At 60.8% G+C, this 112,838-nt stretch carries 107 protein-coding genes, 1 tRNA gene and 2 pseudogenes; 43 read left to right on the top strand and 67 right to left on the bottom strand.

Going from position 1 to position 112,838, the window contains the following annotated elements; genetic code table 11:
• Positions 1-152 precede the first annotated feature (152 nt).
• From fmdA to HX807_RS20195, 6 genes are read left to right on the top strand one after another with little or no spacing between them, the layout of a single operon-like run.
• Positions 153-1,382: a formamidase gene (fmdA, locus tag HX807_RS20220; protein ID WP_003218608.1), complete on the top strand. Its 1,230-nt coding sequence runs from the start codon at positions 153-155 to the stop codon at positions 1,380-1,382.
• Positions 1,383-1,384: 2 nt separating this feature from the next.
• Positions 1,385-1,732 (top strand): zinc ribbon domain-containing protein, encoded by a 348-nt coding sequence (locus HX807_RS20215; protein WP_008432727.1) that lies wholly within the window; start codon positions 1,385-1,387, stop codon positions 1,730-1,732.
• Between the two features lie 15 nt (positions 1,733-1,747).
• Positions 1,748-2,791, top strand: a complete 1,044-nt coding sequence (locus tag HX807_RS20210; protein WP_003218599.1) for an aliphatic amidase — start codon at positions 1,748-1,750, stop codon at positions 2,789-2,791.
• A 3-nt stretch (positions 2,792-2,794) separates the two neighbouring features.
• On the top strand, positions 2,795-3,751 hold the full coding sequence (locus HX807_RS20205; protein ID WP_177050831.1) for an AAA family ATPase: 957 nt from the start codon (positions 2,795-2,797) through the stop codon (positions 3,749-3,751).
• Between the two features lie 50 nt (positions 3,752-3,801).
• The gene (locus HX807_RS20200) at positions 3,802-4,365 is read left to right on the top strand and encodes a DUF2239 family protein (protein ID WP_177050830.1); all 564 of its coding nucleotides are present in this window, start codon (positions 3,802-3,804) and stop codon (positions 4,363-4,365) included.
• Positions 4,366-4,387: 22 nt separating this feature from the next.
• Positions 4,388-5,743, top strand: a complete 1,356-nt coding sequence (locus HX807_RS20195) for an MATE family efflux transporter (RefSeq protein WP_003218590.1) — start codon at positions 4,388-4,390, stop codon at positions 5,741-5,743.
• Between the two features lie 124 nt (positions 5,744-5,867).
• Here HX807_RS20195 and HX807_RS20190 read toward each other — a convergent pair whose 3' ends face one another.
• The 3 genes from HX807_RS20190 to HX807_RS20180 all read right to left on the bottom strand — a co-directional run bounded on the left by HX807_RS20190 (position 5,868) and on the right by HX807_RS20180 (position 8,318).
• Positions 5,868-6,329 carry a DUF4440 domain-containing protein gene (locus HX807_RS20190; protein WP_008432732.1) on the bottom strand — a complete coding sequence of 154 codons (462 nt, stop codon included), beginning with the start codon at positions 6,327-6,329 and terminating at the stop codon, positions 5,868-5,870.
• 72 nt (positions 6,330-6,401) lie between these two features.
• Positions 6,402-7,373: a GlxA family transcriptional regulator gene (locus HX807_RS20185; protein WP_008432734.1), complete on the bottom strand. Its 972-nt coding sequence runs from the start codon at positions 7,371-7,373 to the stop codon at positions 6,402-6,404.
• Positions 7,374-7,538: 165 nt separating this feature from the next.
• A complete protein-coding gene (locus HX807_RS20180) occupies positions 7,539-8,318 on the bottom strand; it encodes a helix-turn-helix domain-containing protein (RefSeq protein WP_177050828.1) in 780 nt (259 codons plus the stop codon).
• A gap of 115 nt (positions 8,319-8,433) precedes the next feature.
• On the opposite strand from HX807_RS20180, the gene HX807_RS20175 reads away from it, so the two are divergent.
• Positions 8,434-9,318 (top strand): EamA family transporter, encoded by an 885-nt coding sequence (locus HX807_RS20175; protein WP_177020140.1) that lies wholly within the window; start codon positions 8,434-8,436, stop codon positions 9,316-9,318.
• Here HX807_RS20175 and HX807_RS20170 read toward each other — a convergent pair.
• Positions 9,296-9,853, bottom strand: a complete 558-nt coding sequence (locus HX807_RS20170) for a GNAT family N-acetyltransferase (RefSeq protein ID WP_008432737.1) — start codon at positions 9,851-9,853, stop codon at positions 9,296-9,298. The two genes, HX807_RS20175 and HX807_RS20170, sit on opposite strands and share 23 nt — an antisense overlap.
• Positions 9,854-10,000: 147 nt before the next feature.
• On the opposite strand from HX807_RS20170, the gene HX807_RS20165 reads away from it, so the two are divergent.
• The 6 genes from HX807_RS20165 (at position 10,001) to HX807_RS20140 (ending at position 16,745) form a co-directional block, all read left to right on the top strand.
• Complete coding sequence (locus HX807_RS20165; protein WP_003219490.1) at positions 10,001-10,501, top strand: sigma-70 family RNA polymerase sigma factor; 501 nt, start codon at positions 10,001-10,003, stop codon at positions 10,499-10,501.
• 32 nt (positions 10,502-10,533) lie between these two features.
• Positions 10,534-11,508, top strand: coding sequence for a FecR family protein (locus tag HX807_RS20160; RefSeq protein ID WP_177050834.1), 975 nt, complete (start codon positions 10,534-10,536; stop codon positions 11,506-11,508).
• Positions 11,509-11,604: 96 nt separating this feature from the next.
• A complete protein-coding gene (locus tag HX807_RS20155; protein ID WP_177050826.1) occupies positions 11,605-14,010 on the top strand; it encodes a TonB-dependent receptor in 2,406 nt (801 codons plus the stop codon).
• Between the two features lie 222 nt (positions 14,011-14,232).
• A complete protein-coding gene (locus HX807_RS20150; protein WP_177050823.1) occupies positions 14,233-15,204 on the top strand; it encodes a type III secretion protein in 972 nt (323 codons plus the stop codon).
• Between the two features lie 84 nt (positions 15,205-15,288).
• Positions 15,289-15,633 (top strand): hypothetical protein, encoded by a 345-nt coding sequence (locus HX807_RS20145; RefSeq protein ID WP_238544218.1) that lies wholly within the window; start codon positions 15,289-15,291, stop codon positions 15,631-15,633.
• Between the two features lie 497 nt (positions 15,634-16,130).
• Entirely contained in the window at positions 16,131-16,745 is a 615-nt protein-coding gene (locus HX807_RS20140; RefSeq protein ID WP_008432744.1) for a hypothetical protein, read from the top strand.
• A 46-nt stretch (positions 16,746-16,791) separates the two neighbouring features.
• Here the strand turns inward: HX807_RS20140 and HX807_RS20135 are convergent, their stop codons facing one another.
• Positions 16,792-17,943, bottom strand: a complete 1,152-nt coding sequence (locus HX807_RS20135) for an MFS transporter (RefSeq protein WP_008432746.1) — start codon at positions 17,941-17,943, stop codon at positions 16,792-16,794.
• 278 nt (positions 17,944-18,221) lie between these two features.
• Positions 18,222-18,467, bottom strand: coding sequence for a hypothetical protein (locus HX807_RS20130; RefSeq protein ID WP_008432748.1), 246 nt, complete (start codon positions 18,465-18,467; stop codon positions 18,222-18,224).
• A gap of 92 nt (positions 18,468-18,559) precedes the next feature.
• On the opposite strand from HX807_RS20130, the gene HX807_RS20125 reads away from it, so the two are divergent.
• Positions 18,560-19,381, top strand: coding sequence for a helix-turn-helix domain-containing protein (locus tag HX807_RS20125; protein ID WP_032899034.1), 822 nt, complete (start codon positions 18,560-18,562; stop codon positions 19,379-19,381).
• On the opposite strand, the gene HX807_RS20120 is transcribed toward HX807_RS20125, so the two are convergent.
• From HX807_RS20120 to HX807_RS20090, 7 genes are read right to left on the bottom strand one after another with little or no spacing between them, the layout of a single operon-like run.
• Positions 19,323-20,543, bottom strand: a complete 1,221-nt coding sequence (locus HX807_RS20120) for a sugar MFS transporter (protein ID WP_003219513.1) — start codon at positions 20,541-20,543, stop codon at positions 19,323-19,325. The two genes, HX807_RS20125 and HX807_RS20120, sit on opposite strands and share 59 nt — an antisense overlap.
• A gap of 51 nt (positions 20,544-20,594) precedes the next feature.
• Positions 20,595-20,942, bottom strand: coding sequence for an L-rhamnose mutarotase (locus HX807_RS20115; protein WP_177041749.1), 348 nt, complete (start codon positions 20,940-20,942; stop codon positions 20,595-20,597).
• Positions 20,939-21,712 carry an SDR family oxidoreductase gene (locus tag HX807_RS20110; RefSeq protein ID WP_177029068.1) on the bottom strand — a complete coding sequence of 258 codons (774 nt, stop codon included), beginning with the start codon at positions 21,710-21,712 and terminating at the stop codon, positions 20,939-20,941. Before HX807_RS20110 ends, HX807_RS20115 begins: the two co-directional genes overlap by 4 nt.
• Entirely contained in the window at positions 21,709-22,569 is an 861-nt protein-coding gene (locus HX807_RS20105; protein WP_023658957.1) for an amidohydrolase, read from the bottom strand. The genes HX807_RS20110 and HX807_RS20105 overlap by 4 nt, the downstream gene beginning before the upstream one ends.
• A gap of 37 nt (positions 22,570-22,606) precedes the next feature.
• A complete protein-coding gene (locus HX807_RS20100; protein ID WP_003219522.1) occupies positions 22,607-23,884 on the bottom strand; it encodes an L-fuconate dehydratase in 1,278 nt (425 codons plus the stop codon).
• A gap of 20 nt (positions 23,885-23,904) precedes the next feature.
• Positions 23,905-24,750, bottom strand: coding sequence for an ureidoglycolate lyase (locus tag HX807_RS20095; protein WP_177050822.1), 846 nt, complete (start codon positions 24,748-24,750; stop codon positions 23,905-23,907).
• Between the two features lie 28 nt (positions 24,751-24,778).
• On the bottom strand, positions 24,779-25,519 hold the full coding sequence (locus HX807_RS20090) for an SDR family oxidoreductase (RefSeq protein WP_177050820.1): 741 nt from the start codon (positions 25,517-25,519) through the stop codon (positions 24,779-24,781).
• A 234-nt stretch (positions 25,520-25,753) separates the two neighbouring features.
• Here HX807_RS20090 and HX807_RS20085 point away from each other — a divergent pair, with 234 nt between their 5' ends.
• The 6 genes from HX807_RS20085 to HX807_RS20060 all read left to right on the top strand — a co-directional run bounded on the left by HX807_RS20085 (position 25,754) and on the right by HX807_RS20060 (position 33,506).
• Positions 25,754-26,515: a FadR/GntR family transcriptional regulator gene (locus HX807_RS20085; RefSeq protein WP_008432767.1), complete on the top strand. Its 762-nt coding sequence runs from the start codon at positions 25,754-25,756 to the stop codon at positions 26,513-26,515.
• Complete coding sequence (locus HX807_RS20080) at positions 26,512-27,501, top strand: diaminopimelate epimerase (protein ID WP_102604549.1); 990 nt, start codon at positions 26,512-26,514, stop codon at positions 27,499-27,501. Before HX807_RS20085 ends, HX807_RS20080 begins: the two co-directional genes overlap by 4 nt.
• Positions 27,502-27,812: 311 nt before the next feature.
• Positions 27,813-29,855, top strand: a complete 2,043-nt coding sequence (gene tssI, locus HX807_RS20075; RefSeq protein ID WP_177050818.1) for a type VI secretion system tip protein TssI/VgrG — start codon at positions 27,813-27,815, stop codon at positions 29,853-29,855.
• Entirely contained in the window at positions 29,855-30,697 is an 843-nt protein-coding gene (locus tag HX807_RS20070) for a DUF4123 domain-containing protein (protein ID WP_177050816.1), read from the top strand. Before tssI ends, HX807_RS20070 begins: the two co-directional genes overlap by 1 nt.
• 67 nt (positions 30,698-30,764) lie before the next feature.
• Complete coding sequence (locus tag HX807_RS20065) at positions 30,765-31,307, top strand: hypothetical protein (RefSeq protein WP_158660302.1); 543 nt, start codon at positions 30,765-30,767, stop codon at positions 31,305-31,307.
• 48 nt (positions 31,308-31,355) lie between these two features.
• Complete coding sequence (locus tag HX807_RS20060) at positions 31,356-33,506, top strand: lipase family protein (RefSeq protein ID WP_177050814.1); 2,151 nt, start codon at positions 31,356-31,358, stop codon at positions 33,504-33,506.
• Positions 33,507-33,508: 2 nt separating this feature from the next.
• Here the strand turns inward: HX807_RS20060 and codA are convergent, their stop codons facing one another.
• The 7 genes from codA to HX807_RS20025 all read right to left on the bottom strand — a co-directional run bounded on the left by codA (position 33,509) and on the right by HX807_RS20025 (position 40,248).
• Positions 33,509-34,744, bottom strand: a complete 1,236-nt coding sequence (codA, locus tag HX807_RS20055; RefSeq protein ID WP_177050812.1) for a cytosine deaminase — start codon at positions 34,742-34,744, stop codon at positions 33,509-33,511.
• A gap of 27 nt (positions 34,745-34,771) precedes the next feature.
• On the bottom strand, positions 34,772-35,989 hold the full coding sequence (locus tag HX807_RS20050) for a PucR family transcriptional regulator ligand-binding domain-containing protein (RefSeq protein WP_177050810.1): 1,218 nt from the start codon (positions 35,987-35,989) through the stop codon (positions 34,772-34,774).
• Complete coding sequence (codB, locus tag HX807_RS20045; RefSeq protein WP_003219542.1) at positions 35,986-37,254, bottom strand: cytosine permease; 1,269 nt, start codon at positions 37,252-37,254, stop codon at positions 35,986-35,988. The genes HX807_RS20050 and codB overlap by 4 nt, the downstream gene beginning before the upstream one ends.
• Before the next feature lie 201 nt (positions 37,255-37,455).
• Positions 37,456-38,079, bottom strand: a complete 624-nt coding sequence (locus HX807_RS20040) for an NUDIX hydrolase (protein ID WP_177050809.1) — start codon at positions 38,077-38,079, stop codon at positions 37,456-37,458.
• A 10-nt stretch (positions 38,080-38,089) separates the two neighbouring features.
• Entirely contained in the window at positions 38,090-38,542 is a 453-nt protein-coding gene (locus tag HX807_RS20035) for a GNAT family N-acetyltransferase (protein ID WP_177050807.1), read from the bottom strand.
• An 89-nt stretch (positions 38,543-38,631) separates the two neighbouring features.
• Positions 38,632-38,988: a 6-carboxytetrahydropterin synthase QueD gene (queD, locus tag HX807_RS20030; protein WP_003190259.1), complete on the bottom strand. Its 357-nt coding sequence runs from the start codon at positions 38,986-38,988 to the stop codon at positions 38,632-38,634.
• Positions 38,989-39,168: 180 nt separating this feature from the next.
• Positions 39,169-40,248, bottom strand: coding sequence for a patatin-like phospholipase family protein (locus HX807_RS20025; RefSeq protein ID WP_177050806.1), 1,080 nt, complete (start codon positions 40,246-40,248; stop codon positions 39,169-39,171).
• A gap of 159 nt (positions 40,249-40,407) precedes the next feature.
• Here HX807_RS20025 and HX807_RS20020 point away from each other — a divergent pair, with 159 nt between their 5' ends.
• Genes HX807_RS20020 through HX807_RS20005 form a run of 4 tightly spaced genes read left to right on the top strand, consistent with a single transcriptional unit; the run spans position 40,408 to position 43,020 of the window.
• Positions 40,408-40,716, top strand: a complete 309-nt coding sequence (locus HX807_RS20020) for a PepSY domain-containing protein (RefSeq protein WP_003219548.1) — start codon at positions 40,408-40,410, stop codon at positions 40,714-40,716.
• Positions 40,716-41,039: a PepSY domain-containing protein gene (locus HX807_RS20015; RefSeq protein ID WP_008432790.1), complete on the top strand. Its 324-nt coding sequence runs from the start codon at positions 40,716-40,718 to the stop codon at positions 41,037-41,039. Before HX807_RS20020 ends, HX807_RS20015 begins: the two co-directional genes overlap by 1 nt.
• Positions 41,039-41,707 (top strand): response regulator transcription factor, encoded by a 669-nt coding sequence (locus HX807_RS20010; RefSeq protein WP_177050805.1) that lies wholly within the window; start codon positions 41,039-41,041, stop codon positions 41,705-41,707. The genes HX807_RS20015 and HX807_RS20010 overlap by 1 nt, the downstream gene beginning before the upstream one ends.
• Entirely contained in the window at positions 41,704-43,020 is a 1,317-nt protein-coding gene (locus tag HX807_RS20005; RefSeq protein ID WP_177050804.1) for a sensor histidine kinase, read from the top strand. The genes HX807_RS20010 and HX807_RS20005 overlap by 4 nt, the downstream gene beginning before the upstream one ends.
• A gap of 88 nt (positions 43,021-43,108) precedes the next feature.
• Here the strand turns inward: HX807_RS20005 and HX807_RS31990 are convergent, their stop codons facing one another.
• Positions 43,109-43,864, bottom strand: coding sequence for a methyl-accepting chemotaxis protein (locus tag HX807_RS31990; protein ID WP_371136007.1), 756 nt, complete (start codon positions 43,862-43,864; stop codon positions 43,109-43,111).
• Between the two features lie 102 nt (positions 43,865-43,966).
• Positions 43,967-44,113: pseudogene (locus tag HX807_RS31985) on the bottom strand (HAMP domain-containing protein); the annotation flags it as partial.
• Positions 44,114-45,649: 1,536 nt separating this feature from the next.
• On the opposite strand from HX807_RS31985, the gene HX807_RS19995 reads away from it, so the two are divergent.
• From HX807_RS19995 to HX807_RS31975, 3 genes and pseudogenes are all read left to right on the top strand, one after another.
• Entirely contained in the window at positions 45,650-46,969 is a 1,320-nt protein-coding gene (locus HX807_RS19995; RefSeq protein ID WP_161635727.1) for a Na+/H+ antiporter family protein, read from the top strand.
• Positions 46,970-47,039: 70 nt separating this feature from the next.
• A pseudogene (locus tag HX807_RS31980) lies at positions 47,040-47,861 on the top strand (cache domain-containing protein); the annotation flags it as partial.
• A gap of 36 nt (positions 47,862-47,897) precedes the next feature.
• Complete coding sequence (locus tag HX807_RS31975) at positions 47,898-48,719, top strand: methyl-accepting chemotaxis protein (RefSeq protein WP_371132463.1); 822 nt, start codon at positions 47,898-47,900, stop codon at positions 48,717-48,719.
• Between the two features lie 59 nt (positions 48,720-48,778).
• Here HX807_RS31975 and HX807_RS19985 read toward each other — a convergent pair whose 3' ends face one another.
• The 24 genes from HX807_RS19985 to HX807_RS19870 all read right to left on the bottom strand — a co-directional run bounded on the left by HX807_RS19985 (position 48,779) and on the right by HX807_RS19870 (position 75,941).
• Positions 48,779-49,093 (bottom strand): DNA-binding transcriptional regulator, encoded by a 315-nt coding sequence (locus HX807_RS19985; RefSeq protein ID WP_003219555.1) that lies wholly within the window; start codon positions 49,091-49,093, stop codon positions 48,779-48,781.
• Positions 49,083-49,433 (bottom strand): toxin, encoded by a 351-nt coding sequence (locus tag HX807_RS19980; protein ID WP_032899042.1) that lies wholly within the window; start codon positions 49,431-49,433, stop codon positions 49,083-49,085. The genes HX807_RS19985 and HX807_RS19980 overlap by 11 nt, the downstream gene beginning before the upstream one ends.
• A 238-nt stretch (positions 49,434-49,671) precedes the next feature.
• Entirely contained in the window at positions 49,672-51,135 is a 1,464-nt protein-coding gene (nuoN, locus tag HX807_RS19975; RefSeq protein ID WP_003219557.1) for an NADH-quinone oxidoreductase subunit NuoN, read from the bottom strand.
• 7 nt (positions 51,136-51,142) lie between these two features.
• Positions 51,143-52,675 carry an NADH-quinone oxidoreductase subunit M gene (gene nuoM, locus HX807_RS19970; protein ID WP_003219558.1) on the bottom strand — a complete coding sequence of 511 codons (1,533 nt, stop codon included), beginning with the start codon at positions 52,673-52,675 and terminating at the stop codon, positions 51,143-51,145.
• Positions 52,676-52,724: 49 nt separating this feature from the next.
• On the bottom strand, positions 52,725-54,578 hold the full coding sequence (gene nuoL / locus HX807_RS19965) for an NADH-quinone oxidoreductase subunit L (RefSeq protein ID WP_003219559.1): 1,854 nt from the start codon (positions 54,576-54,578) through the stop codon (positions 52,725-52,727).
• Positions 54,575-54,883: an NADH-quinone oxidoreductase subunit NuoK gene (gene nuoK, locus HX807_RS19960; protein ID WP_003219560.1), complete on the bottom strand. Its 309-nt coding sequence runs from the start codon at positions 54,881-54,883 to the stop codon at positions 54,575-54,577. The genes nuoL and nuoK overlap by 4 nt, the downstream gene beginning before the upstream one ends.
• 2 nt (positions 54,884-54,885) lie before the next feature.
• A complete protein-coding gene (nuoJ, locus tag HX807_RS19955) occupies positions 54,886-55,389 on the bottom strand; it encodes an NADH-quinone oxidoreductase subunit J (RefSeq protein WP_017476146.1) in 504 nt (167 codons plus the stop codon).
• Between the two features lie 9 nt (positions 55,390-55,398).
• Complete coding sequence (gene nuoI / locus HX807_RS19950) at positions 55,399-55,947, bottom strand: NADH-quinone oxidoreductase subunit NuoI (protein WP_003174725.1); 549 nt, start codon at positions 55,945-55,947, stop codon at positions 55,399-55,401.
• Between the two features lie 11 nt (positions 55,948-55,958).
• Entirely contained in the window at positions 55,959-56,966 is a 1,008-nt protein-coding gene (nuoH, locus tag HX807_RS19945) for an NADH-quinone oxidoreductase subunit NuoH (RefSeq protein ID WP_003219563.1), read from the bottom strand.
• The gene (gene nuoG, locus HX807_RS19940; protein ID WP_008432794.1) at positions 56,963-59,677 is read right to left on the bottom strand and encodes an NADH-quinone oxidoreductase subunit NuoG; all 2,715 of its coding nucleotides are present in this window, start codon (positions 59,675-59,677) and stop codon (positions 56,963-56,965) included. Before nuoG ends, nuoH begins: the two co-directional genes overlap by 4 nt.
• A 135-nt stretch (positions 59,678-59,812) precedes the next feature.
• Entirely contained in the window at positions 59,813-61,168 is a 1,356-nt protein-coding gene (gene nuoF / locus HX807_RS19935) for an NADH-quinone oxidoreductase subunit NuoF (protein WP_003219566.1), read from the bottom strand.
• Positions 61,165-61,662 carry an NADH-quinone oxidoreductase subunit NuoE gene (nuoE, locus tag HX807_RS19930; RefSeq protein ID WP_003219568.1) on the bottom strand — a complete coding sequence of 166 codons (498 nt, stop codon included), beginning with the start codon at positions 61,660-61,662 and terminating at the stop codon, positions 61,165-61,167. Before nuoE ends, nuoF begins: the two co-directional genes overlap by 4 nt.
• 2 nt (positions 61,663-61,664) lie before the next feature.
• Positions 61,665-63,449, bottom strand: a complete 1,785-nt coding sequence (gene nuoC / locus HX807_RS19925) for an NADH-quinone oxidoreductase subunit C/D (RefSeq protein WP_003219570.1) — start codon at positions 63,447-63,449, stop codon at positions 61,665-61,667.
• A 72-nt stretch (positions 63,450-63,521) separates the two neighbouring features.
• The gene (locus HX807_RS19920) at positions 63,522-64,196 is read right to left on the bottom strand and encodes an NADH-quinone oxidoreductase subunit B family protein (RefSeq protein WP_003219572.1); all 675 of its coding nucleotides are present in this window, start codon (positions 64,194-64,196) and stop codon (positions 63,522-63,524) included.
• A gap of 10 nt (positions 64,197-64,206) precedes the next feature.
• The gene (locus HX807_RS19915) at positions 64,207-64,620 is read right to left on the bottom strand and encodes an NADH-quinone oxidoreductase subunit A (RefSeq protein WP_003219575.1); all 414 of its coding nucleotides are present in this window, start codon (positions 64,618-64,620) and stop codon (positions 64,207-64,209) included.
• A gap of 658 nt (positions 64,621-65,278) precedes the next feature.
• Positions 65,279-66,604: an isocitrate lyase gene (aceA, locus tag HX807_RS19910; RefSeq protein WP_003219577.1), complete on the bottom strand. Its 1,326-nt coding sequence runs from the start codon at positions 66,602-66,604 to the stop codon at positions 65,279-65,281.
• 494 nt (positions 66,605-67,098) lie between these two features.
• Positions 67,099-67,836 carry a secretin N-terminal domain-containing protein gene (locus tag HX807_RS19905; RefSeq protein ID WP_003219578.1) on the bottom strand — a complete coding sequence of 246 codons (738 nt, stop codon included), beginning with the start codon at positions 67,834-67,836 and terminating at the stop codon, positions 67,099-67,101.
• Between the two features lie 239 nt (positions 67,837-68,075).
• Positions 68,076-68,498 (bottom strand): GNAT family N-acetyltransferase, encoded by a 423-nt coding sequence (locus HX807_RS19900; protein ID WP_003219580.1) that lies wholly within the window; start codon positions 68,496-68,498, stop codon positions 68,076-68,078.
• The gene (locus HX807_RS19895) at positions 68,491-69,657 is read right to left on the bottom strand and encodes a cupin domain-containing protein (RefSeq protein ID WP_177050801.1); all 1,167 of its coding nucleotides are present in this window, start codon (positions 69,655-69,657) and stop codon (positions 68,491-68,493) included. Before HX807_RS19895 ends, HX807_RS19900 begins: the two co-directional genes overlap by 8 nt.
• Positions 69,658-69,741: 84 nt before the next feature.
• Positions 69,742-71,112, bottom strand: coding sequence for an adenylosuccinate lyase (gene purB, locus HX807_RS19890; protein ID WP_003219584.1), 1,371 nt, complete (start codon positions 71,110-71,112; stop codon positions 69,742-69,744).
• A gap of 124 nt (positions 71,113-71,236) precedes the next feature.
• Entirely contained in the window at positions 71,237-71,860 is a 624-nt protein-coding gene (gene hflD, locus HX807_RS19885) for a high frequency lysogenization protein HflD (protein ID WP_003219586.1), read from the bottom strand.
• On the bottom strand, positions 71,857-72,981 hold the full coding sequence (gene mnmA / locus HX807_RS19880) for a tRNA 2-thiouridine(34) synthase MnmA (protein WP_177050800.1): 1,125 nt from the start codon (positions 72,979-72,981) through the stop codon (positions 71,857-71,859). Before mnmA ends, hflD begins: the two co-directional genes overlap by 4 nt.
• 59 nt (positions 72,982-73,040) lie before the next feature.
• Positions 73,041-73,487, bottom strand: a complete 447-nt coding sequence (locus HX807_RS19875; RefSeq protein ID WP_008431568.1) for an NUDIX hydrolase — start codon at positions 73,485-73,487, stop codon at positions 73,041-73,043.
• A gap of 228 nt (positions 73,488-73,715) precedes the next feature.
• Positions 73,716-75,941: an NADP-dependent isocitrate dehydrogenase gene (locus HX807_RS19870; protein WP_087693052.1), complete on the bottom strand. Its 2,226-nt coding sequence runs from the start codon at positions 75,939-75,941 to the stop codon at positions 73,716-73,718.
• A gap of 494 nt (positions 75,942-76,435) precedes the next feature.
• On the opposite strand from HX807_RS19870, the gene icd reads away from it, so the two are divergent.
• Positions 76,436-77,692, top strand: coding sequence for an NADP-dependent isocitrate dehydrogenase (gene icd, locus HX807_RS19865; RefSeq protein ID WP_003219599.1), 1,257 nt, complete (start codon positions 76,436-76,438; stop codon positions 77,690-77,692).
• Positions 77,693-77,762: 70 nt separating this feature from the next.
• Here the strand turns inward: icd and cspD are convergent, their stop codons facing one another.
• Positions 77,763-78,023 (bottom strand): cold shock domain-containing protein CspD, encoded by a 261-nt coding sequence (gene cspD / locus HX807_RS19860; RefSeq protein ID WP_023658953.1) that lies wholly within the window; start codon positions 78,021-78,023, stop codon positions 77,763-77,765.
• A gap of 224 nt (positions 78,024-78,247) precedes the next feature.
• On the opposite strand from cspD, the gene clpS reads away from it, so the two are divergent.
• Positions 78,248-78,616, top strand: coding sequence for an ATP-dependent Clp protease adapter ClpS (gene clpS, locus HX807_RS19855; protein ID WP_003219604.1), 369 nt, complete (start codon positions 78,248-78,250; stop codon positions 78,614-78,616).
• A 29-nt stretch (positions 78,617-78,645) separates the two neighbouring features.
• A complete protein-coding gene (gene clpA, locus HX807_RS19850) occupies positions 78,646-80,916 on the top strand; it encodes an ATP-dependent Clp protease ATP-binding subunit ClpA (RefSeq protein ID WP_003219606.1) in 2,271 nt (756 codons plus the stop codon).
• A gap of 236 nt (positions 80,917-81,152) precedes the next feature.
• Here the strand turns inward: clpA and infA are convergent, their stop codons facing one another.
• The 3 genes from infA to aat all read right to left on the bottom strand — a co-directional run bounded on the left by infA (position 81,153) and on the right by aat (position 82,915).
• A complete protein-coding gene (infA, locus tag HX807_RS19845) occupies positions 81,153-81,371 on the bottom strand; it encodes a translation initiation factor IF-1 (RefSeq protein WP_002553999.1) in 219 nt (72 codons plus the stop codon).
• Between the two features lie 100 nt (positions 81,372-81,471).
• On the bottom strand, positions 81,472-82,179 hold the full coding sequence (locus HX807_RS19840; RefSeq protein ID WP_003219609.1) for an arginyltransferase: 708 nt from the start codon (positions 82,177-82,179) through the stop codon (positions 81,472-81,474).
• A 55-nt stretch (positions 82,180-82,234) separates the two neighbouring features.
• The gene (gene aat / locus HX807_RS19835) at positions 82,235-82,915 is read right to left on the bottom strand and encodes a leucyl/phenylalanyl-tRNA--protein transferase (RefSeq protein WP_177050798.1); all 681 of its coding nucleotides are present in this window, start codon (positions 82,913-82,915) and stop codon (positions 82,235-82,237) included.
• A 486-nt stretch (positions 82,916-83,401) separates the two neighbouring features.
• Between aat and ftsK the strand changes: the two genes are divergently transcribed.
• From ftsK to cysG, 6 genes are read left to right on the top strand one after another with little or no spacing between them, the layout of a single operon-like run.
• The gene (gene ftsK, locus HX807_RS19830) at positions 83,402-85,810 is read left to right on the top strand and encodes a DNA translocase FtsK (RefSeq protein WP_003219614.1); all 2,409 of its coding nucleotides are present in this window, start codon (positions 83,402-83,404) and stop codon (positions 85,808-85,810) included.
• A gap of 57 nt (positions 85,811-85,867) precedes the next feature.
• A complete protein-coding gene (lolA, locus tag HX807_RS19825) occupies positions 85,868-86,491 on the top strand; it encodes an outer membrane lipoprotein chaperone LolA (RefSeq protein ID WP_003219615.1) in 624 nt (207 codons plus the stop codon).
• Positions 86,492-86,518: 27 nt separating this feature from the next.
• Positions 86,519-87,841, top strand: coding sequence for a replication-associated recombination protein A (locus HX807_RS19820; protein WP_003219616.1), 1,323 nt, complete (start codon positions 86,519-86,521; stop codon positions 87,839-87,841).
• On the top strand, positions 87,841-88,215 hold the full coding sequence (crcB, locus tag HX807_RS19815; RefSeq protein WP_003219617.1) for a fluoride efflux transporter CrcB: 375 nt from the start codon (positions 87,841-87,843) through the stop codon (positions 88,213-88,215). The genes HX807_RS19820 and crcB overlap by 1 nt, the downstream gene beginning before the upstream one ends.
• Before the next feature lie 16 nt (positions 88,216-88,231).
• Positions 88,232-89,512, top strand: coding sequence for a serine--tRNA ligase (serS, locus tag HX807_RS19810; protein ID WP_003219618.1), 1,281 nt, complete (start codon positions 88,232-88,234; stop codon positions 89,510-89,512).
• On the top strand, positions 89,513-90,907 hold the full coding sequence (gene cysG, locus HX807_RS19805) for a siroheme synthase CysG (RefSeq protein ID WP_177050796.1): 1,395 nt from the start codon (positions 89,513-89,515) through the stop codon (positions 90,905-90,907).
• Between the two features lie 130 nt (positions 90,908-91,037).
• Here cysG and HX807_RS19800 read toward each other — a convergent pair whose 3' ends face one another.
• The 7 genes from HX807_RS19800 to HX807_RS19770 all read right to left on the bottom strand — a co-directional run bounded on the left by HX807_RS19800 (position 91,038) and on the right by HX807_RS19770 (position 95,250).
• Positions 91,038-92,033 carry a glutathione S-transferase family protein gene (locus HX807_RS19800; protein ID WP_177050794.1) on the bottom strand — a complete coding sequence of 332 codons (996 nt, stop codon included), beginning with the start codon at positions 92,031-92,033 and terminating at the stop codon, positions 91,038-91,040.
• 88 nt (positions 92,034-92,121) lie between these two features.
• A complete protein-coding gene (locus HX807_RS19795; RefSeq protein WP_087693048.1) occupies positions 92,122-93,123 on the bottom strand; it encodes a glycosyl transferase family protein in 1,002 nt (333 codons plus the stop codon).
• A complete protein-coding gene (locus HX807_RS19790; protein WP_102369434.1) occupies positions 93,120-93,455 on the bottom strand; it encodes a TusE/DsrC/DsvC family sulfur relay protein in 336 nt (111 codons plus the stop codon). The genes HX807_RS19795 and HX807_RS19790 overlap by 4 nt, the downstream gene beginning before the upstream one ends.
• Positions 93,452-93,745, bottom strand: a complete 294-nt coding sequence (gene tusB, locus HX807_RS19785; protein WP_003219628.1) for a sulfurtransferase complex subunit TusB — start codon at positions 93,743-93,745, stop codon at positions 93,452-93,454. The genes HX807_RS19790 and tusB overlap by 4 nt, the downstream gene beginning before the upstream one ends.
• Positions 93,745-94,095 (bottom strand): sulfurtransferase complex subunit TusC, encoded by a 351-nt coding sequence (gene tusC, locus HX807_RS19780; protein ID WP_087693046.1) that lies wholly within the window; start codon positions 94,093-94,095, stop codon positions 93,745-93,747. The genes tusB and tusC overlap by 1 nt, the downstream gene beginning before the upstream one ends.
• A 1-nt stretch (position 94,096) precedes the next feature.
• Positions 94,097-94,489 (bottom strand): sulfurtransferase complex subunit TusD, encoded by a 393-nt coding sequence (gene tusD, locus HX807_RS19775; protein WP_003219632.1) that lies wholly within the window; start codon positions 94,487-94,489, stop codon positions 94,097-94,099.
• 89 nt (positions 94,490-94,578) lie between these two features.
• Positions 94,579-95,250, bottom strand: coding sequence for a Bax inhibitor-1/YccA family protein (locus HX807_RS19770; RefSeq protein WP_003219636.1), 672 nt, complete (start codon positions 95,248-95,250; stop codon positions 94,579-94,581).
• 152 nt (positions 95,251-95,402) lie between these two features.
• Here HX807_RS19770 and HX807_RS19765 point away from each other — a divergent pair.
• Positions 95,403-95,493, top strand: a tRNA-Ser gene (locus HX807_RS19765).
• A gap of 248 nt (positions 95,494-95,741) precedes the next feature.
• Here HX807_RS19765 and HX807_RS19760 read toward each other — a convergent pair.
• Complete coding sequence (locus HX807_RS19760; RefSeq protein ID WP_008431545.1) at positions 95,742-96,653, bottom strand: bifunctional GNAT family N-acetyltransferase/nucleoside diphosphate kinase regulator; 912 nt, start codon at positions 96,651-96,653, stop codon at positions 95,742-95,744.
• 362 nt (positions 96,654-97,015) lie between these two features.
• On the opposite strand from HX807_RS19760, the gene HX807_RS19755 reads away from it, so the two are divergent.
• Positions 97,016-97,474 carry an Hsp20 family protein gene (locus HX807_RS19755; protein WP_003219642.1) on the top strand — a complete coding sequence of 153 codons (459 nt, stop codon included), beginning with the start codon at positions 97,016-97,018 and terminating at the stop codon, positions 97,472-97,474.
• Between the two features lie 127 nt (positions 97,475-97,601).
• Here the strand turns inward: HX807_RS19755 and HX807_RS19750 are convergent, their stop codons facing one another.
• The 4 genes from HX807_RS19750 to HX807_RS19735 all read right to left on the bottom strand — a co-directional run bounded on the left by HX807_RS19750 (position 97,602) and on the right by HX807_RS19735 (position 100,816).
• On the bottom strand, positions 97,602-98,930 hold the full coding sequence (locus HX807_RS19750) for an OprD family porin (RefSeq protein WP_102604528.1): 1,329 nt from the start codon (positions 98,928-98,930) through the stop codon (positions 97,602-97,604).
• 230 nt (positions 98,931-99,160) lie between these two features.
• The gene (locus HX807_RS19745; RefSeq protein ID WP_003219645.1) at positions 99,161-99,418 is read right to left on the bottom strand and encodes a hypothetical protein; all 258 of its coding nucleotides are present in this window, start codon (positions 99,416-99,418) and stop codon (positions 99,161-99,163) included.
• Between the two features lie 40 nt (positions 99,419-99,458).
• Positions 99,459-100,451, bottom strand: coding sequence for a zinc-dependent alcohol dehydrogenase family protein (locus HX807_RS19740; RefSeq protein WP_003219647.1), 993 nt, complete (start codon positions 100,449-100,451; stop codon positions 99,459-99,461).
• Between the two features lie 62 nt (positions 100,452-100,513).
• On the bottom strand, positions 100,514-100,816 hold the full coding sequence (locus tag HX807_RS19735; RefSeq protein WP_003219649.1) for a helix-turn-helix transcriptional regulator: 303 nt from the start codon (positions 100,814-100,816) through the stop codon (positions 100,514-100,516).
• Positions 100,817-101,414: 598 nt separating this feature from the next.
• On the opposite strand from HX807_RS19735, the gene HX807_RS19730 reads away from it, so the two are divergent.
• Positions 101,415-101,612 (top strand): hypothetical protein, encoded by a 198-nt coding sequence (locus tag HX807_RS19730; RefSeq protein WP_177050792.1) that lies wholly within the window; start codon positions 101,415-101,417, stop codon positions 101,610-101,612.
• 56 nt (positions 101,613-101,668) lie between these two features.
• Here HX807_RS19730 and HX807_RS19725 read toward each other — a convergent pair whose 3' ends face one another.
• A complete protein-coding gene (locus HX807_RS19725) occupies positions 101,669-102,229 on the bottom strand; it encodes a fasciclin domain-containing protein (protein ID WP_177050790.1) in 561 nt (186 codons plus the stop codon).
• Positions 102,230-102,420: 191 nt separating this feature from the next.
• On the opposite strand from HX807_RS19725, the gene HX807_RS19720 reads away from it, so the two are divergent.
• Positions 102,421-103,170 carry a hypothetical protein gene (locus tag HX807_RS19720; protein WP_032898777.1) on the top strand — a complete coding sequence of 250 codons (750 nt, stop codon included), beginning with the start codon at positions 102,421-102,423 and terminating at the stop codon, positions 103,168-103,170.
• Positions 103,171-103,185: 15 nt separating this feature from the next.
• Here the strand turns inward: HX807_RS19720 and HX807_RS19715 are convergent, their stop codons facing one another.
• On the bottom strand, positions 103,186-104,448 hold the full coding sequence (locus HX807_RS19715) for an MFS transporter (RefSeq protein ID WP_102604557.1): 1,263 nt from the start codon (positions 104,446-104,448) through the stop codon (positions 103,186-103,188).
• Between the two features lie 243 nt (positions 104,449-104,691).
• Here HX807_RS19715 and HX807_RS19710 point away from each other — a divergent pair, with 243 nt between their 5' ends.
• Positions 104,692-105,819: an MFS transporter gene (locus HX807_RS19710; RefSeq protein WP_177050833.1), complete on the top strand. Its 1,128-nt coding sequence runs from the start codon at positions 104,692-104,694 to the stop codon at positions 105,817-105,819.
• A gap of 55 nt (positions 105,820-105,874) precedes the next feature.
• Positions 105,875-106,972, top strand: coding sequence for a LacI family DNA-binding transcriptional regulator (locus tag HX807_RS19705; protein ID WP_008431528.1), 1,098 nt, complete (start codon positions 105,875-105,877; stop codon positions 106,970-106,972).
• 108 nt (positions 106,973-107,080) lie between these two features.
• On the opposite strand, the gene HX807_RS19700 is transcribed toward HX807_RS19705, so the two are convergent.
• The 3 genes from HX807_RS19700 to HX807_RS19690 are packed head-to-tail and all read right to left on the bottom strand — an operon-like array spanning position 107,081 to position 111,212.
• Complete coding sequence (locus HX807_RS19700) at positions 107,081-108,691, bottom strand: GMC oxidoreductase (RefSeq protein ID WP_102369430.1); 1,611 nt, start codon at positions 108,689-108,691, stop codon at positions 107,081-107,083.
• A gap of 17 nt (positions 108,692-108,708) precedes the next feature.
• Positions 108,709-110,496, bottom strand: coding sequence for a thiamine pyrophosphate-binding protein (locus HX807_RS19695; protein ID WP_102604522.1), 1,788 nt, complete (start codon positions 110,494-110,496; stop codon positions 108,709-108,711).
• Positions 110,493-111,212: a ThuA domain-containing protein gene (locus HX807_RS19690; RefSeq protein WP_032898774.1), complete on the bottom strand. Its 720-nt coding sequence runs from the start codon at positions 111,210-111,212 to the stop codon at positions 110,493-110,495. Before HX807_RS19690 ends, HX807_RS19695 begins: the two co-directional genes overlap by 4 nt.
• Positions 111,213-111,500: 288 nt before the next feature.
• Between HX807_RS19690 and hisD the strand changes: the two genes are divergently transcribed.
• Positions 111,501-112,784, top strand: a complete 1,284-nt coding sequence (gene hisD, locus HX807_RS19685) for a histidinol dehydrogenase (RefSeq protein ID WP_008431521.1) — start codon at positions 111,501-111,503, stop codon at positions 112,782-112,784.
• Positions 112,785-112,838 lie beyond the last annotated feature (54 nt).

Here is a 112,838-nt window from a genome sequence, read left to right as displayed (position 1 = left end):
GCTGTAAGAGCGGAACCGATATCAGCCATCACCCAAAAAACGGATATGCCCCCCAACCCCAAAGACGCATACGTCATCCAACGTATTCCCCGCCCAACCCCATCCCCGTGAGACTGCTCCCGACAGCCAACCCACCCTCCGGGAGCACCTCGATGACCGACACCCTGATCAAAGTCGACCTCAACCAACCCGTCACCGAAAACGAACAGATCCACAACCGTTGGCACCCGGACATCCCGATGGCTTGCTGGGTCAAACCCGGCGATGACTTCATCCTCGAAACCTACGACTGGACCGCCGGCGCCATCAAGAACAACGACGACGCCAGCGACGTGCGCGACGTCGACCTCTCCACCGTACATTACCTCTCCGGCCCGGTGGGCGTACACGGCGCCGAACCCGGCGACTTGCTGGTGGTCGACCTGCTCGACATCGGCGCCAAGGCCGACTCCCAGTGGGGCTTCAACGGGTTCTTCTCGCGCCAGAACGGCGGCGGCTTTCTCACCGATCACTTCCCCAGCGCGCAAAAAGCCATCTGGGATTTCAAGGGCATGTTCACCAGCTCCCGGCACATCCCGGGCGTCAATTTTGCGGGCCTGATCCACCCCGGCCTGATCGGCTGCCTGCCCGACCCGGTGATGCTCGCCGACTGGAATCGTCGCGAGCAGGAGCTGATCGACACCAACCCAACCCGCGTCCCACCCCTGGCCAACGCCCCGCTGGCCGCCACCGCGCACATGGGCAAACTCAAGGGCTCGGCCCGTGATGATGCCGCCGCCACCGGTGCCCGCACCGTGCCGCCCCGTGAGCATGGCGGCAACTGCGATATCAAGGATTTGTCCCGCGGCTCGAAGATCTATTTCCCGGTGTACGTCAACGGCGCCGGCCTGTCGGTGGGCGACTTGCACTTCAGCCAGGGCGACGGCGAAATCACCTTTTGCGGCGCCATCGAAATGGCCGGCTGGGTGCACATGAAGGTCGAGCTGATCAAGGGCGGCATGGCCAAATACGGGATCAAGAACCCGGTGTTCAAGCCAAGCCCGATCACCCCGAACTACAAGAACTACCTGATCTTCGAAGGCATCTCCGTCGACGAACAGGGCCAGCAGCATTACCTGGACGTCAATGTCGCTTACCGCCAGGCCTGCCTGAATGCGATCAACTACCTGACCAAGTTCGGCTACTCACCGGCCCAGGGTTATGCGTTGCTCGGCTCGGCGCCGGTGCAGGGGCATATCAGCGGCGTGGTGGACATCCCCAACGCCTGCGCGACGTTGTGGCTGCCGACTGAAATCTTCGAGTTCGACATCAACCCCAATGCCAGCGGCCCGACCCAATTCCTCGACGGCAGCATCGACCTGCCCATCGCTCCGGACCTGTAGCCATGCCGACCTACGAATATGCCTGTGAGTCCTGCGGCACCTTCACGATGCTGCGGCCCATGGCCCAGCGTCACGAACCCAGCCAATGCCCGTATTGCGACGGCCCGGGCGGGCAGTTGCTGCTGTCGGCGCCGGCGCTGACCACGCTGTCGGCCAATCAGCGCAAGGCCATAGCCGGTAACGAGCGCAGCGCCCATGCGCCGCAAACCGTCGGCGAATATCAGGCAGCGCGCAAGCACCCGGCGGGCTGCAGTTGCTGTGGCACCAGCAAGCCGGTGGTGCCGAGCAAGGCCAACCCGCTGGGGCTCAAGACCAGGACCGGGCCACGGCCCTGGATGATCAGTCACTGACCGAGGAGATTTGCAATGCGCCATGGCGACATTTCCAGCAGCCCGGACACGGTCGGCGTTGCTGTCGTGAACTACAAGATGCCGCGCCTGCACAGCAAGGCCGAGGTCATCGATAACGCGAAGAAGATTGCCGAGATTATTGTCGGCATGAAGCAGGGTTTGCCCGGCATGGACCTGGTGGTGTTCCCCGAATACAGCACCATGGGGATCATGTACGACCACGACGAGATGATGGCGACCGCTGCGAGTATTCCCGGCGAGGAGACGGCGATTTTCTCCGCGGCCTGTCGCCAGGCCAATACCTGGGGCGTGTTTTCCCTGACCGGTGAACGCCACGAGGAGCACCCGCACAAGGCGCCGTACAACACGCTGGTGCTGATCAATAACCTCGGCGAGATCGTCCAGCGTTATCGCAAGTGCATTCCGTGGTGCCCGATCGAGGGCTGGTACCCGGGCGATCGCACCTACGTGTGCGACGGGCCCAAGGGCATGAAGGTCAGCCTGATCATCTGCGACGACGGCAACTACCCGGAGATCTGGCGTGACTGTGCGATGAAAGGCGCCGAGCTGATCGTGCGCTGCCAGGGCTATATGTACCCGGCCAAGGAGCAGCAGGTGCAGATGTCCAAGAGCATGGCCTGGGCCAATAACTGCTACGTGGCGGTGGCGAATGCGGCGGGGTTCGACGGGGTGTATTCGTACTTCGGGCACTCGGCGATCATCGGCTTCGATGGCCGTACCCTGGGCGAGTGCGGCGAGGAAGAAATGGGCATTCAGTACGCCCAACTGTCGGTGTCGCAGATCCGCGATGCGCGGGCCAACGACCAGTCGCAGAACCATCTGTTCAAGTTGCTGCACCGTGGCTACACCGGCATGCATGCCTCGGGCGATGGGGACAAGGGCGTGGCGGATTGCCCATTCGAGTTCTATCGCACCTGGGTGCTGGACGCGCAAAAGGCCCAAGAGAATGTCGAGGCCTTCACCCGTAGCACCGTCGGTGTCGCCGAATGCCCGGTGGGGCAGTTGCCCCATGGTGGTAAAGAAAAAACGGCGGGTTGAGGCATGCGGTTTACTTTTGAACCGGCCCAGGTCATGGCCTTGCTGCGCAGCCGTATCGTTGGCCAGGAAGCAGCCCTGGCCCAAATGGAAGGGTTGCTCAAGGTGGTCAAGGCCGATATCGGTGAGCGTGAGCGGCCGTTGAGCGTCAACCTGTTCATGGGGCCTACCGGGGTCGGCAAGACGGAAATCGTCCGGCTGCTGGCGCAGGCGTTGCACGGGCGTGCCGACGGGTTCTGCCGTATCGACATGCACACCCTGGCCCAGGAGCATTATGCCGCCGCACTCACCGGTGCACCGCCGGGTTATGTCGGCAGCAAGGAGGGCATCAGCCTGTTCAACAGCGAACTGATCCAGGGTAGCTACAGCCGCCCTGGTATCGTGCTGTTCGACGAGTTGGAGAAAGCCAGCCAGGAGGTGGTGCGCAGCCTGCTGGGCATCCTTGAAAACGGCCAGCTGACGCTGGCGGGCGGCGCTCGTACGCTGGACTTTCGCAACAGCCTGATCTTCATGACCAGCAATATCGGCGCCCAGCAGGCGCGTCGGCACCGGCAACGCTTTGCCCCGTTGCGCTGGTGGGGGCGCGGTGAAGCGGGGGTGTTGGAGGACGCCTTGCACCGCCACTTCGAGCCGGAATTTCTCAATCGCATCGATCGTATCCTGATGTTCGAGCCCATCGACCATCAGTGGCTTGAGGCGCTGCTCAAGGTGGAACTCGGCAAACTCAATCAACGCCTGGCGGCGCAGCACCGATCATTGGTGCTGGATGAATCGGCACGCGCCTGGTTGTGCCGCGACCATGACGTACGGTTCGGCGCCCGCGCCTTGGGCCGCCGATTGCGGGTGGAGCTGGAGCCGGCGATTGCCGAATGCGTATTGCGCGACCCGGGTGTGGGCCCCATGGGCGCGACTGTCGACAGTGATCGTTTGGTGGTTTCGCAACAAGCGGCTTGCATCCAATAAATTTCAGACTAATATAACCCGGGTAAAACAAAATAATCCGGGTAAAAGTCATGAGCGCATCACAGTGCACCGCCTTCCTTGGCCACCAACGCGTGGCTGCCGGCTCTTATGCCGACGTCGCCAAAAACCTGAAAAGCCTCGACCTGGCGACGGGCAGCTTGCTGGTGTTTGATGACGCCAGCGGTGTTCAAGTCGACTATCCCTGGCCCGCCGGTTACGCACCGCAGCAACCGACCGTCGCGGTGACGGAGGCCGACGTGCCGGCGTCACCTACTGTAGGCCGTCCGAAGCTGGGGGTGGTCGCCCGTGAAGTGACCTTGCTGCCACGGCATTGGGAGTGGCTGGGGCAACAGCGCGGCGGCGCCTCGGCGGCCTTGCGCCGGCTGGTGGATGAAGCGCGCAACGCCCATGCCGAGCACGATGAGCGACGCCAGGCCAAGGAATCCAGCTATCGTTTCATGAGCGCCCTGGGCGGCGACCTGCCGGGTTTCGAAGAGGCCTCGCGGGCGTTGTTTGCCCAGGACGGCGCCGACTTTTCCAACAAGATTGCGCACTGGCCGGTGGATGTGAAGTTGTACCTGGCCTGGTTGTCACGCAACGCTTTCCCTGCCTAATTGCATTGAGATCCGAACCTTCATGGAAGTCACCCAGCAACGACCGTTGTGGCAGATCTACCTGATCTTTCTGGCACCCATGGTGCTGTCCAATTTCCTCCAGAGCTTTTCCGGCACGCTGAACGGGATCTATGTCGGGCAGATGCTCGGCACCCAGGCGTTGGCGGCGGTGTCGGGGATGTTCCCCATCGTGTTTTTCTTTATCGCCCTGGTGATCGGCCTGGGGGCGGGTGCTTCGGTGCTGATCGGCCAGGCGTGGGGCGCGCAGGAAACCTCGATGGTCAAGTCGATCACCGGCGCCACCCTGACCCTCGGCGCCCTGATCGGGGTGATCGCGGCGGTGCTGGGCAGCGTGTTTGCGCGCCCGGCAATGCAGGCCCTGGGCACACCGGTGGATGTGCTGGATGACGCGGTGGGTTATGCGCAGATGATGATGTTGATCATGCCGCTGTTGCTGGTGTTCATCCTGTTCACCCAACTGCTGCGGGGCGTGAGTGACACGGTGTCGCCCTTATTGGCGCTGATGGTGTCGACCACCGTGGGCCTGGTGCTGACCCCTGCGCTGATCAAGGGCTGGCTGGGCCTGCCGCCGATGGGTATCCAGAGCGCGGTGGTGGCGGGGTTGGTGGGGAATGCCCTGGCGATGACGTTCCTGGTGCTGCGCCTGCGCCATAAAAACCACGTGATGGCGCCGGATCGCCAGTTGATGGCGGCGCTGCGGCTGGATCGGGTGATCCTGGGCAAGGTCCTGCGTATCGGGTTGCCCACTGGGTTGCAGATGGTGGTGCTGTCGTTGTCGGAGCTGGTGATTCTGGCGCTGGTCAACAGCCATGGTTCCCAGGCGACGGCGGCGTATGGGGCGGTGACGCAGATCGTCAACTATGTGCAGTTTCCGGCGTTGTCGATTGCGATCACGGCGTCGATTCTGGGGGCGCAGGCGATCGGGGCGGGGCGCCTGGAGCGGATCGGGCCGATCCTGCGTACGGGGATTTTGATCAACCTGTGCCTGACGGGTGGGTTGATAGTGCTGGGGTATGTGTTGTCGCACTGGCTGTTGGGGTTGTTCATTACCGACGTGGATGCGCGGGTCAAGGCCGAGCACCTGCTGCATATCATGCTCTGGAGCATCCTGGTGTTCGGTTTCCAGGCCGTGGTGGGCGGGATCATGCGGGCCAGCGGGGTGGTGCTGGTGCCGGTGGGGATCTCGATCGTTTGCGTGTTGGGGGTGGAGTTGCCGGTGGCGTATCTGCTGAATGCGCGGTTTGGGCTGGAAGGGGTGTGGATGGCGTTTCCGGTGACGTATCTGGCGATGTTGGGGTTGCAGACGGCGTATTACCGGTTGGTTTGGCGGCATAAGCAGATCAAGCGGTTGGTGTGAGTGTGTGGGGTGGCGCGGGTACCTATTCGTCATATAGGTACCGGCCATCCAGGACTATCAGATTGATGACGCAACGCTAAGACGCGTAAGCGTTTGCGCCAAGGTCTCGTTTTCGGACATCGGCTTATTTGAAGTTGGTATCGGCGATCGGCATGATGCTCGCTACACGCCAGCCATCCTTGCCCATGACCAGCGTCTGGCTGATCAGGAAGGTGCTGTCGGTAGGTGTTTCACCGGCGTGGCTACGGGTGAAGGTGATCGGCACCATCAGTTGCGCAACGTTATCGGCCACCAGCACCACGCTGAAGTGGCTCATGTCGGGCTTAAGTTGCCAGGCGCCCTGGTAGTACACCTTGAGCTTGCTGACCACCGCATCCGGCCCCCAGTTTTCGCCACCTCGGGCGTACCAGAGCATTTTTGGCGAGTCCCAGAGCATTGCCTTGATCTGGGTGAGGTCGTGGGCGTTTTGAGCGGCGACAAACCGGGTGAAGAAGGCGCGAGCGTCATCCTCTTTGGCTGCGGCGAAGCTTGTGGTGGCGCTAAGCAGGCTGAGCAAGGCGCCGAAGGCCAGGGCATAAGGTTTCATGGAGTTCCTCGGGAATCGGGTTGAGTGACCTGAGGTTTAGCCTAGGCTCGGGCAGGGCGAAGCAAAGGCCATTTAACCCTCGTTTCTGGACATTCCCGATGCCGCCGTTTCCGACCGGCTTCTTGCCGTGCGCCGCATCACCTGCGGCGGTTTGCCGAATTCGCGGATAAATGCCCTTCGCATGCGTTCGCTGTCGCCAAAGCCGGTCTGGCGGGCAATGCCTTCGATAGGATGACGGCCGTCCTGGATCAGCACCAAGGCTGTTTCGATCCGCAGCTTTTCAATGGCTTTGGCTGGGGATACGCCGGTCTGTGCTCGAAACGCCCTGCTGAATTGGCGCAGGCTTAAATGGGCTGCTTCGGCCAGTTCGTCGAGGCTCAGGCTGCGATGCAGGTTATTGCGCGCATAGGCTATGGCAGTCTGGATACGGTCGGTCTTCTGTTCCATGTCCAGCAGTGCCGAGGACTGTGGCTGCCCCCCGGCACGGCGGTTTTGCAGGATGAAGGTTTTCGATACCGCCCGCGCTACCGTCGCGCCAAGATCGGCTTCGACCATCGCCAGGGCTTGGTCGATGCCAGCGGTCATGCCGGCGCTTGTCCATAGCGAACCGTCGACGATAAACAAACGCTCCTCTTCCAGCCGCACCTTGGGGTAGCGTTTGCGGAATTCTGCCGCGAAAAACCAGTGGGTGGTCGCTCGCATACCGTCAAGCAAACCGGCTTGGGCCAGGAAGAAGGTTCCGGAGCAGGTGGCGGCCAGGCGTCGGCTATTTCTGGCAGCCTGACGCAGGTAATCCAGCAAGCCGGGCGTGAATTCGCGGTCATTGCCGCCACCGATGATCACCGTGTCGAATGCAGTCTTGCCGAAGGCTTCAGTCTGCACCACCACGCCGAGTGAACTGCGTACCGGCCCGCCGTGCTCCGAGATCAGACGTACGTCGTAATGGGTTTTACCCAATGCATTATTGGCACTCTCGAAAACTGACAGTGCAGAGAAACTCATGACGCCGAAACCGGAAAAGGTGATGAAACCAATGCGTTGCATGAGGCGCTCCAAAACCGTCTGATCTGTCAATCAAGGTGACAGACAGATTACCTGAAGCGGATTTTTTCCCGTAGTACCGCGTCGGTAAAGTCATTGACGCCGTTACCGCAGCAACGGGTAAATACCCCGGACCAATCCATCCACAAATCCCCCCACCGGTCTCAATCAGCGTCGCAACTCGTTGCTGAAATAACGACTCGGCACCTCACCCAACACACGCTTGAACACCGTCGCAAACGCACTCGGGCTGCTATACCCCAAATCCAGCGCCACCCTGGTCACCGGTTCCCCATTGCCCAGCCGCACAATCCCCGCCAGCAGGCAGGCTTGCTGGCGCCACTGCAGGTAACTGATACCCGTGGCTTGACGAAACTGCCGGGTAAACGTCCGGCGGCTCATCCCCGCGCCGAAGGCCATGGCATCAATGCTGACCTCCAACGAAGGCCCAGCCAGAAACTCTTCGCAGGCCTTCGCCAATCGAGGCTCGGCCGGCAACGGCGCACACAGCGGCAGCACCGGCATCCGGGCGATCTCGTGCAGCAGCAAGCCCATCAAATAGCTGTCGCGGCCACCCATCGCGTAACGCGCAGGTACCTCGACGGCCTTCTCCAGCAACTGCCCAAGCAGCGGCGACACATCCAGCACCTGGCACTGTTGCGGCAACTCCAGCCGCCGCGCCGCCTGCGGGCGAATGTAGGTGTTGAGCATCGTCACCGGCCCGCGCATCAGCATGGCGTGGGACACATGCGGCGGCACCCAGATCGCGCGGCGGGGCGGCACCACCCAGTTACCGATGGCACTGTAGACGGTAATGACACCCTGGCTGGCATAGGCCAACTGGCCTCGCGGGTGCGCGTGGGCGGGGAACAGCTCGCCGTCGGCATAGTCGATGGCGGTCACGACCACGTCGCGCGGGGTGTTTTCGTAGGGATGAATATCGGGCATGGCCTGATTCTAGCCTTTGTTGACCCACAATCGCAGGCGGGCCATCGCGGTTTACGAAAAAATCTATCTGATGCACGGCCTCCTGTCGTGCCACCGAGTCAATGGACCCGTCACGATGAAGCAAAAACACCTGTTACTGGCCGTCCTGGTGACGGCTGTGTGGGGACTCAATTTCCCCATTACCAAACTCGGCCTGGCCGAGATCAACCCGCTGTTGCTGACGGCCCTGCGGTTCACCCTGGCGGCGTTGCCCTGGGTGTTCCTGGTGCGCCGGCCCCAGGTCGCGGTGAAGTGGCTGGCGGCCTATGGCTTGATATTCGGGGTGGCGATGTGGGCCTTGATCAACCTCGGGATCGCCATGGGCGTACCCCCTGGCAGTGCCTCGCTGCTGATCCAGTTCAGCGCATTCTTCACCCTGGGCTGGGGCGTGCTGCTGTTTCGGGAAAGCCTTTCCCTGGCGCAATTGATCAGTGTGCTGCTGGCGGCCATGGGGTTGGCAGGCATGCTGCTGGGCGTGGTGGGGACGGCCACGCTGCTGGGGTTTGCCCTGGTGCTGTTCAGTGCCCTGGCCTGGAGCATCGGCAATATCATCATCAAGGTTTCCCGGGTGCGGGAGATCTTTGGGTTCGTGGTCTGGGCCAGCCTGTTTGCGCCGTTGCCGCTGGTGCTGTTGACGTGGCTGCTGGATGGCTCGCAAGCCTTTATCGCTTTGCCTGCTCAACTGAACGGCGTGGCGTTGTTCTCGCTGGCGTTCCAGGTGTATGGCGCGACGCACTTCTGTTACTGGGGCTGGAACCTGCTGTTGCGCGAGTACCCGGTTTCCCGGGTGGCGCCCCTGTCACTGCTGATCCCGGTGTTCGGCATCGTCAGCTCAATGCTGATCCTGGGTGAGCGCCCCGGGGTTTCGCAGTGGCAGGCCATGGGCTTGATCCTCTTGGCCCTGATCGTCGGCCTGAAGAAGGGGCGCCCGTTGTGGGTCAGGCAGGACGGTCACGCTTGAGCAGGCCATACAGCGCGCTGTCCGAGATCTCGTCGCCGACCACCCAGCGCTCGCGCAGCAAGCCTTCGCGGACGAAACCCAGGCGCTCAAGCAGCTTTGCGGAGCCCAGGTTGCGTGGGTCAATGTCGGCTTCAAGGCGGCGCAGCCCGGCGGTGTTGAACCCATGGTCGATCACGGCGCGGGCGGCTTCGCTCATGTAGCCCTTGCCCCAATGCTGGCGGCCCAGGGTAAAGCCGATTTCAGCGCGGCGGCATTGCTCGTCGACATTGAACAGGTCGCAACTGCCGATCACCTCGCCGGTGGCCAGCAACTCCACCATGCACACCAGGTCTTCACCGGCAATCGATGCCTCCATCAGTTGGCCGAAGCGTTCAACGGCTTGCTCGGCGCGGGTCATGGTGGGAAAGGAAAAGTAGCGCATGGCCTCGGGGTCGGACCAAATGGCAAACAGCGCGCGCCAGTCATCCTGATGGGGAGGGCGCAGGCCCAGGCGTTCGGTGGTGAGAAGTACGGGGGCGAAAAAGGGCAGGGTCATAAGGTGCTCGTCCGTGAAAGTCACGGGCGAATGCTGCCGGGATTGGGCGGGTTGTACAAGGGTCGAGGAAAGAGGACGACGGCAAGCAATTGCTCCACTTAATAGGAAGCATTACTATTCACACCCCGCCTCCCCAGTGCTTCCTTGATGACTCCTCAGCCGCCCCGCAGAACAGGCTTTTTCGAGCACTACGAAGAGTTGATCGGGACCTGGACGCGCCGCCTGAGAAACCGTCAGCAGGCCGAAGACCTGGCCCACGACACTTTTGTGCGGGTGCTTGAATCCAGCGCCACCAAGGTTGAGCAACCTCGAGCCTATCTGCATCAAACGGCGCGCAATATCGCCGTTGACGCCTATCGCCGCGAGGACCGGCGGGAGGCGATGGCCCTGGAAGCCTTTGATCAGAGTTCGCCCCACAGTGGCGACCCGGAGCATTTCATGCACGCGATCCAGCTGGCGGATTCCATCGAGCGAGCCCTGGCCGAGCTGCCGCTCAATTGCCGCAAGATTTTCATCTGGCAGAAAATCGAGGGCCTGACCCAGCAGGAAATCGCCGAACGCCTGGGCCTGTCTAAAAACATGGTGGAAAAGTATATGATCCGCACCCTGCGGCATCTACGTGACCGCCTGGATGCGATGGCACCATGACCAATGCCCGCTTTGAAACAGGATCTTCCATGATGGATACCCGTGAGTGTGCCTGCGGCAGCGCGACGGTCCGCGACGAGGCGGCGCAATGGTTTGTGCGTGTGCAGGACAGCCCATTGAGCGCAGAAGAACGCGAGCGTTTTGATGCCTGGCGTGCAGAGCATGCCGAGCACCAGTACGAATTTGATGTGCTGCAAGGCTTGTGGAGTGCCACCGATCTGGTGCCCAAGGCGCGCTTGCAGGCGTTGTGCGATGCCCCGCAACCGCGTGCGAAGCGCCGGCCCGTGCTGCGTTATGCAGTGGCTGCAAGTGTGCTGGCGGTGGCCCTGGGCCTGGGGTTGTTCAGTGGCCAGGATCATCCGGCGACGTATAACGCCGAGTTCCGCACTGCATTGGGGGAGCACCGGCAGGTGGCGTTGCCCGACGGCTCGCTGATGGACTTGAACAGCCGCAGCGTGGTGGCCGTGCACTATGTAAAAGGCCAGCGCGGCATCGAGCTCAAGCAGGGCGAGGCCATGTTCAGCGTCGAGCACGACACCAGCCGGCCCTTCGTGGTGGACGCCGGGGCAGGGCAGGTGACGGTCACCGGTACGCGTTTCGACGTGCGCCGCGATGACGACCAGACCCGCGTGGTGGTCGAGGCCGGTACGGTCAAAGTGCAAGGGCGCTCATCCGATGACATCGTGATGCTCACGGCCGGTCGGGGCACCCATGTGGATACCCGGGGCCAGGTGGCGGCTGCCTACGCCGTCAACCCTGAAGAGCTCACGGCCTGGCGCACCGGCAAGCTGGTGTTCAACAACGCCACCCTCGGCGAAGTGGCTCGGGAGGTCTCACGTTACCGCGAGCAACCTTTGCGGGTCAGCGCGCCCGCGGTGAGCAACCTGCGCTTGACCAGCGTGTTCAAATCCACCGACACCGACGCCTTGCTCAAGGCCTTGCCGCACATTCTTCCGGTGGCCTTGCGCACCTTGCCGGACGGTAGCCAGGAAATAATTTCGCGATAGATTCAGGTTTTTTTCGAGTTCTTCGTCTTCTTGTGCAACTGCAACTGGTTTGCATTAACAGCCGCACTCTCTTGCGATCACAGGACTACGTTCGACGTGAAAAAACTCGCCATGAAAAACAATAAATCATCCCGCTGGGCACCCCTCGCCCTGGCGCTGGCCGTCAGCGCCGCACTGCCGGCGGCCTATGCTGACGATGGCATTCATATCCAGGCCCAGTCCCTGGGTTCGGCCTTGAGCCAATTGGGTCAGCAGACGTCGCTGCAAGTGTTCTTCAGCCCCGACATGGTGGCCGGCAAACAAGCCCCGGCCGTCGACGGCAACCTGTCGCCCGAACAAGCGCTGCGCCAGTTGCTGCAGGGCAGCGGCCTGGATTACCAGATCGATGCGGGCTCCGTGACCCTGCGCCCGCTGGGCAAGGGCACCGGCGAAGCCGGTTCGCCGCTGGAGTTGGGTGCCACCGACATCAAGGTGGTTGGCGACTGGCTCGGCGACGCGAATGCCGAAGTGGTGCAGAACCACCCGGGGGCGCGCACCGTGGTGCGCCGTGAAGCCATGGTGGAGCAGGGCGCGATGAACGTCGGTGACGTGCTGCGGCGCATTCCCGGGGTGCAGGTACAGGAGGCCAACGGCACCGGTGGCAGTGATATTTCCCTCAACGTCGGGGTACGCGGCCTGACCTCGCGTCTGTCGCCACGCTCCACGGTATTGATCGACGGCGTACCGGCAGCGTTTGCACCCTACGGCCAGCCGCAGTTGTCGATGGCGCCGATTTCCTCCGGCAACCTCGACAGCATCGACGTGGTGCGTGGCGCAGGCTCCGTACGTTATGGACCACAGAACGTCGGCGGCGTGATCAACTTCGTCACCCGGGCCATCCCGGAAAAATTCTCCGGCGAAGTCGGCACCACCCTGGAAACCGCGGCCCACGGCGGCTGGAAACACATTGAAAACGCCTTCATCGGCGGCACCGCCGACAACGGTATCGGTGCTGCGTTGCTGTATTCCGGGACCAAGGGCGATGGTTACCGCGACCGCAACAACTCCAACGACATCGACGACGTGATCTTCAAGACCCATTGGGCGCCGACCGATCAAGACGATTTCTCGCTGAATTTCCACTACTACGACGCCAGCGCCGACATGCCCGGCGGCCTGACCCAGAAGCAGTACGACGCCAACCCGTATCAATCGGTACGTGACTGGGACAACTTCAATGGCCGGCGCAAGGATATGTCCTTCAAGTACATCCGGCAGATCGACGACCGCACCCAGGCTGAAGTGCTGACCTACTACTCCGACAGTTTCCGCGGCAGCAACATCGCCAACCGCGACCTGAAGACCCTGGGTTCCTACCCGCGCACCTACTACACCTTCGGCATCGAGCCGCGTGTGTCCCATGTATTTGACCTGGGGCCGAGCACCCAGGAAGTCAGCGTCGGTTATCGCTACCTCAAGGAAGGCATGCACGAGCAGGCCACCAGCCTGGCGCTGGTCAACAACGTGCCGACGCCCGTGGGCCAGAGTGACGGCCACGTGTACCAGGACCGTACCGGTGGCACCGAGGCCAACTCGTTCTATATCGACAACAAGATTGATATCGGCAAATGGACCGTCACCCCGGGCATTCGCTTTGAGCAGATCCGCACCGAATGGCACGACCGTCCGGTGGTAGGCCTCAATGGCGCCACGGTTCAGGAGAAACGTCGCGAGATCCACAACAACGAACCGCTGCCGGCCTTGAGCGTGATGTACCACGTCTCCGATGCCTGGAAGCTGTTTGCCAACTACGAAACCTCCTTCGGCAGCCTGCAATACTTCCAGCTGGGCCAGGGCGGTAACGGCGACCAGACCGCGAACGGCCTGAACCCGGAAAAAGCCAAGACCTACGAAATCGGTACCCGCTACAACGACAACGTCTGGGGCGGCGAAGTGACGTTGTTCTACATCGACTTCTCGGACGAGTTGCAATACGTCAGCAACGATGTGGGCTGGACCAACCTCGGCGCTACCAAGCACGAGGGCATCGAAGCGTCGGCCCATTACGACCTGTCGAACCTCGACCCGCGCCTGGACGGCCTGACCGCCAACGCCGGCTTCACCTACACCAGGGCCACCTCCGAAGGCGACGTTGCCTTCAAGGGCCGCGACTTGCCGCTGTACTCCCGTGAAGTGGCCACCCTGGGGCTGCGTTACGACATGAACCACTGGACCCACAACCTGGACGTCTATGCCCAGTCCGGCCAGCGTGCGCCGGGCACCGGTACCACCTACATCACCCAGCCGACTGCTGATGGCCAGTACGGGGATATTCCCGGCTACGTCTCGGTCAACGTGCGCAGCGGTTATGACTTCGGTGCGCAACTGTCGAACCTGAAGCTGGGCGTCGGGGTAAAAAACGTGTTCAACCAGGAACACTACACCCGCTCCAGCGACAACAACTCCGGGATCTACCTGGGTGAACCGCGCACGTTCTTCGTGCAGGCCAGCGTCGGCTTCTGATGCGTGCCTGATCCCAGGTATCGACAGTGACGAGGGGGCGCAAGCCCCCTCGCCATAGCCCTTCTTCCTACTCTTTTTCTAACGATTTTCTGCGTCCGCAGGAACTGAATCCGACAGGTCTACCACACAAGGAGGTGCCCACTTTCCATGGGATACCTTGTATCGCCGAGGTGTCTTTGAGCCGGGAGTGAATCGTGTCAATACGCCGAACTGGAGATGCCTATGTCGGTAACCTTATCCAACTCAACTGTTGCCAACCCCTCTGATAACGCCGCGCAGCCGCATACTGATGCCGCCACATCGACGCAGTCACGCTCACGCTCCGGGCAGGGGGCGATCCACATCAGCTTCAACGTGCCACAGAATGGAGTCGGCCCGGTGTATTCGAATGGGCCGACGACCCAGAGCACGATGGATCCCCATGGTGCCGCCAACAACTCATTCCGGGCGTCCTATGCAAACTCGTTCCTGGGCGGGCTGATCGGACAGCTTCAGGACATTCTGCACAAGCTGTTCAATCCGTTCCGGCCTCACCCCGGTTATGGTCGTCCTGACCCTTCCATTCCACTCAGGCCTCTTCCCGGACACTGCCGTCCGACCCCCTGCAAGCCTGACCCGGGATACGGTCGCCCGGACCCACACTTTTCGAGGCAAACCCCCGATCAACTGGGGAACCTCCTCAAGAACAAATTTGATGCGTTCACGGTGCCGGGCCAGCCCTTCATCACAAAACAAAGCCTGGAGGAGATGGCGGGCAGACGGTTGACCAACGACCAGGACCGTAATGAGAACATTCTGTTGGCCCGGGAACTGCTGCGACGCCCAGACGTAATACAAGCCTTTGACCGAGCCGGCAGGACCGGTGATCTGGATGGTCGAATCTCCCGGCGGGACCTCAACGCCGTGCTCGACTCCGGCAACGCCTTGAAGTACAAGACCGACCAACAGCTCGCCGAACAGATGTTGAAGGACTTCGACGCCCTGAAGGGTATCTGGAGCCGCTCCATCAGTATCAAAGATTTGAAAAAATTGGCCGCATCGTCGTCGAGCGACCCAAAGCAACAGCGGCTCATCGAGTTGGCCAAGGAAGTCACTCAGCGCTCAAGCCTGTTAACGCTGATGGACTCTCTTGACCGGTATGACGGCAAGATCGGCAGAGCCGCCCTGCGCCACCTCTCTCTGAACCTGTTTTAGCTCGATCACGCCGCGACCCTCTCGCGGCGTGATGACCTGCCTTGCTCAATCCGCTGCTTTCAAACTCTCAGCCAGGGCTCAGACATGGCTACACCTTCGTGTGGATCGCAAAATCCTGGCTATCAGCCAGCCTGTCTTGCGCCGACGGGCAGCGATACCCTGCAACCGCCCCCCGTTGCCGCACCGGGCAAACGGTGCGAAGAGGGCGCCGAAGCCCGGCGAGTGAAGAACTTCACCGGGCAGCACACATTCCAGGCCCCGGCGGCTGACGACTTCATCAAAGGCATGTTGCCGCACGGGCAGTTGCCTGCCTCCCACGCGCCTGGGTTACGCCCGTTGCGCGCGGTGATGGGCGCTATGGTCGCAGCGATCAAAGACCTTTGGCAGGAGACAAAACCGACCTCGCCAGGGTCTCGAAAAGCCGACTGATTCTTCGGTTTTTACATGTTGTCATTGGAACGCTGCTCTATCTCGGAACCATTGCCACCGGCACACCACACACCTTTGGCCTGTTTTCACCTGAGCGATACGGCGATTGCCGGGATGATGACCAGGTCAATGTGGAACCGGAAAATGGTGGAGATGAATCATGACAATCAACGGCGGGTCGGTCTGCCAGCACCTCGGTGCTACACCCTGTATTGCCCCGGCACTGGACGGCGGTACACGGGCAATTCACGCCGCTTCAAGTGAACCCGGTGAGGCTGCGCGAAAGCACAGCCATCAATCCGGCGGGGCGCCTGTCCGCTCATCAGGCTATCGGCCTCCTTTGCGGGGGGAGAGTCACTGCAGGAGTCTGCTGCAACACCTGGGGCTTCAGAACGAAGTGGCCAGCCGCCTCCGCGGGCCCAATCCCTACATTCGTTTGCCGGACAGCGATTTGGTGAGCGCGGCGAACGCCCAATTTGCCATGCTGAAAAAACTCCATGAGAACTGACGGACTGAAGCTGTCTTCACTGCAACGAATCGCCAGTAAAAAGCTCGGTGCCAGCCGAGAGGCCGACAGCGCTATCCTGCTTGCCAAGGCGATCATCCAGCGTCCGCGCCTGATCGATGCGATCCTCGACCAGGACGGCTACATCACCCGCGAAAGCCTGGCACAGGCCGAGAACGTCGTGTTCGGCAACAGCGATCCCAGTGCCTTCAGCCCGGACCCTTTCCACACAAAAAACAATGCCGATCTCGTCCGTCTGTTCAAGGAAATGTTCACCGAGTTACGGGACCGGTCGCGGGACCGCATGGGGTTTTTCGAGCAGATCTGCTACGTCAATATCGAGGTGCTGGCGATGATGAGCAAAGACCCGGATGAGCTCGACAGCCATGGCCAAGTTGTACTGGACCCGGCCACGGGGCTACCGAAGAAGAAATACGACGAACAGCAGGTGTATATGGCGAAAAACCTTGTGGACCGGCCGGGCTTGTTGCGGTCGCTGGAAAACACCGCCGACAGCGGTCGGCGAATTTTCGGCAGTCATCACCAGGCGGGCTGGCTCAGCAACAAAACCCTTGATCGCTGGCTGGAACTCCAGAAAGCCAAATGACCCCGGGTTGACGCCTCAATGTACGAGGCGTGATGGGGCTGGGTGGTCAGACCCGCAGTATTTTCCCGCTGATCGCCACACCGATCAGCAGTACGGCAATCAGCACAAAGGCAGTGCTCAAGCTGCTGCCATGGGCGATGAAGCCGATCACCGCAGGGCCGGCGAGAATGCCGGTGTAGCCCAGGGTGGTGATGGCGGGCACCGCAATGTGTTCCGGCATGACGGTCTGCTTGCCGACGGCGGTGTACAGCACCGGTACGATGTTCGAACACCCGGCACCGACCAGAGCATACCCCAGCAGGGCGGTTTCCCACGCAGGTAATAGCGTCGCCAACAGCATGCCGCCGGCGGCGAGCGCGCCACCGAATACAATCACCCGGGTTGCGCCCAGGCGGCGAACTATCCTGTCGCCGGTAAGGCGCCCGACGGTCATGGTCAAGGCAAAGGCTGCGTAGCCAAGGCCCGCATAGGCTTCGTCAAGGCCGCGCTCGGCGCTCAGGAACACCGCGCTCCAGTCCAGCACGGCGCCTTCGGCAAGAAACACGATGCAGCACAGGCAGCCGATAAACAGCACCACGCCGTGGGGCACGGCAAAGGCCGGCCCGGAGCTTTCACTGCCGTAAGGCAGCAGGTGTGGCCCGGCCTTGAGCAAGGCCACTACGATGACGACGATCACGGCGAGGGTGGCCTGCAACGGCGACCAGCCCAACCCCAGCAGCCCGCTGACACCTGCCGCCCCGACGATCCCGCCCAGGCTGAACAGCCCGTGGAAGCCCGACATCATGGTCTTGCCGCTGGCTCGTTCGACCATCACCGCTTGCAGGTTGACCGTGGAGTCCACCGTGCCCAGGCCGGCACCAAACACAAACAGCGCGGCCATCAGCAACGGAATCGAGGTGACGGTGGCCAGCATCGGCAGGCCCAGGCAGATCAGGAGGGTGCCGCCGGTGGCCACTCGCCGGATACCGTAGCGCGACGCCAGGGCCCCGGCGACCGGCATCGCGATCATCGAGCCCACCCCCAGGCACAACAGCAAAAGGCCGAGGGTGCCCTCATTGAGTTGGGCGCGGGCCTTGGCATAAGGCACCAGTGGTGCCCAGGCGGCGATGCCGAAGCCGGCGATGAAAAACGCGATGCGGGTCGACATTTGTTCCAGCCGCCCGGGTACCACGGGCGCTGGGGTGCTGATGGCGGTCATGAAAAATCCTTGGTTTTGCGTTCAACGAACGATGTGCAGCGCAACATCCTTGCACATCAGGCCGTATCGAGCGAGCCGGGTTCCCTTGGCATGCCTGAACACAGGGCCAAACATTTTTTCCAGGATCATGGAACGCGACGGGCCTTTCCAACCACTATCAGTTCGTAGGACAAGTAACAACTTGAGGTGCGAGGTGGCCTGGAAGGTGCGTAATCCCCGCGAGAACTGGTGAACCCCGGGCTTCCAGCGACGGATTACCACCTTCCAGGCCGATCCTCCTACTTCAGCAGCCGCGCCAGTTTGCCATCCCGCACCTGCAACACTTCAAACAGGCCCAGGGCCTGCAGGGCGGGGAGGGCTTGCAGGATGTCCTGTTCGGCCAGCAAGCGCTGCTCGTCCGGGGTGGCCGGATCGCACCAGGTTCTGGCGTTGGCGAGGAATGCGCCCACCGTGCCCTTGCGCACGGTCACGCCATTGAATTGGCCTTGGTCGAGATGGTCGGGAAGCACGTCTTCTGCACGCATGGCGGAGCCCTCAATGAATGAATCCGCAGTCTGGGCGTGCGCAAATGGCTACACTGCCTTATCCAGGTCATTCAATACGGTAAAGCTGCCATATGCCGTCAACACTCGTTTCAGCCCAGCTCGCCAATGCGACCGGCGGTCCGTTGCTGGTGGCGACGTTGCGCAGCAGTCCGGTAGCACGCACCACGGCCCTTCATCAGCATGCCCGCGGGCAATTGCTCGGAGCCCAGCGCGGGTTGTTGTCGGTGCAGGCGGCGCACCAGCATTGGGTAGTACCGGCCACCCATGCGGTGTGGATTGCCCCCGATTGTTCCCACGCCTTGCGTTCCCACGGGCCGTTTGATGGCTGGAGTGTGTATGTCGAACCCCAGGCATGTGCAGGGCTGCCCCGACAGACGTGCGTTATCGCCACGTCGGCCTTGTTGCTGGAAGCCGTCAGGCGCGCGGCAACCTGGAGCCAGCTGCTGCTCGAGCCGCCACAGTCACGGATCGCCCAGGTGATCCTTGATGAAATCGCCGGGTTGCCCCAGGAACCATTCGGCTTGCCGCTGCCCCGGGACCCGCGCCTGTTGCGCATCGCCCAGGCGCTGGCCGACAGTCCCGACGACAACCGCCTGCTGGAACACTGGGCGCAGTGGGCCGGTGTCTCGCCGCGTACCCTGGCCCGGCGGTTTATTGCCGAGACCGGGTTCACCTTCAGCCAGTGGCGCCAGCGCGCGCGATTGTTGCGCGCCCTGGAGTTGCTGGCGGCGCATGCACCCGTGACCCGGGTTGCGCTGGACCTGGGTTATGAAAACGTCAGTGCCTTTATTGCGATGTTCCGGCGTACGTTCGGGACGACGCCGGGGCGGTACTTCACGGATGGCGCAAGCGACTACGGGCATACACCGCCACAATCACGAAACACCCCATAGGCAACAGGTAAGCCAGCGCCACTGTGCTGTTGTCCGCCACCTTGCCCATCAAGTAGGGCATCAGGGCGCCGCCGACGATCGCCATGATCATGAACGAACTGCCGCGCTTGGTGTGCGGCCCGAGGTTCTTCACGCCCATGGCGAACAGCGTCGGGAACATGATCGACATGAAGAAGAACACCGCGATCAGCGCGATCACCGAGATACCTTCCAGGCCGATCACCACCAGGCCGCACAACGCGATATTGATCAGTGCATAAATCAGCAGCAGCTTCTGCGCGCTGACCCGGCCCATCAGCCAGGTACTGAAAAAGCGCCCGAACATGAAGGCCAGCATTGCGATCGACAGCAGATAGGCGGCTTGCTGATTGCCCATCTGTGCCCAATGCTCGGTGACGTAGTTGATGAAAAATGCGCCGACTCCGACCTGGGCCGCCACATAGAAAAACTGCGTGATCACCCCACCGACAAACTCCCGGTGCTGCCACAGACCTTTGCCGGCCGTCGGTTGCAGTGCCTGTTCCTGGGCGCGCAAATCCGGCAGCGGCGTGCGGGCGATCAGCAGCGCCACCAGCAGTACCAGAACCGCGATCACCACGTAGGTGGTCTGCAACGAACTCATGTCCGAGGCCGGTGTGCTGCCGGCGCTGAAGAACATCGCGCCGCCAATCAGCGGGCCGAAGAACTGGCCAAGGCCATTGAATGATTGCGCCAGGTTCAACCGCCGCTCGGCGCCCTGGGGTTCCCCAAGCACCGTGGCATAGGGGTTGGCAGCGGTCTCCAGGCAGCCCAGGCCGCAGGCGATGACAAACAGCGCGAACAGGAAAAACGGAAAGCTCGCCGCTGCCGCCGCCGGCATGAACAGCAGCGCGCCCGCCGCATACAGGCACAGGCCCAGCAGGATCCCGGCCTTGTAGCCGTGGCGGTCCATCAACAACCCGGCCGGCAAGGCGATCAGGAAGTACGCGCCGAAATAGGCGCTTTGCAACAGCCCGGACTGGGCCTTGCTGACGTGCAGGACTTCCTGGAAGTGCTTGTTCAGTACGTCGAGCAAACCGTAGGACAAGCCCCAGAGGAAAAACAGACTGGTCACCAGCATCAGCGCCCAGCGATAGGTCGGCACGGCACGGGTGCCTGGCAGGTGTGTATCTTTGCTTAACATGACGCTTCTCCTGTTGTTTTTATGGGATCAAGGCGTGCGATGCAGCGGGTATCAGGGTTGGTCGGTAAGGCGGAAAATCTGCTCCAGGGGCTGCCATTTGCCGCCGGGGTCAGTCCACGGCGTGGGGGCCTGGAAGCGCCACATCAGGGTTTCCCAGGCTTGCACGTCGGGGTTGGCGCGTGCAGCGTGGTCCAGCCCTTCGAAGCTGAACCCGGCCGCGGTGTCCATGACCATGAACAGCCGCGTGCCCAGGCGCCAGATCTGCATTTCCAGGATTTGCTGGCTGCGCAGATGCTCTGCCACGGCAGGCCAGATGCGTCGATGCAGCTGCTGGTACTCGGCGATCAATGCCGCATCGTCGATCAGGTCCAGCGCCAGGCAGTAACGTTGGCCGCTCATGTCAGCGCCCGGTCGAGGTGGGTGTAGCCTCCATCCACCACCAGCCACTGTCCGGTGGTGTGGGAGGCGCGGGGTGAGAGCAGGAACAGCACGCTGTCGGCAATTTCCTCGGGAGTGGTCATCCGTTTGCCCAAGGGGATTTTTTCGACGATGGCGGCGAGCTTGGCCTCGGGGTTGTCGAAGCCGTCGATCCAGCGTTGATACAGCGGCGTCAGCACCTCGGCGGGCACCACGGCATTGACCCGGATGCCGAACTCCAGCAAGGAGGCGGCCCATTCCCGGGTCAGTGACAGCTGCGCACCTTTTGCGGCGGTATAACCGCTGGTACCGCCCTGGCCGGTGAGGGCCGTCTTGGAGCTGATATTCACGATTGCCCCGCGGCTGGCCTTGAGGGCATCGAGGCACAAGTGGGTCATCAAGTAGTAATGAATCAGGTTCTTTTCCAGGGATTCGACGAACGCTGCACGGCCCGCATCCAGGCCCACGCCGTCGTTGACCCCGGCATTGTTCACCAGGCCGTCGATGCGTCCGAAGCGTTGCAACACCTCGTTGACGGCTGCGCGGCAGGCGTCCTCATCGCGCAACTCGACACGGATGAAGTGGCTTTGACCGTGCTGCTCAAGCTCGGCCGCGAAGGCCGGTGACAACGGTTGATGGCCGAAAATTACCGGGATTGCGCCTTCGGCAATCAACCCCAGGGAAATGGCGGCGCCAATCCCCGAGCCGCCGCCGGTGACGATGATCACGCGGTCCTGCAAATGCAGATTCATGGGCAGTTTCCTTCAAGGTGATAGACCCGCTGGGCGGTGCCGCCCCAGATGGCTTGCTGTTCATCGGGCGACAGTGGGCCGAGGGTCTGTTGCAGCAATTGGCAGGTGCCCTGGTATTCCCCGGCCAGCAGGCACACCGGCCAGTCCGAACCGAACATCAGGCGCTCGGCGCCGAACAATTCCAGCGCCAGTTCGATGTAGGGGCGCAGGGCTCGGGCGTTGCGTTGCTCGGGCCCGGCTTCGGTGAGCAGGCCCGACAGCTTGCAACTGACGTGGGGCAGGGCGGCCAGTGGCGCCAGGTGTTCGGCCCAACCGACGGGGCCGTTGGCGATGTCCGGTTTGCCCAGGTGGTCCAGCACCAGATGATGCCGGTCGTGGCGCTGGCACAGGGCTGTCGCGGCGTCGAGGTCGGCGCAGCGGATCAGCACCTCGTAGACGTAGCCTTGTTGCTGCAGGTGTTGCAGGCCACGGGAGAACCTGGCGTCGGCCATAAAGCTGGCAGGCGTAGGCTCATCCTGAATCTGATGCCGAAAGCCCTTGAGTCCCGGTGCGTCGCGCCACTGTTCCAGGTGCTGTTCCAGGCGTGGGTCGCACAGGTCGACCCAGCCGACGACGCCGAGTATCCATGGGTGCTGCCGCGCCATTTCCAGCAGCGCGTCGGTTTCCTGCTCACCGGCGCGGGCTTGCACGGCAATGCAGCCATCCAGGTCGGCAGCGTCGAGCAACGGCCGCAAGTCCTGTGGGAGAAAGTCCCGCCGCAAGTCGGCCTCAGCCGTACCGATCCACGGATAATCAGCGGCCCGGTAGCGCCAGAAATGCTGGTGCGCATCGAGCCTCAAAGGTGATGGGGACGACATTGTTATTGTGCTCCGTCCATTCAAATTGCGGTCCAGCTCACGGCCGGTGGCGGTATTGCTCCCGGGACGCGGCTTTCATCTGGATCGAAAAGCCCGGCGCCTTCGGCGGCAGATAGGCCGCACCGCGCACCACGCAAGGTTCCTCGAAATGCTCGTGCAAATGGTCGACATACTCGATCACCCGGCCTTCGTGGGTGCCGGCAATGCACAGGTAGTCGATCATCGACAGGTGCTGCACGTACTCGCAAAGCCCGACACCGCCGGCATGCGGGCACACGGGCAGGCCATATTTGGCCGCCATCAGCATCACCGCCAGCACCTCGTTGACCCCGCCCAGGCGGCAGGCGTCAATCTGCACCACGTCGATGGCTTCGCGCATGATCAATTGCTTGAAGATGATCCGGTTCTGGCACATCTCGCCGGTGGCGACCTTGACCGGCGCCACCCCCTGGCGGATCTTGCGATGGCCCTCGATATCGTCGGGGCTGGTGGGTTCCTCGATGAACCACGGCTTGGCAAACGCCAATTCGCGCACCCAATCGATGGCGGTGTCGACTTCCCACACCTGGTTGGCGTCAATCATCAATTGGCGGTCCGGGCCCAATACTTCGCGGGCGATGCGTACGCGCCGCAGGTCATCCTGCAAGTCGTGGCCGACCTTGAGCTTGACGTGGTTGAAGCCGGCATCCACCGCTTCCTGGCACAGCCTGCGCAGCTTTTCGTCGCCGTAACCGAGCCAGCCGGCGGAGGTGGTGTAGCAGGGGTAGCCGTTGGCTTGCAGGTCGGCCAGGCGTTCAGCCTTGCCTTCGGCGCGTTGGCGCAGCAAGGCCAGGGCTTCGCTGGAGGTGATGCAGTCGGTGATGTAGCGGAAATCGATGCAGCGCACCAGCTGTTCCGGGCTCATGTCGGCGACCAGGCGCCACAGGGGTTTTCCTTCGGCCTTGGCCCACAAGTCCCACGCGGCATTGACGATCGCGCCGGTGGCCAGGTGGATTGCGCCCTTGTCCGGGCCGATCCAGCGCAACTGGCTGTCACTGGTGACATGCCGCCAGAAGCGGCCCATGTCTTCGGCGATCCATTCCAGGGTCAAGCCCACCAGTAGCGGCTGCATGGCCTGGATCGCCGCGCAGCAAATCTCGTTGCCACGGCCGATGGTGAAGGTCAGGCCATGGCCTTCAAGGGCCGGGTTGTCGGTCTGCAAAATCACATAGGCGGCCGAGTAGTCCGGGTCCGGGTTCATAGCGTCGGAACCGTCCAGGGACTGGGACGTAGGAAAGCGGATATCTTCGACGCGAATCGCGGTAATGGTAGTCATGAGCGGCTCCTAGTCTCTTGTCAGGCGTCGACGGTGGTCTGGTTCTGTTCGCCGAGGCCTTCGATACCCAGGCGGATTTTTTGCCCGGGCTTGAGGTAGACCGGCGTGGGCTTGATCCCCAGGCCGACACCGGGCGGGGTGCCGGTGGAAATCACATCCCCCGGTTGCAGGCTCATGAACTGGCTGAGGTAGCTGATCAGTTTGGGGATCTGGAAAATCATCGTGCGGGTGTTGCCGTTCTGGTAGCGGTGGCCGTCGACTTCCAGCCAGATCGACAGTTGGTGCGGGTCGGCGATCTCATCGCGGCTGACCAGCCAGGGGCCGAGCGGGCCGAAGGTGTCGCAGCCCTTGCCCTTGTCCCAGGTGCCGCCGCGTTCCAGCTGGAACTCGCGCTCGGAGACATCGTTTATCACGCAGTAGCCGGCCACGTGCTGCATGGCCTGGCTTTCCTCGATGTAGCGGCCACCTTGGCCGATCACCACGCCCAACTCCACTTCCCAGTCGGTCTTGGTGGAGTGGCGGGGGATTTCGATGGCGTCGTTGGGGCCGACGATGGCGCTGGTCCACTTGTTGAAGATGATCGGTTCGTCAGGGATGGGGGCGCCGGTTTCGGCAGCGTGATCGGCGTAGTTCAGGCCGATGCAGATGAATTTTCCCACTTGGCCGACGCAGGCGCCCAAACGCGGATTGCCCGGTACCAGGGGCAGGCTCGCGGGGTCGAGTTCTTGCAGGCGAGCGAGGTTTTGCGGGAGCAGGGCGTCACCGGCGATATCACTGATGTGGGCGGACAGGTCACGCAGACGTCCATCAGCGTCCAGCAGGGCCGGGCGTTCCTGACCTTTTTCACCATAGCGCAGCAATTTCATGAGCAATCCTCTTATTGGAAGTGGGCGGTCAGTTGCTCCAGCCGCCGTCAATGATCTGGGTGGTGCCGGTGGTAAACGCGCTGGCATCGGCGCCAAGGTACAGCGCCAGCTGGGCAATTTCCTGGGGCGTGCCCAGGCGTCCCATCGGCTGGCGCGCGGTGAAGGCGGCGTACACCTCGTCCTGTTGACGGCCTTCATGGCGGGCTTGTTCGACGATGCGTTGCTGCAGCGAAGGCGACTCCACGGTGCCCGGGCAGATAGCGTTGCAGCGGATGCGTTGGGTGACAAAGTCGGCCGCGACGGATTTTGTCAGGCCGATGACGGCCGCCTTGCTGGCGCAATAGGCAAAGCGGTTGGGCACGCCCTTGAGGCTGGAGGCCACCGACGACATGTTGATGATCGAGCCGCCGCCCGCCGCCAGCATCCCCGGCAGAAACGCGCGGATCATGCGGTACATGGCGGTGACGTTCAGGTCCAGGGCAAACGTCCAGTCGCTTTCCGGGCATTCGAGGATATTGCCGGCATGCACCACGCCTGCGCAGTTGAACAGCACATCGAGCGGGCCGATCTCGGCAGCAAGGCTTTGAATAGCGCTGGCGTCGGTGACGTCGAGCAAGACCGTTTGCGCGCCCGACAAGTCAGCGAGCGCCTGTTGATTGATGTCGGCTGCAATCACTTCGGCCCCTGCCGCCAGATAGGCTTCGACGCTGGCGCGGCCAATGCCCTGGGCGGCGGCGGTGATCAGCACGCGTTTACCGGTGAGGTCCATGACAGACTCCCTTGATTATTGTTATTGGCTCAATGGTCAGGCCATTGAGGGCGTGAAACACCTGCATCTGCGGCATAGCGAACCCTGGGGGGTTTGCTATGATCAGCACACTGGAAACGATCCAATGGTCAGGCCATTGATCCAATTTTTAGCATGGGTCATCCCGGTCAACAAGCGGCTTTTTTGCGGGTTGATCGCTTTGACCGTGCTGTGCATGAATCGAGCTGAGCCTAGATGCCATTTCAAGTGATTGATAACCAACGTCTTTATCGACAGATTGCCGACCAGTTGCGAGCGTTGATCGACAGCGGAGAATTTCCGCCGGGCAGTCGACTTCCCGCTGAGCGTGAACTCGCCAAACTGCTGGGCGTGAGTCGCGCTTCCGTGCGTGAGGCGATGATTGCCCTGGAGGTGATCGGCCTGGTAGATGTGCGGGTGGGCAACGGCGTGCTGGTGTGTGAACCCGTGCAACCGACAGTCAGCCAGGAACCGGTGATGGCCCAGGCCACCCGGGATCAATGGAAAGAGTTCGATCCGGAACTCAACCTGCACGTCGACTTCAATGCCGAGATTCCACCGTTTTCCCTGCTCCAGGCCCGTCGCCTGATTGAGCCGGAAGCCGCCGCCCTGGCCGCCAAACATGCCACCGACGAAGAGCTGGCGGGGATCCGCGAGGCCTTCGAGCGTAATGTGCAGGACAACCGCGACGGCTCCCATACCCATCCGGGCGATCGCCTGTTTCACATTCGCATCGCCCAGGCCTCGGGCAATCCGGCGTATGCGTTGATGATTGCGCATTTGCTGGGGCATCGTTACGGCAGCATGTTCCAGCGGTTGCAGGCGCATTACACCTCGGACGACATGCCCCATCGCTCGGAAGACGAGCACCGCAAGATCCTCGATGCACTGGAATTGCGAGACGTGGAGGGTGCGCGACAGGCGATGCGCAAGCACCTGGAAGAGGTGGTACGAATCTTTATGCGGACTGCGCAATGACCCTGTTCTACGACGCCCGCGGGAATATCTACGGGGTGGTAAGCCCGGCGCAGTTACGCAGCAAGGGTATCGACGTGCCGGACCGTGCCGACTTGGCCGCTGGCACCCGAGGTGTTTGGGCGTTGGCGGCGATTGCCGCCGAGTGCGGTTGGGATGAGTTGCCGCGCCCGGCCGAGGCCAAGGCGCATCGTTGTGACGGTTTGTTGGTGGGGCCGTTCCAGGCCGCGCCGCCTTTTGACCTGTTGATCGTCAACACCGACGGTTCCCTGGCCGAACGCAGTGGCAATGGCCTGACGATCTTTGCCCAGTCGTTGACCGACCAGGGATTGATGGCGCAAGGCTGTGAGTTGCGGGTGCATCACGACAAGACAGACGCACTGTCGCCGGTGGTTACGCGGGTTGAGCCGGCGGAGTACGAACAGGTGCAGGGCTTTTGGCTGGCGCTGGGGCGTCCCGAGTTCGGGCCTTTGGCGGTAGGGGCTGTTGGTGTGGGCGCGGTCTCGCTTGAGGGAACTGAGGTGAGCCATGTTTCGCCACTGGCTGCGCTCAACCCCGAGTGGAATCACAGCCAGTTTGTGCGTGTGGGCAACCCGCATTGTGTGACGCTGGTACAGGACGCGTCAGCGTTGCCGGACAACGCCCAGCTGCATCGATCAGCCTGGTTCGATCCGCTGAGGGCGATTGCTTTCGCACCACCTGCCGGGGCCGGCCAACCTTGTATTTCCGGGGTCAACCTGCAATGGGTCGCCCGGGATTCAGGCAATCGCGTGATCGCGCGGGTGTTTGAGCGTGGTGAGGGGCCCACGGCGTCCTCCGGGACCAGCGCCAGTGCGGTGGCATGCGCCGCCTGGTCTGTAGGATGGGTGACGGCGGGTCAGGTGGCGGTGGTGATGCCGGGCGGTACCGCACCCGTACGGTTGCAAGCAGAGCCGGGTGAGTTGCCGAGCGTTAGCCTGTTCGGGACTGCGCGGCTGCAGGAAGTTTGAAAAAGGCAGTGGCGGGCTTAATCATCTTTGTCAGCTGTTTCTCTATAAATAAGCAGCTCTGGTGAATGGTGGTGTAAGAGTATTCTCGTTAGTCAGTACTGGCTGTTTAACTGCATTTCTGTATTTATAAAAGACCCTTCCACTATCAATGTACGAAACTTCTTTTTTATTTTGAGGCGGCCGAATTTCGCCTGAAATCGCTAGTATTCCTGGGGTTCAGGCACTTTTTATCGGCTTCGAATTGAGTGGCTTTATCTGCGTTTTACGGGAGAAGTTATTTCAGCTCGACAATGAATGGCGGGTAACAACGGATGTTCAATACGCTTGTTTCGTCACGTTTCAAACTGGTCGTTGCAGGAATGAACCAGGCATTTCAGGTGCTGGCTTTTAAAGGCAGCGAAACGATTGACCAGCCTTTTTTCATTGAAGTGCAGTGGGTCAGTGAAAACCCCAGCCTGGATCTGGAGAAGTTACTTCACCAACCGGCCTATCTGGATTTTGGCGAGCCCGGTGAAGGCCTGCACGGGCAAATCTACAGCATTGGCCGGGAAGGCCCGGGGCAGCGGCTGACCCGCTACCACCTCACCCTTGCGCCGCGCGTGGCGTACCTGGCCCATCGTTGCGACCAGCGGATTTTCCAGCAGTGCAGCGTGCCGCAAATTATCGCGGCAGTGCTTGAGCAGCACGGCATCCTTGCTGATGCCTATACCTTCGAACTGGGGCCGGTGGTTTACCCACCGCGTACGTTCTGTGTGCAATACGCGGAAACCGACCTGCACTTTATCCAGCGGCTGTGCGAGGAAGAGGGCATTCACTACCACTTTCGCCACAGTGCAGACGCCCATGTACTGGTGTTGGGTGATGACCAGACGGTGTTTCGTCGTTTGCCGGCGCAACGCTACTGCCCGGCCGGAGGCCCGGCTGCCGAAACGCTGGTGATCCAGCGTTTCGATGTGCGCCTGGCCACGCGCAGTGCTCAGGTTGTTCGGCGTGACTACGACTTCGAACATCCGTCGCTGCGCTTGCAGGAGCAGGCCGGATCTTTCCCGGCACTTGAAGACTATCAATACCCTGCGGGATTCACGGGGCATCTGCGAGGTTCGCAGTTGGCCCGGCGTGGCCTGGAACGTCATCAACGCGACCGCCATCGGGCCCTGGGCCGCAGTGACCAGCCGGCTTTGCGCAGCGGGCATTTCCTGGAACTGCGCGGCCATCCGGACCGCACCTGTAATGACTTGTGGCTGATCACCGGCGTGCGTCACGAAGGCTATCAACCGCAGGTGCTGGAGGAGGCGGTGGTGGATGTCGAGGCATTCCACGGCTATCGCAATCGATTTACCGCAACGCCCTGGCGCGCCGCTTACCGCCCGCCGCTCAAGCACGTCAAACCGCGTATCAGCGGCAGCCAGACCGCAACCGTCAGCGGGCCCGAGGGTGAAGACGTGCATTGCGACGCTCACGGCCGGGTGAAAATTCGCTTTCATTGGGACCGCCTGGACCAGCACGACGACAAGAGCAGCTGCTGGGTGCGTGTGGCGTCCGGATGGGCGGGTGACAGCTATGGCGCGGTGATGATCCCGCGTGTGGGCATGGAGGTACTGGTGACGTTCCTGGAAGGTGATCCAGACCGGCCAGTGATCAATGGTTGCCTGCCCAATACCTTGCAGCCTGTTGCCTATCCGTTGCCCCAACACAAGACCCGCAGTGTGCTGCGCAGCCGCAGTTCGCCGGGCGGGACGGGGGCCAACGAGCTGCACCTTGAGGACCGCAGCGGCCAGGAACTCATCTACCTGCGCGCCCAACGCGATCTGGAGCAGCAGGTCGGCCACGACAGTCGGCTGGAGGTGGTGGGCGAACGTCGGGAAACCATCCACGGCTTGAGTGCCACCACCCTGGGAGGCGAGGAACACCGCAGCATCGCCGGCGACCGCAAGGTTCGGCTTGGGGCTGATGATCACTTGCACGTGCAGGGCAACAGCCAGACCCTTGTCGGCCAGACCCTGGTGATCGAAGCGGGGCAACAGGTCCATCTGAAGGCGGGGGCCAACCTGGTTATCGATGCCGGTGCGCAGTTGAGCTTCAAGGCCGGTGGTGAGCATTTGCTGATTCAGGCCGGCGGGATTTTCAGCAGTCGGCCGATCACGTTGGGCGGTGTGCCTGCCGTGATTCGCACAGCCAACCCAGTTGGACCGGGTGACGTGGCTGCTTCGTCCGCATTTGCAGCGGATGGGCCGAAGGTTTCGGTTATCCAAGGCGCAGTCATGGAGATGGCCAGAAGACTGGATGCGGACTTCTGTCCAGTGTGCGAGCGCTGCCGTGAAGGCCTGTGCGAATCCACGGGGAGGGCGGCTTGATGGAGATCGCGCCTGGCCAGTGGATGGCTGAACAGCAGCAGGCAGGGCGCCGCCTGTGCCTGGTTCTACAGGGTGAAAGCGATGCGCGTGGGGTACTGCTGGCGACACGCACGGTCGCTGAGTATCGCTGCCTCTTTGGTGAAACTGTCGCATCGGAAATGGCAGCGGATGGGCCGATGCTCCTGTTGCTCGACCATGTCAGCGAGCCCGCATTGGTGGGTTTGCTGCAAAACCCTCAGCGTAATTGGGGCTGGTTGGGCAGCCTGGCTGGTGATGATTTATCGGGTGTTACCCGGCACTGGCGCGACAGGTTGGTGGTGGGAGCGGCGGGCAGTCAGGCGCTGTACCGCTTCCACGATAACCGCACCTTGGCGCGGGCCTTGGTTCACCTGCCTGCTCGGGACTGGCCTGTTTTTCTCGGGCCGCGGATCGGCGTGTGTTACTGGCAGGGTGAGCGTTGGAGTTGTGTCGATAACCCGGCTCCGGGGGCGTATCCGGTACCCGATCCTGCGCCGTGGCTGGAGGTGCCGAATCCCCAGTCGGGAGTGATTCTGCAAGCCAATATCCTGCGTTACCTGCTGGCCGAGTACAGCGAGGCGTTGAGCGCACTGGTTGAATTTCAAGACCCGAGAATCTGGTTGGCGCAGGTGCTGGAGCAAGCGCGGGCCTGGCAATGGGACAGGCCGGAACAGCTGGAGTTTTTGGTCGTGCGGCGGCTGTTGGAAGCCACTGGGGACGTGCTTATTCGATGGCAGCCGATGCGTGGGGAAGTGGCGGAGGATCATTTTCAGCGGGTGGTTGGGGAGTGGCGTCGGGTGGAGCGGGAGCAGCAGGATGCGTAGGGGATTTATGTCGGGCGTGTGGCGAGGGGTATTCGTTTGCAGTGTGCTGGGTGTTTCCGGTTGTGTGATGAAGCCTGCTGATAGTTTCACTTTGGAGGTCGATTTGCCGGCGAATTACAGACTCAGAGGCGATGCAACTTACGTCCCCGGAACAGGTGAGACTTGCACTTTACGATGGCGTCCAGGTGATCTGCCAGAGATCAAGATATTCGACGCTCTTGAGAAGTCGGTGGCGAATCGGGCGAGCTTCGAGTTGCCTCTGACGGAGACGGTGAACGGGTGTCCGTTAGTGCTGCGTTACATGACGTTTGATGTCTATGCGAAGTCGGCTGAGCACTTGTCGGACAGTGGGGGGGATTTTGCGTTTATCGGTGTGCATGATTGGGTTGAACCCCATATGTCTCGAATGCCGGGGGAAGGTACCTTGGAGGTGCCGGGGGCCTGTCAGTGGTTACTCAGGCCGGCAGGGCCAACGCAGGCGACTGATAACGTATTTCAATGCAACCTGGTGGATGCAAGAGGACTGCCGCCAACGACAGCAACGGGTGGCCGTGTGCAGCGTGATGAGTTGAACGGCAAAACGGTGAGGCTCGTGTTTGGGGAAATCTGATGGGGAGCGTACTTATCTTTAACTTTTACTGAATAAGGATATTCAGCGATGGCGCTTACAGAATGGAAACAACCCTTTTTCAGCGGGAAAATGCCGGCTTGTGCAGTGCGTGGATGTTGGCTGAGTTTTTGTCTTGTGGACGAATCAGGTGACGGAAACGCTTATGGGGGGCTTGCGTACAAGGTTTTTGACAGCACAGGTCAACAATATGCAGGTCGTTTGGATGGAAACGGTTTCGCAAAGTTGGACAACCCATATCGAGGGCCTGTGGTTCTGATCTTCGATGCGCCATATGAAATGAGCGGGGATTACTACGCAACGTTGCAAACGCGTGGTTGTTATCCACTGCCTATCACCGAGCTTCAGGTACGAGCCGAACAGACGCGGTTTTTACGTGTAGACGGGGAGCGCGTCGAGCGAAACCCGGCAGGGCGGGAAACAGGCAAATTCTATCAAGTCGAGGTCAGTGACTTGGTCTTGCACACTGCTCATTTGCCTCCCTTGGCGCCCAGAACCCATCGACCACCGCGGCATGCGCTCCGCATGCTGGCTGAACTTGGGTTTGGCCCCCCTCAGCCCACGCTGACAGGGCTGGTTTTATTTCCTGACCTGCACACTGTGCTGGAGGTAAGGCCGCTGCGTGCGTTACGCCCGTTGTTGTCAATTGAAGACCAGTTCTGTGCCTTGAACCTTTATCAGTTGGCGCTTATGGCTACCTTGAGTTATTGCGATTTTGGGCAGGAACCATCGACTCCGCCGATGGACCAGGTCAGCTTTCCCATAGAGCCCAGTGTGGGCAATTTTTTTTCCGAACAACTGTCGGGCTATCAGGAGGCTTGGAAGTTCGATTCCGACCAGGTGGAACACTTTTATCCCGTGTATGAAGACGTGCCGTACTCGCAACGATTCGAGGTGTTGCCTTTTGATCCTGAGTTGTATGAGCAAAATCGATCGGAGCAAGGAGAGTCCCCGGCCCACCCAGCGAAGCTGCATTTTTTTGATGACGAGGAGAATGGCACTGATACTCAGGCGTTTATCAGCCATCACGACCATGTGATCCTGATCGCAGTGCGGGGCACTGCAAGCCGTTCCGATGGGCTGAGGGATGCCAATGCTCACCAGGTCGCTTTTGTCGAGGGTGTTGGTAAGGTTCATGAGGGCTTTTATGGCGCGTATCGGGCGATGCGTGATTTTGCGCTGCATTACCTCGACCGGTTCTACATAGGCCAGCGCATCATAATTTGTGGCCATAGTCTCGGCGGCGCCATAGCACTGCTGCTGGCAGAGTCTCTTAGGCGAATTCCAGGTTACGACCGCAACATCCTTCTTTACACCTATGGCGCTCCCCGCGCTGCCGACTCTGAGTTCACTGACGGTGCTTCATCTTTGGTGCATCACCGCATCGTCAATCATAACGACCCGGTACCCAGCGTCCCGGCACCCTGGATGAACACAACTGCCAAACTCTGGATTCCCGGGCTTGTTACCCTGTTCAGCAATCCTGCACCTGCTGGCCTGCTGTTCGCACTTGGGTTGGTGCGGGTGGGCGGGAACGCCTATCAGCATCACGGCTCCCCGCAGCATTTCATGCCGATTGCCTTGCCCGACGGCACACAGTCTTCAATATTGTGGAACCCCGGGTGTGAGTCGATCGAAGAAGCTGCATGCAATCGCGCGATTCAACTCAGCGGTGATATGCCGGACCGGGCCAACCTGATCAAGCAGCTAGTCCAATACAAGCAGCACTTTATGACCGCAAGCTACATCCCGGCAGCCTGGGCGACGTTACGCCGCTGGCAGCAAACCGTGGACGCCGACGGAACACTGGTGACTGCGAGTGAATTTGAGCTGATCGAAAAAGCGCTGATCAGCATGCGGCAACAACTGCGGGAGAAAAAACGAGAACTGGACCGCTATCGACCGACCAATCAGCGTAGTTATGAAGATATCCAGGCCCTGAGCATCGAAGCTGATCGTCTGCAAAGTAGTCGCGACCGCCTGGCAACCCTCCGCTGGCGCCGCCTCCAGGCCCGCGACGTCTACGGCAGCCACGCTTCATCCCCAACCCTGCAATCCAGCCTGAAACGCTGGTTCGCTCACCCGCAAAATCGCGTACTCACCCAAGTGGCGAGCATCCCGCCACAGTCGGATGATGGCTGGGGAAAGCCACAAACCCTCGATATAGATTCAATCGTATGAGCCTACAAAAACTCCACCTGCGCCGGCCGGCGTTTCATCAACACTTTGCCCGCGCGAATCGAATACAACGGCAAGCCCTGGCTGCGAATCACTTCATAGTCGCTGTCTGCAGACAGGATCAACAGGTTCGCCGGGCGTCCCGGTTCCAGGCCATAACGATCCCCCAGGGCCATCGCCCGGGCGCTGTTGTCGGTGACCAGGTCGAGGGCACTTTGCAGGTTGCGGTAGCCAAGCATGTGGCAGATATGCAACCCGGCTTCCAGCACCCGCAAAATGTTGCCGTTACCCAAGGGGTACCAAGGGTCGACGATGGAGTCCTGGCCGAAGCAGACGTTCATGCCAGCCTCCAGCAGTTCGTTGACCCGGGTCACGCCGCGGCGTTTGGGGAAGGTGTCGAAGCGGCCCTGCAAGTGGATGCTTTCGGTAGGGCAGGAGACAAAGCTGATGCCCGAATGCCCCAGCAGGCGGAAGAGTTTGGCGCAGTAAGCATTGTCGTAGGAGCCCATGGCCGTGGTGTGGCTGGCGGTCACGCGGGTGCCCATGTCACGGCTGCGGGCCTCTTCGGCCAGCACTTCAAGAAAGCGCGAGTGTGGGTCGTCGGTTTCGTCGCAATGCACATCGACCAGGCAACCGGTGCGTTCGGCCAGGTCCATCAGGAACTTCACCGAACTCACCCCTTGGTCACGGGTGTATTCAAAGTGCGGGATGCCGCCGATCACGTCGGCGCCCAGGCGAATGGCCTCTTCCATCAGCTCGCGGCCATTGCGGTAGGACTCGATGCCTTCCTGGGGGAACGCGACGATTTGCAGGTCGATCAGGTGGCCGCTTTCCTCGCGTACTTCAAGCATGGCCTTGAGCGCGGTGAGGTCCGGGTCGGTGACGTCGACATGGGTGCGCACATGCTGGATGCCATGGGCGGCCAGGGTCTGGATGGTTTTTTTGGAGCGGGTCTTGGTGTCTTCCAGGGTGATGGTGGCCTTGCGCTCGCCCCAGCACTCGATGCCTTCAAACAGGGTGCCGCTCATGTTCCAGCGCGGCTCGCCGGCGGTCAGGGTGGCATCGAGGTGAATGTGCGGCTCGACGAAAGGCGGGACCACCAGGTTGCCGGCGGCGTCCAGGTCGTCGGGGCCTACCAAAGGGGCAGCGCCTTGTTGGGTGATGCTGGCGATCCGGCCGTGTTCCAGGTGCAGATCATGCAGGCCTTCACGGTTGCGCAGGCGGGCGTTGATGATGTGCATGGGCAAGTTCCTCTTGGCAAAAAACAGTCAGGCAGACAGCCGCCAGATCATCAGCGCGATGCCGATGTCCAGGCGGTCATAAGCATTGTCCAGCGTCAGCCCGCACAGGGCTTCGATACGCTGGACGCGATGCGTCAGGGTGTTGCGGTGAACCGCCAGCCGTTGGGCTGCGGCCACAAGGTTACCATTCTCGTGGAACCAGGCCTCCAGGGTCGGCATCAGGCTTGGGCCATGGTGCAGGTCGTGGCGCAGCAGCGGCCCCAGGCGTTCGTTGAGGAACTGATCGAGCAGGGCGCGATCACGTACGCCACTGAGCAGCTTGAGTACGCCCAACTCATCGTAGACACACAGCCCGGCGCGTTCACTGAACCGTCGCGCAGCGGCCAATGCCTGGCGCGCCTCATCCAGGGCCTGGGCCAGGCGCGCGGGTGGGTGCGCGGCAGCACTCAGGCCGATAAACAGTTTCAACGGCGCCAGGCGCAGATTCAGTGCCTTCAACCAACCCGCCAACAACTGACGGTTGGCCAATGCCGCACCCGCGTCTATCGCAGGCAGCAGCAACGTCCATTGTCCGGCACGCCCCAGCACGGGCAGGCGCGACGGATGCTGCGCAGAAAACTGGCGCAGACGGCGGGTAATCGCATCGTGTTGTCGGGCAAGCTGCGCCTCGACCACTGGCGCCTCACCCTGGGCAAACAGCGCGTCGCTGCCGTCCAGTTGCAACTGGACGAGTTGCCAATGGCCGGCCAGCGGCATGTCCAACTGCGCAGCGCGGTGCAGCAGCAAATCCAGGGATTGGTAATCACCGGCCAGCAGGCGCTCCAGCACATCGTGTCGCGAGCGCCCCAACTGCTGCGACTGGATCAACGCCGAACCGATGGCCTGGGTCACCAGTACCATCTTCAACGAGTAAGGCTGTTCGATCAGCGGCATGCCCGCCGCTTGCGCCGCTTCCAGCAAACGCTGGGGAATCGCCTGGATATAGTCCGGCCCCGTGAGGATCACCAGGCCGGCGACCTGGCGCTGACAGGCTTCGTCCAGCAGCACCAACAGATTGGCCTCGTCCCGTGGATGATTGATGCCGGTGACGAACACCAGTTCGCCCCCCAGCACCCATTCGGCGATCCCGCTGTTTTCTGCGACATAGGGCCAGCGCACCGTGTTCTCCAGGCCGGCTTCCCCGGCCCGCAGGCACATCGATTCAAGGCCGGGCAAGGCCAGCACATCGGCGATTGTCAGGCTCATGCCTGGACGTCAGCCAAAGGTGCCCGGACCCGCAATACGCTGGTCAGCACGATGTAGGTCAGGGACGCCGCCACGATCCCCACCAATGGCGCCACCCAGGGTGAATGAAAGGCCAGCACCGTACCCACGGCATAGGCGATCAGCCCTGGCCAGTTGAAGGCCGGCAGGCGTGTATCGGCCAGGCGCGGATAGTGGCCGCGGTAGCGATAGAAGAAATCCGCCATGATCACCCCGCCAATCGGTGGGATCACCGTGCCCAGCAGGATCAGGTAGGGCACCAGCATGTCGTACATGCCCAGCAACGCCAGCAGGGTGCCGATTACCGCACCGGCCAGGGTCACCGTTTTGCGGCGCTTGGTGCGCAGCAGGTTGCAGCCGGCGACGGCGAAGTTGTAGATGGTGTTGTCCTGGGTGCTCCAGATATTCAGCAACAGCATCGCCATGGCCGCCATGGCGAAGCCTTGCAGCAGCAACACTTCGACCACGTCGGGCTGCTGGTAGACGATGGCGCCATAGGCACCGATCAACACCATCAAGCCGTTGCCGATAAAGAAGCCGATCAGGCTGGCCAGCACCGCGACCCTGGCCGAGCGTGAGAACCGCGTCCAGTTGGTAGCCTGGGTCGCGCCGCTGACAAAGGTGCCGAACACCAGCGTGATAGCCGTGGACATGTCCAGCTCACCGGTCGGCACCACCGCCAGCAGTCCATCGAGCCCGCCTACCTTGACGGTGGCGACCCACATCGACAGAAACAACAAAATACCCATGGCCGGCACGGCGATGTAGGACAGAATCTCCAACCCGCGATAGCCCACGTAGGCCGTCGCGCAGAACACCATGCCAAACAGCACCATCAGCCCGAGTACGCTACCCTGGCTCAACTCGAAATACTTGCCCAGTACTACGGCTGCGGTGGCGGTGCCCCAGGCGTACCAGCCGATCTGGGTAAAACCGAGAATCAAGTCGCTGAGTTTGCTGCCCACTTCACCGAAGCAGAAGCGTCCCATCAGCACCGAGTTCAAACCGCTCTTGAACGCGATGTAACCCAGGCCTGCGGCGTAGATACCCAACAGCAGGTTACCCAGGGCCACGACGCCGAGCATCTGGGTAAAGCTGAAGGCCACCCCCAGCTTGCCGCCGGCGAACATGGTCGCGGTAAAAAAGGTAAAGCCCAGCAGCACCATGGCGGTGGAGGCCAGGCCTTTGCGGGCATGCATGGGCACCTCGCTGAGAGGGTAGTCATTGCCCGGTTCGTTCTGCGTCATGTGCCGTTCTCCCTGAATGAGTGACGCAGGCCTATTGCACCCGTCGTGCCAAGTGCGAGGCAGTGACGGGCGCACGGTCAGGACTGTGCAGGTTGCACAGTATTTATAGCCAAACAGGGGAAACACGCAGGCGGGATTGGTCTTTCTGCCCACTCAGGCGCGAAAGCGGTGCAGGGTGATACAAATTGGATCACCCGTGATTCAATCGAACAGGGTGTGAGTGGTCTGCCCGCGATGAAAGGCAAAAGCGGCCTCAAGGTCGCTTTCAATGGTGCGGCCACGGGACAGCGGCGGCAGATCGTCCAGGCTGAAGAAGCCAACTTCGGTGGTTTCGAAACCGGCCGCCGGCGCCAGTTGATCAACCCGTTCGCACAGAAAGTAGAGTTTGTAGAAGTCCCGGATATCCGGCCGGTACAAGCCTTTGGCCTTGTGGGTGACGCTGTACAGCGCCTTGGCCGTGACCGTCAGCCCGGCCTCTTCGCGGATTTCCTTGACGATGTTTTCAGCCGCCGAAAAACCAATATCCGCATAACCGCCGGGCAATGCCCAGCAGCCATCCGTGAGCTCGCGGACCAACAGGATCCGGTCACCGTCAATCACTGCGCCCCGCACATCAATCATGGGCGTCGAATAACGTTTGGCAAAATCCGGCACCAGCCCGGTGATGCGCTCCAGCGGTACTTCGCCCAATTGCGCCAGCATGCTGTGGGCAATCTGGGCGATTTCCTCGAGGCGCTCGCGCTCGAAGTCATCGGTGCAGAAGTGCAGCCCCGTGGAGGCCAATGCTTGCAGGCGCTTGGCCTGGGCCAGCCAGGTGTTTTCCATGGGAGCTCCTTCAGTGCGAGGCGGTGAGGTCTTTATGCATGTAGACCCGACGCAGGCCGTTTTCCTCGGCCCGGTGGGTTTCCACATAGCCTTTGCGGGTGTACAGCGCGATGTTTTCGGTCATCGCTTCATTGGTGTAGAGACGGATGGAGCCATGCCTGGCCTGGCCTTCCGCGAAGCCCAGCAACAGGCGCCCGTAACCCAAGCCCTGGGCACCGGGGTCGACGGCCAGGTTATCCAGCAGCAGGTACTCATCGTGATGAATCAGTACGACAAAGCCGTGGACCTGGCCCGCACTCTCCAGCACATGCACCCGTTCGGCGGCGACCTGCTGGCGATAGTCATCCAGCATCGGCCCTGGCTTGCGCCCGATTCGCTGGATGTAAGGGGAGTAGGCGGCGTGGACGATCGCTTCAATTGCGGCGATATCGTCGCCGGTAGCGGGGCGGATATGGGTTGGCATCGCAGCGCTTCCTGTACAAGAGGCCACGACTGTAAGGGAGTCTCCGGCATAAAAAAACCACCGCAAGGGTGGTTTTTTACATCGCCGGCTTATTCGCCGCGATAGATGCAGCCGCTGGTGCAGGTCTCATGGATGCGAATCGCGCTGAGTTCCGGCAACAGCGGTTTCAGTTCATTCCAGATCCACTTGGCCAGCACTTCGCTGGTGGGGTTTTCGAGGCCCGGGATGTCGTTGAGGTAGTTGTGGTCGAGGCGTTCGTAGAGCGGCTTGAAAATCGCCTTGATCTCCGAGAAGTCACGGATCCAGCCGGTGTGCGGGTCGAGGTCGCCGCTGAGGTGGATCGCCACCTTGAACGAATGGCCATGCAGGCGCCCGCATTTGTGGCCTTCCGGAACGTGGGGCAGGCGGTGGGCGGACTCGAAGGTAAACTCTTTGAAGATTTCCACAGGGTTTTTCAGCTCGGTGAGGTGTCTGGCAGGCGGCGAGTTTAACAGTTTGTCGCGGCCGCGCGCATACCGCGTAGCAGCTGTCGAGCCATGGCGAGGCTGCGTTTGCGATTTGTCTGACAAACCGAGGTGCTGCCGACGCAGCCTCGCTTGGGCTCGACAGCTGCTACGGAGAGGGCGCTAGAGAGCCAGCAGGCGTTCGCCCAATTGGCCATTGTCGGCCAGTTGCAGAAACTCATCCCCCAGCCGCTGGCTTTCGCTCATTGCGGTTTGCCAGTACTTGTTGCGGCCCGGGTCATCCCCCATGAAGCGCTTGAAGTCACTGCGGTCCGGCAGTTTGCCGTGGGGCAGTCGCGCCAGGTATTCCTTCGACGGCGCCAGCAGCAGGACATCCTGCAAACCCTGTTGATTGGCGCGGCGCCACGGCAAGCCTTTGTCGAACCAGCCGGGAATGACCCGGTCGGTGAAGTGCGGGTACAGCACGATGTCATCGCCGTGGTAGGGCAGGTCGAGGTGATAGTCCAGCAGGCCGCCATCGCGGTAAGTGCCTTGGCCTGCACCCGGCAGGTCGCGTACGCCTTGCATCACCATGGGGATCGAGCCCGACGCCAGCAAGGCCTGGCGCAGGTTGCCCAGTTCCAGATCAAGGAAGCGCGACGGGAAATCCTTGAGCGCATGCAGCGGTGGCGGCTGGCGTGGGTCGTGGACGATCAGCCGTTCGAAGTGCCGGGACAACCGCGCGCGGCCCCTCAGGTTGTCGGCGATCACCGAGGACAACCCCAAACCAAGCCGACCGCGATGATCGTCGGCGAGCAGGCCATGGCTTTTGACCACCATGATGTTCAGCCGGTAGTGCGGGTTGTCGAGCACGCGGGCATCGCGGCCGGCCAGCAAGTCATCGAGCATGCGCACGCAGCTCTGGCTGACTTCGGCCATGGTCACGCCTTTGGCAAAGCTTTGTGCGTTGTACAGCCGGCCCAGGTCGAGCAGGCCTTGCACCGGGTCGGGCAGGCACGCACTGGCAAACCGCCAGGAGCCTATCGAGGCGCCGATCAGCGCACGCTCGCGGGGCGCCCGGGGCAGCCAGTCACCAAACAGCGCCAGGTCCAGACCCTGGATGCCCAGCGCCTTGGGCCCGCCGGCAGCGCCGGGAAGGATGCCGACGTCCGCAGGCGCAAGCCCCTGCTCACGAATGCGTGCAAAAGCGCGTGTACCGGCCTTGAGGGTCAAGGCGGGGAACTTCATATGGATAGCAGTCATACCGGTCTCATTTACCGCGAGCAGGGCAGTATAGAAAATCTTGCCCGGTTGCAGGCAAAGGTCTCGCAGAGAATTGCCATGGTGGCAATTCAGTTTCAGTTAAGTTGGATCCAGTACCGTGAGCCCCGTAGGCAAAATATCCCGAAACGGAGACTCACCATGAAAACCCTCACAGCCTTGATCGCCAGCAGTATCATCGCCCTCACCGCAGGCGTCGCCCAGGCTCGCGACCTGGGGCCGGACGAAGCACTGAAGTTGCGCGACGCTGGTACCATTGTGTCTTTCGAGAAGCTCAACGCCACGGCGTTGGCCAAACATCCCGGCGCCACCGTGCATGAAACCGAGCTTGAAGAGGAATACGGCAAATACCTTTATCAGGTTGAACTGCGCGACGCCCAGGGCGTCGAGTGGGACCTGGAATTGGACGCTGTCACCGGCGCCGTCCTCAAGGATCATCAGGATACGTAATGAAGGTAAATCTACGCACCAGCGTTCAAGTGGCGCTGGTGCTCCTGGCATTTTGCTCAGGCCTGGCCGCTCGTGACCTGGGCCAGGACGAGGCGCTGCGCCTGCGCCAGGAGGGTGTGATCGCGCCGCTTGAGCATCTGCTGGGCCCGGCTTTCGAGCGCTACCCGGGCGCCAAGCTGCTGGACGCCGAGCTTGAAGAGCACAAGGATCGCCCTGTGCGCTATATCTATGAAATCGAACTATTGACGGTGGAAGGCGTGGTGCGCGAGATCGAACTCGATGCCAACACCGGTCAACTGCTCAAAGACAAGGAAGACGACTGATGCGCCTGCTGCTGGTGGAAGACCACGTACCCCTGGCCGATGAGCTGATGGCCGGACTCAATCGCCAGGGCTATGCCGTCGACTGGCTGGCGGACGGGCGCGATGCGGTGTACCAGGGGCGCAGCGAACCTTACGACCTGATCATCCTTGACCTCGGCCTGCCGGGTTTGCCCGGGCTTGAGGTGTTGACGCAATGGCGTGCCGCCGGCCTGGCCACGCCGGTGCTGATCCTCACTGCCCGCGACTCCTGGGCCGAGCGCATCGAAGGGCTCAAGGCCGGGGCCGACGACTACCTCAGCAAACCGTTCCATCCCGAAGAGTTGCACCTGCGTATCCAGGCCTTGCTGCGTCGTTCCCATGGCCACGCCAATCAGCCCACCTTGCAGGCTGCCGGCTTGCACCTGGATGAGGGTCGCCAGTGTGTGATGCGTGATGGCGAGGAGATCCAGCTGACCGCGGCCGAGTTTCGGCTGCTGCGTTACTTCATGCTGCACCCCGAGCAAATCCTTTCAAAAAGTCACCTGGCCGAACATTTGTACGATGGCGAGAGCGAGCGTGACTCCAATGTGCTGGAGGTCCACGTCAACCACCTGCGCCGCAAGTTGGGCCGCAGCGTGATCGAGACCCGGCGCGGCCAGGGTTATCGGTTTGGCGCCAGCCCGGCATGAAGTCGATCCAGCGGCGCCTGAGCCTGGGGCTGATCAGTGTGATGGTGATCGTCGGCCTGGTGCTGGCGCAGACCAGCCTGTGGCTGTTCGAAATGGGCCTGCAACGTTACCTGGAGTCCGGCTTGCGCAACGACAGCGAGAACCTGCTGGTGGCGCTGGTGCGCGGGCCGGCGGGGGTGCAACTGGATGAGCAGCGGTTGTCTCCTGCGTACCAGCGTCCGTTTTCCGGGCACTATTTCCGTATCGATTTTGCCGACACCCATTGGCGTTCCCGCTCGCTGTGGGACCAGGAACTGCCGCAGTTGCCCCACGCCGGGCTCAAGGGCAACCTGCAGTTGGGGCCGGAAGGCCAGCAGTTGCTGGTACTGCGTTCGGACTACAAACGGTTTGGCCAGTCGATTTCCATCAGCGTGGCCCAGGACTACACACCCGTCAGAGAAAGCTTTCGGCTGATGCGCCAGATCGGCCTGGTGCTGGGGCTGGCGGCGCTGTTGCTGATCCTGATTCTGCAACGGGTCACCGTGCGCCGCGCCTTGCGCCCGCTGGAGACCGCACGCAACCAGATCGCCCAACTGCAGCAGGGCCAGCGCTCGCAACTGGACACCCAGGTGCCGGTGGAACTGGAGCCGCTGGTGGCGCAGATCAACCATCTGCTGGCCCACACCGAAGACAGCCTCAAGCGCTCGCGCAATGCCCTGGGCAATCTCGGCCATGCCTTGAAAACCCCGTTGGCGGTGTTGCTGAGCGTGGCATCCAGTGAACAGCTCAAGGACCATCCGCAACTGAGCAAGCTGCTGCGGGAACAGTTGGAGCAGGTGCAGCAACGGCTTAATCGTGAACTCAATCGTGCCCGCCTGGCCGGAGAGACACTGCCGGGTGCCTTGTTCGATTGCGACGGCGAATTACCGGGGTTGCTTGCGACCCTGAACATGATCCATGGCGAACACCTGGATTTGAGTTACCGCGTGCCGCCCGGTTTGCAATTGCCGTGGGACCGCGAAGACCTGCTGGAACTGTTGGGCAACCTGCTGGACAACGCGTGTAAATGGGCGGACGCGGAGATTGCGTTGAGCATCGGCGAAACCCCGGAAGGCTTTCGGTTGGCTGTCGAAGATGACGGGCCGGGGATTCCCGAGAGCCAGCGTGATCAGGTGTTCAGCCGAGGCACTCGGTTGGATGAGCAGACTGACGGGCATGGTCTGGGGCTGGGGATCGTGCGGGATATTGTCGAGGTGTGGGGCGGGGTGCTTCTGTTGCAGGAGAGCGAGCTGGGCGGGTTAAAGGTCATCATCGACCTGCCACGCCGCCAGTGAACACAAACGTAGCAGCTGTCGAGCCTCGCCAAGGCTCGACAGCTGCTACGGGATACTCGGGCTGATTGCCGGAGTATCCCGCAACTCATCAAACCCTGAACTGATCCATCAGGCCCTGCTGCTGATTCGCCAGGCTGTTCAACGCCTGGCTGACCCGCGCCGATTCATTCGCTTGCTCGGACAACGACTCCGTCACATCTCGAATCGTCGCCACGTTGTTGTTGATCTCCTCGGCCACCGCACTTTGCTCTTCGGCGGCGCTGGCGATCTGCAGGTTCATGTCGCTGATTACCGTTACCGCATCGCCGATCTGGCGCAAGGCGGTCACGGCCTGGCCCACTTGTTCGACGCTGCCCTGGGCCTGGCGATGGCTGTTGCTCATGGAACCGACCACTTCCTGGGTACCGCTTTGCAGTTGCTCGATCACCAGGCGGGTTTCTTCCACCGACTCCTGGGTACGTCGCGCCAGGTTGCGCACTTCATCGGCGACCACCGCAAAACCGCGACCGGCTTCACCCGCACGGGCGGCCTCGATAGCGGCGTTCAGTGCCAGCAGGTTGGTCTGCTCGGCGATTGCACGAATCACTTCCAGTACCGAACCGATCTTCTCGCTGTTGGCCGCCAGTCCTTCAACCTGGGCCATCGCGGTGCTCATATCCGCCGCCAGGTGGCCGATGCTGGTGGTGGTGCGGTCGATCACGGTCAAACCTTCACGCGTCGCCTGATCGGCATCGCGGGCCGCCTGGGCGGCTTGCGCGGCACTGCGGGCGACGTCCTGGGCGGTGGCGCTCATCTCGTGGGAGGCGGTGGCCACCTGGTCGACCTGACGGTATTGCTGCTCCATGCCGGCACTGGTTTCAGTGGCGATGGCGGCCGACTGGTCGGCGGTGCCACGGGCGTCCTGCACTGAGCGTTTGACCTGGGCAATGATCGGCTGCAGCTTGTCGAGGAAGCGGTTGAACCAGCCGGCCAACTCGCCGAGTTCGTCGTGTTTGTCGTAGGCCAGGCGGCGGGTCAGGTCACCTTCGCCACTGGCAATGTCTTCCAGCATGCGTGCCACGCCGAGGATCGGCCGGGTCACGCTGCGGGCCATCAGCCACACCAGCAACAGGCCGACGATTGCTGCCAGCAGGCCCAGGCTCAGTTCCAGCAGAGTGCCCTTGGCGTTATCGGCGTCCAGTTTGGACTTCAGGGCCTCAGCCGGAGCCACCAGGACTTTTTCCGGAACATCCAGCAACACGCCCCACGGCTTGCCATCGGGGATCGGCTGGAACGGCGCGAGCACCTTGAGTTGGTGGTCGGTGCGCACGCTGCGGGTCTGGGTGCTGGTGGAAAGCGAACTGATCAATTGCGCGCCGTTGGCGGTGTCGACGGCATCCAGGCGCTGGCTGAGTTTGCCGGCGTCCGGACTGTAGCCGGCCAGCAGGCCCACCGGGCTGATGATGCTGACGCTGGTCTGGCCGTCGTAGAGTTTCTGGCTGGCGCCCTGGCTGACGGCTTGCAGGCTGTTGAGGTTGATGTCCACCGACAGCGAGGCGATGACTTTGCCGTTGGCCATCAGCGGGAAGACGATGCTGGTCATCAGCACCTTTTGCCCATCGATCACATAGAAGTACGGCTCGATCACGCAGGGCTTGAGTGTGGTGCGCGGGCAGGTGAACCAGGCGTTGGCTTTTTCGCCGCTGGGTCCGACGCTGGTGTCGGACATGTCGCTTTCGGGCAGCGACATTGAAGTCAGCTTGCCCGCAGTCGGCTGGGACCAGTACAGCGCAAAGCGGCCCTTGTCGTTGCTGCCCAGCTCTTGCTGGTTGGCGAACAGTTCGTCCTTGCCATCCAGTGCGTTGGCCTCGAATACCAGGGACAGGCCCAGCAGGTCAGGGTTGGCCTGCAGCGCGGCCTTGACCTGGCGCGTCAGGTCTTCGCGCAGGTCGAAGGCATCCAGGAAGCGTTTCTCGGCCTGTTCGCGCAGGAACAACACCTGCCGGGAAAAACCGTGGCCGTATTGATAGGCGTCCATGAACTGCTGGCGAATGCCCAAGGCCTGGACCTCACCCTGGGCTTCGATGCGCGCCTGGGCGGCTTCGTCGAGCATTTCCATACTGGAAGCCTTGACCAGGTCGGAGCTCTGCGCCATGCGGTACAGCGAGAGACCTACCAGCAAGGTCACGATGCCCAGCAGGCAAAGACCGGCCAGCAGGGTAATTTTCCATTGAATGGACAGCTGTCTGAGCGACATGGAGCCTTCCTTAACTTTCGATACGACAGAGACGATCTGCCTGTATCGGCGGCTCGGAAATTTTCTTTATTCAAACGATCAATTTAAACCTGTTTGTGTGGCGAGGGGGCTTGTCCCCCGTTGGGCTGCGTAGCGGCCCCAAAAAAAGCGGGAGCGCTGCGCACTCCAACGGGGGACAAGCCCCCTCGCCACAGGACAAGCCCCCTCGCCACAGACAAATCCCCTAACCACTGACAAACCTTCTCCCCACTTTTTTGACAAGGCAGGCCGGGTGCTGCAAAGTGCGCGCCCTCTAATAAAACTCCCTTAAAACCTGGTTTGCGGCAGCCGTTCCCGACAGCAGCCCGGGCAGGTGCGTGCTTTTTTCATGTTTTCTGTCTTGAGGTAACGATGATTAATGCAGTAATCGCCGCGGTCGGCACCATGCTGGTGCTCAGCTTGTCCCGCGTGCATGTGGTGATCGCGATCATTGTCGGCGCCCTGGTGGGTGGCCTGACCGGCGGCCTGGGTATCGACGCGACGCTCAAGGCGTTCAACAGCGGCCTGGGTGGCGGTGCGACGGTGGCGTTGTCCTACGCGCTGCTCGGCGCGTTCGCCGTGGCGATTGCCAAATCCGGCCTGGCTCATGCGCTGGCCGATAAAGCCCTGCTGCTGGTGGATCGGCAGGAAGCCACGGGCGGCAGTCACGTCAAATGGCTGCTGATCGGTCTGCTCTGGGTGGTGGCCATCGCCTCGCAGAACATCCTGCCGATCCACATCGCGTTTATCCCGCTGCTGGTACCGCCGCTTTTATATGTGCTGACCAAACTGCAGCTGGACCGCCGTCTCATCGCCTGCGTCATGACCTTCGGCCTGATCACGCCCTACATGTTTCTGCCGGTGGGCTTCGGCAACATCTTCCTGAATCAGATCCTGCTGGCCAACGTGGCCAAGAGCGGTGTCGACATCAGCCAGGTCAATGTCACCCATGCCATGGGCCTCCCGGCGCTGGGCATGGTGGTCGGTTTGCTGGTGGCGGTGTTTGTCAGCTACCGCAAGAAGCGTGTGTACGACCTGGAGAAGATCGAGCGAGTCGAGCAGGTGGCGGTGCACTACAACCCGCTGACCCTGCTGGTGGCCGGCCTGGCGATTGCGGCGGCGTTCATTATCCAGCTGTGGCTGGACTCGATGATCATTGGCGCCCTGGCCGGGTTCCTGATCTTTTCGGTGTCGGGCATCGTGCGCTGGCGCGACACCGATGACCTGTTCACCGAAGGCATGAAGATGATGGCGATGATCGGCTTCATCATGATCGCCTCGTCAGGCTTTGCCGAAGTGCTCAAGGCCACCGGTGAAGTGCAGACACTCGTGCAAGCCTCCGCGGCGTTTATCGGCCATAGCCGCGGTGTGGGCGCGCTGCTGATGCTGCTGGTGGGCTTGCTGGTGACCATGGGCATCGGCTCGTCGTTTTCCACGGTGCCGATCCTGGCGGCGATCTTTGTGCCGCTGTGCGTGCAGCTGGGCTTCAGCCCGCTGGCGATCGTGTGCATCGTCGGCACGGCCGGGGCATTGGGTGATGCCGGCTCGCCTGCGTCGGACTCCACCCTGGGCCCGACTTCCGGTTTGAACATCGATGGCCAGCACCACCATATCTGGGACACCGTGGTGCCGACCTTCCTGCACTACAACATTCCGCTGCTGGCGTTTGGCTGGTTTGCCGCGATGACGCTCTGACGGGATTGTCCTACAGATTTATTGTAACTAGCCGTTAACCTCTTGAGTTGTCCCTCAAGAGAGAAGAGCCATGCGTCTGAGTCTAAAGGCCAAAGTACTGTCCCTTGCTGTCCTGCCCGTGTTGTTGTTTGCCGTGATCATCAGCCTGACCACGGTGTGGATCCTTCGGGAGCAGGCCCGCAACGAGGTCGAAGAAACCCGTCAGAACCTGCTCAACGACGCCAAGACCACCTTGCGCGGCTACGTCGAGGTTGCGATGACCACCATCAAGCCGCTGTACGACGCTGCCGCCCAAGGCGATACGGCCGCACGGGCGCAAGTGGTCAAGCTGCTGTCCAACACCAGCTATGGCAAGGATGGTTATTTCTTCGGCTACGACTCCGAGACCATTCGCCTGTTCAAGGGCAACAGCCCGGACGGCGTCGGCAAAAGCTTCAAGGACAACCGCGACCCGAACGGCGTCTACGTCAACCGCGACCTGGTGAAAGTCGGCAAGGACGGCACCCACTACCTGCAATACAGCTCGACGCAGCCCGGCCAGACCGAACTGGTGCCCAAGCTCGGCTACACCGAATACCTGCCCAAATGGGACATGGTGATCGGTACGTCGGTGAACCTGGACGGTATCGATGCACAAGTTGCCGTGGTTCAGGCCAAGGTCGAGAAGCGCATGGAAGGCGTGGTGCTGAGTATTATCGGTATTGCCGTGGTGGTGCTGTTGGTGATCGCCGCCGTGGGCATGCTGGTGGCCAATACCATCCTGCGACCGCTGCACCTGATGAAGATCAACCTCGACGACATCGCCGCCGGTGAGGGTGACCTGACCCGCCGCCTGGCCATCACCAGCCAGGACGAGCTTGGCGAACTGGCAGGCTCTTTCAACCGCTTTGTCGACAAGATCCACAGCCTGGTACGCCAGATCACCGAGATGACCTCCCAGCTTACCGGCCTGGTGAGCCAGGTCGCCGAGCAAGCCAACCGCTCGGAAAAGGCCATGGAGCGCCAGCGTCACGAGACCGACCAGGTGGCTACCGCGATCAACGAAATGTCCTCCGCGGCCCATGAAGTGGCGCGCAGTGCCCAAGGCGCAGCCGTCGCTGCGCAGCAAACCGACGCCGAAGGCCAGGCCGCGAAAAAAGTCGTGGATGGCAGCATCGCGCAGATTCACGCGCTGGTGAACGACATCCGCAGCAGCGGCGTGTCCCTGGACAGCTTGCAGCAGGATGTGTCGTCGATTGTCAGCGTGCTTGGCGTGATCCGCTCGATTGCCGAACAGACCAACTTGCTCGCCCTCAACGCCGCCATTGAAGCCGCGCGGGCAGGGGAGGCCGGTCGTGGTTTTGCCGTGGTCGCCGACGAAGTACGGGCGTTGGCCAGCCGCACCCAGCAAAGCACCCAGGAGATCCAGGGCATGATCGACCGCCTGCAAAAAGGCACCGAAGCCGCCGTGGAGTCCATGCGCCGTTCCAGTGATGCCGGTGACGGCACATCGGCCCAGGCCAACGAAGCCGGAGCATCCCTGGACACCATGGCGCAGCTGATCGGCACCATCAACTCGATGAACGCGCAGATCGCCAGCGCGGCGGAAGAACAAACCGCCGTGGCCGAAGAGATCAACCGCAGCGTGCATCAGATCGCGGTGGCGGTTGACAGTGTGGCCGATGAAACCCAACAGGGTGCCCAGACCTCCCGCAGCCTGGCGGACCTGGGGCAGCGGTTGGGTCAGTTGGTGGGGCAGTTCAGGATTTGATTGCAGGCTTGAGCCATCGGCAACGTCCCGTTGCCGACGGGCTTGGCTGGATTGATCGATCAGGTCAACAGCGCCAAACGTTCCACCGTCTCCGGAAACTTCGACACCAGCCGAATCAAGGTTGCCGCCTGAGCATTGGGTGTGGCCCGGCCTTGCTCCCAATTTTCCAGGGTCCGGGTGTTGGTGCGCAGGTACATCGCAAACACCGAGCGCGACAGATTGAGTTGTTGACGCACAGCGACTACTTCGTCGGCAGTGAGCGGTGCCAGCTTGCTCAACTGCACCTTGTGGCTGCGCAGCGTTACCTTGCCTTCTCGTTCATCTGCCAGCGCGTCGAAGCCTTCGACCAGTTCGGAAAAGATGTCACGTTTCATAAGATTTTCTCGCTTTGATTTCCCTGTCCAGCAGGTGTTTGAGCGCCGTTTTGTGTTGAGCGCTCAGGTCGTCCTGTTCGTGTTTGCCATAAAGGGTGAACAGCCAGAACTGCGTACCGCCCGACCACCAGTAATAGATGACTCGCAGGCCACCCCGTTTGCCCTTGTTGCGTCGCTCGTCGACAAAGCGCACCTTGCGTAACCCGCCGGTTCCCTCTATCACGTTGCCCGCTTGCGGGTTTCTCATCAACTCTTGTTGAAAGCCGTGAAATAACTCATCACTCAGATAATCCCTGCGGTGCCGCTCAAAGGCTGGCAATTCGATAAATAGAGCATCCATGTTCTGTACGTAGCCTGCGTATAGTTTGGTGGCCCATCTGCGGTGGGTCAAGTGACCCTGCTGTGGGATGTTTCCTAAAACGCAACCACGATACGAGCGACCCAGGCAGGGTGATGCCGGAAGGGGAGGCATCTCGACGAGGAAAATTCCCTTTGTGTGTCAGACAACAAATTAATACGCCAGAAACGCAAAACGGCGCCCGAAGGCGCCGTTTTGCTTGCTGCGTTTAACTAAGCGATCAACCCGCCATCACCGCATGCTGCACCAGGGTGAGCAACGGTTGTGGGTACACACCCAGGAAGAACGCCAGCAGGGCGATTGCCAGCAGCATCACGCCGCCTGCTTTCTGTTCCCAGTGCAACTCGGCGTCCACACGGCGCAGGTTTGGCTCGATCAGGTACAAGGTCACCATCACGCGCAGGTAGTAGAAAACGCCGATGGCGCTGCCCAGTACCAGGGAAGCAACCAACCACCATTCGTGCGCTTCAACACCGGTGGCCACGATGTAGAACTTGCCGATGAAGCCCGCAGTCAGCGGGATACCCGCCAGGGACAGCATCATCACGGTCAGTACGGCGGTCAGGTACGGACGGCGCCAGAACAGCCCGCGGTATTCGTACAGGGCGTCGGCGTCGCGGCCTTTGTAAGGCGAGGACATCAGCGTGATCACACCGAATGCACCCAGGCTTGTGATCACGTAGGTGACCAGGTACACGCCGATGGCTTCCATCGCCAGGCCCTTGCTCGCCACCAGGGCGATCAGCAGGTAACCGAAGTGCGCGATGGACGAATAACCCAGCAGACGCTTGAGGTTGTTCTGGGTCAGCGCCAGCAGGTTGCCGAACAGGATCGAAGCGATGGCGATGATGGTCAGCACGTTGCTGAGTACACCGGTGTTGGCCGCAGGGGAGATCTGGAACAGACGCACCATCACGGCAAACACGGCGACTTTCGACGCGGTAGCCAGGAAAGCAGCCACCGGCGCCGGGGCGCCTTCGTACACGTCCGGGGTCCACAGGTGGAACGGCACCAGCGACAGCTTGAACGCCAGGCCGATCAGCATCATGGCCAGGCCCAGTTGGGCGATTGGCGCAGGGCTGCCGGAGGCTGCCAGGGCGTGACCGATACCGCTGAAGCTCAGGCTGCCGGCTTCTGCGTAGAGCAGGGCCATACCGAACAACAGGAACGCCGAACCGGCTGCCGACAGCACCATGTACTTGATGCCGGCTTCCAGGGAGCGCTTGTTGAAGAAGGCATACGCCACCAGGCCGTAGACCGGGATCGACAGCAGTTCCAGGCCGATGAACAAGCCGGCCAGGTGCTGCGCGCTGACCAGCACGATACCACCGGCCGCAGCCAGCAGGATCAGCAGGTACAGCTCTTCGCGGTTGCCCGGGTAGCCGGTGCCGCCTTCGCCGAGGTAGGCGTGGGCGAGCGTGACGCAGGCCAGGGTGGCAACCAGGATCAGCGCGATATACAGCAGCGCGAAGTCATCGACCATCATCAGCGGGGTCACGGCCAGTGGCGCGACCTTGAGTGCCGGGATAATCGACAGCAGGGCCAGGTTCAAGCCCGCACAGGACAGCAGGAACGTTTGCGAGTGATTGCGGCGCCAGGCGATCGCCAGCATCACCACCACGATGGTGAGGCTGGTGATCAGCAGCGGCGCAAGCGCGATAAAGTGTTGGATCGTGAATTCCATAGCGCTCTTACCGGGCCGAAGCGAGTTGAGAGAAGGCGGTGCCGAACCACTGCTGCACGCCATGCATCGTTGCGGCAGAAGTATCCAGGAACGGTTGCGGGTACACGCCGATAAACACCAGCAGTACCGCAAGGCCGAGCACCATGATCAGTTCGCGACCGTCCATGCCGTGCAACACGGTGTCGGACTTGGCCGGACCGAAGTATGCGCGGTGGATCATGATCAGCGAGTAGACCGAACCGAACACCAGGCCAGACGTAGCGATCGCACTGACCCACGGCGTATGCACGAAGGCACCCATCAGGATCAGGAACTCGCCGATGAAGTTGCCGGTACCCGGCAAGCCCAGGGATGCGGCGGCGAAGAACAGGCTGATGGCCGGCAGGTAGGCGATACGTGACCACACGCCACCCATCTCGCGCATGTCACGAGTGTGCAGGCGCTCGTACAGTTGGCCGCTGAGGATAAACAGTGCCGCAGCCGACACACCGTGAGCCAGCATCTGGATCACTGCGCCTTGCAGCGCCAGTTGGCTGCCGGAGTAGATGCCGATCAGTACGAAGCCCATGTGGGAAACGGACGAGAAGGCAATCAGACGCTTGATGTCGGTTTGGGCGAAGGCCAGGAACGCACCGTAGAAGATCCCGATCAGACCGAGGGTCATGGCGATCGGCGCGAACTCGGCCGAGGCATTCGGGAACAGCGGCAGGGCGAAACGCAGCAGGCCGTAGGCCGCCGTCTTCAACAGGATACCGGCCAGGTCGACGGAACCTGCAGTCGGCGCCTGGGCGTGAGCGTCAGGCAACCAGGAGTGGAACGGCACCACCGGCAGCTTCACCGCGAACGCGATGAAGAAGCCCAGCATCAGGATGTACTCGGTGGTCAGGGACATCTTGGTTTTCAACAGGTCGGCGTAGTTGAACGTGATCACGCCCGTGCTGTTGAAGTTGACCAGTACCAGGCCCAGGATCGCCACCAACATGATCAGGCCGGAAGCCTGGGTGAAGATGAAGAACTTGGTCGCCGCGTAGATCCGGGTTTTCTTGCCGTCCGAAGAACTGTGACCCCAGAGCGCGATGAGGAAGTACATCGGCACCAGCATCATTTCCCAGAAGAAGAAGAACATGAACAGGTCGAGGGCGAGGAACACGCCGACAACGCCGCCCAGGATCCACATCAGGTTCAGGTGGAAGAAGCCCACGTGACGCTGGATCTCTTTCCAGGAGCAGAGTACCGAGAGGATACCCAGCAGGCCGGTCAGCAGGATCATCAACAGCGACAGGCCGTCGAGGGCCAGGTGCACGTTGATGCCGAAGCGCTGGATCCACACGTGCTTGAATTCAAGCGCGAAGGTGGGATCGACACCCGGTGCCGGAGCAAATGAATAGTCACCGTGGGCCCACAGCCAGAGGCCGAGCGCGAGTTCCAGGGACATGGTCAGCAACGCAATCCAGCGGGGGAGGGTGGCGCCGAAGCGTTCACCCATCCAGCAGAGCAGGCCGCCGATAAAGGGGATCAGGATTAGCCAGGGCAGAATCATGACGGGCTCGTTTCCTTTCGCAAGTTCGCAAAGTTCGCAATGTGCATAGTCAGACCGCGACCACGATGATGGCGCCGATTACCAGGACGGCACCGGCCGCCATGGAAGCTGCATACCAGCGCAATTGGCCGGTCTCGCTGCGGCTCAGGGCGGTGTGACCGGCCTTGGCGGCACGCGGGATCAAACCGATGGTCTGGTCGAGCGGGTCTTTGCGCAGTACGTGGCTGATCGCAAGGTACGGCTTGACGAACAGTTTGTCGTAGATCCAGTCGAAGCCCCAGGCAGCGAACCACCAGGCCGAAAGGAAGCGGCCAATGCCACTGTTGGCGATGGCAGTGACGAAGCGGCGCTTGCCGAGGAACAGCAGGGCCGCCAGCAGGATACCCGCGATGGCGATGGCGCCCGAGGCAATTTCCAGGCTGTGCTTGGCTGCACCACCGGCATGGCCGGCGCTTTCCGGCAGAACACCGGCCAGTGGCGGGGTGATCATGGCGCCGACGAAGGTCGACAGGATGATCAGCACCGACAGTGGCAGCCAGTGGGAAATGCCATGGCCTGCGTGGGCTTCAGTCTTGGCTTCACCGTGGAACGTGATGAAGATCAGGCGGAAGGTGTACAGCGAGGTCATGAACGCACCTACCAGGCCGGCGTACAGCAGGCCGTGGTTACCGCTGGCAAAGGCTTCCCAGAGGATTTCGTCTTTCGAGTAGAAACCTGCGGTCACCAGTGGCAGGGCCGACAAGGCCGCGCCGCCGACGATGAAGCTGGCGTAGGCCAACGGCAGTTTCTTCCACAGGCCGCCCATCTTGAAGATGTTCTGCTCGTGGTGGCAGGCAACGATCACCGCACCGGAAGCAAGGAACAGCAGGGCCTTGAAGAAGGCGTGGGTCATCAGGTGGAAGATCGCGCCGTCCCAGGCGCCAACGCCCAGGGCCAGGAACATGTAGCCGATCTGGCTCATGGTCGAGTAGGCGAGGATACGCTTGATGTCGGTCTGAACCAGGGCAGCAAAACCTGCCAGTACCAGGGTCACGCCACCCACCAGGCCCACCAGATGCAGAATCTCCGGTGCCAGGGTGAACAGGCCGTGGGTACGGGCAATCAGGTAGACACCGGCGGTTACCATGGTCGCGGCGTGGATCAGTGCCGAAACCGGGGTAGGACCGGCCATCGCATCCGCCAGCCAGGTTTGCAGCGGCAGTTGCGCGGATTTACCGACAGCACCACCCAGCAGCATCAGGGTCGCCAGGGTGATCCAGAAGTCGCCGACCTGGAATTTCTGCGGTGCCAGCACCAGCAGTTCCTGGATGTTCAGCGTGCCCACCTGTTGGAACAGGATGAACAGGCCGATGGCCATGAACACGTCACCGATCCGGGTCACGATAAAGGCTTTGAGTGCGGCGTTACCGTTGTTGCGGTTGCTGTAGTAGAAACCGATCAACAGGTACGAGCACAGGCCCACACCTTCCCAGCCGAAGTACAGGAACAACAGGTTATCGCCCAGCACCAGGAACAGCATGCTGGCGATAAACAGGTTGGTGTAGGCGAAGAAGCGCGAGTAACCGGCTTCACCGCGCATGTACCAGGACGCGAACAGGTGGATCAGGAAGCCCACACCCACCACCACGCCGAGCATGGTGATCGACAGGCCGTCGACGTAGAGGGCGAAGTTGGGCTTGAAGCCCTCCACCGACATCCACTGCCACAACACCAGGGTGTAGTGACCGCCTTCAGGCGGTGCGACGTTGAATTGCCAGATGACGTAGGCGGCGACAATTGCCGACAGGCCAATGGAACCTACGCCGACCAGGGCCGAGAGGTTTTCCGACCAGCGTCCACGGGAGAACGACAGCAGCAGGAAACCGATCAGGGGAAATACGAAAGTCAGAAAGATCATGTTCATCCGCGCATCTCACTGGCAGCGTCGATATCAAGCGTGTGGAAGCGACGATACAGTTGCAGCAGGATCGCCAGGCCAATACTGGCCTCGGCGGCTGCCAGGCTGATCACCAGGATGAACATCACTTGTCCATCCGGCTGGCCCCAACGGCTACCGGCCACGATGAACGCGAGTGCCGCGGCGTTCATCATGATTTCCAGGCTCATCAACACGAACAGAATGTTGCGGCGAACCATCAGGCCGACCAGGCCAAGGCAGAACAGGATGCCGGCGACCGCCAGACCATGCTCCAAAGGGATAGCAGGCATCGTCATTGCTCCTTGGCTTCGTTGCGGCCCAAGTGGAAGGCGGTGATGGCTGCAGCGAGCAGCAGCATCGAAGCCAGTTCGACCACCAGCAGGTACGGGCCGAACAGGCTGATGCCCACGGCTTTCGCGTCTACGGTGGTGTGGCCGATGGCCTGGCCGCTCTGGTGAGCGAATAGCACATACAGCAGTTCAGCCAGCAGCAGGGCTGCCAGGATCACCGGGCCGAGCCAGATGCCGGGCTTGAGCCAGACGCGTTCCTGGGCGACAGACGCCGGCCCCAGGTTGAGCATCATCACCACAAACACGAACAGCACCATGATGGCGCCGGCGTAGGCGATCACTTCCAGTACACCGGCGAACGGTGCGCCGAGGCTGAAGAAGGTCATGGCCACGGCGATCAGCGAAATGATCAGGTAGAGCAGGGCGTGCACGGGGTTAGTGTTGGTGATCACGCGAAGCGTGGACACCACTGCAATACCCGATGCGAAATAGAAAGCGAATTCCATCTTTCTTCCTTAAGGCAGCAAGCTCTTCACGTTGATCGGCTCGGCTTCGTTTTGTGCGGCGCCTTTCGGCTTACCGGCAACGGCCATACCTGCAACACGATAGAAGTTGTAATCAGGGTTTTTACCGGGACCAGAGATCAGCAGATCTTCTTTCTCGTACACCAGGTCCTGACGTTTGAACTCGGCCATCTCGAAATCCGGTGTCAGCTGGATCGCGGTGGTCGGGCAAGCTTCCTCGCAGAGGCCGCAGAAAATGCAGCGCGAGAAGTTGATGCGGAAGAAGTCCGGGTACCAGCGACCGTCTTCGGTTTCAGCTTTCTGCAGCGAGATGCAACCCACCGGGCACGCCACGGCGCACAGGTTGCAGGCCACGCAGCGCTCTTCGCCGTCGGGGTCGCGGGTCAGGACAATGCGGCCGCGATAACGCGGCGGCAGGTACACCGCTTCTTCCGGGTATTGCAGGGTGTCGCGTTTGCGAAAGCCGTGACCGAACACCATCACCAGGCTTCGCAACTGGGTACCGGTACCCTTAACGATGTCGCCAATATATTTGAACATGGGTCAAATCCTCACTGAACCGCGCCCGCTGGCGTGTTCAACAACACAACGGCAGCAGTCACCAGCAAATTGATCAGGGTCAGCGGCAGGCAGAATCGCCAGCTGAAATCCATCACCTGGTCATACCGTGGACGCGGGATGGAAGCGCGCAGCAGGATGAACAGCATGATGAAGAACGCGGTCTTCAGGAAGAACCAGAAGAACGCCAGCTGCGGCAGGATGCCGAACGGACCGTGCCAGCCGCCGAAGAACAGCGTGACCAGCAGGGCCGAGATCAAGATGATGCCGATGTATTCACCAACGAAAAACATGCCCCATTTCATGCCGGCGTATTCAATGTGGTAACCGTCGGCCAGTTCCTGTTCCGCTTCCGGCTGGTCGAACGGGTGACGGTGAGTCACGGCGACGCCAGCGATGAAGAACGTACAGAAGCCGAAGAACTGCGGAATGATGAACCACAGGTTCTGCGCCTGGTACTCGACGATGTCGCGCATGTTGAACGAGCCCACCTGCACCACGATGCCCATCAGCGCGAGGCCCATGAACACTTCGTAGGACACGGTCTGGGCCGAAGCCCGCAAGCTGCCCAGCAGGGCGAACTTGTTGTTGCTCGACCAACCGGCGAACAGCACCGCGTAGACCGACAGGCCGGCCATGGCGAAGAAGAACAGCAAGCCGATGTTCAGGTCCGCCACGCCCCAGGTCGGGGTGATCGGGATGATTGCGAAGGCAATCAGCAAGGCGCTCATGGCCACGACCGGTGCCAGGGTGAAGATCACCTTGTCGGCAAACGGCGGGGTCCAGTCTTCCTTGAAGAACATTTTCAGCATGTCGGCGGCGATCTGGAACATACCAAACGGGCCAACGCGGTTCGGACCGTAACGGTCCTGCCACCAGCCCAGCAGGCGACGTTCGACGAAGCTGAGCAAGGCGCCCGCCACGACCACGGCCAACAGGATCACGATGGCCTTGACCACCGCGATGATCACATCGATCACTTCAGGGGTGAACCAGGTCATTGAGCTGCCTCCTGCAGACCGTCAACGGTGAGGCCGAAGATCGCCGGAGGAATCCCCGCGAGGCCTTTTGGCAATGCAACCAGGCCAGCACCCAACTCTTCGTCGATGCGCAGCGGCAGACGCAGGGTCTTGCCGGCGACGTTCACGCTGAGCAGGGCACCGTCGTTGACGCCCAGGCGGTCGGCTTCGGACTTGGCTACGGACACGTAGGCGGCTGGAATGCGCTCTTGTACCGGCGCGGCCTTGGAAGAAGTCTCTTCGCTGCCGAACAGGTGGAAGAACGGCACAACCTGCCAGGTACCCTGGGCCGGGTTGAACGGACGCGGAACGCTGGCGAACCAGTTCAGCGAGTCACCGGTGCTTTCGATCAGGCGGGTGCCCGGGTCGCCGGCACGGATGTGGCCACCGACTTCGTCCTGGAACTTGTTCCAGGCTTGCGGCGAGTTCCAGCCCGGCGACCAGGCGAAAGGCACCTGCTGACGTGGCTCGACCGAACCCGAGTAACCTTCCATGGAGAAGGCAAACGCGGTGTCGTTGTCTTGCGGTGTACGTGGCTCATGCACGCTGATGTCAGCCCGCATGGCGGTACGGCCGGAGTAACGCAGCGGTTCACGGGCGAGTTTCATGCCCTTGATGCGGAACGAGGCAGACGGTGCAGCGTCGACGATGCGTGCCAGTTGCGGTGCGGCTGCGGCTGTGGCGGCAGTCACGTGGTCGAGCTGGGTCCAGTCGATCGGCTGGTTCAGCAGGGTAGCGCGCAGGGCATGCAGCCAGCGCCAGCCTTCGTGAACCAGGATGCTGGCGTCCATGTACTTCGGATCGAACACCTGGAAGAAGCGCTGGGCGCGGCCTTCCTGGCTGACCAGGGTACCGTCGCCTTCAGCAAAGCTGGCGGCGGGCAGTACCAGGTGGGCACGGTCGCTGGTGGCGGTTTTCTGGTGGTCGGCAACGATCACCACTTTGGCCGCGTTCAGCGCTGCGTCGACCTTGGCCGAATCAGTGCGGGTGTACAGGTCGTTTTCCAGCACCACGATCGCGTCGGCACTGCCGTCGGTCACGGCTTGCAGAGCGGCGTCGAGGGACTCGCCACCGAGCATGGCCAGGCCAAGGCTGTTGGCTTCCGGCACGATCAGGCTGATGGAACCGTTCTTCTCGCGCAGCTTCAAGGCTTTGGCAATGTTGGCAGCGGCTTCGATCAGCGCCTTGGAACCCAACGAGGTACCGGCAATGATCAATGGACGCTTGGCGGCCAGCAGGGCGTCGGCGATACGCTTGGCCAGTTCAGCGGCTTCAGCGTCCAGGCCTTCTACGGCAGGCGCACTGGCGTCGAGGGCGTGGGCCACGGCGAAACCGATGCGGGCCAGGTCGTCAGGCGCGGCGTGTACGCATTCTTCTGCGATGTCGTCGAGCTTGGTGGCGGTCAGGCTGGCGATAAACAGCGGGTTCAGCGCGTGCTGGCCGATGTTTTTCACCGCAGCGTCGAGCCAAGGCTGGACGCGCATGGCGTCGGCCATGTCTTCGGCCTTGCCTTTTACCGACTGGCGCAGGGACAGGGCCACGCGTGCAGCGGTTTGGGTCAGGTCTTCACCGAGGACGAAGATCGCGTCGTGGTCTTCGATGTCGCGCATGTTCGGAACCGGCAGCGGGCTGTCGTTCAGAACTTGCAGCACCAGGCGGATACGCTCCAGCTCACCGGCTTCGATACCCGAGTAGAAGTGTTCGGCGCCTACCAGCTCGCGCAACGCGTAGTTGCTTTCGAGGCTGGCGCGGGGCGAACCGATACCGACGATGTTGCGACCGCGCAGCAGGTCAGCGGCTTTATCCAGTGCTTCGTCGAGGCTCAACTTGGCGCCGTCGGCCAGCAGTGGCTGACGTGGGCGGTCTTCGCGGTTGACGTAGCCATAGCCGAAACGGCCACGGTCGCACAGGAAGTACTGGTTGACCGAACCGTTGAAGCGGTTTTCGATCCGACGCAGTTCGCCGTAGCGCTCACCCGGGGAGATGTTGCAACCGCTGGAGCAGCCATGGCAGATGCTCGGCGAGAACTGCATGTCCCACTTGCGGTTGTAGCGCTCGGAGTGAGTCTTGTCGGTGAACACACCGGTCGGGCAGACCTCGGTGAGGTTGCCGGAGAATTCACTTTCCAGGGTGCCGTCTTCAACGCGACCGAAGTACACGTTGTCGTGGGCGCCAAACACACCGAGGTCGGTACCGCCGGCGTAGTCCTTATAGAAGCGCACGCAGCGGTAGCAAGCGATGCAGCGGTTCATCTCGTGGGAAATGAACGGGCCCAGTTGCTGGTTCTGGTGGGTACGCTTGGTGAAGCGATACCGGCGCTCGTTGTGGCCGGTCATCACGGTCATGTCTTGCAGGTGGCAGTGGCCGCCTTCCTCACACACAGGGCAGTCGTGCGGGTGGTTGGTCATCAGCCATTCGACGACGCTGGCGCGAAACACTTTCGCTTCTTCGTCTTCGATGGAGATCCAGCTGCCGTCGGTGGCAGGGGTCATGCAGGACATGACGATACGACCACGGGTGTCGTTCTCGTCGGTGTACTGCTTGACCGCGCACTGGCGGCAAGCGCCAACGCTGCCAAGGGCGGGGTGCCAGCAGAAATATGGAATGTCGAGGCCTAGCGACAGACACGCCTGTAACAGGTTGTCTGCCCCATCGACTTCGAGCTCTTTGCCGTCTACGTGGATAGTGGCCATGGTTCAAAGTTCTTCGTTGGCCCGGTGTCAGCGGGCGTGGCTAATGGAATCTTGTTATTCATGTGCATCAACACAGCCTTGAAGGCGTCAGCACATGAGAAAGCGAAGGGCACGGACCCTTCGCCTTTTTAAGCGTTACGCGCCGACTACGATCGGCCTTGCCAGAGGCGGGACGGCGGCGCTGGTAGGCGCGATGCCGGCTTCGAACTCCGAGCGGAAGTATTTGATCGCGCTGCCCAATGGCTCCACGGCGCCCGGTGCGTGAGCACAGAAGGTCTTGCCTGGGCCGAGGAAACCGACCAGACCCAGCAGGGTCTCGATGTCGCCCTCGCGGCCTTCGCCGTTTTCCAGGGCCATCAGCAGCTTGACGCTCCATGGCAAACCGTCGCGGCACGGGGTGCAGAAGCCACAGGATTCGCGGGAGAAGAATTGCTCCATGTTGCGCAGCAACGACACCATGTTCACGGTGTTGTCCACGGCCATGGCCAGGCCGGTACCCATACGGGTGCCCACCTTGCCGATGCCGCCGGCGTACATTTGAGCGTCCAGGTGTTCTGGCAACAGGAAGCCGGTACCGGCGCCGCCTGGCTGCCAGGCCTTGAGGGTGTAGCCATCGCGCATGCCGCCGGCGTAGTCCTCGAACAGCTCGCGTGCGGTCACGCCGAAAGGCAGTTCCCACAGGCCCGGGTTCTTGACCTTGCCGGAGAAGCCCATGAGTTTGGTGCCCATGTCTTCGCTGCCTTCGCGGGCCAACGATTTGTACCACTCCACGCCGTCGCCGATGATTGCCGGCACGTTGCACAGGGTTTCAACGTTGTTCACGCAGGTCGGCTTGCCCCACACGCCCACGGCGGCAGGGAAGGGCGGCTTGGAACGCGGGTTGGCGCGGCGGCCTTCGAGGGAGTTGATCAGTGCGGTTTCTTCACCGCAGATATAACGCCCGGCGCCGGTGTGCACGAACAGTTCGAAGTCGAAACCCGAACCAAGGATGTTCTTGCCCAAGAGGCCAGCGGCCTTGGCTTCTTCCACGGCACGGTTCAGGTGCTTGGCGGCGGTGGTGTATTCGCCACGCAGGAAGATGTAGCCACGGTAGGTTTTCAACGCGCGGGCACTGATCAGCATGCCTTCGATCAGCAGATGGGGCAGTTGCTCCATCAGCATGCGGTCTTTCCAGGTGTTCGGCTCCATTTCATCCGCGTTGCACAGCAGGTAGCGGATGTTGATGGATTCGTCTTTTGGCATCAGGCCCCACTTGACACCCGTGGGGAAGCCTGCACCGCCGCGGCCCTTAAGGCCTGCGTCCTTCACGGTCTGGACGATGTCGTCCTGGGCCATGTCGGCAAAGGCTTTGCGCGCGGCCGCGTAACCGTTCTTGGCCTGGTACTCGTCAAGCCATACAGGCTCGCCGTCGTCACGCAGGCGCCAGGTCAGCGGGTGAGTCTCGGCCGACCGCTTGATGCGGTTGGCAGGACCGAAGGAAGTCAGGGTCATGGGTAGCCCTCGAGCAATTGGGTGACGCCAGCAGGCTGCACGTCGCCGAATGTGTCGTCGTCGATCATCAACGCCGGCGCCTTGTCACAGTTGCCCAGGCAGCACACCGGCAGCAGCGTGAAGCGCCCGTCCGGAGTGGTTTGGCCCAGGCCGATGCCCAGCTTGCTCTGGATCTCGCTGACCACGGACTCGTGGCCACCGATGTAGCAGACCATGCTGTCGCACACGCGAATGATGTGGCGGCCGACCGGCTGGCGGAAGATCTGGCTGTAGAACGTCGCCACGCCTTCAACGTCGCTGGCGGGGATGCCGAGGATCTCGCCGATGGCGTAGAGGGCGCCGTCCGGCACCCAGCCACGTTCCTTCTGGACGATCTTCAAGGCTTCGATCGACGCCGCGCGCGGGTCTTCGTAGTGATGCAGCTCGTGCTCGATGGCCGAGCGCTCGGTTTCACTCAAGGTGAAACGGTCTGTCTGGATAAGCGTGCTATTCATGCTTAGCGGTCCACGTCGGCCATAACGAAATCGATACTACCCAGGTACGCAATCAAGTCCGCGACCATTTCACCTTTGATCACCGAAGGGATCTGCTGCAGGTGCGGGAAGCTTGGCGTACGAATCCGGGTGCGGTAGCTCATGGTGCCGCCATCGCTCGTCAGGTAATAACTGTTGATACCCTTGGTCGCTTCGATCATCTGGAAGGACTCGTTGGCCGGCATTACCGGGCCCCACGAAACCTGCAGGAAGTGCGTGATCAGGGTTTCGATGTGTTGCAGCGTGCGCTCTTTCGGCGGCGGCGTGGTCAGCGGGTGATCCGCCTTGTACGGGCCTTCCGGCATGTTGCGCATGCACTGTTCGATGATCTTCAGGCTCTGGCGCATTTCTTCGACGCGCACGATGCAGCGGTCGTAGGCATCGCCGTTGGCCGCCAGCGGCACTTCGAATTCGAAGTTCTGGTAGCCGGAGTACGGGCGTGCTTTACGCAGGTCGAAATCGCAACCGGTGGAACGCAGGCCAGCACCGGTGACGCCCCATTCCAGGGCCTCTTTGGTGTTGTACTGGGCGACGCCGATGGTCCGGCCCTTGAGGATGCTGTTGTCCAGGGCGGCTTTCTGGTATTCGTCCAGACGCTTGGGCATCCAGTCGATGAATTCCTTGACCAGGCGTTCCCAGCCACGCGGCAGGTCGTGGGCGACGCCGCCGATGCGGTACCAGGCCGGGTGCAGGCGGAAACCGGTGATGGCTTCGATGACCTTGTACGCACGCTGACGGTCGGTGAAGGTGAAGAACACCGGGGTCATGGCGCCGACGTCCTGGATATAGGTACCCAGGAACAGCAGGTGGCTGGTGATCCGGAAGAACTCGGCCATCATGATGCGGATGGTGTCGACCTTGTCCGGCACCTTGATGCCGGCCAGCTTCTCGACCGAGAGCACGTACGGCAGGTTGTTCATCACGCCGCCGAGGTAGTCGATACGGTCGGTGTACGGGATGAAGCTGTGCCACGACTGACGCTCGGCCATCTTCTCGGCACCACGGTGGTGGTAGCCGATGTCCGGTACGCAGTCGACGATTTCTTCGCCGTCCAGTTGCAGGATGATGCGGAAGGCACCGTGAGCCGAAGGGTGGTTCGGGCCCAGGTTAAGGAACATGTAGTCCTCGTTGGTGCCGGAGCGCTTCATGCCCCAGTCTTCCGGACGGAAGCGCGCAGCCTCTTCTTCAAGCTGTTGCTTGGCGAGGGTCAGGCTGAATGGATCGAATTCGGTGGCGCGGGCAGGGAAGTCCTTGCGCAGCGGGTGACCTTCCCAGGTCGGCGGCATCATGATGCGCGACAGGTGCGGGTGGCCCGGGAAATCGATGCCGAACATGTCCCACACTTCACGCTCGTACCAGTTGGCGTTGGGCCAGATACCGGTCACGGTCGGAACGCTCAGGTCGCTCTCGGAGAGGGCCACCTTGATCATCACGTCGCTGTTACGTTCCAGCGACATCAAGTGGTAGAACACGGTGAAGTCGGCGCCGCTCGGCAGCCCCTGGCGCTTGGTGCGCAGGCGCTCGTCCACGCCATGCAGGTCATAGAGCATGACGTACGGCTTGGGCAGGTTGCGCAGGAAGCTCAGGACTTCGACGAGCCTGGCACGTGCCACCCACAGCACCGGCATGCCGGTGCGTGTGGCCTGGGCGGTGAAGGCGTCAGGGCCAAAACGGTTGTTGAGTTCGACGACCACATCCTGGTCGTCTGCCTTATAAGGCGGGATGTACAGAGCACTGCCTGTAGTCATGGTTTTTTATCGCTTTCGGTCAACGTAAAGAATGAAGCCAGGTTTTCGTTCTATAAAAGAAGCGGTTCTGGATCAGACTTCGTCGGGGCTGCGCAGGTTGGTTACCTGAATACGCTGTTCGCGGCGCTGTTCCTTTTGTGACGGCATCTCGGCGCGGTATACGCCTTGATCTCCGACAACCCAGGAAAGTGGGCGACGCTCCTTGCCAATCGATTCCTGCAACAGCATCAAGCCTTGCAGAAATGCTTCAGGGCGGGGCGGGCAGCCAGGCACGTAGACGTCCACGGGCAGGAACTTGTCCACCCCCTGAACCACGGAGTAGATGTCGTACATGCCACCGGAGTTGGCGCACGAACCCATGGAGATAACCCACTTTGGCTCGAGCATTTGCTCGTAGAGACGCTGAATGATCGGCGCCATCTTGATAAAGCAGGTACCGGCGATAACCATGAAATCCGCCTGACGCGGCGATGCCCGGATAACTTCGGCGCCAAAGCGCGCGATGTCGTGGGGCGCCGTGAAGGCGGTGGTCATTTCCACGTAGCAGCAGGATAGACCGAAGTTGTACGGCCACAGGGAGTTCTTACGTCCCCAGTTGACCGCGCCACTCAGCACGTCTTCCAGCTTGCCCATGTAGATGTTTTTGTGGACTTGGTCTTCTAACGGGTCGGAAACGGTTTCCCGTTCGCCGATTGGGTACTGCTCGTTAGGAGCATCCGGGTCGATCCTGGTGAGATTGTATTGCATCGCCAAAGCCTCATTGTTTCAGCTTCGCTTGCCGCTTGCGACGAGCTTCCGGAGCCCAGTCAAGGGCGCCCACTCGAAATAGGTAGACAAGGCCTGCCAACAGAATTGCTATGAAAACGAGGGCTTCGACGAATCCGGTCCAGCCGCTTTCGCGGACGGACACAGACCAGGCAAAGAGAAAAAGGGCTTCGATGTCGAAGATCACGAAGAGCATCGCGACCAGATAGAATTTGGCTGAGAGCCGCAAGCGGGCGCCACCTGTAGGTAGCATGCCGGACTCGAACGGTTCGTTTTTGCTGCGGCCCCAGGCTTTTGACCCGAGGAGGCTGGAGACGCCGAGCATGAAGGCGCAAAGGCCGACTACACCGAGGAGGAAAATGGCAAAGCCCCAGTTGTGGGCCATGAGTCCTGTCGCTTCGGTCATGCTGGAAATCCTTAACAGAGAGCAAAGGTCTCTGAGCTCGAAAAAGTAACGATGCAGTGACGATATGTCGCAGCGCAATCAATCGCGGTGATTTTATGGCTAAACACCGGGCAAGTAAAATTCCTATAGCGAAATTATTCGATGGAATAAGGACATAGTGCACCTTCTTGGGGCTGTAGCCCTTGTGCTGCGGGCATTAGCGGGCTTTTCACGAATTGTGTTTTGTTTAACCGGTAAAGAAGTTTTCATGCTCTAAATGATAATGAATATTGTTTGCGTGGGGTTTAAGCGAATGTTTCTCGTGTGGCGGGGGAAGTTGCCGTTACTTGCTAGATTGTCGCTTAGTTGCTGACGGAGATCTTTTAACCGATCTGGTTGATGCAGATACCGCTCTAGATCAATGTTTTGCACAAATTTTCAGAATGCACACATTCCCCTTGTGGGAGCGGGCTTGCTCGCGAATGCAGTGGGTCAGCCAATGAATCTGTTGACTGATACACCGCATTCGCGAGCAAGCCCGCTCCCACATTTTGATCTGTGTTGTGTCAGGCAGGGTTTCATCAGTGCAAAAAAAACGCCCCGAACCAGTCGGGGCGTCAGATCGTGCGGCACTGCGGTTAGGTCTTCCGTGGGGCCGCAGTGGCCGTGTACTCAGTATTTAGTGGAACTGCTCTTCTTCGGTCGAACCGGTCAGCGCAGTCACGGACGAGGTGCCGCCCTGGATCACGGTGGTCATGTCGTCGAAGTAACCGGTGCCCACTTCCTGCTGGTGCGCCACAAAGGTGTAACCCTTGGCAGCATCAGCGAACTCTTGTTCCTGCAGCTTCACGTAGGCAGTCATGTCGTTGCGGGCGTAGTCGTGCGCCAGGTTGAACATGCTGTGCCACATGTTGTGAATGCCGGCCAGGGTGATGAATTGGTGCTTGTAGCCCATGGCAGACAGTTCACGCTGGAACTTGGCGATGGTCGCGTCGTCCAGGTTCTTCTTCCAGTTGAAGGAAGGCGAGCAGTTGTAGGACAGCAGTTGATCCGGGTATTCCTTCTTGATGGCTTCGGCAAAGCGGCGGGCTTCGTCCAGGTCCGGCTTGGCAGTTTCGCACCAGATCAGGTCGGCGTACGGCGCGTAGGCCAGGCCACGAGCGATCGCCTGGTCGAGACCGGCGCGCACTTTATAGAAACCTTCCTGGGTGCGTTCGCCAGTCACGAACGGCTGGTCGTACGGGTCGCAATCCGAGGTCAGCAAATCAGCCGCGTTGGCATCGGTACGGGCCAGGATGATGGTCGGAGTGCCAGCAACGTCAGCAGCCAGACGAGCAGCCGTCAGCTTTTGAACAGCTTCCTGGGTTGGAACCAGTACCTTGCCGCCCATGTGGCCGCATTTCTTCACCGAAGCCAGCTGGTCTTCGAAGTGAACGCCGGCAGCGCCTGCCTCGATCATGCTCTTCATCAGCTCGTAGGCGTTCAGTACGCCACCGAAACCGGCTTCAGCGTCTGCAACGATCGGTGCGAAGTAGTCGATGTAGCCTTCATCGCCCGGGCCTTTACCGGCTTTCCACTGGATCTGGTCGGCACGGCGGAACGAGTTGTTGATGCGCTTGACCACGGTTGGCACGGAGTCCACCGGGTACAGCGATTGGTCGGGGTACATGGATTCAGCGGAGTTGTTGTCCGCTGCCACTTGCCAGCCAGACAGGTAGATCGCCTGGATGCCGGCTTTGACCTGTTGAACCGCTTGGCCGCCAGTCAGGGCGCCCATGCAGTTGACGAAATCTTTTTCGGGACGGAAGGACGGCTTGGCACCCTGGGTGACCAGCTTCCACAGCTTCTCGGCGCCGAGTTTTGCAAAGGTGTGCTCAGGTTGAACCGAGCCACGCAGGCGGACGACGTCAGCAGCGGAATAAGCGCGGGTCACGCCTTTCCAGCGTGGGTTTTCAGCCCAGTCTTTTTCAAGGGCTGCAATTTGCTGTTCGCGTGTCAGTGCCATGGGGAAAAACCTCGTCGCATAGGTCTAGGTGGAAAATTCCATTTGCCAGCCACGTAATCAGTGCGTGGTTATGGCTGCTCGCTGACCAGAAGCTTAGGCGGTCAAGTCAGGCTTGGCGGGGAAGGCGACGGGATGAACGAGTGGCTCAAGGGGGAGTTGAGCAGGTAAGGGCGAACTGCGAACAGTCTTCGGGCGTCGTGGGCCTTTGTACGATCCATCAGTGTGTTGCCGGGTTACCTGGTTAGCTTCCGTCCCTCGGGACAACTTCGTTCCAGTCGCAACCTCGTCAAACACACCTTGTGGGCGGTACAGACACGAATCGGCTCAGGTGGGTGGCTTTGAGCGACGATCCGAAGGCCCTTGCCAGGGCCCCTGATTAGCGGGAGCGAGGCCATCATGCCCATGCTTTTTTGGATCGTCAAATGTTTTGTAGTGCTTTTTTTAAAGCACTACATCTTTAGTCTAATACGACTCGCCAGTCAGTTTTTGGTGCTTCAGTTCAGCGTGTCGACTTTGACCCGCAATGTCAGGTCATCGCGCCCTTGAGTAGAGTAGCTGCGGGTTGTAGTACTTTTGTCGGCCTGGGTCTGGCGGTTGATCCCGGCCAGGGTGATCCACTCGCCCAGGCGTCCGCTGACAGTTGTGTCGGTACTTTGCACGTTCACTACATCGGGACGTTCCTGGCTCATGCGGTCACGATTGGTACTGATGCTCAGGTGAACGGTCTCGCCGGTGACGCTGGCCGTCACGTAGAAGCCCTGGGTTACGTTGCGATACTGGGTCTGGTTCTGCGGGCGGCCGTAGGCATCGGGCTGGGTGGTGGTGAGGGGCACGCTCTGGCCGACCTGGATCAGCGCGGGCACGCCTTCGCTGGCCTGGATCTGCTGGATCCCGCCGTCACGGCTTTCGGTGCTGTAGGTGATGACCTGTGTTTGATTGTTGCCGTTGCTCTGCTGGTTGTTTTCGTTGGTGTCGACGGTGATCAACAGGCGTTTGGAAGGCGTGTCCAGTTGCGCGAGCAGGGCGCGCAGGCCCTGGATCTTGTCGGGCTCGGCATTCACGATCAGTTGGTTGCCGTAGGCGCTGACGGTGCCGTCCTTGCCGATAAAGTTCTGCGCCACCGGCAGCAGGTCGGCGCTGGTGCGGTTGCTCAGGGGCACGACTTCGGTGGCGGCCATCACCGAGAAACTGGTGGCCAGGAGCAACAGGGTGAGCAGGGTGCGTAGGGACATGTCCGTTATCTCTGCGAGTCATTTAGGCTAGATATTGCCAGTTTGTCGGCCTGGCGGGGTGCAAGTTGAATCCTGGACGGCAAAAGGCCCTGGCATCGGGGGATGGCAGGGCCTTTTGAGGTGTTGCTGATGGCGCCTTCGCGAGCAAGCCAGCTCCCACATTTGACCTCATTCCAAAGGATGTACTGGATCGAATGTGGGAGCTGGCTTGCCTGCGAAGGGAGCGACTCGGTCTCGGATCAGCCCTCGCGCACCATATCAACGTGAGGAATCCCGACTTCCAGGAACTCATCGCTGACAATCTTGAAGCCCAGGCGCTCATAAAACGGCGCCGCATGGACCTGTGCGCTGAGGATCTGCCGGGTCTGGCCGCGTTTCTCGGCCACGCCGATCACCGCTTCCATCAGCTTGTCGCCGACCTTCAGGCCGCGCCAGTCTTTGAGAACCGACACGCGGCCGATCTCGCCGGTAGGCAGCAGGCGTGCAGTACCGATGGGAAAGTCGCCTTCGAACGCCAGGAAATGCACGGCACTCGCGTCGTCTGCATCCCATTCCAGCTCCGGTGGAACCGATTGTTCAGCGATAAATACCGCTTCACGAATGCGCCGTATCTCGGCGATATCCTTTTGCCAGTCCGCGACACTTACGTGAATCTTATTCATCGGCAAACCCCAGGCTTCCTTGCTTGACCAGTTCCCACAGCAGGGCGCAGCCATCTTCATCCGCCAGCCATGGGCCGAGGTTGTCGATGTGCAGGGCGTCGGCGGCGCACACCAGCTTCAGCAGTTCCCGCAGCTTGCCCGGCAACAGGCGGCTCTGGCCGCTGGCGAACAGCAGCAGGTCGTCGTCGACTTCGGACCAGGCCAGGCGGGCGCTCGGGTTGCGGATCAGCACGGCGCCGTTTTCCAGGCTGCCCAGCAGGTCTTCTTCTTCCACTTCCGGGCCGGCGACCAGTTCCGGGTAGCGCGGCTCGGTCATGAACTGGCCGAACCAGGTCAGCAGCATGCGCTCGTCGCTCATGTGCTCGGCCAACAGGCTTTTCAGGCGGTCGAGGGCGTCGCCCTGGATCTGGTGCGGGTCGCTGACCGGCTGGGCATCGGCGTCGGTGTAGCGCTCTTCGTCAGTCAGGTACTGGCTGAGGAAGTCGGTGAAGTGGGTCAGCACTTCAGCGGCGCTCGGAGCGCGGAAGCCTACGGAGTAAGTCATGCAATCATCCACGGCCACGCCGCAGTGGGCCAGGCGGGGCGGCAGGTAGAGCATGTCGCCCGGTTCCAGCACCCATTCGGCGGTCTCTTCGAATTCAGCGAGGATGCGCAGGTCCGCGTGTTGCAGCAGCGGGCTTTCGGAGTTGCACATCTGGCCGATCTTCCAGTTGCGCTTGCCGGAACCTTGCAGCAGGAACACGTCGTAGTTGTCGAAGTGCGGGCCCACGCTGCCACCCGGGGCGGCGTAGCTGATCATCACATCGTCAATGCGCCAGCTTGGCAGGAAGCGGAAGTTTTCCAGCAGTTCGGCCACTTCCGGCACGAACTGGTCGACCGCCTGCACCAGCAGGGTCCACTCGCGCTCGGGCAGGGTGCTGAAGGTATCTTCGGCGAACGGGCCGCGGCGCAACTCCCACGGGCGTTCGCCGTGTTCGATGATCAGGCGCGACTCGACTTCTTCTTCCAGCGCCAGGCCGGCCAGTTCGTCGGCGTCGATCGGGCTTTCGAAGTCAGGGATGGCCTGGCGGATCAGCAGGGGTTTTTTCTGCCAGTAGTCGCGCAGGAATTCCCGTGCCGTGATGCCGCCCAGAAGTTGAAGAGGAATGTCAGGATTCATGTGTAACCTATTGAAAAAAAGCACTTTTCAGACGGGAATAAAAACGCCCGGCGCTGCCGGGCGTCTCAAAGGGTCAAGCTTCTATCAGATGCGTTTGGCTTGAGCCACAGCGTTGCCGATGTAGTTGGCCGGGGTGAGCAGTTTCAGCTCGGCCTTGGCGGCGGCTGGCATATCCAGGCCGTCAATGAAAGTTTGCAGCGCTTCGGAGGTGATGCCCTTGCCGCGGGTCAGCTCTTTGAGCTTCTCGTACGGGTTTTCGATGTTGTAGCGGCGCATCACGGTCTGGATCGGCTCGGCCAGCACTTCCCAGCAAGCGTCCAGGTCAGCGGCGATCTTCTGCTCGTTGAGCTCCAGTTTGCTGATGCCTTTGAGGCTGGCTTCGTACGCGATCACGCTGTGGGCGAAGCCCACGCCGAGGTTGCGCAGTACGGTGGAGTCGGTCAGGTCGCGCTGCCAGCGGGAGATTGGCAACTTGCTGGCCAGGTGCTGGAACAGGGCGTTGGCGATCCCGAGGTTGCCTTCGGAGTTTTCGAAGTCGATCGGGTTGACCTTGTGCGGCATGGTCGACGAACCGATTTCGCCGGCAATGGTGCGCTGCTTGAAGTAGCCCAGGGAGATGTAGCCCCAGATATCGCGATCGAAGTCGATCAGGATGGTGTTGAAGCGCGCAATCGCGTCGAACAGCTCGGCGATGTAGTCGTGGGGTTCGATTTGCGTGGTGTACGGGTTGAAACCCAGGCCCAGTTCGTCTTCGATGAAGGCGCGGGCGTTTTCTTCCCAGTCGATCTCAGGATAGGCCGACAGGTGGGCGTTGTAGTTGCCTACGGCGCCGTTGATCTTGCCCAGCAGCGGTACGGCCGCGACTTGAGCGATCTGGCGCTCCAGGCGGTACACCACGTTGGCCAGTTCTTTACCCAGGGTGGTCGGCGAAGCCGGCTGGCCGTGGGTGCGCGACAGCATCGGAACGTCGGCGAAACGGATCGCCAGTTCGCGGATGGCGTCGGCAGTCTGGCGCATCAGTGGCAGCATCACGTCATCACGGCCTTCGCGCAGCATCAGGGCGTGGGACAGGTTGTTGATGTCCTCGCTGGTGCAGGCAAAGTGGATGAACTCGCTGACCTTGGCCAGTTCCGGCAGCTTGGCCGCTTGCTCTTTGAGCAGGTATTCGATGGCTTTAACGTCGTGGTTGGTGGTGCGCTCGATCTCTTTGACACGCTCGGCGTGCTCCAGAGCGAAGTTTTCCGCCAGGGCGTTCAGCACAGCGTTGGCTTCGGCAGAGAACGCCGGCACTTCGCTGATGCCAGGGTGAGCGGCCAGGCGCTGGAGCCAGCGCACTTCAACCAGAACACGAGCACGGATCAAGCCGTATTCGCTGAAAATAGGGCGCAGGGCCTGGGTTTTGCCGGCGTAGCGGCCGTCAACAGGGGAAACCGCAGTGAGCGAAGAAAGCTGCATGGGGTGTTCTCGGACAGTCGGGCAACGAAATGGGGCGCGTATCATACATGAAAAAATCCGCCGGTCCGTTGCCAACTGACCGGCGTATTACGCGTGGGGCTATAAAAAAATCGGTTGCTGCGACTTATTCGTTGCGCATCAACGGGTAAAGCTCTTTCAGCAATTTGCGTCGGCTGACCACCAACTGCCAGCGATGACCGCCCAATTGGCGCCATAACCGCGCCGAACGAATACCGGCCAACAGCAGGGCGCGGATTTTCGAGGCGTTGTTTGGTTGTTGCAGGTTGCGCATATCGCCGTGCACCTGGATCCGCTGGCGCAAGGTGCTCAGGGTGTCCTGGTACAGGGCGCCACAGGCTGCGATCACGTTTTCGTGGGCCGGGCCAAAATGCTCGACCTGGGACTGGATCTGCGGCAGGCGCTTGCCGATGGTGTCCAGCAGGTCGTCGCGCTTGGCCAATTGACGCTCCAGGCCGAGCATCGACAGGGCGTAGCGCAGCGGCTCGCGCTGCAAGGTGCTTGGATCGCGCTCGAGGGCGCCGACCAGTGCGCGATAACCTTCGCGCAGGGCCAGGTCATCGCCGCCGTACACTTCCAGGGTGTCCTTCGGGTCGCGGATCAGCAGGCTGCCGAGCATGCAGGTCAGGCCTGCCTCGGTGACCTGGCCGGTCTTGGCGATCTTGTCCACCAGCACCGCGGCGAGAAACACGCCGCCCAGTGCCGTCAGTTGCTCCTGGGTCGGGCTCATGCCTGGCTGCTCCAGGGTTCGGCAACTTCGATCACACCGCCCCCCAGGCAAATCTCTCCGTCATAGAACACTACCGATTGGCCCGGCGTTACGGCGCGCTGCGGGTCGTCGAAGGTGGCGCGATAGCCGGTGGCGGTTTTTTCCAGCGTGCAGGGCTGGTCGCTCTGGCGATAGCGCACTTTGGCCGTCAGGCGGCGCGGGCTGCTGAGGTCCACCGGGTTGACCCAGTAGATGTCCGAGGCCAGCAGGGCGCGGGAGAACAGCCATGGGTGGTCATTGCCCTGGCCCACGATCAGCTCGTTGTGCTCGAGGTCCTTGACCAGCACGTACCACGGCTCTTCGCCGGCGTCTTTCAAGCCGCCGATGCCCAGGCCCTGGCGCTGGCCGATGGTGTGGTACATCAAGCCGTGGTGACGGCCGATGATCTCGCCTTCGGTGGTCTTGATCTCGCCCGGTTGCGCCGGCAGGTACTGTTTGAGGAAGTCGCTGAAACGGCGCTCGCCGATAAAGCAGATCCCGGTGGAATCCTTCTTCTTGGCGGTGGCCAGGCCGTGTTTCTCGGCAATGGCGCGCACTTCGGGCTTTTCCAGCTCGCCCACCGGGAACAGTGTCTTGGCGATCTGTTCGCCGCCGACGGCGTGCAGGAAGTAGCTCTGGTCCTTGTTGGCGTCCAGGCCCTTGAGCAGTTCGGTGCGGCCATCGATGTCGCGACGGCGCACGTAGTGGCCAGTAGCAATCAGATCGGCACCGAGGATCATCGCGTAGTCGAGGAACGCCTTGAACTTGATCTCGCGGTTACACAGGATGTCCGGGTTCGGCGTGCGGCCGGCCTTGTATTCGGCCAGGAAGTGCTCGAACACGTTGTCCCAGTACTCGGCGGCGAAGTTGGCGGTGTGCAGCTTGATGCCGATTTTGTCGCAGACGGCCTGGGCATCCGCCAGGTCGTCCATGGCGGTGCAATATTCCGTTCCATCGTCTTCTTCCCAGTTCTTCATGAACAGGCCTTCCACCTCATAACCCTGCTCCAAGAGCAGAACGGCGGAAACGGAAGAATCCACGCCGCCGGACATACCGACGATGACGCGCTTCTTTTGTGTGTCAGAAGGGGCTGGATCACGCATAGGATTTCAACGGGAGTCTTTAAAAAGGACGCGATTCTAGCAGGCTCGCGTCTGCAAGGCTAAAGAGAAGGGCGGATCAATTCGAGGCTGTGGCGCTGGCCGGCCAGATAATCGTCGATGCAGCGGATAATCAGCTCGCTGCGCCAGTCTTCGCGCAGGGCCATCAATTCGTCACGGGTCAGCCAGCGGGCGCGCAGAATACCGTCGTCCAGTGGGTAGTCCGGGTGGTGTTGCAGGGCCTTGGCGATGAAGCATACGCGCTGATAGGTCACGCCATTGCTGGGAGCGGTGTACAGGTAAATCCCGACAATCCCGGTGGCTTCGACGTCCCAGCCGGTCTCTTCGAGGGTTTCGCGCACGGCGGCCTCGGTCAGGGTTTCGTTCGGGTCGAGGTGGCCGGCGGGCTGGTTGAGCACGGCGCGGCCGCCCTTGAGTTCTTCGACCATCAGGAAGCGGCCGTTGTCTTCGACGATGGTGGCAACGGTGATGTGGGGGAGCCAGGTCATAAAGTGCCTCGATTCAAGGTGTAACGCTGTCTTCAGGCGCGATTGCATTCAGTGTGGGAGCGGGCTTGCTCGCGAATACGGCGTGTCAGTTAAAGAGGTATTGACTGATCCACCGCATTCGCGAGCAAGCCCGCTCCCACATTTTGATTGGGTTTCTTCAATAAAAGCGCCATGTCCAGAAACAGAAACCCCGGCACAGGGCCGGGGCTTCTTTGCATCCTTACAACCTTACACCAGCGCAGCGATTGCCGCGTTGAGGGTGGCGCTTGGGCGCATGGCCTTGCTGGTCAGCTCGGCGTTCGGTGCGTAGTAGCCACCGATGTCCACTGGCTTGCCCTGGACAGCGTTGAGCTCGGCAACGATGGTTGCCTCATTCGCGGTCAGGGTCTTGGCCAGTTCGCCAAACTGCGCTTGCAATGCAGTGTCTTCGGTCTGGGCCGCCAGGGCTTGAGCCCAGTACAGCGCCAGGTAGAAGTGGCTGCCGCGGTTGTCGATGTTGCCGACTTTGCGCGATGGCGACTTGTTGTTGTCGAGGAACTGGCCGGTGGCCTGGTCCAGGGTCTTGGACAGTACCAGGGCTTTCGGGTTGTTGTACGTCACACCCAAATGCTCGAGGGATGCGGCCAGGGCGAGGAACTCGCCCAGGGAATCCCAGCGCAGGAAGTTCTCTTCAACCAGTTGCTGCACGTGCTTCGGAGCCGAGCCGCCAGCGCCGGTTTCGAACAGGCCGCCACCGTTCATCAGCGGCACGATCGACAGCATCTTGGCGCTGGTGCCCAGTTCCATGATCGGGAACAGGTCGGTCAGGTAGTCGCGCAGAACGTTGCCGGTCACCGAGATGGTGTCCAGGCCCTTGCGGGTGCGCTCCAGGGTGAACTTCATCGCGTCGACTGGCGACATGATGCGGATGTCCAGGCCTTCGGTGTTGTGGTCTTTCAGGTAAGCCTGAACTTTCTCGACCACGACGCCGTCGTGCGCGCGCTGTGGGTCCAGCCAGAAGATGGCCGGGGTGTTGCTGGCGCGGGCGCGGTTGACGGCCAGTTTGACCCAGTCCTGGATCGGCGCGTCTTTGGTCTGGCACATGCGGAAGATGTCGCCGGCTTCAACAGCCTGTTCCATCAGCAGGTTGCCCTTGCTGTCGGTGACGCGGACTACGCCGTCAGCCTTGATCTGGAAGGTCTTGTCGTGGGAGCCGTACTCTTCGGCTTTTTTCGCCATCAGGCCAACGTTTGGCACGCTGCCCATGGTGGTTGGGTCGAAGGCGCCATTGGCCTTGCAGTCTTCGATCACTGCCTGGTAGATAGTGGCGTAGCAGCGATCCGGGATCACCGCCTTGGTGTCGTGCAGCTGGCCGTCGGTGCCCCACATCTTGCCGGAGTCACGGATCATGGCAGGCATCGATGCGTCGACGATGACGTCGCTCGGCACGTGCAGGTTGGTGATGCCTTTGTCGGAGTTGACCATCGCCAGGGAAGGGCGAGCAGCGTATACCGCCTGGATGTCGGCTTCGATCTGCGCTTGCTGATCGGCCGGCAGGGCCTTGATGCGAGCGTACAGGTCGCCGATGCCGTTGTTCAGGTTGAAGCCGATCTGCTCCAGCACCACAGCGTGCTTGGCCAGTGCGTCTTTATAGAACTCGGCAACGATCTGGCCGAACATGATCGGGTCGGAAACCTTCATCATGGTGGCTTTCAAGTGAACCGACAGCAGCACGCCTTGTTTCTTGGCGTCTTCGATTTCAGCGGCGATGAAGCTGCGCAGGGCTTTCTTGCTCAGCACGGCGGTGTCGATGATCTCGCCAGCTTGTACGCTGGTTTTTTCCTTCAGGACGGTAGCAGTACCGTCCTTGGCGATCAGTTCGATCTTGACGGCATCAGCGCCTTCGATCTGAACGGCTTTCTCGCTGCCGTAGAAGTCGCCGTTGCTCATGTGGGCAACGTGGGACTTGGAGTCGGCAGCCCAGGCACCCATTTTGTGCGGGTGCTTGCGAGCGTAGTTCTTGACCGACAGCGGGGCGCGGCGGTCGGAGTTGCCTTCGCGCAGTACCGGGTTCACGGCGCTGCCCTTGACCTTGTCGTAACGTGCACGGGTTTCTTTTTCCGCGTCGGTGGTTACGGTTTCCGGGTAGTCCGGCAGGGCGTAGCCCTGGGCCTGCAGTTCCTTGATCGCAGCTTGCAGCTGAGGGGTCGAGGCACTGATGTTCGGCAGCTTGATGATGTTGGCTTCAGGGGTAACGGCCAGGTCGCCCAGTTCGGCGAGGTGGTCCGGCACGGCCTTGGCGCCCAGTTGCTCGGGGAAGCTTGCGAGGATGCGCGCGGCCAGGGAAATGTCGCGGGTTTCCACGGCAATATCAGCGGAAGCGGTGAAGGCCTCTACGATAGGCAGCAGTGAATAGGTGGCGAGGGCTGGGGCTTCGTCGGTGAAGGTGTAGATGATCTTCGAGCGGGTGGGCATATTCGGATTAACTCTCTTCTTTGCTGAAAGCATGCGCAGAAACTCGAGATGCGCCGGGTAAAGCGCGTTCGTTCAAAGTCATCCATGAGCGAAATGTCGAAGTTTCTTCGCGGTGATGTTGGGTTGCATCAGTCGAGCGTCAAGCGGGTGAGCTACTGTAGTAGCTCGGCTTTTCTGGCGGAGGGCGTCTGTCTAGAGCGGTCGGCCGTCGTGACTCTTTGGTCAGCGGCGGCATTATACATAGGTCGCTATGCTTACGCCGAGCCTTCATACAAAAGGTGTGTCGTCCATTGGTCTAAAGGTCGCAGGCAGCGGGTTGCGCCTAAAGTCGCATGATGTGCTCAAGATTGGCGCTTTTCCCTTTGCTTTCAAGCTTGTAGGCCGCTAAATGTGCTGTTTTCGACGCAAATGTGCAGGGCCTGAGGTTTCAGTCCTCATTTATCTGGAGTAGGCTCGAACGCAGCCAGATGTTCAATCCATAGATGGAGTTCAGCATGGGATACAAGAAGATTCAGGTTCCGGCAGTCGGCGACAAAATCACCGTCAATGCAGACCATTCTCTCAATGTTCCTGACAACCCGATCATCCCCTTCATCGAGGGTGACGGTATTGGCGTCGACATCAGCCCGGTGATGATCAAGGTGGTCGATGCAGCTGTTAACAAGGCTTATGGCGGCAAGCGCAAAATCTCCTGGATGGAGGTGTATGCCGGCGAAAAGGCCACCCAGGTTTACGACCAGGACACCTGGCTGCCCCAGGAAACCCTGGATGCGGTCAAGGACTACGTGGTTTCCATCAAGGGCCCGCTGACCACCCCAGTCGGTGGCGGTATCCGTTCGCTGAACGTTGCCCTGCGCCAACAGCTCGACCTTTATGTGTGCCTGCGCCCGGTGCGCTGGTTCGAAGGCGTGCCAAGCCCGGTCAAGAAGCCAGGCGATGTGGACATGACCATCTTCCGCGAGAACTCCGAGGATATTTACGCCGGCATCGAATGGAAAGCCGGCTCCCCGGAAGCGATCAAGGTCATCAAGTTCCTGAAGGAAGAGATGGGTGTCACCAAGATCCGTTTCGACCAGAACTGCGGGATCGGCATCAAGCCGGTGTCCCTGGAAGGCACCAAGCGCCTGGCGCGCAAGGCCTTGCAGTATGTCGTGGATAACGACCGCGACTCGCTGACCATTGTGCACAAAGGCAACATCATGAAGTTCACCGAAGGTGCCTTCAAGGAATGGGCCTACGAAGTGGCGGCCGAAGAGTTCGGCGCGACCCTGTTGGATGGCGGCCCGTGGATGCAATTCAAGAACCCGCGCACCGGCAAGAATGTGGTGGTCAAGGACGCCATTGCCGACGCCATGCTCCAGCAGATCCTGCTGCGCCCGGCCGAATACGACGTGATCGCCACCCTTAACCTTAACGGTGACTATCTGTCCGACGCCCTGGCGGCGGAAGTGGGCGGTATCGGTATTGCGCCGGGCGCCAACCTGTCCGACACCGTGGCGATGTTCGAAGCCACCCACGGTACTGCGCCGAAGTATGCCGGCAAGGACCAGGTCAACCCGGGTTCGCTGATCCTGTCGGCGGAAATGATGTTGCGCCACATGGGCTGGACCGAAGCGGCGGACCTGATCATCAAGGGTACCAACGGCGCCATTTCGGCCAAGACGGTGACCTATGACTTCCACCGCTTGATGGACGGCGCCAAGTTGCTGTCGTCGTCGGCGTTCGGGGATGCGCTGATTTCGCATATGTAAGCTGATACAGGGGCGTAAAAAAACCGGCCTGATGGGCCGGTTTTTTTTAGAGCGTTTGCTCAGTGGCTGATCAGGCCAGTTGTCTTTTTGATTTTTGAGCGACGCCCTCTTTGGGGGTAGTGGCGCTGACTGGAGCGCTGATATTCACTGCGTGCAAGCCCTTGGGTCCCTGAATGATGTCGAAGGAAACCGGTTGCCCTGCCTTTAGTGTCTTGTAGCCATCCATTTGGATAGCCGAGTAATGCGCAAATAGGTCGTCAGTCTTGTCGTCTTCGTTGATGAAGCCGTAACCCTTGGCATTGTTGAACCACTTGACCTTACCGCTCGCCATGCCCATATCCCTCTGCACCAGACTCCATCACTGGAGTATCATCCAGTTTATCCGTCCTAACCCGAATAAATAAGGTTGACTGCGCGGACCTTTTTTACCCACTGTGGGTTCTATTGGTTGTAACACTGATTTGCCGATAGTCAAGGCGACCAGTCGGTCAGAGTTGAAATTCTGACAGGTCGCCCCCACCACTGTATTTGAACCACTGACGAACCTTTCTTTCCATGCATGCAATCAGCCAGATTCGACTAACATTCAATCAGGATCGCCCGGATCATCAAGAAGACGACGACGGTTCTGCAGGCATTGCTGTCCAGGAGGCCAAGCCTGCTTTACAGGCGCCGCCGATGTACAAGGTGGTTTTGTTCAATGATGACTACACACCGATGGATTTCGTCGTCGAAGTACTCGAGGTGTTTTTTAACCTGAACCGCGAGTTGGCGACCAAGGTAATGCTGGCCGTTCACACAGAAGGACGGGCAGTATGTGGAGTGTTTACCCGCGACATCGCCGAGACAAAGGCCATGCAGGTCAACCAGTACGCCAGGGAAAGCCAGCATCCGCTACTCTGTGAAATCGAGAAGGACGGTTAACTCCGACCACTTGGGTATGAGGTGAAGCTATGTTAAACCGCGAGCTCGAAGTCACCCTCAATCTTGCCTTCAAGGAGGCCCGTTCGAAGCGTCATGAATTCATGACCGTCGAACACCTGCTGCTGGCACTTTTGGATAACGAAGCTGCCGCCACCGTACTGCGTGCGTGTGGTGCCAATCTCGACAAACTCAAGCATGACCTGCAGGAGTTTATCGACTCCACCACGCCGTTGATCCCCGTTCATGACGAGGACCGCGAGACCCAGCCAACCCTGGGCTTCCAGCGGGTACTGCAGCGTGCCGTTTTCCACGTACAGAGCTCCGGCAAGCGCGAAGTCACAGGGGCCAATGTGCTCGTGGCGATCTTCAGCGAGCAGGAAAGCCAGGCTGTGTTCCTGCTCAAGCAGCAAAGCGTTGCCCGTATTGACGTCGTCAACTACATCGCCCATGGCATTTCCAAGGTGCCGGGGCATGGCGATCACTCGGAAGGTGAGCAGGATATGCAGGATGACGAGGGCGGTGAGTCTTCTTCTTCGAGCAACCCGCTGGACGCTTATGCCAGCAACCTCAACGAACTGGCGCGCCAGGGGCGGATCGATCCGCTGGTGGGGCGTGAGCTGGAAGTTGAGCGCGTGGCGCAGATCCTGGCGCGTCGCCGCAAGAACAACCCGTTGTTGGTCGGTGAGGCAGGCGTGGGTAAAACCGCGATTGCCGAAGGCCTGGCCAAACGCATTGTTGATAACCAGGTGCCCGACCTGCTTGCCAACAGCGTCGTCTACTCCCTTGACCTGGGCGCATTGCTCGCCGGGACCAAGTACCGTGGCGATTTCGAGAAGCGCTTCAAGGCGTTGCTCGGCGAGCTGAAAAAACGCCCGCAGGCGATCCTGTTCATTGACGAAATCCACACCATCATCGGTGCCGGTGCGGCTTCCGGTGGCGTGATGGATGCGTCGAACCTGCTCAAGCCGCTGCTGTCTTCGGGCGATATCCGTTGCATCGGTTCGACCACGTTCCAGGAATTCCGCGGGATCTTCGAAAAAGACCGCGCCCTGGCGCGCCGCTTCCAGAAAGTGGATGTGTCCGAGCCTTCGGTAGAAGACACCATTGGCATCCTGCGCGGGCTCAAGGGGCGCTTTGAAGCGCACCATGGCATCGAGTACACCGATGAGGCGCTGCGTGCAGCCGCCGAGCTGGCATCGCGCTACATCAATGACCGGCACATGCCGGACAAGGCCATCGACGTGATCGACGAGGCGGGTGCCTACCAGCGCCTGCAGCCGGTAGAGAAGCGTGTGAAACGCATCGACGTGCCTCAGGTCGAGGATATCGTGGCGAAGATCGCGCGGATTCCGCCAAAACACGTCAACACCTCCGATCGGGAGCTGCTGCGTAACCTGGAGCGCGACCTCAAGCTGACCGTGTTTGGTCAGGATGCGGCGATCGACTCGCTGTCCACCGCGATCAAGCTGTCCCGCGCTGGCCTCAAGTCGCCGGACAAGCCGGTCGGTTCGTTCCTGTTCGCCGGGCCTACCGGCGTCGGCAAGACCGAAGCGGCGCGGCAATTGGCCAAGGCCATGGGGATCGAGCTGGTGCGTTTCGACATGTCCGAGTACATGGAGCGTCACACCGTCTCGCGCCTGATCGGTGCGCCTCCGGGCTATGTCGGCTTCGACCAGGGCGGCCTGTTGACCGAGGCGATCACCAAGCAGCCACATTGCGTACTGCTGCTCGATGAAATCGAGAAGGCGCACCCGGAAGTCTTCAACCTGCTGTTGCAGGTCATGGACCACGGCACCCTGACCGACAACAACGGGCGCAAGGCGGACTTCCGCAACGTGATCGTGATCATGACCACCAACGCCGGTGCCGAAACGGCCGCGCGGGCTTCCATTGGCTTTACTCATCAGGATCACTCTTCCGACGCCATGGAAGTGATCAAGAAGAGTTTCACGCCGGAATTCCGCAACCGCCTGGACACCATCATCCAGTTTGGTCGCCTCAGCCATGAGGTCATCAAAAGCGTGGTGGACAAGTTCCTCACCGAGCTCCAGGCGCAGTTGGAAGACAAGCGCGTGCAGCTGGAAGTCTCGGACGCGGCGCGCAACTGGCTGGCGGAAGGTGGCTACGACGCGGCAATGGGCGCTCGGCCAATGGCTCGCCTGATCCAGGACAAGATCAAGCGCCCACTGGCGGAAGAGATCCTGTTTGGCGAACTGGCAGACCATGGTGGCGTGGTGCATATCGATCTGAAGGACGGCGAGCTGACCTTCGACTTCGAAACCACGGCTGAAATGGCCTGATAGCTGACGCAACAAAACAAAAAGGCGCCGAGAGGCGCCTTTTTGCTGCCTTGAACCCGATGGAGATCAAATGTGGGAGCGGGCTTGCTCGCGAATGCGGTGTGCCAGTCGACACAATCAGTGGCTGACACGCTGCATTCGCGAGCAAGCCCGCTCCCACAAGGGATTTCTGGTTTCAGGTAAATCGCGCGCACACAAAAACGCCCGGCATAACCGGGCGTTTTGTATTGACTTGATTAACGGGCGCGGTAAGTGATGCGCCCTTTGCTCAGGTCATAGGGCGTCAGTTCGACGCGCACTTTGTCACCGGTAAGAATACGAATGTAGTTCTTGCGCATCTTGCCGGAGATATGCGCGGTTACGACGTGCCCATTTTCCAACTCCACACGAAACATGGTGTTGGGCAGGGTGTCGACGACAGTGCCTTCCATTTCGAAGCTGTCTTCTTTCGACATGCAGTAAAGCCCTCGGTATCCAGTGAATGGCCCGGTGCAACTGCGCCAGGCAAAAGCGGCGTGCATTGTGCCCGAAAAAGGGTGTTTAAGCCAAGAGGTTCTAGTTCAACGTGACCCATCTTTGGTTAATTAGCAGCTCAATGGGCCGATATTGGGTCTTGTAGTTCATCTTTTTGCAGTTTTTTATCCAGTATCCGAGGTACACCGCCTCCAATTCCAGGCGCAAGGCTTCACCGATCTGCCACAGGATCGCAAAGCGTCCCAGGCTGCGCCGTTCCTCGGCGGGCTCATAAAAGGTGTAGACCGCCGACAGGCCATTGGGCAGCAGGTCGGTCACGGCGACCGCCACCAGTCGTCCCTCGAGCCGAAACTCATAGAAGCGCGAGAAGGGCAGGTCGCGCACCAGGAAGGTGGAAAACTGGTCGCGGCTGGGCGGGAACATGTCGCCGTCGGCGTGGCGCTGTTCGATGTAGCGTTGGTAAAGGTCGAAATATTCTTCGCTGAAGCCGGGTTTGGTGGCGGTGACGGTCAGGTCGGCGTTGCGCTTCAGGATGCGTTTCTGGTTGCGGTCCGGCAGGAACTGCGCCACCGGGATGCGCGCCGGTACGCAGGCGTTGCAGTTCTGGCAGTGCGGCCGGTAAAGGTGGTCGCCGCTGCGCCGGAAGCCCATTTCCGACAAATCGGCATACACATGCACGTCCATCGGCTGGCTGGGGTCGAGGAACAGCGTGGTGGCCTGCTCATCGGGCAGATAGCTGCATGAGTGGGGTTGAGTGGCATAAAACTTCAAACGCGCCAGCTCGGTCATGATCAACCCTCGGATAAGCTTTGAAATAAGTGTAAGCCAGGTGCGGGGAAGTCGCCTAGGAAACCCACGGAGCAGAGCTGGTTTGGTCCAAATGGTCGCGCAGGTAGTTGGCGAAGTCGCTGCGGGGAATGGCGCGGGCGCCGAGGCTGTGCAGGTGATCGGTGGGCATCTGGCAGTCGATCAGCACAAAGCCCCAGGCCTGTAGTTGCCGAACCAGGGTGGCAAAGCCGTATTTCGAGGCGTTGTCGGCGCGACTGAACATGGACTCGCCGAAAAACAACTGGCCCATCGCCAGGCCGTACAGGCCGCCCACCAGTTCGCCCGCGTCCCACACCTCCACCGAATGCGCATAACCGCGCTGGTGCAGTTGCAGGTAGGCGTTCTGCATGGCTTCGGTGATCCAGGTGCCATCGGCATAACTGCGCGGCGCCGCGCACGCCTGGATGACCGCAGTGAAGTCCTGGTCGAAAGTCACTGTGTAACGCTGCTGGCGCAACAATTTGCCGAGGCTGCGGGAAACGTGCAGCTCATCGGGAAACAGTACGGTGCGCGGGTCGGGCGACCACCAGAGGATGGGCTGGCCTTCCGAGAACCAGGGAAAACAGCCGTGACGGTAGGCCTGGATCAGGCGGTCGGCCGACAGGTCGCCACCGGCCGCGAGCAGGCCATTGGGTTCGCGCATGGCCTTGGCCAGCGGTGGGAAGGTCAGGGTGTTGCGTTGTAACCAGGTCAGCATGGCATCCAGGCTTACGGAAGGGGAGGGCGGTAACGGCGATGTTGTCCGTTGCAAGAGCTGTGATTATTGTCGACGAAACGCTCTGGGGCTAGCCCGAACATGGGATCGATGCAGATAAGCATGAACGGGTGTTTCTGCAACTCTATGCCGGGGGCGTGGTCGTAATCGCGTACGTCGGTCGGCAAGCTAGCCTGGATTGGCAAAAACAGCTCATAAGCCTTTGTCAGTAAAGACAATGCATGCTCAAATTGAACGTTATGAAATTGAACATTGGCTATGCTGTGTAACGTAGGCCAAGTGCGTGGCATCGCGCGCACAAACCCGTACAATGCGGCCATTGGGGCGTTATCGCCGTTTCATGAATCAGTAGCAGGGTGTTAAAAGTAGCTCCACTGGCACTCGTTCATTTTTTACCTGCCCGGATTGGGCAGTGTTTTGCAGTCATTCAACAGATGGACGCGCTAAAGGCGCAGGAAAAGACCCGTTTTGAAGAAATCCGCCGCAACACCTAAAGCCGCAGTCGTGCCCGCCTGGCGCCAGCACCTGCACTACCGACTCAAGGAAGGTGCACTGATCGCCATCGGCGCGCTGTGCCTGTTCCTGATGATGGCCTTGCTCACCTATGGCAAGGACGATCCAGGCTGGAGCCACAACAGCAAGATCGAAGACGTGCAGAACTTCGGTGGTCCGGCCGGCTCCTACAGCGCCGACATCCTGTTCATGGTGCTGGGTTACTTCGCTTACATCTTCCCGTTGCTGCTGGCCATCAAGACCTGGCAGATCTTCCGCCAGCGTCACGAGCCGTGGCAATGGAGCGGCTGGCTTTTCTCCTGGCGCCTGATCGGCCTGGTGTTCCTGGTGTTGTCCGGCGCGGCCCTGGCCCATATCCATTTCCATGCACCTACCGGTCTGCCGGCCGGTGCCGGCGGCGCTCTGGGCGAAAGCCTCGGCGACCTGGCCCGCAGGACCCTGAACATCCAGGGCAGCACCCTGATGTTTATTGCGCTGTTCCTGTTCGGCCTCACCGTGTTTACCGACCTGTCCTGGTTCAAGGTCATGGACGTGACCGGCAAGATCACCCTCGACCTGCTCGAACTGTTCCAGGGCGCCGCGAATCGCTGGTGGTCGGCCCGGGTGGACCGCAAACGCATGGTTGCGCAACTGCGCGAGGTGGATACCCGCGTCAACGAGGTGGTAGCCCCGAGCACGCCGGACCGGCGTGAGCAGGCCAAGGTCAAGGAACGCCTGATCGAACGCGAGCAGGCCCTGACCAAACACATGTCGGACCGCGAGAAGCAAGTGCCGCCGGTGATTGCCCCTGCGCCGCCGAAGGCCCCCGAGCCGAGCCATCGCGTGCAGAAAGAGAAACAGGCGCCGTTGTTTGTCGACAGCGCCGTGGAAGGCACCTTGCCGCCGATCTCGATTCTTGATCCTGCGGAAAAGAAACAGCTCAATTATTCCCCTGAATCCCTGGCGGCCGTCGGCCACCTGCTGGAAATCAAGCTCAAGGAATTCGGCGTCGAAGTCTCGGTGGATTCGATCCACCCGGGCCCGGTGATTACCCGCTACGAAATCCAGCCGGCTGCCGGCGTCAAGGTCAGCCGCATTTCCAACCTGGCCAAGGATCTGGCGCGTTCGCTGGCCGTGACCAGCGTGCGGGTGGTGGAAGTGATTCCGGGCAAGACCACCGTCGGTATCGAGATTCCCAACGAAGACCGGCAGATCGTGCGCTTCTCCGAAGTGCTGTCGACCCCGGAGTACGACAACTTCAAGTCGCCGGTCACCCTGGCCTTGGGCCACGACATCGGCGGCAAGCCGGTGATCACCGACCTGGCGAAAATGCCCCACTTGCTGGTCGCCGGTACCACCGGTTCCGGTAAGTCGGTGGGTGTGAACGCGATGATCCTGTCGATCCTGTTCAAGTCGGGCCCGGATGACGCCAAGCTGATCATGATCGACCCGAAAATGCTTGAGCTGTCGATCTACGAAGGCATTCCACACCTGTTGTGCCCGGTGGTGACCGACATGAAGGATGCGGCCAACGCCCTGCGCTGGAGCGTTGCCGAGATGGAGCGGCGCTACAAGCTGATGGCGAAGATGGGTGTGCGTAACCTTTCGGGCTTCAACGCCAAGGTCAAGGAAGCCCAGGACGCCGGCACGCCGCTGACCGACCCGTTGTACAAGCGTGAAAGCATCCACGACGAAGCGCCGCTGTTGACCAAATTGCCGACCATCGTGGTGGTGGTCGACGAATTTGCCGACATGATGATGATCGTCGGAAAGAAGGTCGAAGAGCTGATCGCCCGTATCGCCCAGAAGGCGCGGGCCGCCGGGATCCACTTGATCCTCGCGACCCAGCGTCCGTCGGTGGACGTGATCACCGGCCTGATCAAGGCCAACATCCCGACCCGCATGGCGTTCCAGGTGTCGAGCAAGATCGACTCCCGGACCATCATCGACCAGGGCGGCGCCGAGCAACTGCTGGGCCACGGTGACATGCTCTACATGCCGCCGGGCACCAGTTTGCCGATCCGTGTCCACGGCGCGTTCGTCTCCGACGATGAGGTGCACCGTGTGGTGGAAGCCTGGAAACTGCGTGGCGCCCCGGAATACAACGACGACATCCTCGCCGGCGTCGAAGAGGCCGGCAGCGGCTTCGACGGTGGCAGCGGCGGTGGCGACGATGATGCCGAGACCGATGCGCTCTACGACGAAGCGGTGCAGTTCGTGCTTGAAAGCCGCCGCGCCTCGATCTCCGCCGTACAGCGCAAGCTGAAGATTGGCTACAACCGCGCTGCCCGCATGATCGAAGCCATGGAAATGGCCGGCGTGGTCACCTCGATGAACACCAACGGCTCGCGCGAAGTGATTGCGCCAGCGCAGATGCGTGACTGATTACGTGCCGCGTGGCAACACGCGGCACGCCTTGCAACCGAATCTAAGAGGACTCCCATGCGTCTTATCCGCATGCTGTTGTTGCCTGCATTGGCCCTGACTGCTGTTTCGGCTCATGCTGACCCGGCTTCCGTCGCGAGCCTGAAAAACCTGTTGGACAAATCCCAGACCCTGACCGCGCGCTTCTCCCAGCTCACGCTGGATGCCGGTGGCACCCAGTTGCAGGAAACCGCCGGCGAGATGGCTGTACAGCGTCCAGGGCTGTTCTACTGGCACACAGAAGGCAAGGCCGAGCAGACCATCGTCTCTGACGGCCAAAAAGTCACCCTGTGGGACCCGGACCTGGAGCAGGCGACCATCAAGAAGCTCGACCCGCGCCTGAACCAGACGCCAGCGCTGTTGCTGTCGGGCGATGTGTCGAAGATCAACGACAGCTTCGACATTACCTCCAAGCAGACCAGCAACGTGATTGAATTCACCCTTAAGCCGAAATCCAAGGACACGCTCTTTGACACGCTGTCCCTGTCGTTTGGCAACGGCGTGATCAACAACATGCGTCTGATTGACAGCGTCGGCCAGCGCACCGATATCCTGTTCTCCGGGGTCAAGGCCAACCAGCCGGTACCGGCATCCAAGTTCAAGTTCGACATCCCGAAGGGTGCCGACGTGATCCAGGAATAAACTGCCCAGAGGTTTCAAACGCTGCCCATGGACCTGTTTCGAAGTGACCCGATTGCTCAGCCTCTGGCGGCGCGCCTGCGCTCGACCAACCTGGACGAGTACGTCGGGCAGGAACACCTGCTCGCCCGCGGCAAGCCTTTGCGCGAGGCCCTTGAGCAGGGTGCGCTGCACTCGATGATTTTCTGGGGGCCGCCGGGCGTGGGTAAAACCACCCTGGCGCGGCTCCTGGCAAAAGTCTCGGATGCACACTTCGAGACGGTCTCGGCGGTGCTGGCCGGGGTCAAGGAGATCCGCCAGGCGGTGGAAGTCGCCAAGCAGCAGGCCGGGCAGTACGGCAAGCGCACCATCCTGTTCGTCGACGAAGTGCATCGCTTCAACAAGTCGCAGCAGGATGCGTTCTTGCCGTATGTCGAAGACGGCACGCTGATCTTTATTGGTGCCACCACCGAAAACCCGTCTTTTGAGCTGAACAATGCCTTGCTGTCCCGGGCGCGTGTCTATGTGCTCAAGAGCCTCGACGAAGCCGCGATGCAGAAGCTCTTGCAGCGTGCGCTGAACGAAGACAAGGGCCTGGGCAAGCGCCAGTTGAGTGTCAGTGAGGAAGGCTTCAAGATCCTGCTGACTGCTGCGGATGGCGACGGTCGACGTTTTCTCAATCTGCTGGAAAACGCTTCCGACCTGGCCGAGGATGGCAGCGAAATCGGCGTCGACTTGCTGCAGAGCCTGTTGGGCGACACCCGCCGGCGTTTCGACAAGGGCGGCGAAGCGTTCTACGACCAGATTTCCGCGCTGCACAAATCTGTGCGCGGCTCCAACCCCGACGGCGCGCTGTACTGGTTTGCGCGGATGATCGACGGCGGTTGCGACCCGTTGTACCTGGCCCGGCGCGTGGTGCGCATGGCCAGCGAAGACATCGGCAATGCCGACCCGCGTGCGCTGAGCCTGTGCCTGGCCGCCTGGGAAGTGCAGGAACGTCTGGGCAGCCCGGAAGGCGAGTTGGCGGTGGCCCAGGCCATCACCTATCTGGCCTGCGCACCGAAGAGCAACGCGGTGTACATGGGCTTCAAGTCCGCCCTGCGTGCTGCCGCCGAGCATGGTTCCCTGGAAGTGCCGCTGCACCTGCGCAATGCGCCGACCAAGCTGATGAAGCAACTCGGCTACGGCGATGAGTACCGCTACGCCCACGATGAGCCGGACGCCTATGCGGCTGGCGAAGATTACTTCCCGGATGACCTTGAGCCGCAGCCGTTTTACCAGCCGGTGCCCCGCGGCCTGGAGCTGAAGATCGGCGAAAAGCTCAATCACCTTGCCCAACTTGACCGGCTCAGTCCGAAACAGCGGAGAAAGTAGTGCTCAGAACGATTCTTGCCGTGTCCGTAGCCGGCATCGCTGGTACATTATTGCGTTTCGCCACCAGCACCTGGGTCAGCGCCAATTGGCCGAAGCATTTTTATGCGGCGACCCTGGCGGTCAACCTGGTGGGCTGTTTGATCATCGGCTTGTTGTACGGGTGGTTTCTGCTTCGCCCGGAAGTGCCGATTGAGATTCGTGCCGGCTTGATTGTCGGTTTTGTAGGCGGTCTGACGACCTTTTCATCCTTTTCACTGGACACGCTACGCCTGCTGGAAAGCGGGCAGGCACCGGTCGCCTTCGGGTACCTGGCCGTCAGCGTGTTCGGCGGGCTGCTCGCCACCTGGGCTGGCCTGTCCTTGACCAAACTTTGATAAACGAGAGACCGACATGCTCGATTCCAAACTGTTACGTAGCAACCTTCAGGACGTAGCGGACCGCCTGGCATCCCGTGGCTTTGCCTTGGATGTTGCGCGCATCGAAGCGCTGGAAGAACAGCGCAAGACCGTCCAGACCCGCACCGAAGCACTGCAGGCTGAGCGTAATGCGCGTTCCAAATCCATCGGTCAGGCCAAGCAGCGCGGCGAAGACATCGCGCCGTTGATGGCGGACGTCGAGCGTATGGCTGGCGAGTTGGCTTCCGGCAAAGTCGAGCTGGACGTTATCCAGACCGAACTGGACTCGATCCTGCTGGGCATCCCGAACCTGCCGCACGAGTCCGTGCCAATCGGCGAAGACGAAGACGGCAACGTCGAAGTCCGTCGCTGGGGCACGCCAAAAGCCTTCGATTTCGAGATCAAGGACCACGTCGCGCTGGGCGAATTGACCGGTGGCCTGGACTTCGAAACGGCGGCCAAAATGTCCGGCGCGCGCTTTGCCTTGCTGCGTGGCCCGATCGCACGCATGCACCGCGCCCTGGCACAGTTCATGATCAACCTGCACACCGGCGAGCACGGCTACGAAGAGGCTTACACCCCGTACCTGGTCCAGGCTCCGGCGCTGATGGGCACCAGCCAGCTGCCGAAATTCGAGGAAGACCTGTTCAAGATCAGCCGCGATGGCGAAGCCGACTTGTACCTGATCCCGACCGCCGAAGTGTCGCTGACCAATATCGTGGCCGGGGAAATCCTCGACGCCAAGCAGCTGCCGATCAAGTTTGTCGCCCACTCGCCGTGCTTTCGCAGCGAAGCCGGTGCATCGGGCCGCGACACCCGCGGCATGATTCGCCAGCACCAGTTCGACAAGGTCGAGATGGTGCAGGTTGTCGAGCCGTCGACTTCCATGGAAGCGCTGGAAGGCCTGACCGCCAACGCCGAACGCGTCCTGCAACTGCTGGAGCTGCCGTACCGCGTTCTGGCCCTGTGCACCGGCGACATGGGTTTCAGCGCCGTGAAGACTTACGACCTGGAAGTGTGGGTGCCGAGCCAGGATAAATACCGCGAGATTTCGTCGTGCTCCAACTGCGGTGATTTCCAGGCCCGTCGCATGCAGGCGCGTTTCCGTAACCCGGAAACCGGCAAGCCCGAGCTGGTCCACACCCTCAACGGTTCGGGCCTGGCAGTAGGCCGTACCCTGGTGGCCGTGCTGGAAAACTACCAGCAGGCTGACGGTTCGATCCGCGTACCTGAAGTGCTCAAGCCGTACATGGCGGGCGTTGAGGTCATCGGCTAAATGGAATTTCTGCCGCTGTTTCATAACCTGCGCGGCAGTCGTGTGTTGGTCGTCGGTGGCGGGGAGATTGCCTTGCGCAAATCCCGGCTGCTGGCCGACGCCGGCGCGTTGTTGCGGGTGGTTGCTCCCCAGATTGAAGACCAGTTGCGTGAGCTGGTGCAGGGCAGTGGCGGTGAACTGATTTTGCGTGGTTATCAGGACGCCGACCTCGACGGTTGCACCCTGATCATCGCTGCAACCGACGACGAGCCGCTGAACGCGCAAGTGTCCAGCGATGCCCGGCATCGTTGCGTACCGGTCAATGTGGTAGATGCGCCGGCCCTGTGCAGCGTGATCTTCCCGGCGATTGTCGACCGTTCGCCGTTGGTGATCGCAGTGTCCAGCGGCGGCGATGCGCCGGTGCTGGCACGCTTGATCCGCGCCAAGCTGGAAACCTGGATTCCGTCGACTTATGGCCAGTTGGCCGGGTTGGCGGCGCGGTTTCGCAGCCAGGTCAAAGGCTTGTTCCCGGATGTGCAGCAACGTCGCGCGTTCTGGGAAGACGTCTTCCAGGGTCCGATTGCTGATCGGCAACTGGCCGGGCAGGGCGATGAAGCCGAGCGTCTGCTGGTGGAGAAAATCAACGGCGCACCGCCGCACGCACCGGGCGAAGTCTACCTGGTGGGCGCAGGCCCGGGTGATCCGGACCTGCTGACGTTCCGCGCCTTGCGCTTGATGCAACAGGCCGACGTGGTGCTGTACGACCGCCTGGTGGCGCCGGCGATTCTTGAATTGTGCCGTCGCGATGCCGAGCGGGTGTATGTCGGCAAGCGGCGCGCAGACCATGCGGTGCCGCAGGACCAGATCAACCAGCAACTGGTGGACCTGGCCAGGCAAGGCAAGCGCGTGCTGCGGCTCAAGGGTGGCGATCCGTTCATCTTTGGGCGTGGCGGTGAAGAGATCGAAGAGCTGGCGGCCCATGGCATCCCGTTCCAGGTGGTGCCGGGTATTACCGCGGCCAGCGGTTGCGCGGCGTATGCCGGTATTCCGCTGACCCACCGCGACTATGCGCAATCGGTTCGCTTCATTACCGGGCACTTGAAGGACGGGACTTCGGACCTGCCGTGGAGTGACCTGGTGGGCCCTTCGCAGACCCTGGTGTTCTACATGGGCTTGATCGGGTTGCCGATCATCTGCAAACAGCTGATCAAGCATGGTCGTTCGGCGGATACGCCGGCGGCGTTGATCCAGCAGGGCACCACGTCCAACCAGCGGGTGTTTACCGGCACCCTGGCTGACCTGCCACGCATGGTGGCGGAACATGAGGTTCATGCGCCGACACTGGTGATTGTGGGAGAAGTGGTGCAGTTGCGTGAGAAGCTGAAGTGGTTTGAAGGCGCTCAGTCGCAAGTCTGATAACCGCGACAGATGTTCAACTGTAGGAGCGAGCTTGCTCGCGAAAAACTCAAGGTCACCGCGTTCATTCAGCATGAGCGCGTTATCGTTGACGACCTTCGCGAGCAAGCTTGCTCCTACAGGGCTTGGATCAACTCCAAATCCCTTTCCCGCTCAACCGCTCCCGGTCATGCTCCGCCTCAAACGTCTGCAACGGCCCCTTCGGCACAATCCCCGTCGGATTAATCGTGCGGTGACTGGCGTAGTAATGCCCCTTGATGTGAGCAAAATCCACCGTCTCGGCAATCCCCGGCCACTGATACAACTCCCTTAGCCAGTTCGACAGGTTCGGATAATCCGCAATTCGCCGCAGGTTGCATTTGAAGTGGCTGTAGTACACCGCATCAAACCGAATCGCCGTGGTGAAAAGCCTTACATCGGCTTCAGTCAGGTATTCTCCCGCCAGGTAACGATGCTCACTCAAGTGCTGCTCAAGGTGATCCAGTTCGGCAAACACATCATCAAATGCGGCCTCATAAGCCTTTTGTGACGTGGCAAAGCCTGCGCGGTACACACCGTTGTTCACGGCGGGATAGATTCGATCGTTCAGTGCATCAATGGTCGAGCGCTGGGCTTCGGGATAGAAATCCAGTTGATTGCCGGTCAGTTCATTAAACGCACTGTTGAACATGCGAATAATCTCCGCCGACTCATTGCTGACAATCCGCTTGAGCTTCTTGTCCCACAACACCGGCACTGTGACCCGCCCGGTGTAGCTGGCGGTGTCGGCGGTGTAGCGTTGGTGCATGAAGGTGAAGTCGTCAAGCTTGTCGCCGCTGGAGCCATGGGCCTTGTCGAAGGTCCAGCCGTTTTCCAGCATCAGCCAACTGACCACCGACACGTCGATCAGGCTTTCCAAGCCTTTGAGCTTGCGCAGGATCAATGTGCGGTGCGCCCAGGGGCAGGCGAGGGATACGTACAGATGGTAGCGACCGGCTTCAGCCGCGAAACCGCCTTCGCCGGTCGGGCCGGGTTCACCATCGGCGGTCACCCAGTTGCGGCGTTGCGCCTGCTCCCGTTGGAAGGCGCCGTCTGCGCTACTTTCGTACCACTGGTCATGCCAGCGTCCTTCGATCAGCAAACCCATGACTGACTCCTTGGATAATAAGCGTTGGAGTGCAGTCTAAAGGTCTGAGTTCGAACAAAAAGCGCAAAGGCTGGGGGTTAATGATCGACTAAATCGATTTGTCCCGGGCATCCCAGTACTGCTGGGCCAGTTCGAACGCCTGTTCCCGCGGGTGGCCGAGGCCGCGCAAGGCCAGGGCCATGGTGGCGATCAGTGCCAGTTGCGGGTAGCTGTCCTGCACCTCACCGCGCCATAGCGCCTTCAAATGCTCGGGCTCCAGGGCCGCAGGCTTGACGTGACGCTGGGCGGAGAGGGCGGGCCACTCTTCATCCCAGCTCTCGCCGCCGGTAGTGCCGTACAGGTGGCTGATGGTGTCCGGGTTGATCTCGATCTCGCCGCCGTCGCCCTTGACCACGATGCTGTTGTCGCCAAGCAAGCCGCTGGCATCGCGGTGTACGCCCTGGTAGCCCGGGTGGAAGATGCTTTGCAGGCCGCAGCGGGCGCTCAACGGGTTGAGGATGCGCGCCAGTGAATGGATCGGCGAGCGCAGGCCCAGGGTGTTGCGCAGGTCGATCATGCGCTGCAGTTGCGGCGCCCAGTCCCCCAGGGGAATAAACGCCAGGTTGCCCTGTTCAAGGGCCGCTTCCACCTGTTGCCAATTGCGGCACAACGGAATCTGCAAGCCATCCAGCAACTGCTCGGTGTAGAGCCGGCCTGCCGTATGCGCGCCGCCGCCGTGCATCAGGATACGCACGCCGTTCTGTGCCAGGCACTTGGCTGCCAGCAGGTACCACGGCAGGTGGCGTTTTTTACCGGCGTAGGTCGGCCAGTCGACATCCACATTGAGCGACGGTGCATTCAGGCGCTCGCGCACGGCTTCGGTGAAGCCTGCGAGTTCTTCCGGGCTTTCTTCCTTGTGCCGCAGCAGCATGAGGAAGGCGCCGAGCTGGGTGTCTTCGACCTTCTCGTCCAGCAGCATGCCCATGGCTTCCCGGGCTTCCTCACGGGTGAGGTTGCGGGCGCCGCGCTTGCCTTTGCCGAGGATGCGCACGAACGGCGCGAACGGGTGCTCAGCAGGGGTTTCAGTGATCAACGGGGCAAAATCAGTCATAAGCAATTCGTCGGCCTGGGCAGGCCCGCCAGCTTGGCGGCGAGTTTGGCGGGAGTGCCTTTGAACAGTCGGTTGAGGTGCAGGCTGTTGCCCTTTTCCGGGCCCAGCTTCAAGGCGGTGTACTTGATCAGCGGGCGGGTGGCGGGCGACAGCTGGAATTCGGTATAAAAGCCGCGCAGCAGTTCGAGGATTTCCCAGTGTTCCGGGGTCAGCTCCAGCGCTTCGGCGGTGGCGAGGGCGTTGGCCACGTCGCTGGACCACTCGGTCAGGTCGACGAGGTAGCCGTCCTTGTCCAGTTCGAGGGTGCGTTCACCTACGGTCAAAGTGTTCATAGCCAGGTATTGACCTTGTCATAGTCGATCGACAGCTGGACGAACGCCGGGTAATCGACACTGCCGGCCCATTCAGGCACGGCGAGGTTACGCGCCTGGCTGTCTTCGGCCAGTACAAACACTTTCACGCCCCTGGCCTGCAGGGCCTGGCAAGGCGCGCTGGCGGGTTGCAGGGCGTAGGCGCCGTCGCCGCACAGCAGGATCGCATCCTGGGTGCCACAGAGGCGCAGGCAGCTGTCCAGCCGGCTGTCGGTAAAAGGCGAGTGGGATACCACATGCAAGGTCGACATCAGAGGGTAATCACCTGGTCGTAACGGTCAATCATCTGTGAAATTTGTTCACTGCTCAGCGGCTGTGCGTTGCCGGAGGTGGCCAGCCCGCGCACGGCGAGGCTATGGCTGCAGGCAAACACCTCTTCGACGCCAAATAATTCCAGGGCCTGGAGGTTGGCGCTCAGGTCTTTCTGTTGCACGGCCCTGGCGTCCTGGCTCGCGGCCAGTTGAAACACGCCGTCATCCAGAAACAACAGGCCAATCGGCAAATCAAACGCGCCGCCAGCCAATACGATATCCAGCGCTTCACGGGCGCTGGGGCCGGACCACGGCGCCTGTCGGCTGATCACCAGCAAGGATTTCGACATGTCACGGCCCTCCGAAGCAGATCAAGCGGTCAGCGGACTGGGCGGCGTCATGCAACTGCCCAAGCCCGGACAATGCCCAAGGCGCGTCCAGGTTCACCGCGCTGCGCTGATAACGGGTGGCCTCTTCGGCATTCAGCACGCCACGGCGCAGGGCCGCGGCGATGCACACCACGCCATCGAGCTGATGCTCGCTGACAAACTCGCGCCACTGACGGGCGATATCCTGCTCATCCTGCGGCGCAACAATGTTAGTGGACGCGCTGTAGACGCCATCCTGATAAAAAAACAGCCGCACAATCTCATGTCCACCCGCCAGCGCCGCCTGGGCGAACAGCAAGGCACGGCGCGAGGAGGGCGCATGGGCGGCGGAAAAAAGCGCAATCGCGAACTTCATGGAACACTCTGAAGGCAAAACCTGTGGCAATGATAAAGCCGCAGGCAACAAAAAGCCCGCCGAAGCGGGCTTTTTGCATGCGGCTGCGATCAGTCGTCGCGGCCCATGATGCCGAAGATCTGCAACAGGCTGATAAACAGGTTGTAGATCGATACATACAGGCTGATGGTGGCCATGATGTAGTTACGCTCGCCACCCTGGATGATTGCGCTGGTCTGGAACAGGATGCAGGCCGAGGAGAACAGCACGAAACCTGCGCTGATCGCCAGTTGCAGGCCGCTGATCTGGAAGAACATGCCTGCCAGTACCGCAGCCAGCAACACGAAGAAACCGGCGGTGATGAAACCACCCAGGAAGCTCATGTCCTTGCGGGAAATCAGCACGTAGGCCGACAGGCCGCCAAATACCAGGGCAGTCATGGCAAATGCCGAGCTGACCACTTCCGCGCCGCCGGCCATGCCGAGGTAACGGTTAAGGATCGGGCCGAGGATAAAGCCCATGAAACCGGTCAGGGCAAACGCCGACACCAGGCCCCAGGCCGAGTCGCGCAGCTTGTTGGTCAGGAAGAACAGACCGTAGAAGCCGATCAGCACGACGAAGATATTCGGGTAGCCGACGCGCATTTGCTGGGCTACGAAGGCCATCACGCCGCTGAACGCGAGGGTGAGAGCGAGCAAGCCGTACGTATTGCGCAGGACGCGGCTAACTTCTAGCTGCTCAGCCTGCGCGTTTCCATTCACTGCGTAATTTTGTTCGCGCATGGCGACACTCCTTCAGTTTTGAAACATTCAGTCGCAAGGATCATAACAGACGCTCTGTAACAAGCTATGGCGAGAGTTTGACAGTGTGTTTCATTCGGGTATTATGGCGCCCGCTGAGGCAGGATGAGCTACGCTAATCCTGTGTTGCACAAGGGAAATTGGCAGAGTGGTTGAATGCACCGGTCTTGAAAACCGGCGGACGTTAATAGCGTCTCCAGGGTTCGAATCCCTGGTTTCCCGCCAAGATTTACTCAAGAGCCCCGCTATTGCGGGGCTTTTGCGTTTCTGGGGTTCAGGAATACACCTCTAATCGTTTCCGTATCATTTCAGGCAGTTTCCGCAACTCTGCAAAAAGTGGGCGTCAGCGGGTAGGTTTCACGATCTCACCCCCCGCGCCGATAACCGTCTCGGTTATCAGTTCACGCTGGAGAAGTCAGGCACCCAAGCCGGGCGCGCTGACTGGCGTGATTCGTTACTGAGAAAAGGCGCAATTACAGGTGGAAGTCGCCCGCAGCCTCCGGCTGGTAAAGCACTTTCTTGATCTCAATCCGGCGGGTCCGGTCAGCAATTCGCCAGTCGATGGCGTCTCCCTCCTGATAGCCAAGGATGGCGGTGCCTATGTCGGAATACACGGAATGCTTTGCTGCGTTGCTGTCCGCGTCTTCAGGGTAGACCAAGGCCACTTCGAACTCTTCATCGTCCAGTTGCAGCAAGGCCCTGGAGTTCATCGTGATGACATTGCACGCCACCTGCTGCGGCTTGACGACAATGGCCCGCTCAAGCTCATGTTCGAGTTCAACAACCGCCGGGCCTTGCTCGAACGCGATCAGATCCTCGAGCCTGGCCTTGTCGATTTCAGTGATGTAGATCCTGGTGGAGTCGCCACCGGCGCCTTCGCGCAAGAACTGGAAATAGCTCGCCGCCGTCATGGAAAATGACGTCAATGTCGGCGTTTCGCTCTCCAGCATAAAGCCGCTGCGCAGAAAGGCTTTCAGCGAGCGCGAGTTGTCCGGGTGAATCTTGGCGATGAGCTTCTCGGCCCGCATGTCGAGGAAGGCCAGTTTCATGCCTTCGCGGATCGTGCTGGCGCCCAGGTTCCGGCCCCATTTGTCGCTGTCTCCGATGACCAGGACAATCTCGCAATTTGAGCCGGTCTTGATGAGACGGACAAAGCCCACCGGGGCGTCATGCCGGTCATAGGCCATAAAGAATCTGCCGCCCTGGTTGAATAGATGAGTCAGGATCGGCAACTGAGTCCGATCAATGACTTGCTCAATGGAGCGGGAGACATGACGCGAATCGCTCAGATAGCAGGTGATGCGTTCATCCTCTAACCAATCCACCAACGTCAGCGCGTGCGCCCGCGTAATTTCAGGGCACAGCGAAATGAAAGGCTTGTTCATCTTGACCACACTTATTTGTAAAGGATTGAAGCCCTTCATGGATATGTCATGGCGGTTCTTCGGCAACCGGATATTTTAAGACATGCCGCGAGTAATGGCGAACATGCCAGAGAGTTCCAAGAAGCCACCGCTTGCTGAACCCGACCCAGGCAAGCACTCAAGAGAAAGGTGGGCTGACTACGCATCGCAGCCTGAGGGCGGCCTGTCTATCCAACCGAGCAAGCCGTTCCCGGCTGGTACTCAAATGTAAAAATTTTTATCTGGCCTCTTGAAAATTTTCCCGGCGAACATAAATTTTTATCACGCGACGCCGAATGCGGGTCGCGCACTTAATCACTTGGATTTAATCAGGAGATTTTGAGATGGCTACTACCCTTTCCTTGGCCCCTTTGTTCCGTCAATCCGTGGGCTTCGATCGCTTCAATGACCTGTTCGAGTCGGCGCTTCGCAGCGAGGCTCCGAACACTTATCCGCCTCACAATGTGGAAAAGCACGGTGATGACGAATATCGCATTGTCATTGCTGTCGCTGGGCTTACTGAAGCGGATCTGGATATTCAGGTCGAGAAGGGCGTTTTGACAGTCGTTGGCGACAAGCGCGAAACCGAGAAAGCAGTCACTTATCTGCACCAGGGCATCGCGCAACGAGCATTTCGGCTGTCGTTCCGGCTGGCAGATCATATCGAGGTGCGCGGTGCTTCGATGAACAACGGGCTGTTAAGCATCGACTTGCTGCGCGTGGTTCCTGAAGAGGCCAAGCCCAAGCGCATCACGATTGGTAGCGGGAAAGAGCCCGAACTGCGTCAGGTTAGTTTGCAATAAGTCAGCGGTAACAAAAAAGGCGCTCTTGGTAGCGCCTTTTTTTGTGTGTGGAATCAAAACGCCTACCGATCAATACCTGGCTACGCAGAGTACCCGGTAGATCCATCAACCGGGCATTCCCGCCTGTTTAGAAGATATTCAACGGGTACTCGGTAATCAGGCGTGTCTGCACCAGATGCCCCCCGGTGGACGCATCACCATCGTGCCAGGCTTCCCTCAGGCGGAAGGACAGCTTCTTGGCCGGGCCACTCTGCACGACGTATTTCACTTCGGCGTCGGTTTCGTGTTCCTGGTCGTTGGCGCCATAGAACCCGGTGTAGGCCGAATTGCCGGGGGTATGCGTACCGTCGATGCCAGCACCGCGAATATGGCGGGCCATGAAGCTCAGGCCGGGGGCGCCAAAGGCTCCCATGTCCAGGTCATAGCGCATCTGCCAGGACCGCTCGCCCGGGCCGTTGAAGTCGGAGTATTGCACCGAGTCAGCCAGGTTGATCGAGTTGCCGTAGCGCCCGGCACCGACGCCGGCATTGGTCTCCCCAAAGCCGACGTAGTCGAACGGCTCGTCACCATGCACTTTCTGCCCGGCCAGGGTGAAGGTCTGTGCACCCAGGGTGTAGGCAGCCGCCAGCGAGGCTGCGGTGGTGTCGATGGTCCCGGCCTTGGCGCTGCCGTCGTCCAGTGTGCGATAGAGGTTGAAGTCCAGCGCGACGGATTGGTCATCGGTCAGTGGATGAACAAGGTTCAGGTTGACGTAGTACTGATTCCACACGTCTTCCAGGTGTGCTCCGTACAGCGACGCGGTGAATTCCTTGCTGAACTGGTATTTGCCCCCCGCGAAGCTGGCCGACGACGCTTCCACGCCTGCATAGCTGGCGAGAATGTCGCCGCTGCGCGAGGTGGTGGTGTTACCGGTGCCGGAGGTGTAATGGCCGGCCTCCAGGTTCAGGCCGGTGATTTCATGGCTGTCGATCTGGAAGCCTGATGCGGTCTGGGGCATCAGGTAGTTATCGGCGGTGGCAAACACCGGCGACGTGGGTTGCAAGTCGCCGATCTTGAGTGTGGTGTTGGAAACACGGAACTTGATGTCTCCGCCGGCCTTCGCATAGCCTCGATCCGGATTGCCATTGGCGTCGGAGGGTATGGTCGGGCCGCCGGCACGGTCGGTGTCCCCGTCGATGCGCAATGCCAGGTCGGCAAACGCATCGATGCCGATGCCGATGGTGCCTTGGGTGAAGCCCGAGCTGTAGGTTGCCATCAGCGCCTGGCTCCAGTCACGGGTGTGGGCGCTGCTTCCGTTCTGGTTCCAGAACACGTTGCGGTTGAGGATATTCAAGCTGCTGTCGGCGACAAAGCCCTTGGAGTCGGACTGATCGCTGGCATAGCTCATGGCCGGCAAGGCAAATGCCAGCGCCACGGCCAAGGTGTTGAGCTGAAGTAACGGTTGACGTTTTTTCATTATATTTTGCTCCTGTGCACGAGTTCGTGTGGGAGCATTAAGGCGACAGCCCAGGCCATCAACAAATGAAACTGGATGAAGGTTTTGATATCCCTTTTACCAAATTCCAGGCAAAGAAAAGCCCGCGATGGGGAGTGCGGGCTTAAAGGTGTTCACTTAGGAGCTGGAGTGACGATAAGCGCTCGAGTGTGAAAGGGATGTGAAAGGTTGTTGGGTGCGTAGCGTATTTATCACGAGTGATCCTCTCCTCGCACAATCCTTCCGGCCTTCACCTCATCCGCGTACCCGCTGAGCTTTTCCTGCTGAGCCGCGAGCAGTGCACCCATCTTCATCAGGGCGACTGCTTCGTCGGGTGATTTGGCGACCCCGGCGATAGTGGCCAATTGATTGACCGACCAGGCGATAACGGCCGTCGCATCTTCGAGGTCGTAGAACAGTTCCTGCTGTGCGGTCCTTGGGCCGTCGAGCATTTCCATCAGTTCTGCCATTTACCCGTGCTCTCCAAAAAAGTGGTTCAGTGCGATCAGCTCAAGCACCGTTGCGCCAATCCTCCTGTAAGCCGGCGGACACGGCAATCGCGATTTTCCCTTGAATGCCGTTGTTGGGGCTTTCCAGGCGGGAATGGGCGAGCGGGATGTCGGCAAGGGAATAGACCGCGCCAACGTGTGGCCGCAGTTGACCGTTGGCGATCAGTGCGCTCATTTCATCCAGCTTGCCGCGGTTCTGTCGTGTGAAAACGAAGTGATAACTCGCGTTCCTGCCCCAGGCCTGGACGAGGTTCTGGGGGTGCGCCGTGTCCACAATCGTGACCACGCGACCCAGTTGCGCAAGCGCGTCCGGGCTACGGGACAATGTGGTGCCGCCGATGGTATCGAACACCACATCAACGCCACGGCCACCCGTTTCCCGCAGGATGGCGTCGACGTAATCTTCCTTTTCGTAGTCGATGATTACGTCCGCACCCAGGCTTCGCGCGAACTCGACATTGACGTCGCGTACGGTGGTGAACACCTGGGCGCCAATGGCTTTCGCCAGTTGGATCGCCACATGGCCGACGCCGCCCGCGCCGCCGTGCACCAGGATGCTTTCTCCCACCCTGAGGGCTGCACGCACCACCAGCGCTTCCCAGGCTGTGCCGCCGACCAGGCTCAGGCTTGCCGCTTCAAGGTGACTCAGGGCAGGGGGCTTCTTCCCGATAATGCCTTCGGCCGCCACGTGGTATTCGGCATAGCTGCCGGGTCCGTCAAATATTTGCGGGGTGTACCAGACTTCGTCGCCTGGCGCGAAGGACGTAACCCCCGGCCCGACTTCCTCAACGACACCCGATACGTCATGCCCGGTAATCGCCGGTAGCGGCACCAGGTCAGCGTAGTCGCCACGTCGGACCTGGTAATCCAGCGGGTTGATGGAGGTTGCGTGTACGCGGACCAGGACTTGCCCCGTGTGCGGAACGGGCTTGGGAACGTCGCGAAGTTCGAATGATTCCGGGCCGCCAAATGACTTGAGTATCAACGCCTTCATTGCATTTCCTCGTTTCGATAAAAAGGGATATCGCGAAATCTAGATATTCTGTGGTAAAAAAACTACAAATCTTTCCCTATTATCTCGGCAAGCCTGCGGATGGTGGCTTCATTGCGCTTGTAGTAAGTCCACTGGCCGATGCGCCTGACTTCGACCAGGCCCACCCGTTGCAGCGTTGCCAGGTAACCGGACACCGTCGACTGCGAGAGCCCGATGCCTTCCTGAATACTGCTGACGCACACGCCCACCGTGTGAACGTCCCCTTCATCTTGTGCAGGGAAGTTCTTCTCGGGGTCCTTCAAACCTTTCAGGATTTCGAGGCGTGTCTGGTTTGAGAGGGCTTTGAATATTTCGAGTAAGTCCATGGCGCGATCATATCGAGAATTATCGATATGTCAATGTGTGTCAGATATAAAGGGTAGTCAGTTTCAGGCCTCACCGGAGGCGGCGACCAAGGACCTGTCGCGCTGCGGGCCTCTGAGCTATAACAGTGTAAAAGCACAAAAAACAAACGTGTTTCCGGGCTGTTTTCAGGAGAGAACTCATGAGCGCCATGGACGCGGGGCAAGTGGTGCCTGGCTACGTAACCTTCGTCGGGCGTGGGGCATCGTGGGCCGGACGCCAGTTCATGAGCTTCAGCTATAGCGTCAATGGGCAGCACTTTCACAAGTCTCTCAACGAGACGGTTGACGCTTGGTCAACGACGACGCTTCGTAAAGCCTCGAATGGTTTGCGAGTGGGAGACCCGGTGTCTGTCTGGTGTTCTCTCACCGACCCCGAGGTGTGTTGCATTGGCGAAAAACCAGCAGAGAAACCCGCGATCCTGCGGTGGATAGAGTCTCTCGGAGCGTTAGGGCCGTTATGAAATTGATCCCCACCGTTCGTCCATCGGCCGGCACTCGCGACACCGCATCGTTTCTCATGTTCAAGCACGGACATCCCGCGCTAGAACGGAGAGCCAGCATGGAAATTAACGAGAAGGCCCCTGGGAATGTATCCCAGCAAGGCGTAACGCGCGGTACAGACAATGAAACCGGGCATGATCCTCGGCGCGATCAACCTGAAGCGCCTCTACCACCGGACGATGATGCCCCTCTGGAAGAGGATATGTCGGATGTGGATGCGGCTGATTCTGTCGCGAGTGAACACCCCGAAAACTGAAGCATCCGAATCAGCCCGACGCACACTGCGTCGGGCTTTTCGGTGTCAAGCGACGATTACGGCATCAGCACCGAATCAACCACATGAATCACGCCATTGGACTGCATCACATCCGCAATGCTGATGCTGGCCTTGCCACCCTTGGCATCCACCAACCACAGTTTGCCGTCATGCAGCTTGATCGTCAGCGACTCACCCTGCACGGTTTTCAACATCACGGTACCGCCGTTCTTCTTGGCGTCGGCCATCAGTTGTGCAGAGGTATGAGTGCCAGCCACCACGTGATAGGTCAGGATTTTTGTGAGATCGGCTTTGTGCTCAGGTTTCACAAGCGTATCCACGGTGCCTGCGGGGAGCTTGGCGAAAGCTTCGTTGGTCGGTGCGAATACGGTGAACGGGCCTTTGCTGTTAAGGGTATCCACCAGTCCGGCTGCCTTGACCGCCGCCACCAGAGTGGTGTGGTCCTTTGAGTTGACTGCGTTTTCGACGATGGTTTTCGTCGGATACATCGCCGCGCCGCCCACCATTACGGTGTCGGTGGCAAAACTTAGGGATGTGGTGACGGAGAGGATCGTAAAGCAGGCAACGGCAGCAATTTTTTTGTAGATGGCGTGCATGATGTATCTCCTTGGTGCTTGTGCCCTCCGGGTGAGGGTATTGAATCTACGTACCAAGGATCAAAGTGGATGCACCTCTGGAAAAATTATTGGTTTGCCGCCCTCACTGCACTTTTTCCCGTTCTTCCGATCTATCTCTGTCCCGACCACACTAATTTCCGGCGTGGACAGCAGACCCAGACCTGGTGCCGATGGATCGCACGTTACCTGTTTTTATCACCCGATGGATGCGTCAGCCGCTGTGGCTGGCTGCGGTTTTGATGCTTTGCGCCAACGGTTGCAGCCAGCAGCAGGGGCGCGATATTGCCACGCAGTTCAGCAACGGCAAGCCCGACGAGTTCTTCCAGACCAGCGTTGATCGCATGGCCACCCTGAGCATGCGCGACAACCTGCAAAGCCTGTATCTGCTGATGAGCAAGCTCTACCTGCGCAACCCCAACCAGTGGCGTCAATCGGGTTACACCGACGCGGTGACCGCCGCCCGGCAAATCCGCCAGGCCATCGAACTTCGGCAACCGCTGCCTGCCCTGGGGGATCGTCGCGACCTGGCGGCGCTGAGCTATTCCCTGAGCCCGGAGTTTCGCGGCGACCGGGTAGGCGCCTTCATCTACGCGATCGGCAGCATGCTGGTGACGGCACACGGCGGGCGCACCGAGTTTTATATAACGGACTCGATCAACCCGCAGTTCGTCAGCAATGCCGCGCGCAATATCGAGAAGGCCACCTGGCTGCTCAGTCAGCGCCAGGATGCCAATGGCTCGCTGTTGCTGTTCTCCAACGAGATCTCGGAGGCGGGCAGCAACCTCAGCTTTGCCGTGGAGTTCGGCAAGATCGTCGCGCGCCTCGACCTGTTGACCCAGATGCTCGACGAACGCTACCGGCGCATCGGGCTCAACTACGCGCAAAGCTTGCTGCTGATGAATTTCCTGCCGGTGCAGTGACGATGCGGGCCTCCCTCACACCTCGGTTTGCGCTTTGCCGCGGGCAACGGTTTTCTTCGGCGCGCGCATCAGCAGTGGGCCGAACGTCGCGAGCAAACCGAGCATCACCAGCGGGAAGAACATCAGCTTGCTCAGGCCGAAGTTGCTGACGATGACGGTGATGACGGCGGGGCCCACCAGCATCCCGGAAAATCCGATGCAGTTGACGATGCCGATATTGCGCCCGGCATGTGCCGGGTCCCGGCGCCCGGCGGCGGAGATCATCAACGGTGCGATGCACGAAAGGCCGAGGCCAAACAGCGCGAAGCCGACAACGCCGGTCACGGCCGTACCGCCCAATATCGTGGTGATCATGCCGAGGACGCACAACGTACCGCATCCAAACACCACCTGCGCATTACCGAACGCAGCGGCCAGGCGGTCGCCAAAAAGGCGCCCCACGAATGACGCACCGACGAACAGTGAGACCGCCATGCCTGCGGTCGAGGTGGTGGTCGCGAACTCCCGGCGAATGTATTCCTGGCCCCAGTCGGCAATTGCGTTTTCGCCCATCATGCTGCCCAGCAGCAAGGTGCCGAGAGCGATCATCACCAGCAGCGTCTTGGCCGAAGGGCCCTTGCCGGTCTCGTCCCGGGACTGGGTGCCGGCTTGCCAGTCGTCGAGCTGGGCGTCGGGCACATCATGCTTGCCCAGCAACCATCGGCTGAACACACAGCCCAGAATAAACATCGCCAGGCCCAGTACGGTGTAAGGCACCAGCACGCTGTCGGTGTAGAACCGGGTCAGCCAACTGCATGCCATGCCCAGCAGGAAGCCGCCCAGGGAATAGAAGGCATGGAAGCCGGACATGATCGAGCGTCGATAAAACCGTTCAACCTGCACGCCGTGGGCATTCAAGGCGGTATCCAGGGCGCCGCGCAACAGCCCCAGCACAGAGCCGAAACACAGCGCAAACCAGAAACCGTTGACGAAGCCCAGCGGGATAATCGAAAGGGGATAGGCGAGGGCGCCAAGGGTAATTACCGGCTTGGCGCCGAAGGTGTCCAGCAGCCGCCCGACCAGCAGCGCACCGGCTGCGGAACCGACACCGACCCCGAGGGCAATCAGGCCGAAACTCGAGTCCCCGAGTTCTCCCGTCAGGCCAAGCTGGGTCCTGAACACGCTTACACCGGTGGACCAGATGTACATCATGGCGCCGATCATCATGAAGCCGAGAAAGGTGGCGATACGTGCCTTGCGAATACGCGGGGGGATCGGGGTTTTCTGGAAAGTGCTTATCACGCTGCATGGTCCCTTTTGTTTTTGTGGGGTGGTTATGCAATTTTGGGTTATACGAATAACCTTGCGGAAGTAAAACCTGCACCCTGTAGGCTGTCAATGCTTTATCAATCCAGAATATGTAACAGTAACAAGGCAGTGGCTGGCGCTTGAGTTTTAAGTTATACGTATAACTCCAACTGTTCAGGTATTGGGGTTTCCGTGTCGTCTCAAGAGTTGTTATTGCCGTGCTCCACGCCGCATATGTCGGCCTACCGCTTGACGTTTCTGCTGTCCGGCCTGTGCATGGGCGCCTGGGCGCCGCTGGTTCCCTATGCGCGCAGCCGGGCCGGGGTGGACGACGGCGCATTGGGCATCCTGTTGCTGTGCCTGGGCCTCGGCTCACTGGTGATGATGCCGCTGGCGGGCATCCTGAACGCCCGCAAAGGTTGCCGCTTTACCATGCACATCGGCATCGCCCTGGTGTTTCTGACGCTGCCTCTGCTGGCGACCACACATTCATTCTTGGGCTTGATGTTTGCCCTGACCGTGTTCGGTGCAGGGTGCGGCGCAGTGGATGTGACGATGAACGTACAGGGCGTGATGGTTGAGCGTGCGACCGGGCGGTCCTTGATGTCGGGTTTTCATGGCTTGTTCAGCCTGGGCACGATTGTCAGTGCGGCGGGGATCACCGCGCTGCTCTGGCTGGGCGCCACGCCGTTGCTGGCCAGCAGCGCGGTGATGACGGCACTGGCTGTGTTTGTCCTGAGTTACGGGCGCCATATGCTCGGGCGCAGCGGCGAAGAGGGCAGCCCGATCTTTGTGCGGCCCACGCGTAAAGTCCTGGTGCTGGGGGTGCTGTGCCTGTTCGCGTTCCTGGCCGAAGGTGCGATTCTCGACTGGAGCGCGGTGTTCCTGACCCAGGTGCGTGATGTCGAGCCTTCCATTGCAGGCCTGGGCTACGCCTGCTTCGCCGTGATGATGGCGTTGGGGCGCTTGAGTGGCGACCGGATTCTGCTCAGGCTCGGCGCCCGGCTGGTACTGGTGGGCGGTGGCCTGATTGTAATCCTGGGCTTTCTCACGGTGGTGCTCGCGACGAACTGGCAGGTGAACCTGGTGGGGTTTGCGGTCATCGGCATCGGTTTGGCCAACATCGCGCCGGTGTACCTGTCGCTGGCGGGCGCGCAAAAGACCATGCCGGGGGAACTGGCGATTGCCGCTGCCACCAGCCTCGGTTATCTGGGTATCCTGATGGGCCCGGCGGTGATCGGCTTGTTCGCCCACGCGACGAATCTATCCTGCGCGCTGCTGGCGGTTGCCTCGCTGATGGTCGCAATCATGTTCAGTGCCACACGACTGGTTCCGAAGGTTTCCCCTCAACGGGTACACTGAGCGCCTGTTTTTTCATGACCTCGCATGAGGTTTCAAAAGGATTGGGAAGCAAGCGATGGCCGTTTCAATGAAAGACGTAGCACTGGCGGCAGGGGTGTCCCAGCCTGCGGTGTCTTACGCCTACAACCGACCTTCCAAACTGTCCCCGGCCCAGCGCGAGCATATCCTCGAGGTGGCCGCTTCATTGGGCTACCCGGGCCCCAATGTGCTGGGCCGCAGCCTGCGCTCGGGCAAGATCGGCGCCATCGGGTTGATGATGATGGACAAGTTGTCCCTGGCCTTTGCCGACCCGTGCACCATCGCCATGCTGCGCGGCATCAGTGAAGTGGGCGAGTTGGAAAATGTCGCACTGACACTGTTTCCGCTCAACAACAACCGCCTGGTGGGCCGGGGCCCGGCGGCGAGCCACGGCAGCCTGGCCCTGCGCGGGCTAGTGGATGGCCTGATTATCTCGACCCTGCCCGATGATCACCCGGCGGTGCTGGCGGTGGTGAAGCACAGTATTCCGTTCGTGGTGATCGACTCGCCGCTGGTCGAGAATTCGTTTTTTGTCGGCATCGACGATCGCGGTGCGGCTCGCACGCAAATGCAGCATCTGCTGGACCTGGGCCACCGCAAGATCGGCGTCATCATTGACCGCCTCAACCCGGATGGTTACCGCGGCCCGATTGACCTGCAACGCTTCAAAAGTGCCAGTGAGCGGATTGTCCGCGAACGCCTCACCGGTTACGTGGAGGCGGCCACCGCCGCGGGCCTGGCGTTTGAAGACCTGAGCGTGATCGAGGCCGGTGGGCTGGATTCCACGTCCGGCCAGGCCGCAGCGTTCACATTGCTGACCTCCAACGACGTCACGGCAGTGGTGGCGTGCTCGGATGTGATGGCGATTGCCTGCATGAAAACCGCCCACGCCCTCAGTCGCCAAGTGCCGCAGACACTTTCGGTGATCGGCTTCGACGATATTCCCGAGGCGGTGCAGCTCGGGTTGACCACCATTGCCCAACCCATGGTGGAGAAGGGCGTGTACGCCGCACGCATGCTGACCGAGCAATTGAATGCCCCGGCTGATGCGCCGCTGGCGCCCGAGCAAAAGATTTTCGCCACCAAGCTGGTGGTGCGTACCTCGACCCGCAGTATCCAGCAGGCAGACGCCTGATCCCGTTGGTAAGGGATCGCTGTAGGAGCTGGCTTGCCTGCGATGGCATCGACTCAATACCACTGACAGACCGAGTCGACTGCATCGCAGGCAAGCCAGCTCCCACCTTTACCCGGGCTGCCCCTTGAAGTGTGCCGCTACTCTGAGGGCATTCGCCGCGATGGTCAGTGCCGGATTAACTGCCGCCGACGACGGGAAGAACGAGCTGTCCACCACCCATACATTCTCCAGGTCATGCAGCTTGCAGTTCAGGTCCAGCACGCTGGTGGTTGGGTCCTTGCCCATCACGGCAGTGCCGCACTGGTGGGAGTTCGTCGCGATGCCCATGCGCGCCTTGAGGATCAGCGGATACCCTGCATCACGCATGGTTTGGGTGGCCTTGCTCACCAGTCCTTCATGGGCCTTGAGGTTGTTCGGCGTCCAGTGAACCTTGATCGCACCGCGCTGCGTGTCGTAGGTGACGCGGTTGTCCTGGGTCGGCAGATCTTCCGAGGTCAGGTACAGGTCTACGCTGTGGTCAGTGATATAGCGTGAAGCGAATTTCGGCAGCCAGGGCCGCATGGCACTGATCATCGGCTCGCGGATTTTCCCCAGCATCTGCACGTTACCCAAGGGGAATGCGTTGTGCGGGCTGGCGCTGTACCAGTCGTTGATGGCCAGGGTTTTCTGGAAGGTCACGTTGTTCTTGCGTCGCGGGTCCACCGCCAGCATGAAGGTGCTGTTGTGCACCATGTAGTTACGCCCCAACTGCCCAGAGCTATTGCCCAGGCCATGAGGATGTTGAGCGTTCGCAGACTTGAACAGCAATGCCGCACTGTTGACTGCGCCGCACGCCAGCACGAAGCGTTTGGCACGCAGTGTCACCTCGCGTCCATCGAACAGACCCCGCGCTTGAGTCACGGTTTTGCCATCGTTATCGGTGTTCAGCTGCCTGATCGTGGTGCGAGTCATCAGCCGAATGCTGCCACTGCGCAGGGCGGGCCTGAGCGCAGAAACTTCAGCGTCGGCCTTGGCCTCCACCAGGCACGGATAGCCATCGCAGGTTGAGCACAATACGCAATCGCCGCCATCGCCATAGTCCACCGCCGCCGGCATCACGAACGGCTTGAGTCCGGCACGCTGCATGCTTTGCTCCAGCGCAACCAGGGCCGGGTCGTGCTTGAGTGCCGGTTGCGGGAAGGGTCCTGAACGCCAGGGTTCGCTTGGGTCAATGCCGGCCTGGCCATGCACGCGGTAGAGCTTTTCCGCTTCGGCGTACCAGGGTTCAAATTCGGCGTAGCTGACGGGCCACGCAGGCGACACGCCCTCGGCATGCTGGATCTCGCCAAAGTCCGCCTCGCGAAACCGTGGCAGCATGGCGCCGTAGAATTTGGTGTTGCCGCCGACGTAATAAAACACCCCCGGCGAAAATGCTTGGTTGGCCTGGTCCAGCCACGGTTCGGCATTGCGATAGCGTCCTTGGCCGAACACCGCTTCAGCGCTCCAGTTCTGGATTTCCCGGGGCAGGAAATCCCCTCGTTCGACGATCACAATATCCAGCCCGCTGTCACGCAGGGCATGGGCGAAGGTCGAACCGCCCATGCCCGAGCCGATAATCACCACGTCACAGTTGATCGTGCCATCTGCATCAGGTGTCACCACGTCGAGGGCGCGCGGTTCGCGCGGCGCCCCCGGTTGTGGATTCAGCTCTGCATGATGCGAAATCAATGCATCACTCATGTGAGCCGCTCCGGCATTTACAGGTGTTGTTCGGAATTACGGATTTGCCAGTACTCATCCTGGCGTTCGTCGGTGATGTATTCCGGAATCGGGAAGTCCCACCAGCCGGGCACCCAAGGGCCAGCCGCATCGCGGTCGGTGGGTACTTCGATCAGCACCGGCACATTCAAATCCAGCGCTTCCTGCAGGATAGGCTCAAGGTCTTCCGGGCGCTCCACACGGTAGGATTTGAGGCCGAAGGCTTCGCCCACCGCCTTGAAGTCCGGGCTGTAGGGCGTGCCGTCCGGGTGGTTGAATTCAGTGCCGATATGGCGGCTGGTCTGCTTGCGCTGGCCACCGCGAATCGACATGTAGCCGGCGTTGTTCTGGATCAGGAACACCACAGGGATATTGTTGGTCACGCAGATCGCAATTTCCTGGGAGGTCATCAGGAAATCGCCATCCCCGAGGATGCACACCACCGGCTGGTCAGGCGCCGCAAGCTTCGCACCGATGGCCGCAGGTACGGCCCAGCCCATGGACGAGAAGCCGCCGGAGGTCAGGTGGGTACGTGGCGTATAGACCGGGAAAGTCTGCTTGACCGCGCCCTGGGTGTTGCCCGAGCCAACCACCACGATGGTGTCCCGCGGGAACACTTTGCGCAGCGCGCCGAGGGGGCGTTGCGAGGTGAACGGAAAGCGATCGGAGTCACGACGGCCCGCCAGTTTGGTTTCCCATTCTTCCTGATAACCGCGCAGGTCGCTCAGGTACTCTTCGCGCTCAACCGTCTCGCCTTTCAGGCTTTCGACAATGGCGGCGAGGGCGTATTTGGCGTCGGCACAAATGCCCACGGTCACCGGGTAGTTCTTGCCGATTTCATGCGGGTCGATGTCGATGTGGATCAGCTTCGACGGCGGGATCGCGAAGGTCACGCCCTTGGCGTAGCTGGACGACGACCAGTCGGTGAAACGGCAGCCCACGGCGATGATCACGTCTGCGGTGGACGCGACTTTATTGCCGCATAGGGTGCCGGTCTGGCCGACACTGCCGGCGAACAACGGGTGATCTTCCGGGAAGCCGCTCTTGCCGTTCCAGGTGGTGACCACCGGGATCTTCCAGGCTTCGGCCAGGGCGAACAATTCCGCGCTGGCTTCGCCGGTAATCACGCCGCCGCCGATCACCAGCACCGGGCGCTTGCTCAGTTTCAGCTCTTCCACTGCGCGTGCGGTGGCTGCCGGGTCCGGGAAGCATTTGCCGATCGGGGTGCGCTCTTCGAGGGCATGCAGGGTCACTTCAGCGGCCTCGGCCTGCACATCCATCGGGATTTCCAGGTGCACCGGCCCGGGGCGTCCGGTGACCATTGCGCTCCAGGCGCGGTGCATCATGAACGGCAACTCTTCAACACGGGTCGCCACCCAATGACGCTTGGTCACGGCCTCGGCGATTTTCGGGAAGTCGTTGTCGGTGTAGCGCTCCAGCTCCTGCAGCAAGCCATGGCCACGCATGTGGGTGGGTGGCCCGCCGGTGATCAGCATCAGGCTGGTGGAGTCGGTAAACGCGGTGGCCATGCCGATTACCGTGTTGGCGGCGCCGGCACCGATGGACGTCACTGCCGCCATCGGCTTGCCGCTCACCCGGTAGTAACCGTCGGCGAGGTGCACCGCGCTCTGCTCATGGAACACCTGGATGAACTTGAGCTTGGAGTCTTCTTCGAGGAAGGCGTCGGTCAGGGTCCAGATACCGTGGCCGGGAATACCGGCGACGTATTCGACGCCATAGTTTTTCAGGGTTTGAGCCACGATCTGGCTGCCGGTCAATTTAGTCATGACAGGACTCCTTGGGTTGATGAAACGGAGGGGGTTGCCTCGGCGGTACTGGCTGCACGCCCGCGTGTCGCCCAGTTCAGGCCTTGCTTGGTCAGGCGGCGGATATTCGGGTCGGCGAGGTTGCTGGTGTCGTGCCCGATGGAGTGATAGAACACCCGCCCCTGGCCCCACTGGCGCACCCACGCCACCGGGCTGCGATGGCCGTTGAGCCAGGGGAAGGGGTTGCCGTCGAAGGTGGTTTCAGCCAGCACATGAATGTTCGGGTCGACCTGCATGTAGTACTGCTCGGACCGTACCTCGAAATCCTCGACGCCCTGGGTCACCTCGTGGCTGTGGTCGATGACGTTGACCTGGTACGGGTGGGGAAAGCCTTCGCCCATCGGGTGTTCGAGGAATGAGCCGCCGAGCACCCAGTGATATTTGAGGCTGGCGCGAAACGCCGCGCCTGCGCCGTGCCAACCCACCAGGCCGGTGCCGCTTTCGATCGCTTCCAGCAGGCGGTTTTCCTGGGACGCGGTGAGCGTCTCGGTAGTGACGGCGTTGTTCCAGCCGATCACGATCAGGTCATAACCGGTCAAGTCCCTGTCCAGTGTGAAGATGTCGGTGGACTCTTCGACCTCGAAATCCAGTTCCTGGAAAACGGTGCGCGCCCATGCCGCAATTTCGTAGGGGAAATGGCCGGGCCAGCCACCGAATAGATACAAGACTCGACTCACGGTTGATCACCTCTTTACGTTGGGTGTGATTGTTAGGTTATACGTATAACCGCTTATTTAACCTATCACTCCGAATCCCTAAGTCAATGGGGCTTACATGTTTTTCATCGGGGGTTATACGAATAACGTCAGCAGCCCGCCGCAGTGCTTCAACACTGCGTCTGTGTTGCGTCAGGTTGCGTCACCAATAGGGAGGCTGCGAAATTGCCCGGGGCAGGGGGGTAGGAAAAGATGGTTGCCAATGCCGGGGGCATGTCGCGTGCCCTCAAGAACCACCTGGAGCCACTGATGATTCGTTACCTGAAAACGCCTAAACCGGTCGAAGCCCAAGCCGAGATTGCCGCCCAAGTCCGCGATACCGTTGAGCGCATCATCGCCAACGTCGCCCGTAACGGCGATGCGGCCGTACGTGAATACTCGAAGCAGTTTGATCAGTGGTCGCCTGTATCTTTCCGGCTGAGCGACGAAGAAATTGCCGCCTGCGTGGCGAGCCTGTCCGAGCAGGAAATCGGCGATATCACCTTTGCCCAGGCCCAGGTCCGGCGCTTCGCCGAGGTGCAAAAAGCCTCGATGCACGATGTGGAAGTCGAGACCTTGCCTGGCGTGATCCTTGGGCATCGCAATATTCCGGTGAACTCGGTGGCTTGCTACATTCCGGGCGGCAAGTACCCGTTGCTGGCGTCGGCGCATATGAGCGTGCTGACGGCCAAGGTGGCCGGGGTGAAGCGCGTTGTTGCGGCCGCGCCGCCGTTTGATGGCAAGCCTCATCCGGCCATTGTGACGGCGATGTATTTGGCGGGTGCCGATGAGATCTATTGCGTGGGCGGGGTGCAGGCGATTGCTGCGTTTGCGTTGGGCACCGATACGTTCAAGCCGGTGGATATGATCGTTGGGCCGGGTAATGCGTATGTGGCCGAGGCCAAGCGTCAGTTGTTCGGCAAGATTGGTATCGACTTGATTGCCGGGCCTACAGAGACACTGGTGATTGCTGATGACAGCAGCGATGTTGAAATCATCGCTGCCGATTTGTTGGGGCAGGCGGAGCATGGGGTTAATTCGCCTGCGGTGTTTTTGACGAACAGTGCGGAGTTGGCGCAAACCCTGCCGGCGGAGATCGAGCGGCAGTTGGCGATCCTGTCCACCGCACCGGTTGCTTCTGTCGCCTGGCGCGACTATGGCGAAATCATCCTGTGCGACAGCGTCGACGAGCTGGTGCAGGAAGCCGATCGCATCGCCTCCGAGCACGTGCAGGTGATGACCCGCGATCCGTTGTATTTCCTGGAGCACATGACCAATTACGGCGCGTTGTTCCTTGGTGAGCGCACCAACGTTTCCTATGGCGATAAGGTGATTGGGACCAACCACACATTGCCTACCACCGGGACTGCGCGGTACACCGGCGGGCTGTGGGTCGGCAAGTTCATCAAGACGTGCACGTATCAGCGGGTGCTGACGGATGAGGCTTCGGTGTTGGTAGGGGAATACTGCTCGCGGCTTTGCGGGATGGAAGGGTTTGCGGGGCACAAGGAGCAGGCGGATATTCGGATTCGTCGTTACAAGAAGCACGGTTGAGGGTACATATCCGTTATTTGGGTGATGGCTGAGATTGGTTCCGCTCTTACAGCG

The sequence above is a fragment of the Pseudomonas sp. D8002 genome (assembly GCF_013385695.1).
Taxonomy (GTDB): Bacteria; Pseudomonadota; Gammaproteobacteria; order Pseudomonadales; family Pseudomonadaceae; genus Aquipseudomonas.
This window is presented reverse-complemented; position numbering and strand designations above follow the sequence as displayed.

Coding starts and splice junctions, on each gene's coding strand:
- fmdA (WP_003218608.1), top strand. CDS start 153: ATGACCGACACCCTGATCAAAGTCGACCTCAACCAACCCGTCACCGAA.
- HX807_RS20215 (WP_008432727.1), top strand. CDS start 1,385: ATGCCGACCTACGAATATGCCTGTGAGTCCTGCGGCACCTTCACGATG.
- HX807_RS20210 (WP_003218599.1), top strand. CDS start 1,748: ATGCGCCATGGCGACATTTCCAGCAGCCCGGACACGGTCGGCGTTGCT.
- HX807_RS20205 (WP_177050831.1), top strand. CDS start 2,795: ATGCGGTTTACTTTTGAACCGGCCCAGGTCATGGCCTTGCTGCGCAGC.
- HX807_RS20200 (WP_177050830.1), top strand. CDS start 3,802: ATGAGCGCATCACAGTGCACCGCCTTCCTTGGCCACCAACGCGTGGCT.
- HX807_RS20195 (WP_003218590.1), top strand. CDS start 4,388: ATGGAAGTCACCCAGCAACGACCGTTGTGGCAGATCTACCTGATCTTT.
- HX807_RS20190 (WP_008432732.1), bottom strand. CDS start 6,329: ATGAAACCTTATGCCCTGGCCTTCGGCGCCTTGCTCAGCCTGCTTAGC.
- HX807_RS20185 (WP_008432734.1), bottom strand. CDS start 7,373: ATGCAACGCATTGGTTTCATCACCTTTTCCGGTTTCGGCGTCATGAGT.
- HX807_RS20180 (WP_177050828.1), bottom strand. CDS start 8,318: ATGCCCGATATTCATCCCTACGAAAACACCCCGCGCGACGTGGTCGTG.
- HX807_RS20175 (WP_177020140.1), top strand. CDS start 8,434: ATGAAGCAAAAACACCTGTTACTGGCCGTCCTGGTGACGGCTGTGTGG.
- HX807_RS20170 (WP_008432737.1), bottom strand. CDS start 9,853: ATGACCCTGCCCTTTTTCGCCCCCGTACTTCTCACCACCGAACGCCTG.
- HX807_RS20165 (WP_003219490.1), top strand. CDS start 10,001: ATGACTCCTCAGCCGCCCCGCAGAACAGGCTTTTTCGAGCACTACGAA.
- HX807_RS20160 (WP_177050834.1), top strand. CDS start 10,534: ATGGATACCCGTGAGTGTGCCTGCGGCAGCGCGACGGTCCGCGACGAG.
- HX807_RS20150 (WP_177050823.1), top strand. CDS start 14,233: ATGTCGGTAACCTTATCCAACTCAACTGTTGCCAACCCCTCTGATAAC.
- HX807_RS20145 (WP_238544218.1), top strand. CDS start 15,289: ATGGCTACACCTTCGTGTGGATCGCAAAATCCTGGCTATCAGCCAGCC.
- HX807_RS20140 (WP_008432744.1), top strand. CDS start 16,131: ATGAGAACTGACGGACTGAAGCTGTCTTCACTGCAACGAATCGCCAGT.
- HX807_RS20135 (WP_008432746.1), bottom strand. CDS start 17,943: ATGACCGCCATCAGCACCCCAGCGCCCGTGGTACCCGGGCGGCTGGAA.
- HX807_RS20130 (WP_008432748.1), bottom strand. CDS start 18,467: ATGCGTGCAGAAGACGTGCTTCCCGACCATCTCGACCAAGGCCAATTC.
- HX807_RS20125 (WP_032899034.1), top strand. CDS start 18,560: ATGCCGTCAACACTCGTTTCAGCCCAGCTCGCCAATGCGACCGGCGGT.
- HX807_RS20120 (WP_003219513.1), bottom strand. CDS start 20,543: ATGTTAAGCAAAGATACACACCTGCCAGGCACCCGTGCCGTGCCGACC.
- HX807_RS20115 (WP_177041749.1), bottom strand. CDS start 20,942: ATGAGCGGCCAACGTTACTGCCTGGCGCTGGACCTGATCGACGATGCG.
- HX807_RS20110 (WP_177029068.1), bottom strand. CDS start 21,712: ATGAATCTGCATTTGCAGGACCGCGTGATCATCGTCACCGGCGGCGGC.
- HX807_RS20105 (WP_023658957.1), bottom strand. CDS start 22,569: ATGTCGTCCCCATCACCTTTGAGGCTCGATGCGCACCAGCATTTCTGG.
- HX807_RS20100 (WP_003219522.1), bottom strand. CDS start 23,884: ATGACTACCATTACCGCGATTCGCGTCGAAGATATCCGCTTTCCTACG.
- HX807_RS20095 (WP_177050822.1), bottom strand. CDS start 24,750: ATGAAATTGCTGCGCTATGGTGAAAAAGGTCAGGAACGCCCGGCCCTG.
- HX807_RS20090 (WP_177050820.1), bottom strand. CDS start 25,519: ATGGACCTCACCGGTAAACGCGTGCTGATCACCGCCGCCGCCCAGGGC.
- HX807_RS20085 (WP_008432767.1), top strand. CDS start 25,754: ATGCCATTTCAAGTGATTGATAACCAACGTCTTTATCGACAGATTGCC.
- HX807_RS20080 (WP_102604549.1), top strand. CDS start 26,512: ATGACCCTGTTCTACGACGCCCGCGGGAATATCTACGGGGTGGTAAGC.
- tssI (WP_177050818.1), top strand. CDS start 27,813: ATGTTCAATACGCTTGTTTCGTCACGTTTCAAACTGGTCGTTGCAGGA.
- HX807_RS20070 (WP_177050816.1), top strand. CDS start 29,855: ATGGAGATCGCGCCTGGCCAGTGGATGGCTGAACAGCAGCAGGCAGGG.
- HX807_RS20065 (WP_158660302.1), top strand. CDS start 30,765: ATGAAGCCTGCTGATAGTTTCACTTTGGAGGTCGATTTGCCGGCGAAT.
- HX807_RS20060 (WP_177050814.1), top strand. CDS start 31,356: ATGGCGCTTACAGAATGGAAACAACCCTTTTTCAGCGGGAAAATGCCG.
- codA (WP_177050812.1), bottom strand. CDS start 34,744: ATGCACATCATCAACGCCCGCCTGCGCAACCGTGAAGGCCTGCATGAT.
- HX807_RS20050 (WP_177050810.1), bottom strand. CDS start 35,989: ATGAGCCTGACAATCGCCGATGTGCTGGCCTTGCCCGGCCTTGAATCG.
- codB (WP_003219542.1), bottom strand. CDS start 37,254: ATGACGCAGAACGAACCGGGCAATGACTACCCTCTCAGCGAGGTGCCC.
- HX807_RS20040 (WP_177050809.1), bottom strand. CDS start 38,079: ATGGAAAACACCTGGCTGGCCCAGGCCAAGCGCCTGCAAGCATTGGCC.
- HX807_RS20035 (WP_177050807.1), bottom strand. CDS start 38,542: ATGCCAACCCATATCCGCCCCGCTACCGGCGACGATATCGCCGCAATT.
- HX807_RS20025 (WP_177050806.1), bottom strand. CDS start 40,248: ATGACTGCTATCCATATGAAGTTCCCCGCCTTGACCCTCAAGGCCGGT.
- HX807_RS20020 (WP_003219548.1), top strand. CDS start 40,408: ATGAAAACCCTCACAGCCTTGATCGCCAGCAGTATCATCGCCCTCACC.
- HX807_RS20015 (WP_008432790.1), top strand. CDS start 40,716: ATGAAGGTAAATCTACGCACCAGCGTTCAAGTGGCGCTGGTGCTCCTG.
- HX807_RS20010 (WP_177050805.1), top strand. CDS start 41,039: ATGCGCCTGCTGCTGGTGGAAGACCACGTACCCCTGGCCGATGAGCTG.
- HX807_RS20005 (WP_177050804.1), top strand. CDS start 41,704: ATGAAGTCGATCCAGCGGCGCCTGAGCCTGGGGCTGATCAGTGTGATG.
- HX807_RS31990 (WP_371136007.1), bottom strand. CDS start 43,864: ATGGAGCAGCAATACCGTCAGGTCGACCAGGTGGCCACCGCCTCCCAC.
- HX807_RS31975 (WP_371132463.1), top strand. CDS start 47,898: ATGACCTCCCAGCTTACCGGCCTGGTGAGCCAGGTCGCCGAGCAAGCC.
- HX807_RS19985 (WP_003219555.1), bottom strand. CDS start 49,093: ATGAAACGTGACATCTTTTCCGAACTGGTCGAAGGCTTCGACGCGCTG.
- HX807_RS19980 (WP_032899042.1), bottom strand. CDS start 49,433: ATGGATGCTCTATTTATCGAATTGCCAGCCTTTGAGCGGCACCGCAGG.
- nuoN (WP_003219557.1), bottom strand. CDS start 51,135: ATGGAATTCACGATCCAACACTTTATCGCGCTTGCGCCGCTGCTGATC.
- nuoM (WP_003219558.1), bottom strand. CDS start 52,675: ATGATTCTGCCCTGGCTAATCCTGATCCCCTTTATCGGCGGCCTGCTC.
- nuoL (WP_003219559.1), bottom strand. CDS start 54,578: ATGAACATGATCTTTCTGACTTTCGTATTTCCCCTGATCGGTTTCCTG.
- nuoK (WP_003219560.1), bottom strand. CDS start 54,883: ATGCCTGCTATCCCTTTGGAGCATGGTCTGGCGGTCGCCGGCATCCTG.
- nuoJ (WP_017476146.1), bottom strand. CDS start 55,389: ATGGAATTCGCTTTCTATTTCGCATCGGGTATTGCAGTGGTGTCCACG.
- nuoI (WP_003174725.1), bottom strand. CDS start 55,947: ATGTTCAAATATATTGGCGACATCGTTAAGGGTACCGGTACCCAGTTG.
- nuoH (WP_003219563.1), bottom strand. CDS start 56,966: ATGACCTGGTTCACCCCTGAAGTGATCGATGTGATCATCGCGGTGGTC.
- nuoG (WP_008432794.1), bottom strand. CDS start 59,677: ATGGCCACTATCCACGTAGACGGCAAAGAGCTCGAAGTCGATGGGGCA.
- nuoF (WP_003219566.1), bottom strand. CDS start 61,168: ATGACCCTGACTTCCTTCGGTCCTGCCAACCGCATCAAGCGGTCGGCC.
- nuoE (WP_003219568.1), bottom strand. CDS start 61,662: ATGAATAGCACGCTTATCCAGACAGACCGTTTCACCTTGAGTGAAACC.
- nuoC (WP_003219570.1), bottom strand. CDS start 63,449: ATGACTACAGGCAGTGCTCTGTACATCCCGCCTTATAAGGCAGACGAC.
- HX807_RS19920 (WP_003219572.1), bottom strand. CDS start 64,196: ATGCAATACAATCTCACCAGGATCGACCCGGATGCTCCTAACGAGCAG.
- HX807_RS19915 (WP_003219575.1), bottom strand. CDS start 64,620: ATGACCGAAGCGACAGGACTCATGGCCCACAACTGGGGCTTTGCCATT.
- aceA (WP_003219577.1), bottom strand. CDS start 66,604: ATGGCACTGACACGCGAACAGCAAATTGCAGCCCTTGAAAAAGACTGG.
- HX807_RS19905 (WP_003219578.1), bottom strand. CDS start 67,836: ATGTCCCTACGCACCCTGCTCACCCTGTTGCTCCTGGCCACCAGTTTC.
- HX807_RS19900 (WP_003219580.1), bottom strand. CDS start 68,498: ATGAATAAGATTCACGTAAGTGTCGCGGACTGGCAAAAGGATATCGCC.
- HX807_RS19895 (WP_177050801.1), bottom strand. CDS start 69,657: ATGAATCCTGACATTCCTCTTCAACTTCTGGGCGGCATCACGGCACGG.
- purB (WP_003219584.1), bottom strand. CDS start 71,112: ATGCAGCTTTCTTCGCTCACTGCGGTTTCCCCTGTTGACGGCCGCTAC.
- hflD (WP_003219586.1), bottom strand. CDS start 71,860: ATGAGCCCGACCCAGGAGCAACTGACGGCACTGGGCGGCGTGTTTCTC.
- mnmA (WP_177050800.1), bottom strand. CDS start 72,981: ATGCGTGATCCAGCCCCTTCTGACACACAAAAGAAGCGCGTCATCGTC.
- HX807_RS19875 (WP_008431568.1), bottom strand. CDS start 73,487: ATGACCTGGCTCCCCCACATCACCGTTGCCACCATCGTCGAAGACAAC.
- HX807_RS19870 (WP_087693052.1), bottom strand. CDS start 75,941: ATGCCCACCCGCTCGAAGATCATCTACACCTTCACCGACGAAGCCCCA.
- icd (WP_003219599.1), top strand. CDS start 76,436: ATGGGATACAAGAAGATTCAGGTTCCGGCAGTCGGCGACAAAATCACC.
- cspD (WP_023658953.1), bottom strand. CDS start 78,023: ATGGCGAGCGGTAAGGTCAAGTGGTTCAACAATGCCAAGGGTTACGGC.
- clpS (WP_003219604.1), top strand. CDS start 78,248: ATGCATGCAATCAGCCAGATTCGACTAACATTCAATCAGGATCGCCCG.
- clpA (WP_003219606.1), top strand. CDS start 78,646: ATGTTAAACCGCGAGCTCGAAGTCACCCTCAATCTTGCCTTCAAGGAG.
- infA (WP_002553999.1), bottom strand. CDS start 81,371: ATGTCGAAAGAAGACAGCTTCGAAATGGAAGGCACTGTCGTCGACACC.
- HX807_RS19840 (WP_003219609.1), bottom strand. CDS start 82,179: ATGACCGAGCTGGCGCGTTTGAAGTTTTATGCCACTCAACCCCACTCA.
- aat (WP_177050798.1), bottom strand. CDS start 82,915: ATGCTGACCTGGTTACAACGCAACACCCTGACCTTCCCACCGCTGGCC.
- lolA (WP_003219615.1), top strand. CDS start 85,868: ATGCGTCTTATCCGCATGCTGTTGTTGCCTGCATTGGCCCTGACTGCT.
- HX807_RS19820 (WP_003219616.1), top strand. CDS start 86,519: ATGGACCTGTTTCGAAGTGACCCGATTGCTCAGCCTCTGGCGGCGCGC.
- serS (WP_003219618.1), top strand. CDS start 88,232: ATGCTCGATTCCAAACTGTTACGTAGCAACCTTCAGGACGTAGCGGAC.
- cysG (WP_177050796.1), top strand. CDS start 89,513: ATGGAATTTCTGCCGCTGTTTCATAACCTGCGCGGCAGTCGTGTGTTG.
- HX807_RS19800 (WP_177050794.1), bottom strand. CDS start 92,033: ATGGGTTTGCTGATCGAAGGACGCTGGCATGACCAGTGGTACGAAAGT.
- HX807_RS19795 (WP_087693048.1), bottom strand. CDS start 93,123: ATGACTGATTTTGCCCCGTTGATCACTGAAACCCCTGCTGAGCACCCG.
- HX807_RS19790 (WP_102369434.1), bottom strand. CDS start 93,455: ATGAACACTTTGACCGTAGGTGAACGCACCCTCGAACTGGACAAGGAC.
- tusB (WP_003219628.1), bottom strand. CDS start 93,745: ATGTCGACCTTGCATGTGGTATCCCACTCGCCTTTTACCGACAGCCGG.
- tusC (WP_087693046.1), bottom strand. CDS start 94,095: ATGTCGAAATCCTTGCTGGTGATCAGCCGACAGGCGCCGTGGTCCGGC.
- tusD (WP_003219632.1), bottom strand. CDS start 94,489: ATGAAGTTCGCGATTGCGCTTTTTTCCGCCGCCCATGCGCCCTCCTCG.
- HX807_RS19770 (WP_003219636.1), bottom strand. CDS start 95,250: ATGCGCGAACAAAATTACGCAGTGAATGGAAACGCGCAGGCTGAGCAG.
- HX807_RS19760 (WP_008431545.1), bottom strand. CDS start 96,653: ATGAACAAGCCTTTCATTTCGCTGTGCCCTGAAATTACGCGGGCGCAC.
- HX807_RS19755 (WP_003219642.1), top strand. CDS start 97,016: ATGGCTACTACCCTTTCCTTGGCCCCTTTGTTCCGTCAATCCGTGGGC.
- HX807_RS19750 (WP_102604528.1), bottom strand. CDS start 98,930: ATGAAAAAACGTCAACCGTTACTTCAGCTCAACACCTTGGCCGTGGCG.
- HX807_RS19745 (WP_003219645.1), bottom strand. CDS start 99,418: ATGGCAGAACTGATGGAAATGCTCGACGGCCCAAGGACCGCACAGCAG.
- HX807_RS19740 (WP_003219647.1), bottom strand. CDS start 100,451: ATGAAGGCGTTGATACTCAAGTCATTTGGCGGCCCGGAATCATTCGAA.
- HX807_RS19735 (WP_003219649.1), bottom strand. CDS start 100,816: ATGGACTTACTCGAAATATTCAAAGCCCTCTCAAACCAGACACGCCTC.
- HX807_RS19730 (WP_177050792.1), top strand. CDS start 101,415: ATGGAAATTAACGAGAAGGCCCCTGGGAATGTATCCCAGCAAGGCGTA.
- HX807_RS19725 (WP_177050790.1), bottom strand. CDS start 102,229: ATGCACGCCATCTACAAAAAAATTGCTGCCGTTGCCTGCTTTACGATC.
- HX807_RS19720 (WP_032898777.1), top strand. CDS start 102,421: ATGGATCGCACGTTACCTGTTTTTATCACCCGATGGATGCGTCAGCCG.
- HX807_RS19710 (WP_177050833.1), top strand. CDS start 104,692: ATGTCGGCCTACCGCTTGACGTTTCTGCTGTCCGGCCTGTGCATGGGC.
- HX807_RS19705 (WP_008431528.1), top strand. CDS start 105,875: ATGGCCGTTTCAATGAAAGACGTAGCACTGGCGGCAGGGGTGTCCCAG.
- HX807_RS19700 (WP_102369430.1), bottom strand. CDS start 108,691: ATGAGTGATGCATTGATTTCGCATCATGCAGAGCTGAATCCACAACCG.
- HX807_RS19695 (WP_102604522.1), bottom strand. CDS start 110,496: ATGACTAAATTGACCGGCAGCCAGATCGTGGCTCAAACCCTGAAAAAC.
- hisD (WP_008431521.1), top strand. CDS start 111,501: ATGATTCGTTACCTGAAAACGCCTAAACCGGTCGAAGCCCAAGCCGAG.